Origin of the sequence: Streptomyces griseicoloratus, from assembly GCF_014534645.1 — a bacterium.
Classification (GTDB): Bacteria; Actinomycetota; Actinomycetes; order Streptomycetales; family Streptomycetaceae; genus Streptomyces; species Streptomyces griseicoloratus.
The window spans coordinates 1-115,343 of sequence record NZ_JACVQF010000200.1; the positions used below are offsets into that span (position 1 = coordinate 1).

Here is a 115,343-nt window from a genome sequence, read left to right on the forward strand (position 1 = left end):
CACCCCCTTAGCCCTACAAGGTGAACCCTGACACCCCCTCACCCCCACCACCCACCCCACACCACCACAAGACCACACCAACCAGACCACGACCGGGGCCCAGCTTGCACCGCCTGCGGCCCACAGCCAGACCGGATCGGCGATACGCCCCTCACCAGCGGGACCAGCGCCCGACTGACGCGCAGGTTCGCCGCCGAGCTCCCGACAAAGACAGGCAGAACGGCCGCCCACTCTGTGATCAGATGGACCCACGCTTTGGCCTTTGGCCATTCGACAAACGCCAGTGGGCCGTCGTTCACGACAGTCGGAACGACGGCGAAGGCACCTGCTGCCAGGTGCAGCCCGACGTGGCTACGAACAGGACCACGGCCGGCGCCTACCGGCCACCATGCCGCCCTCAGCCACCACCACCCCGAGGCCCCGAAGGAGTCCCCGGCACCACCGGCCGGAACGACTCCCACAACTCGCCCGGCACCAACCGCTCAGCGATGTCCACAGGCTGCGCACCTACGGCTTGCTGGCGCAGTCGGTCTCGGTCCAGTTCGCCCGGAGGTCGCGGCAGACGATCGTGAGGGTGCCGTCCCAGCAGGCGACCTCGTGGCGACAGCCGTCTCCGTGCGGCAGGATCTCGTCGAGGATCACCGTTCCGAGGTCCGTCTCTGCAGCCTCGGCGGGCTCGGTGACGAAGCAGGACACGCCCGTATAGCGGATGACCAGGTCTTGATCATGTTTCCAGCAGTTGTGCCGGAACTCGACCTCCACCTCAACACTGCCGGCACCCCGGACGGCCTGCAGCGTCAGGTCCTTCACGCATCGCCGGCTGCGGAAGTCGTAGTGACCGCTGTCAGTGGCGAACGCCCGGGCACCTGGCGGCAGATCACCAGGGAACGAGGAAGGCGCTCCAGGTAAGGAGCCCGGTCCAAGACCCCTGAAAGGTCACCGACCTGCGCCGTTCTTGCACAGACCGGGAGCACACCGCGGCGCCAGGCAGTACGGGGGCGCTTCCGCACCGAGCGCTTCTCCCGCCCGGCCCCCACCACCAGTACCAGCCTACTCAGCCCCGTCACGCGTCCGCGCGGCCCGTCGCTGCCGACGGCAATCAATTGTTGTTCGGCAGAAGGTGGTTGACGTCTGCTTTCAGCACGGCGTGCAATGCCGGGCAACACGACACTGAACGCCGTGCGGGATTCTTCGTGTCAGCGCCGGGGCAGGGCGAGCGCGCACAGGGCGAACGTGATGGCGAATGCCGCCTGGACGAGCATGCAGATCGCCAGCGCGCTCGTGTAGGCCTGACCTGTCGGGGCCGTGGAACCGGCCAGGGCCGCACCGAGTAGACCTCCGGCAACGGCGACGCCTAGGCCCATTGCGGCTTGCTGGGTGGTTTGAAGCACGCCGGATGCTGCTCCCGCGGACGCTGGAGGGACCTCGGCGATCATCGCTCCGACGAGCGGCCCGAACATGAAGGCCTGACCGACACCGACGCCGACGAGGAGGGCGGCGAACGTCCACGAGTTCAGGCCGGCACCCTGGAGGAACACGGAGACGGCTGTGATGCTCAGGAGTGCGGCTTGGACGAGTCCGCCGATGGCGAGGAGCCTGCGGAACCCGAAACGGGGCGCGAGCTTCCCCGACCAGATCGACACCGCAAGGAAGCACAGGGAGAACGGCAACAGCACGAGGGCCGCGTGCATGGGAGACCATCCGAGCCCCGTCTGCGTGGAGATGGCGTAGAGGAACGTGAACGCACCGAACGCGGACTGGAGCATCAACGCCATCACCAGCCCGATCCGGTAGGAGCTGAGCCGGAACAGGGGCGGCGGAACGAGCGGAACGCGGTCACTGCGGTGCAGCCGCAACTGCCGCCGCCAGAATGCCGCGAACAGCACGGGCGTTGCCCCCAGCAGCACCCAGCACCAGACCGGCCAGCCCAGTGCGCCGCCCTGGGAGATCGGGATCATGAGTGCCAGCAGGGCGAGCCCGAGCAGTGTCGTCCCGAACAGGTCGAGCGAACGGTGGCCGGGCGCACTGGTATCGGGCAGCCAGCGCAGCGCAGCGCCGAACGCGATCACCCCCATGAGCACGCTCATCGCGAAGATCATTCGCCAGGGGGCACCGAGCAGGGGGACGGACAGCAGCACGCCGCCGAGGACCTGACCGATGGCCGTGGCCCCGCCCGCGGTCGCACCGAACAGCGCGACGGCACGGGCACGTTCGGGCCCCTGGGTGGATGCCGTGATCGTCGCCAGCACCTGGGGAACCATGGCCGCCGCGGAGATTCCGGTGAGGGCCCGCGCGGCGATCAACACGGTGATGCCCGGGGCCAGGGTTGCGACCAGGGAGAACAAGGTGAAACCGGCCATGCCGAGCAGGAAGAGCCGCCGTCGCCCGTAGAGATCCCCGAGTCTGCCCCCGAGGACCATCGGAACGGCGAACCCCAACGCATACACCGACACCACCAACGACTGCTCGGCAGCCGTGGCCCCCAGAGAAGCACCGATGTCGGGCACGGCGATGCCTGCCGCCGCGAAACTGACCACCGACAACAGCAATGCCGACAGTGTCGTCAGGAGCCGGCCCGTCCCCAGCCCCGGAGTCGGTGGCTCCGATGGACCCGGTGCAGGCTGCGGCGCGGCGCGGTCATTCTCCCTGTCAGGTTCGTCTGTGGGGGCGGAGGGGCTGCCATGAGGTGCAGAAGATGTGGTCATGCCGTCGATCGTGAAGCGCCGCTTATCCTGGCACCAGGAGTGCGTTTATGGGGGTACTGGCACCACCTGGATACCGGGTTCTCCGTGCGGGAGGATGAAGACATGACAGAGACCAGGCCCGCCGCGATCCGGCGCGAGCTCGGTGACTTCCTCCGCAGTCGGCGCGAACGAGTGACCCCGCAGCAGGTAGGTCTCCCGTCCACAGGGCGACGACGGACACCCGGACTGCGGCGCGAGGAGGTCGCCGTCCTCGCGGGGGTCGGCGTCACCTGGTACACCTGGCTCGAACAGGGCCGGCCCATCAACGTCAGCGCTCATGTCCTGCAGGCGGTCGCCCGAGCCCTGCAACTGGACGACACCGAGAGGCGGCACCTGCACCGGCTCGCCGGATCCAGTACGCCGAAAGCCGAGCCCTCCGAATGCGACCCGGGACTCACCGCGGCGTTTCAACCTGTCCTGGACAAGCTCGACCCGTTCCCTGCGTGCCTGCAAACGCCGCTGTTCGACGTGGTGGCATACAACCGTGCATACCGGTTTCTGTTCACCGACATGGACCTCATCCCGCCTGGTGAGCGCAACTGCGCGGTGCAGTTCTTCACCGACCCCGACTGGCGCAGCCGCTACATCGACGGTGATCTGGTTGCCGCCCGGATGGTCGCGAGACTGCGCGCCGAGGTCGGCGCCGACCTCGGCGCCCCTGCCGCTGCCGGAATCGTTGACGACCTCCGGGAACGATCAGAGGAGTTCGCCCGACTGTGGGCTCGTCACGACGTACTGCCCCAGCTGTACGAGACAAAGCGCCTCGACAGCCCTCTTGTCGGGCAGCTCCAGCTGAACTTCGTCTCCACCAGTGTCCCGGAGACCGGACACCGGATGACCGTGATGACGCCGGCCGATGAGTCCACCTCCCTGCGTCTGACCCAGATGGCAGAACTCACTGGCGCGACTGCGCGGATGTGACACCCTCCGCCGACTCGCGACTCGCGCAGGGGCCAGGCTTGCGTAAGCTCTTTGGCCGGCTGAGCCCGTTGGGGGGTGGAGACCCGCGACCGAACAAACAGGGCAGCTCCGCGTAGACTGCGCCGGTTCCGCCTACGCTTTCTCGAAGGAGTTCCGGCGATGGATCTGGCCCCCTATCGGCTCGTTCGGCTGGCCTTGTGGGCCGAGGCATCGCCTGCGGAGAACGCGGTGCTCACGGAGCACTTCCGCACGGTCCTCGCCCCCCATGGCGAAGCGCTGGTGCACGCGCACGGCCCGTACCACCGCACCCCTGAGATGCTGCACTTCAAGGTGGACCTCACGCCTCGTGAGTCCGCGTCCGACTGTCTGCGAGCCCTCGGCTTCATCTGGGAGGAAGACATCGGCTGGAGCGAGTGGGAACGACCGGTCAACGGCGGAACCTTCCTCCACCCGGCCGTGTACGGAGCCCAGGCCGACGGGCTGGAAGCGGCGGCCCCGCCCCGCTTTCGAACCGGTGAGGTGGCACAGGTCCGCGACTCTCCGCAGGCCCGCCGACTGGGTCTGGTGGGCGCCGAGGTCATCGTCGGGCATCCGGACTACGAGGAAGACACCGCCCCGGCCCAAAGGACGTGGCACTACTCCGTACATGTCTCGGGACAGGACGAGACGGAGGATCTGGCCGGAAGCGATCTCGAACCGACTGGCCGCCGCGTGCCTCTCTACGGTGAACGCATCAGCGTCGGTCCCGACGGCGTCGTGGCGGAATCGTCCGGCGCCTCTCGCGTGATCACGTCATGACGAATCCGGCTGCCTCTCGGTACCAGAGCTGGTCCGACGGCTCCTACGGGGAATCGAGTCGGGTCCAGTGAGGACGCCCGCCTTCAGGTCGTCCTGTGCGCGCTGTGGTCCACCGCCGTCGTTCAGGGCTGCTACGGGTCAAGGGCCCGCGAGCCCGAGGCGCAGTAAGCCGTGCCGTGCACGGTCGCTTCCCTGACCGAGTCCGACCATGGGGGTGGCGCCGTTGCGGGCCAGGGGCACCGGGGCACGAGGGTGATGGCGGCCCAGGTGATCAAGGATTCGGAGTGCCGGATGAGCCGTTCGTCGTCCCTGGCATGGAGATGTGCGTGCATCATCCACCCAGGTCGGCGTCTCAGCAGAGAGCCCGGCCGACCGCGAGGATGCTGACCACGCCCATGTTGTCAGCGGCAGCCCATAGGGGGCGCCCGACGTCTCGAAGGAGGAACTGCCATGGGGTTCTCGGGTCACCTGGTCTTTGCTCGCGGTTGCCGGTCTCTGCTGGAAGCTCCCGTGTTCGACAGCCTCGACGAAGAACTCAGGGCCGGCGTGGGCACATGGGAATCACGGCCGGGCGGCTGGCAGACGCTCCAGTTCGATTTCGGCACATGGGACGACGCCGACCTGCCCGCCCTGGTTGAGTGGAGCAAGGCACCGGCCTGTGTCACCCAGGTCTCCGACAGTGACCTGGCTCTCGTAACCGGGCTGGATACCGCCGGACAGCGTTGGCAGGCATGGCTCAACCTGGACATCGCCGCCAGGCTTCTGGCCGAGGAGCCCGAAGGCCTCGAAGATCAACTCCTGTGGCTGGACACACCAGAGTTCCATGACGCAGTCAGACACAAGCATGCGGAGCTCGACGCCGAGATCCCCACCGACGCCGCGGGCGCAGTTGCCTGGGCCGCAGCTGCCGGCATTCCCGTCACTCCACAGACAGACAGGATCGAAGAGCTGCTTCGCTCACACGAGACCCCTGTAGAAGACCTCTTCAGCACATTGCTCGACGAGCTGGGCTTCCCCCCAGGCCACTGAGCCCGAGCCTTCACCTGCACCATAAGGATTGAGGCCGAAAGGGCGACGGCTGCCGACCGGCACACCCCCCACCCGCTGCCCAGGCCCCGTCCCCCGGTAGGCGGACGGGAGACCAGGACCGTCTCCCCGACCTCAGTCAGATCCGCCAACAACGCCAACCGCAGGGCCTGTCCGGCGGGTCATGCCGGACAGGCCCCTCTTCCCGGGGGGTCAGCGCTTCAGTGTGAAGGTGAAGTCGTCGGAGAGCCTGCCGCCCAGGCTGACCGCCGAAACGAGCCTCCCCTCCGTGATCAGTCTCTCCACCTCGGCCCGCGAGAGACCGCAACCTTCAGCGATCAGTCGCACCGGCCGGACAGGGATCCGTGCCGCAAAGCGGACCGAAACGTCGATCACCTCGCAGTCCTGGTGATCCGATCCGCCGGTGTCGAGGCGCCAGGCGTCGTCCCAGTCGAGGGCGATGCGATTACGGCGCTGCACGACCGGATCCTGGAGCAGCTCGGCTGTCAGGCCTGGATCGTTGTCATGCAGCCGGTCCAGCAGCTCGGGCCGTACGCAGCGCACGTTCATCCGCTCCAGGACCGTGAGCTTCGCCGTCGCCCCGCAAGCGGTACAGAGCACGAGAAGCCAGACATCGAGGAGTTTGTGGTTTGCGTTGACACGGAATTTACCGCTTGCCCGGAAGCGTCCGGACGTGCATGCGTGGCAGCGGCGGCGAACAAGGGGCGGGCAGGTGGGCACGACCACCCAGTAGTTGTCGAGCACAGAAGTACACCGGTTTCAGTGAGAAGTCCGCAGCAAAAAGCAGCGCGGCGCACATGCGCGACGCGCGACACATCAGCTCTCGGGGGGTCTCACAGGGTGTACAACGGCACGTCCTCGTCCTGGACAACTCGGTCCAGCAGCACGGTAGTGGCGCACAGCGGCGCTGCTCCAGTGGTTTTCCGGCGGCGCACCGCCGAGTTCCGTCCCGCGGACGACACGGGGAAGCAGGGGTAGCCCACGACCGGCAGCACCGCTAGCGTCACCGCATGGACCACGATGAACGACTGCTGCACGCCTCGTCGTTCGGCGCAGCGGCGGTCGCATACGCCGAGCACCGCCCCGACTACGCGCAGGCCGCGGTGCGGTGGGCCCTCGACCCCGCACCCGGCATGCGCGTACTCGACCTCGGCGCCGGAACCGGCAAACTGACCACCACGCTGCTCTCACTCGGTGCCGAGGTCGTCGCCGTCGAACCCGACCCGGCGATGCTCACCGAGCTGCGCCGGTCCCTGCCGACCGTCCGCGCCCTGCCGGGCAGGGCCGAGGCCGTACCGCTACCGGACGCGTCCGTCGACGCCGTGCTGGCCGGCAACGCCATGCATTGGTTCGACATGTCCGTCGCAGGACCCGAAATCGCCAGGGTCCTGGCACCCAACGGCATCCTGGCCGGCTTGTGGAACGTCGTGGACGACCGGGTCGAGTGGGTCGCCCGGCTCGCGGAAGTCAGTGGAAGCGCGGCCATCGGCCCCCGTGACACGCCCGCCGGCTGGCGCGCCGAGACGGCCGACGCACACCTTCCGAAGACCGGCTTGGCTGCCGCCCGGTTCGGTTCGGCGGAGCAGGCACAGTTCCCGCACGGACAGCGCCGCACCGCCGACTCCCTCGTCGCCACCATCGCCACACGCGCCGGGGTGCTGGTCATGCCGGAACAAGAACAAAAGGCCACGCTGGGCCGGATCCGTTCATTTCTCGCGAGCAGGCCGGAGACAGCGCACGGCGAGTTCACTCTCCCGATGCTCACCGGCGTGCTACGCGTCAAACGGCTGTGAACACCACACCGGCCCATGGCACGCCACACGCCAGACGCCAACTCGCGACGACGGCACACCAGAGACCGGGGCAGGATGACGAGGTCCTGATGCCCGCCGCCGGTTTCAGCGGTGTTCGGGGTTGTCAGCGCCCGGGCGGCAGCCGGCGTCCCACTGGGAGCGCTGGTTGCCGTGGGCGGGGATGCCTCCGGTGCGCTTCAGGAGGGCGGCGAGGTGCATCAGGTTCCAGGTCATGAAGGTGGTGTTGCGGTTGGTGAAGTCGTTCTCCGGACCGCCCGATCCCGGGTCCAGGTAGGACGGCCCGGGGCCGGCCGCGCCGATCCAGCCGGCGTCGGCCTGCGGCGGGATCGTGTAGCCGAGATGCTGGAGGCTGTAGAGGACGTTCATCGCACAGTGCTTCACGCCGTCCTCGTTGCCGGTGATCAGGCAGCCGCCGACACGGCCGTAGTAGGCGTACTGGCCCTGGGAGTTGAGCGTCGAGGAGCAGGCGTAGAGACGTTCGATCACCTGCTTGGTGACGGAGCTGTTGTCGCCCAGCCAGATCGGTCCGGCGAGGACCAGGATGTCAGCGGAAATCACCTTCTCGTACAACGCCGGCCAGGCATCGGTGGCGAAGCCGTGTTCGGTCATGTCCGGGTAGACACCGGGTGCGATGTCGTGGTCCACGGCGCGGATCAGGTCCGTGGTCACGCCGACGCCGTCCATGATGTCCCGGCTCTTGTCGATCAGGCCCTGGGTATGGCTGAGCTGCGGGGACGGCTTGAGGGTGCAGTTGACGTAGAGGGCGGTCAGGTCGTCGAAGCGGTACGGGCCGTGGGTCGAAGGGAGGGCTGTCATGGGGGTAGCTTCTCGTGTCGAGTCCGGTTCGCCCCGGTTCGACGCACCCTCGCATGCCTTACGGAGACATGAGGTGCGGGCGCGGTCCCGTGATGTTGCGCCGGTGCGCTTCTAGCCTGACCGCATGCGCGTACTGGTCACCGGCGGTGCCGGGTTCATCGGTTCCCATGTGGTCGCGGCGCTGGCGGCGCGCGGGCACGAGCCGCTCGTGTTCGACGTGCGGGAGGATCCTGTCGCCGACGTGCGGGACCCGGCGGCCGTCGGGCGCGCCCTGTCCGGTGTGGACGCCGTGTGCCACCAGGCCGCGATGGTCGGGCTCGGCGACGGAGTCGCCGACGCGCCGGAGTACGTCTCGCGCAATGATCTCGGCACCGCCGTGCTGGTCGCCGCCATGGCGGAGGCCGGCGTCAGGCGCCTGGTGTTTGCAGGCTCGATGGTCGTCTACGGCGAGGGGCGGTACGAATGCCCCCGGCACGGGGTCGTACGGCCCGGGCCGCGTGCCGTCACCGACCTCGACGCGGGCCGCTTCGAGCCCGTGTGCCCGGTGGGCGGGGAGGATCTGACTCCCGGGCTGGTCGGCGAGGACACCCCGCCCGATCCGCGGAACGTGTACGCGGTGACCAAGCTCGCCCAGGAGCATCTGGCCGCTGTCTGGGCCCGCTGCACCGGCGGGTCGGCGGTGTCACTGCGTTACCACAACGTGTACGGGCCCGGAATGCCCCGCGACACCCCGTATGCCGGGGTCGCCTCCTTCTTCCGCTCGGCACTCGCCCGGGGCGAGGCACCACGGGTCTTCGAGGACGGACGACAGCGACGGGACTTCCTGCACGTGCGGGACGTGGCCTCCGCCAACGTATCCGCACTCGAGGCGACGACGCCGGCCGGTGTGCTCACGGCGTACAACACCGGGAGCGGCGAGCCTCACACCGTCGGCGAGATGGCCCGGGCGCTGGCTGCCGCGTACGGCGGACCCGAGCCCGTCGTCACCGGCGAGTACCGGCTCGGGGACGTGCGGCACATCACCGCCGACTCGTCGCGACTGCGGGCCGAGCTGGGGTGGAGGCCGCAGGTCGGGTTCCCGGAGGGGATGCGGGAGTTCGCGCGGACCGGACTGCGCGGGGACTGAGCGCTGCGACGACGCGGGCAGCGGCATGCCGAAGCGGCAGCCGCCGAGACCCTGCGTACGCAGGCGCGGACCTGTGCGCCGCAGGGGTCCGTCGGACGCTGGCGAGCCTCAGGCCATGCCCGCCGGGGTGTCCGGCGTGGGCGTCCGGGTGCGTGTGCCGCGCCGCCCTGTCTCGCAGACGCGCGGCGGGTCCTCCCCGGGGGCACGGCCCCGGCTGCACCTCACCGACAGCGTCACGCCTTGGAGGGACCGCCGGGTGGCGTTGCCCAGCAGTCGGCGCGCGGCCTGCGCGTTCCACAAGAGCGCGAGTCTGAAATGCCCGCCTTTCGCCCGTAGGGTGGAAGCGTGACGCTGACACCTTCGGACGTCGACGTGGTGCTGCCGTGCCTGAACGAGGCCGGGGCCCTTCCCTGGGTGCTCGAACGGATCCCGCCCGGCTGGCGCGCCCTCGTCGTCGACAACGGCTCCACCGACGGCTCGGCCGAGGTCGCCCGCGCGTCCGGCGTGACCGTCGTCCACGAGCCGCGGCAGGGCTTCGGCGCTGCCTGCCACGCCGGGCTGACCGCCGCCACCGCCGACATCGTGTGCTTCTGCGACTGTGACGGCTCACTCGACCCGTCGCTCCTCGTTCCCTTCGTCCGCGAGGTGCGCGACGGCCGGGCAGACCTGGTGCTCGGCCGACGGCGTCCACGAGGCCGGGGCACGTGGCCCGCGCACGCCCGCGCGGGCAACCTCGCGCTGACGAGGATGCTGCGTCGCCGCACCGGGCTTCGGCTGCACGATCTCGGACCCCTGCGCGCCGCCCGTCGGGAGCCGCTGTTGGCCCTCGGCCTCACCGACCGGCGCAGCGGCTACCCACTCCAGATGGTCGTCCGCGCGGCCGACGCCGGCTGGCGGGTCACCGAGCACGACGTGCCGTACCTGCCGCGCACTGGAGCCTCCAAGGTGACCGGCACCTGGCGCGGTACCTGGCAGGCGGTGCGGGACATGAGCCGCTGCCTGGCCGAGTCCCCGATCACCACTCCGGCCGGCGGAAGGACCGTACGGTGACCACGCTTCTCGTCATCGCCAAGGAGCCGCGGCCCGGCCGGGTCAAGACCCGGCTCACCCCGCAGTTCACCCCCTCGGAGGCGGCAGAGCTGGCCGCGGCGGCCCTCGCGGACACCCTGCGCGCCGTGGCGGCCGCACCCGCCTCCCGGCGCGTCCTTGTCCTGGACGGCTCCCCGGGGCCCTGGCTGCCGCCGGGCTTCGATGTCGTACCGCAGTGCGCCGGGGGTCTGGACGAGCGGCTCGCGGACGCGTTCGCGCACTGCGACGGCCCCTCCCTGCTCATCGGCATGGACACCCCGCAGGTGACGCCGGAGCTGCTTACCGTGGACTTCGCTGACTTCGACGCCTGCTTCGGCCCGGCCGAGGACGGCGGTTTCTGGGCCCTCGGCCTGGCGCACCCCGATCCTGCCCTGACGCGCGGGGTTCCCATGTCCACGCCACGCACAGGGGCTGCCCAACGGGACCGGCTCGTCACCGCGGGCCTTCGGGTGCGTGACCTGCCGCGCCTGCGCGACGTCGACACGCCTGCGGACGCCCACGCCGTCGCCGCCCTGGTTCCGTACGGCCGCTTCGCGGCCAGGCTGGCCCGGTGCACGGCGGTGACGGGGCCGGGTCCGCGCCCGGCCGCACGCCGATGAGCGCGACGCCCGCCGCCGCGCCGGCGCCCGGGCCGCCGCCCGGTCAGCGGGCGGCCGGCGGTCGGTGCTGCGCCGCCCTGCGCACCCGCAGCGCCAGCAACAGCGCCGAGCCGCCGAAGAGGACTGCGGTGACCAGCAGCCAGCGGGCGAGGAAGACGTCGGCCTGCAGACCGGTGGCAGTCCGGTAGCGCCGGTCCACCCTGCCGCTGATCAGGGGGAACCACACGAGGAGGAGCAGTCCGGACAGGGCCGCCGGCACGCGCACGTACGGCGTCCATTCCCTGCGCCGGACCGCGCCGAGCCCGCCTACGATCGCCCGGTCCGCGATCGTGTACAGCGGCAGCAGCACGAGATCGTGCAGCAGTGCCAGCCCCACGAACCACAACGCCACGCCGAACCAGTCATCCGCGAGCAGGCGCACACCCGCGTAGGCGGCGAGCGCGAAGGAGGCCGCGAGCAGGAGCAGTTGCACGGGGCTGCCGAGCGTGATGCGCGGACGCGTCAGGCGGCGTGGCAGCATCAGAGTCCTCTGAACGTCATCCGTGTCACCCATTTGGTGTTCAGCACACCGGGTGCGGCAGGCACGATGATCCGCGCCGGGTAGCCGTGGTCGGAGGACAGCTCCTCACCGTTGACGTGCAGAGCGAGCAGGGAACGCGGGTCGGCCACCTGGTTGGCGCGCAGGGCCGCGCTCCGGAAGGCTCCGCGCCGCTGGAGGGACTCGACGAACACGTCCGGCGGATCGTCGTCATGGCCGACGAGCGCCGCCAGGTCACGCAGCCGTACACCGCGCCACCACTGGTCCGACGTCGACCAGCCCTCCACGCAGGCGATGGGCAGCGCGCCACTGTGCTGGGGCAGTTCGGCGAGCTGGGTCCGGCTGAGGCGGACGGTGCCCGTGCGCCCGGTCACGACGAGCCGCCACACGTCCTCGCCCGTCTCCGCCGCGTCGATCCCGGCGTACACGGCGGTCTTGTTGATCTGGAAACCGTTCGGGCCGCTTCCGGGATCGACGCCGCCGTGCGGTGCGAGGAGGGCGGTGCGCCGCAGCGGACCGTCGAAGTTCTGTCCCGCCGTCGTCGCGAACAGCAGCAGCGAGGCACCTCCCGTGAACCCCAGGGCGCCCCGCCGGGAGACGGTCGGCTCGGCTGGGCGCGGAGACACCAGGTCGTTCTTCTCCTCCCGCAGGTGCCGCACGTTGCGCAGTACCGTGGGCATCTTGAGCAGCGCATGGACGACGAACGCCGCGAAGAACACCCAGGCACCGTAGAAGTGCAGCGGGTAGAAGGAGCCGGGGAAGACGTAGTCGAGCTGGACGTTGAGCACACCGGTCACGAACTCGAACAGCGCGCCGCCCACCAGAAGCACCAGCGAGATCCGCTCCACGGCGTGCGCGAGCGAGCGGGCCGGCGGCAGCGCGAACAGCCTCGGCACCACCGACCACAGCTTGGCGAGCAGCACGGGGATCATCGTGATGCCCAGGGTGACGTGGACGCCCTGGTTGAGCCGGTACAGCCAGTGCGGGCTGGTCGGCCAGGCAAACAGGTAGAAGCCGAGGATCCCCTTGTCCGGGGTCTTGTCGTTCACCGGTGAGAGGTTCGGGTTGTAGGCGGCGTACGAGACGAGGCCGGTCACGAACAGCACGGTGATGCCGACGAGCAGGACGAGGCCCAGCACCGACGTCAACCAGGGCCCGCGCAGGGGGCTGCGCCAGAAGCCGGGCGAGGAGGGAAGCCGTGGGGCGTCGGGGTCGCGCATGTGCTGACCGTAGGCCCGAAGCCCCCGGCGTCCGGGTGCTCTGCCCTTGACGAAACGCTGACATCGGCCCGGACGGCGGTCCGTGACCGGTCGGACGGCCTAGCGTTCCGGTGTGATGCGCACCACACCCCCCGCCGAGGCCGGCCCCGCGGACCCCGGTGTGCCCCGCGGGCTGCGCCGTGACCTGTACGCCGCCGGGGCCGCCGTACTGCTGGTGGCGGCGGCCGCGCTGGTGGGCCACCACATCCAGGGGACCAGCCGTACGCTCTTCGTCGACAGTCCCCCGCTGCTGGCCTCCTGGGACCCCCACCTGGGCCCCGGCAGCCCGGCGGCCGTCCTGGTGGCCGTCGCCACCGTGGCGTACGGTCCCGCTCTCGCGGCCCGTCTGCCCTGGCGGGCCCTGCTCACCCTGGCGTGGGGCACGTCCATGGCGTGGATCTTCTCCCTCGCCCTGATCGACGGCTGGCACCGAGGCATCGCACGCAGGCTCACCACCCGCCACGAGTACCTCCAGGTGATCGACCGCTTCCACGACGTCCCGGCGACGCTGCGCGACTTCACCCGGCACATCCTGCTCGGCTCCCCCGACCACTGGCCCGCCCACATCGCCGGCCACCCGCCCGCGGCCCCGCTCACCTTCGTCCTGCTCGACCGATTCGGGCTGCGGGGCGGGGGCTGGGCCGGGGTGTGGTGCGTCACCGCCGGGGCGGCGGCCTGCGCAGCCGTGCTGATCACGATCCGTGCCCTCGCCGACGAATCCCTCGCCCGCAGGGCAGCTCCCTTCCTCGTCCTGGCCCCCGCCGCCGTGTGGATGGGCGCCTCCGCCGACGCGTACTTCGCGGCGGTCGCGGCATGGGCGGTGGCGCTGCTGGCGCTGGCGGTCACCGGGCGGTCCCTGTGGTGCGCGGGGGCGTCCGGGCTGCTGTTCGGTGTGGCCTGCTACCTGTCGTACGGCCTCACGCTCGTCGCGCTGATCGCGGCGGCGGTGCTGGTGCTCGGCCGGCACGGGATCCGGACGCACCCCGCCGTGCTGGTACCGCTGGTGACCGGACTGGCCGTGGTCCCGTCGGCATTCACGCTCGCCGGATTCAACTGGTGGGAGGCCTACCAGCTGCTGGTCACGCGCTACTACCAGGGCGTGGGCGGCATCCGCCCCTACAGCTACTGGGTGTGGGCCAACCCGGCGTGCACGGTGCTCATCACGGGCCTGGCCACGGTGGCGGGCCTGCGGCGGACCGGCGCGGTACTCGTCCGCCGCCACGCCGGTGCCCCCGACCGGGCCGCCGAGGTGCGTCTGTCGATCCTCGTGTCCGCCGCCCTCCTCGCCCTGCTGGTCGCCGACCTGTCCGGTATGAGCAAGGCGGAGACGGAGCGCATCTGGCTGCCCTTCGCTCTGTGGCTGCTCCCGGCATGCGCGCTCCTTCCTCGCGCCCGCCCCTGGCTCACCGCCCAAGCGGTGCTCGCGCTGCTCCTCAATCATCTGCTGCTCACCGGGTGGTGACCCGGTGCCCGTTGAGCCAGTCCGAGGCGGCGCAGCCGGGCGTGGGGCGCTGCTCGGTCTATCGGGCCGTCTGCGTAGCGGTGAACCGTTCGACGGCGTCCCAGAGTTCGCGCTCACGCTGTGGGTCGTACGACTCCTCCGACGAGCGGGCCGCACTGCCGCGGTCGACGTAGGACCCGGTCGGTGCCCTGGTCGTGCCGAGAACGACGTCGGCGAGGTAGCGGCCCGCGGCACTACGGCTGGTGGCGAACGGCGTGAGGGCCATCACCGGCAGGATGCGCGCCATCGCGAACCGGGCGACGGGACCCGCGTCACGGGCGAGGCCGGTGCCGGGAACGAACCCCGGGTTGTAGGCGACGGCGTCGATCCCGGCCGGCAGCCGGCGCGCGTACTCGTGCACGAGGTGGATCGTGGCCAGCTTGCTCGTCGAGTACGCGGTGCGCCCGGCGGCCGCGGTGTGCGGCTCGGGGAAGGCGCCCGTGCGGGCGAGGACATCCGGGGACTGCCAGGCCGGGCCGGGCACCATGCCCATGTTGTGCTTGAAGTCGCCGAAGTGGGTGTCACTGGCGGTGATCACGATCCGGGCGGGAGCCGCGAAACGGTCCTGGAGCAGTCGCACGAACAGGTGGTTGGCGAGCACGTTGACGGCGAAGGTGGACTCGAACCCGTCGGGTCCCTCGGTCAGCGCGTTCGTGTACTGCACGCCCGCGTTGCCTACGAGGCCGCTCAGCGGCGGGAGTTCACCGCCGTCGAGGCGGTCACGGATCGCGGTGGCGGCCTCGCGGACGCTCTGAAGCGAGCCGAGGTCCGCCGAGACGTACGAGACCGTGTGCCCGCCCGTGGCGAGTTCCGCGGCAAGCTGTGCGCCGGAGGATCCGCGGGCCACGACGACGAGGTGTGCGTCAGGCGCCCGGCGCAGGATGTGCTCCGCGGCGACGCGGCCGATCCCACGGCTCGCGCCGGTCATCACGATGGTGTGCTGCACGGGAGGCTCCTTCACTGGTGGGCCGATGGCGCCCGGCTCGGGCGCATCTCCACGTTCGCCGCCCTGGCCGACGCCGGCCAGTGCCGTCCCCGTCACTAGGACTGGTGGTACCCAGGCTCGTCCGGCGCCGTACGGCGAGAATGAATCCATGGTTTCCTCCCGCTCCGCGTTCGCCGCACTCCTGCGCGCCTGGCGCGACCGTCTCTCCCCGGCCGACGCCGGATTCGCCGTGACGGACCGCCGTCGGGCGCCGGGACTGCGCCGCGAGGAGCTGGCGCAGCTGGCCGGGCTCTCCGTCGACTACATCCTGCGTCTGGAGCAGGGGCGTGCGAAGAACCCCTCGGCCCAGGTGGTCGGGGCCCTCGCCCGGGCCCTTCAGCTCTCACGGGCCGAGCGCGACCAGCTGTACCGCGGCGCCGGGCTCCTGCCGCCCCAGGACGGGACGGTCAGCGCCCACGTGCCCGCGGGGATCCAACGGCTCGCCGCCCGCCTGGGTGACGTCCCGATCGGGGTGTTCACCGCCGACTGGACCCTGGTGTGGTGGAACACCACGTGGAGTGCCCTGCACGGTGACCCCGCCGTCCTGCCGCCCGCCGAACGGAACCTCGCCCGCGCCCTGTTCGGCAACGGTGCCGCTCACGCCTCGATGCTGCCCATGCAGTCCGAACACGGACAGGATGCCTTTGAGGCGTCGATCGTCGCTGACCTCAAGGACGCCGTGTCCCGCTATCCCGGGGACGCTCGGCTCGATCGTCTCGTGAGGGAGCTGCGAGGCGCATCCGACGCGTTCGCTCGTCTCTGGGCCACGCGGACGGCCGCCACCCAGCACACCACCGACCGGAAGACGATTCGGCATCCGGAGGTCGGCGACATCCTGCTCGACTGCGACGTCCTGATCGTCCCCGGCGCGGACCTGCGCATGGTCACCTACACGGCGGCGACCGGAAGCAGCGACGCGGGCAAGCTCGACCTGCTGCGCGTCACAGGCGGCCGTACCCCCGCCGAGCCCTCTTGACCGGCGGCCACTGGGCGGTTTCGCCATCATCGGGGCCCCGGTCACGACAACGCCGTGACCGGGGCCCCGGGATCAGTTACCGCGGAAGGTGCCGACCGCCGCTAGTTCCGGTACCGGAACACGATCCGGCCGCGCGTCAGGTCGTACGGCGGGAGCTCCACCAGCACCCGGTCTTCCAGCATGATCTTGATGTAGTTCTTGCGGATCTTCCCGCTGATGTGGGCGAGCACCCGGTGGCCGTTCTCGAGCTCCACGGTGAACATGGCGCTACGCAGGCACTCGACGACCTTGCCCTCGACTTCGATGACGTTCTTGTTCTTCGTCATCGCACCAGCTCCAGGTTGCTGCTCACCGGCCGGGCGCCGATGCCCTTGAGCAGCGCCGAGGCTGCTTGGTTCGATTCGTGGACCTCGGCCCAGGCCGCGGAGAACCCGGAGCGGTGCAGCGTCCCCAGCGCGTGGGCGAGCAGCGCCCGCGCGATGCCGCGGCGCTGCTCGCCGGCCCGGACCGCGACCAGCCCGATGCGCGGCCGGTTCACCGTCACCACCCGGATCAGACCCAGGTAGCGGTCCGGCGCCGCGGCCACCGCGTACTTCGACGGGTCGACGATGGTGTCGCCTTCGGGGCGGCGAATGACCTCCGCGGGCATCGACCGCCACCCGACGGTCGCCTCGACTTCGTCCCGGATCGCCCGGTCCACCGCCCGCAGCAGACCCTCGTCCACCTGGCCGGCGGGCACGATCGTCACGCCCGAAGGCGGCCGGACTGCTGCGAGCCCCGTGACCCGCGGGTCGGTCGGCACGGCGTACTCCCACTCGCGGCGCCGGACGGTGAAACCGGCCCGCCGCCAGCCGGCCGTCAGCTCGGCGTCGGCTTCGTCGACCACCGTGTGCAGCGGCGCCGGCAGTTCCGCCAGCATCACCTCCGCGAGCCGGTCGAAGGTGGCGTCGTGCCAAGCGTCGATGCTGACGAACAAGCGCCCGTCGGGCCGGTGCTCCGCATATCCGCGGCCGACCACCAGGTCGTCTTCCAGTGCGTGCCATTGCCTGTCCGCGACGCGCGTGATCGTCACCGCGTTGTCGCTCGGGCCAGATGTGAAAGGCTTCGTGTTCATCGGAGTCCCTTCCAGAAGTGCCTCGGTCTCAGGCGCTCCTGGCGACACCGAACGTCAGCCGCCGGACCGTGACGGGTTGAGGGAGCACCCATGGGTAACTGTGTTCACGGGTCTCACCTCCCTACGACGACTTCACGGTCCACCGCGAAACTAGCAGCGGGGCGCCGCCTCGCTCAAACCCTTTCCTGCGAGCTCGACCACGCTCCGGTAGGCAGGGCCGCAGAGCTCATGCCAGGGCGTTCACCGCCGCAGTGAAAAGGCGTGGCAGGCGGGCGGCCGTGGGCATGATGTGCGGGGCGAGAGCGGGCCGCTGCCGGGCCCTCACCAGGAGGTCGGTCAGCAGCCGGTGCCGGCGGGTCGCTCGGCTCCAGTCGGTTTCGTAACGCGTCCATGTCCCCCGGCTCAGGTTGGTGACCAGGGCTTCCGCACCGCTGAGGGCGAGGGAGATGCCCTCGCCGGTCAGCGCGTCGATGTATCCGGCGGCGTCGCCGACCAACAGGACCCGCCCGTGGGTGCGGGTGCGGACTCTCTGCCGCAGCGGTCCGGCACCTCGCACCGCGGTGACGGCCGCTTCCGGCGGCAGGCGGTCCGCCAGTTCGGGGAAGCCCGCCAGCTGGACGGCGAAGGGCGCCCTGCGGGTCGTCAGCAGGGCGACGCCCACCAGCGCGGGGCCGAGCGGGGTGACGTAGGCCTCCGCGTGCTCTCCCCAGTGGACCTCGACGTACGGCGACCACGGTGGCACCGCGTAGTGCCGGCGTAGCCCGTACCGGGCCTGTCCCCGGGCCTTGACCTCCAGGCCCAGGGAGCGGCGCACGGGTGAGTGGAGGCCGTCGGCGGCGACCAGCCACCGCGCGCGCAGCCCGGCGCCCGGCACGGTCACGCCCGTGGTGTCCTGCCGTACCTCCTCCACCCGCAGGGGCAGTACGGGCACTCCCGCGTCCAGGACGGCCTGGTGCAGGGCGCTGTGCAGAGCGGTGCGGCGGGCACCGAGGCCGGGGCCGTGCCGGAACGCGGCCTGGACCTGGCGGGGGCCTTGGACGTAGCGGATTCCGGTGATGGGGTGGCCGGGGACGTCCAGGCCGAGGGCGGCGAGGGCACGGACGGCGCCGGGCATCAGTCCCTCACCGCATGCCTTGTCGACGGGTGCCTGGCGCGGCTCGGCGATGACGGCATCCAGGCCGGCGCGCACGGCGTGGAGGGCGGTCGCGAGGCCGGCGGGTCCGCCTCCGGCGATCACCAGGTCGTGGCCGCCGTTCACGCGGGCTCCGCCTGGGCGAGGGCCGTGTTCTCGCAGCGTACGCGGACGGTGAGCAGCGCGGCGTTGGCGACGGTGAACGCGGTCGCGGTCAGCCATGCGGAGTGCACCAGGGGCAGGGCGGCGACCTCCACGACGACCGCGACGTAGTTGGGGTGGCGCAGGAAACGGTAGGGTCCCGCGCCGACCAGGCGTGCCCCGGGAACGACGATGACCCGGGTGTTCCAGTACCGTCCGAGCGTGGTGACGCACCACCAGCGCAGGCCCTGGGCCAGTACGACGAGCGCCAGCATGGGCCAGCCGACGGCGGGCAGGAACGGCCGGTCGGCGAGCACGGGTTCGAGCAGGCAGCACGCGAGCAGGCCCGTGTGCAGGGCGACCATGACCGGGTAGTGGCCGCGGCCGTGTTCCACACCGGCGCGAGCCAGGGTCCAGGCCGCGTTGCGCCGGGCGACGACGAGTTCGGCGCCGCGTTCGAGGGCGACGGCGAGGACGAGTAGCGCATACCACTGCATAAGGATCACTCACTCACCAGCGCAGAAGGACGAGTTCGGAACAGAGTCCAGGGCCCATCGCGAGGAGCACCCCCCACGTTCCGGGCTCGGGACGATGGTGTTCCCGGACGGTTTGCAGGATGTGGAGTACGGAGACGGAGGACATGTTTCCCACCGTGGCGAGGGAGCGCCACGCACAGTCCAGCGCGTCCCCGGGCAGTCCCAGGGAGTCGCTGACGGCGGAGAGGACCTTGGGGCCGCCCGGGTGGCATACCCAGGTCCCGATGTCGTCGGTGGTGAGGCCGTGTTCGGTCAGGAAGGCGCGCAGGTGCCCTCCGAAGTGGTCCCGCACGATGCCGGGAACGCCGGCGTCGATCACGACGCGGAATCCGCTCGCGCCGATGTCCCACCCCAGGAGCTGTTCGGTGTCCGGATACAGGTGGCTGCGCGTGGCGATCACCGAGGGCCCGGCCGCGTGCGGCCCCGCGCCACCGCTGTCACGTCCACCGCGGTCACGTCCACCGCCATCCCGCTCACCGCTGTCCCGCACACCGCTGCCGCCGCGTGCGATGAGCGCGGCCGCGCCGTCGCCGAACAGGGCACCGGCGACCAGATTGGCCCGGGAGGCGTCGCTTCGCTGCAGCGTCAGCGAACACAGTTCGACGGTGAGCAGTGCGGCGGTGTGGCCGGGGTGCCCGCGCAGATAGTCGTGCACGCGGGCCAGACCGGCCGCACCCGCCACACAGCCCAGCCCGAACACCGGCAGCCTCTTGACGTCCGGCCGCAGCCCCATCCGCCCGGCCAGCCGGGCGTCGAGAGACGGGGCCGCGACTCCGGTGATGGAGGCGCACACCAGCAGATCGAGATCGTCCGGGCCGAGTCCCGCCTCCTTCAGTGCGCCGGTGAGGGCGGCCTCACCCAGTTGGAGTCCCGCCGCCATCCACGCGTCGTTGCTCCGTCCGAAGTCACCGAGCCCTGCATACCGCTCGATCGGCAGGGCGAGATGACGCGTGCGCACACCGGCGGAGGCGTGCAGACGGCGCAGCAGGCCGCGGTCCGCCCCCGGCGGCAGGCACAGGTCGCCGATCCGCTCGGTGAGGTCGTCCTGGGCGTAGCGGTACGGCGGCAGCGCGGTGCGCACGGCGGCGATGGTGGTCGCCGCGGCGGGCACGTCCGTCCGGGACGGCCCAGGGGGCGGGGAAGGGGTCGGCGACGGGGAAGGGGACTGCGACGGCGCAGAGGACGGGTCGACGATCACGGGGACACGCATGTCGCTGATGCCTTCCTCGCGCCGGCGGCCCGATTACCTTGCGTAGGTGTCTCTCCACTCGTCCGGAGTTCTCGCGCGTACCCCACACCGCGTCCCGGCGTTGCTGCGCTCATGCCATCCGGAGCCGGCGATCGCCGTGACCGTGTTCGTGACCGCCCTGGCGGTGGCGGCGGGCCGGGGAGCGGCGGGGTCGGCGGCGGTGGCGGCGGCCGTGCTGACCGGCCAGCTCTCGGTCGGCTGGTGCAACGACGCGATCGACGCACAGCGGGACACCGTTTGCGCACGCCGCGACAAACCCGTGGCCACCGGGGAACTCCCAGGCCGGACGGTGGCGGTCGCGGCCGGGACCGCGCTGGTGCTGTGCGTGCCGCTGTCCCTGCTCAGCGGCCCGGCGGCGGGAGCGGTGCACCTCGTGGGCACGGCCTCGGGCTGGATCTACAACCTGCGGTTGAAGCACACGGTGCTCTCACCGCTGCCCTACGCCGTGGGCTTCGGCTCGCTGCCGGCGTTCGTCACCCTGGGTCTGGCGTCGCCGTCCTGGCCCGCCTGGTGGGCGGTGACCGCTGGGGCGCTGCTGGGAGTGGGGGCGCACCTGGTGAACGTCCTTCCGGACATCGAGGACGACCTCACGACCGGTGTGCGCGGGCTGCCGCAGCGGCTGGGCCGTCCGGCCTGCCGGTGGCTGGCCCCGTTCGTCCTCCTGGCCGCCGTCGGCGTGGTCGTCGCGGGACCTCCCGGAGCGGCCGACGACTCGGACCGGGTACTGGCCGCAGCGGCCGGAACCGTCGCGATCGCGGGTACGGCCGTGCCCTCCGGGGCCGGCAGCCGGTGGCCGTTCCGGGCGGCGATCGTGGTGGCCGGAATCGCTGTGGCGCAGCTCGTGCTGCGGGGCTCGGACATGGCCTGATGCCGCTCCCGGGCTGCCACGGGCGGCCCGCAGGTCGCATGGCCGCAGGTCGGATGGCCGCCCGTCGGGTCGTCCCGGGTCAGTGCCACAGCCGCGTATCCCCCGGCGCGGCCTCTCGGCGGTGCCGTGCGCGTTTCCGCGACCCGCAGGGCGGGGACCCGTGGCCCGTGGTGGCGTACGGAGCGGAGCAGCGGGTGGGCATCCCCGTCCTGCGTGCACGCTGGCTGACGCAGACGTTCGTCAACTGGCCGTTCCGGTCGGAGTCGGTACGGCCTCTGGTGCCCGAAGAACTGGTGGTGGACGAGTACGAGGGGACTGCCTGGGTGGGCTTCACGCCGTTTCTCATGGCGGACGTGCGGCCTCCCGGCCTGCCCGGCGCGGTGCCCGGTCTCCCGTCGTTCGCGGAGACCAACCTGCGGACCTATGTCCGGCGCCGGGACGGGCGGGACGGGTTGTGGTTCCTGTCCATCGCGGTCACCTGCCCCCTGATGCTGGCGGCTCGCGCTCTCGGCGTGCCGTACAGTCCGGGCAGCCTCGGTGTCCGCGCGGACGGGGACACCGTCTCGTACTCCGGTTCGCGCTGGACCGACGGGGCCTCCTACCGGCTGGTCGTCCGTCCCGGTGACCCGATCGAGCCGACGGAGCGGGACGTCTGGCTGACCTCGCGCTGGCGTGCGTACACGCGACGGCTCGGCATGCTCTGGGAGACGCCCGTCGAGCACGAGCCGTGGCCGCTGGCCGACGCCGAGGTCGACGTGCTGGAGCAGACGCTGACCGGCGCTGCGGGCCTGCCGGCCCCTCTCGGCGAGCCCGTGGTGCATTTCTCGGAAGGGGTCCGGCACGTACGGATCGGGCTCTCGGCTCCCCGTGTCCCGGCGCCCGGCCCTGCCCCTTCGTGACCCCGGACCGCGACATGAACCGGGCCCTCGCCGCCGGAGCCGCGCAGCGCCCGCGGCTGCGCTTCGAGGGCTGGATCGCGGGCCTGGGCACCTCGTCCGGGACACGCATCGTGGTGGGCCGGTGGCAACGGTCGCCCTTCGGCCCGTTCAACGACGTGATGCTCGAACGAGCCGACGGGGAACGCCTGCTGCTGGCCCCCACACCGGAGTCGGCGGATTTCATCAGCGGCACGTACGCCTTCGACACCGTACGGGTCGTCCCGGTCCACGTGGGCGTCGCGGACGACACCTGGACCGTCGCCGCGGGCACACTCCACCTGCGCTTCACCGTCGGCCGGCGAGCGCTCCTCGGGTTCCTGCTGTGTGCCGTTCCCGGCGCGCTCGCCCGCCGTCCCGCGTGGAGCGCGCTGACCGACCGGCCCGCCCGCCTGCTGCTGCCCGGCGTGCGAACGCGCGGCAGCGCCGGTACGGATCGCCGTGAGTGGTACGGCGCCCGGGACCTGCGGTGGATCTGCGCGGTGTCGGCGGTGTTCGAGGGCACCGGCCTCGGCCGGACGGCGCCCGTCGAACCACCCGTGCGCTTCGGGTTCGGCTCGGTCCCGCGAAGACCCGCGCTCGTCCGGATCACGACCACGGTGGCACCGGTGGGCATCTTGTCGATCACTGTGCCGTGATCGCGGCCGCCGGCGATGTCCGGGCGGCCGGCTGGGCGGCTCGGCGGACGAGCCGGCTAGCGCGCCGCGCGGTAGCGGAGGTGGACGACTCCCGAGCTGAAGGTGCGGGTCTCGGCGAGGGCGAGATCCACCCGGCGCTCGTGCCGGGGAAAGAACGGAATCCCGCCGCCGACCAGCACCGGGTAGACCATGGCCCGGTACTCGTCGATCAGACCCGACGCGGCCGCCTCGGCGGCGAGAGTCGCGCCGCCGATCGCGATGTCGCCCTCCCCCGGCTCGGCGCGCAACCGCTCGATCTCCTCCGCCAGGCCGCCAGAGGCCAGGCGCGCATTGCCCTGCACCGCCGACAGCGTGGTGGAGAACACCACCTTGGGGAGCGGCTTCCAGAGGGCGGTCCACTCGAGCATGGAGTCGTCGAGCGACGGGTCCTGGTCGGCGGTCTCCCAGTACAGCATCGTCTCGTACAGTCGTCGTCCCAGCAGGTGGACGCCGACCTCTCGGATCTCGTCGATCCAGAAGCGGAAGACCTCCTCGTCGGGCGCCGTCCAGTCGAATTTCCCGTCCGGCCCGACGATGTAGCCGTCCAGGGAGACGCTCATCGAATAGGTCACGCTGCGCATCGGATGCCCTCCTCGGTGACGGGTTCGACGGTACGACCGCCGGAACGCCTCGGACTCATCGCGGCTCGCGGGACGTACTGGGCCGCCGGCTCCGACGGACCGCATGACCGGAGGCCGCACACCGGCCGCCGGTCACGGTGCCGGGGCCGCTGTGCGCCGTTCGTCCTCGAACCCGGCCGCTACCGTTGCGGCACCGGGAACGCCACCGGGCTCTTCGCGCCGTTCCGGCTCACCGCGCGCACGCCGAAGAAGACGTTGTCCTTCGACAGGTCCACCTCGTGCCGCGTCACGTCGCCGACCTCGATGACATGCGTCCACTCGGGCGCGGTCGTCTCGCGCCACACCACCTCGTACCCCGCGAGATCCGGCTCCGTGCCGCGGTCCCAGACCAGCTCCGTGGCGTTGGTGAGGTTGCTGGTGACGATCTTGGCGTTCTTCGGCGTGCCCGGGGCCTGGGCGAGGGTCCACAGGGCCGCGCCGTTCACCCGGGCCACCCGCGCGATGTAGTCGAAGTCGCAGAACTCCGGCAGGTCGCCGAACTGCTTGCCGTCCTCGACGCGCACGTCCTGGTGCTGGTGGGCGAAGTCCTCGGCGGGTTCGGTGAACCGGGCCGCGGGATAGCCGCGTTCGAGGAACGGGATGTGATCGCCGCCGCGGAGGTAGCGGTCACGGCGGTAGATCACGCGGACGTGCATGCCGGTGGCATCGTTGTCGGCGGTGTCGCGGACGAAGCGGGCGAGCTGGCGCGACGGCGAGTCGTTCTCGCCGCCCACCGACCGCCGGGTGGCCGCCTGTTCGGGCGTCTCGGAGCTGGGCACGCCCTCGGCGAAGAGCCGGATGGTGTACGGGTCGAGGGCGCCGTCGTCCGCCTTGGGGCTGCCGACGATGTCGTCGGTGAACATGCCCTGGACGTCCGTGCCCGCGGCCTTGTACCGCGCGGCCATGTGCGTCGCCCCGTACAGGCCCTGCTCCTCTCCCGCGACGGCCGCGAAGACGATCGTGGCGGCGGGGCGGCGCGTGGCCATGACGCGCGCCAGTTCCATCGACACCGCGACGCCGGAGGCGTCGTCGTCCGCGCCCGGGGAGTCGCTGGTCGCGTCCATGACGTCGGTGACGCGGGAGTCGTAGTGCCCGGAGACGATGTAGACCCGCTCGGGGGTGACCGAGCCGCGCAGGGTGGCGACGACGTTGGTGATCCGGGTCGCGACCGGGATCCGGGACGCCGGTTCCTGGATGTACGACTGGAGTTCGACGGTCATCCGGCCGCCGGAGGCTTCCGCGTACTTCTGCATCTCGGCGTAGATCCAGTCCCGGGCGGCGCCGATGCCGCGCACCGGGTCGTCCTGGACGGACAGGGTGTGCCGGGTGCCGAAGGAGGCGAGCTTGCGCACGGTCGCCTCGATGCGTCCGGGGTCGATCTCCTTGAGGAGGGCGCGCAGTTCGCGGGAGGGAGACTGCGCGGTGGCGGGGCGGCCTCCGTGTCCCCGGCCAGGGCCCGGTCCGGGGACGGCCGCGGTCGCCTGACCGGTGGCTGCTGCGCCGGCCGCGACCGCTCCGGCTGCGGCGGTGAGTACGGCTCTTCTTGTGGTGCCGCTGGTTGCCTGTGAAGTGTGCGACATGAGGCAATCATCATGGGCACGTCAAACTTTTGACAAGTGGACTCGGTGCCGAAGGAGCGGTGGCCGCCGTGGCGGAGACCGGCCGGTCCGTGGCCTTCGTTTGCCGGAAACCGGGTTTGCCCGTTTCCGGCAAGGGTTACAGTCGGCGGGCAGTCGCCGCCGGCGGCGGGCGGGCCCCCTTCCGGGAGCCGTGAGCCCTCACCGTCGGTCACCGTCGTGAGCCGTCAGTGAGGTGGTAGCCCATGAGCATCGTCGACCTAGCCGCACTCGGTGAGTCCTTCACGCGCGACCCGTACCCGGTGTACGCCCGGTTACGGGCCCAGGGTCCCGTGCACCGCATCCGGATGCCGGAGGGGAACGCGGAGGCATGGCTCGTCGTCGGCTACGAGGCCGGGCGCGCCGTGCTCACGGACCCGACGCTCTCGAAGGACTGGGCCAAGGCCTCCCCCTCACTTCCGCTCGGTGCCATCTCCTCCGGTCCTCATATGCTCCGGGCCGACCCGCCGGACCACACGCGGCTGCGCAAGCTGGTCGCCCGGGAGTTCACCACCCGCCGGGTGGAGGCACTCGCCCCGAGCATCCAGAAGATCACCGACGCGCTCCTGGACCGGATGCTCACCGCGCCCGACGGGCGTGCCGACCTCGTCGAGGCCCTGTCCTTCCCGCTGCCCATCTCCGTCATCTGCGAACTCCTCGGCGTTCCGGACCTCGACCGCGCTTCCTTCCGGACGTGGTCGAACGACGCTCTCGGCGCCACCGACCCCGAAGCCCGCACGGCCGCCGCGGCGTCCATGGCGCGGTACCTGGAGGAACTGCTCGCGAACAAGCGGCAGCAGCCCGGCGACGACCTCATGAGCGCGCTGATCCACGGTTCGGACGACGGCGGCGACCGGCTGTCCGCCGACGAACTCCGCGGTATGGCCTGGCTGCTGCTGGTGGCGGGCCACGAGACCACCGTGAACCTCATCACCAACGGCGTCCTCGCGCTGCTCACCCATCCCGAGCAACTGGCCGCCCTGCGCGCCGACCTCACACTCATCGATTCCGCCGTCGAGGAGATGCTCCGCTACGACGGTCCCGTGGAGACGCCCACGTACCGGTTCACCACCGAGCCGCTGACCATCGGGGACACGGTCGTCCCCGGGGGCGGCGAGCTCGTCCTCGTGGCCCTGGCCGACGCCGACCGCGATCCGGCCCGTTTCCCCAGCCCCGACCGCTTCGACATCACCCGCGACACCCGCGGCCACGTGGCGTTCGGCCACGGGATCCACTACTGCCTGGGGGCTCCGCTGGCCCGACTGGAGGCACGCATCGCCATCAGAACGCTTCTGGAGCGCTGCGAGAACCTGGCCCTGGACATCCACCCGGCGGCGATCACCTGGCGTCCAGGGCTGATGATCCGCGGCCCGCAGAGCCTGCCCGTGCGGTTCGCCCCGTAGCTGCGGGGTCGGCCATCCCTCGTACGGCCGCGGGCCGGGGCGCTGCGCCCCGGCCCGCGCCGACGCCTGACGTGGAAGCGGTACGGGCGGGATCAGCAGGTGTCGCACTGCTGGGGCAGGGTGTCCCAGAAGGAGGTGTCGGCCTCGCTGACCGATCCGTCGGCGACGGCTGCGATCGTGGCCTCCATGGTGACGACGGACTGGTGGATCAGGTACCCGTTGGACTTCTGGCCGAGTACGTAGGGCGCGTACTCGTGGTCGCTCATGCCCCGCATCTCGAACAGGAGGGTGGCGATCCCGTACTCGGCGGCCATGCCGTTGCGGCCGATCGTGTTGGCCGAACCGCCGTTGTACAGGCCGATGTGGCCCCATCCGGTGCGGTCGACGTTCCGGTAGACGACGGCGCCCAGCTTCTTGGACCTCTCGACGAGTTCGGGCGAGACGTCCGGGGTCGTCGGGTACAGGATGGAGCCGGACACCAGGTTCCCGTTCACGCGGGACCGGGTGCCCTGGTGGTGCAGGTCGATCGCGTAGTCGATGTCGTACACGCCCAGCACGTTCTCGTGCAGCGCCCGCGTCTCGGGCTGGGCCTTGGCGACGTGGTCGCGGTTGAGGTCGACCTCGTTGGCGTTGTAGCGGGTCAGGTGGCGTTCCCCGGCGGCGAGGTAGTCGTCGAGGGGGAAGTTGACGTCGCCCATGGCGCCGTCGGCGTTGAACATGGGGATGAACAGGACGTTGACGTCCTTGAGCAGCGCCTCCTTGGACGGGGAGCCGAGCGACTTGATGGTGTGCAGCATCGCCTCGGTGGTCAGTTGCTCGTTGCCGTGCTGCTGGGCCAGGTACAGGATCGTCGGGTTCCCGGGATCGCTCACGTACTTGACGAGGTGGATGTCGCGGCCCTTGACGGTCTGGCCGATGACCTCGAGCTCCATCGCCTCCTGCCGGGCATCCTGGGTCTCCAGGAAGTCCACGACATCGTCGTAGGTCGACAGGATCGACGTCCTGATGGTCTCGTTGCCCTGATAGTCGGGGCCTTCGCCGACGGCCGCGGCGTTACCGGTGAACAGGGTGCCGGTCAGCAGAAGCGCGCCTGCGAGGGCGGCGGTACAAGCGGATCTGGCGATGGCGATGCTGCGCATGTCGAATCCTCGTCTCGTCGTGTCCGGCGGCCGGTCTTCCTCCGGAGGACCGGGACCGGCCGGCGTCCGTGGGTGAGCCCGGAGCACCGCGGCCGGCACCGGTCCTCGGGGGTCAGATGTGGTTGCCGGGGATCACCGTGAACGTCGCGGGGCCGGCCGGCAGCTTCACCGTGTACTGGCGCAGGTAGGTGTCCAGGAACGGCGAACGGGCACCTGCGGTGGGAACGTCGTCGGCCGGGTCGTCCAGGGCCAGCCTGAGCCGCGCGCCCTTGACCTCGATCGTCTCGCCGGAGGGCGTGTCGCGCCACGAGCCGGTCTGGATGGAGCCGATCTCCACGGCCAGGACGTGCCCGGCCGCAAGGGTCCAGTCGGTCGCCTTGAGGTCGACGGTCAGCCGGCCCGAGTCCACCAGGGAGACCTGCTCGTCGAACATGACGGCGGTGCCGTCCGGGGCGACGTCGTACAGCTTGAGCATGACATTGCCCTCGCCCTTGGCGTTCAGCGAGACCTGCGGAGTCCCGGTGATGCGCACGGCGCGGTCGACCGGCCGCGACCAGCGGAAGAAGCTCGACGTGACCTCACCGGAGGCCTGTTGCTTCGCGATGCCCTTGGCCAGGCCCTTCGGGGCGGGCTGCTCGGTCGCGGGCGCGTTCTCCATGTCCCACGCGCCGGACGGCTGCGCCGGAGCCTGCGGGGCCGGCTCGCCGGATGCGGTCAGGGCCGCGCGGGCGGAGGCGCCTCCGTCGTCCACGTACCTGCCCCCGCCGAGCGGGAGGGTGACGGAACGCTCCACGACCGGCCAGGTGTCCTGGGCACGCCAGGCGCCGGTGTTGTCCTCCATGGAGTAGGCGGGGTAGTCGACCGCCGGCCGGACGCCCTTGAGGTACTGGTCGAAGAAGGAAAGGGTCTCGTCGTACCAGCCCTCGCGGCCCATGGCCAGACGCCCGTCGCCGACGCGGTCGCCGCCGCGCACATGGTCCCACTGGCCGAGCCAGCCGCGCTCGGGGCCGGTGTGGTTGTCGAGGTACTCCTCCATCTCCTCGGGCTTGGTGTTGTTCTCGATGAAGCCCTGGGTGACGAACAGCGGGGTGTCGGATCCCTCGGCCATCTTCGCCAGGTCGCGGGAGGTCCAGTGCTCGTCCCACTGGTCGGATATTCGGTACCCGGCCGAGTTCTCGGTGAGGCATTCCGGGTGGGTGTCCTCGTAGGCGGCGTTGGCCAGGTAGTGCGCGTCGTCGTCCGGCATCTGGTCGAACGTGGCGATGCCGTTGTACGCGTTGGCGGTGCCGGTGACGTTCGGGCGGGGCACGCCGTTGGAGTAGATGTACTGGTACATGTCCCAGACGGGCTCCTGGGCGACGACTGCCTTGAGCGCGTCCTGGTCCAGGTTGTTGCCGATGAGACCCGTGACGGCGTCGTACGACTTGCCGTACATGCCCACCGCGCCGGTCGACCACGGGCGGCTCGCGGCCCAGTCGACCGCGGCCTTGACGTCGGCCTGCTCGCCGGGGCCGCCCCAGTCGAGGCAGCCGGTGGAGCCGCCGAAGCCGCGCAGGTCCACCATGACGAAGGCGTAGCCCTGGTCGAACAGGTCGGTGCCCTCGATGAAGTCCTGGAAGCGGGACGAGGGGCCGGTGTGCGTCCAGCCCTCGGGACCGGTCTGACCCGCGTGCCCGAAGTAGGGGCCGACCGACAGGATGACGGGTACCCGCTCGCCCTCGCCCAGTCCCTCGGGCAGCAGGACGTCGGCGTGGAGTTCGGTGCCGGAGCCGTCCGAGGACGGGAAGTAGTGCTGTGTCCAGACCGATCCCTCCGGGACGCGGTCGTTCTCCTCGTGCGTGACGGGGGCGGTCGCGGTGGCGACCGCCCCCGTCCGGGCCCGCGCCGTGGCGGCGGGTTCGGATCCTGCGTCGGGCGCCGCGGCGACGGGGCCGGCGAGCGTGCCCGTCAACGCGAGGGTGGTGACGAGGACCGAGGCGGCCCGGGCGGCCGAGCGGCGTGCTCTCACATGCTCCTCCGAAGTGGTCGGTGCGAGGTGGTGCCGGTGGTGCCGGTCGAGCAGCGGCCGTCCGCCTGCCGCCTTCCGGGGTGACGACGGGCGGCCGCGTGCACGCGGAGCGCTGAGCAGCAGGGGCAGCAGGGGCAGCAGCCTTGACCGCGGGCACGGGCTGGCCGCTGGCGGGCGAGCCTATGTTGATCGTGAAACTACGTCAACGGCACTGTGTGACGCGCGTGTTACTCACGGAGCACGACCGCCCTCGCGGCCGCTGACGGTCGCGGCGGCCGGAGTTGGCCACTTGGTGAGGGTGGTGTGCGGTCTTGGATCGGCGCTGTTCACAGATGCCCCTCGTGCGTCTAGGGTGACGCAGCACCACCCCTGGGAAGTTCTGAGCGACACCAGAGGAGTAGTGAATTGTCTGCACGCAGATGGATCGCCGCGCTGGCGAGTACGGTTCTGACCGCCGGACTCGGTACCGCGGCCGTCACCGCGACCGCCACCGGCGCGGCCGCGATCCCGCCCGTCTCCCACTGCGGCACCGAAGCCTCGGGCTCCGGCAGCAACGGGTTCGTGAACCACGACCAACTGGCCTCGGCGCTGCAGCAGTTGGAGACCAGCACCGGCGGAACCGTCGACGTCGAGGTAGCCGGGTACTCCAACCAGGGCCGCGCGATCCACATCGCGCGCGTCGGCGAGGGCGACAAGGTCGTGTTCGTGCAGACGCAGATCCACGGCAATGAGATGCACGGCACCGAGGCCGCCCTCGAACTGCTCAAGCGGTGGGGCTCCGACAGCCCGGCGGCGCGGGAGCTGCGCGAGAACGTCACCGTGGTCGTCATCCCCCGTCTGAACGTCGACGGCGGTGAGCTCGACCAGCGGCAGAACGCGATGACGTGGGACGATGCCGTTGCCGACTTCCCGCAGCTAGAGGGCGTGTCTCCGGCGTGGAACTACAACGCGCGCGTCGGCGGCTTCGACATCAACCGGGACTTCAACCCCGACCTGGACTACGTACCCGCCCCGGAGGACTTCCCCGGCAACAGCGCGGACACCGGTTGGTACATCACCCCGGAGGCGCAGACCTCCCGGAACGTCTACAAGGCGCTCGAGGAGGAGTTCGGCACCGTCGACTACTTCGTGGACCTCCACAACCAGTGGTCCTGCTACGCCACCGACGACCTGGAGAACATGTCTCCCCTGTCGATATCGGCGAAGTTCATCGACAACCCCGCCGAGTTCGGTAACTGGCCGAAATTCGACATGAACGCCTCCAAGCGGGCGAACGTGGCCGTCTACCAGGCCCTGCAGGGCCGGGGCGAGTCCGGCTTCGGTGACCTGACCCTGTACCCGCAGGACACCAACCTGCCGGGCACCGCGCTGGGTTCCTACCAGCTGCGCGGCTCCGCCGTCGTCCTGTTCGAGACCTCCTCCCAGACCCAGTACGACGGCATGAAGCGCAACGGCATGCTCACCCGGCAGATCGAGACCGGCCTCGGCGGCCTCGTGGACGCCGTTGCGGACGGCTCGGTCGACGCCCTTGACGAGAGCGTCTACGACACCATCCCGCAGCGGGTCTACCTGCCCGCCGACTGAGTGGGGCCGGGGCGGGTTCCCCACGGCTCGGCCGTGCGCCGACGGCTGCCGGCCCACTCCAGCCGGGTCGGTTCGGTACCTCCCGTCGGCGCGGCGGCGTGGTGCGGAGCCTCGGAGCGCTTCATCCTGGAGTGGATGGCCGTGGCGCACCTCCGGCGTGAGCGCCTGCACTGGAGTGCTCCTCAGCCGTGGCGCGCTCATGCCGTCATCCCGAGTCGTGGGGCCGATCGCGGGAGGCTGGTGACACCATGCGGATGCTGTGTGTCCTTGCCGTCCTGGTCGGCGCGAACCTGCTCAACAACTGGCTCGCGCCCGGCGCCTACGTACCCACCTGCGTGGTCGCGACCGCCGCGCTGCTGTTGATCGCCCGGTGGGACGGTCTCACCCGCGCCGATCTCGGGCTCGACACGGTTGCCCTGTACCGGGGGCTGCGGTGGGCATCGGTGCTGGTGGGCGCGGTTCTCGCCGTCTTCTTGCTCGCGCTCGCTCTGCCGGCCACCAGGGAGGCGTTCGAGGACGAGCGCGCCGCCGGCCTGACCGTGGGGCAGCTGCTCGGACGGGTGCTGGTCCGGGTGCCGGTCGGCACCGTGCTGCTGGAGGAGACGGCCTTCCGCGGTGTGCTGTGGGCCATGGTGCGGCGTCGTCGCGGTACCGCCTGGGCCACTGCGGTTTCGTCGTCGCTGTTCGGGCTCTGGCATCTGCTTCCCTCGCGCGGGCTGAGCCGGGCCAACGCCGCCGTGGCGGTCCTCGGCACCGGGCCGGCAGGCACCGCGCTGTCGGTCGCCGCCGCCGTTGTCGCCACGGCCGCGGCCGGGGTCGGCCTGTGCGAGCTGCGGCGCCGGTCCGGAAGCCTGCTGGCGCCCGCGGCCCTGCACTGGGCCCTCAACGGCTTCGGCTACGTGCTGGCCTGGTCAGTACCCCGCTGGAGGGGCGGGGACTGAACCCGCAGCACGAACCTCCTGCTCGCCGAGCCGCCCGGCCCGGCACGGCCCCAGTACGACGTCGCCGTGAGACACTTTGCTCTGTCTTTGCCTTTCGGGAACCCCGTGGCTCCCGGGCGCGTTCAAGCTGGTGGCCGCGAGAAATCGCGTCCGAGGATCAAGACGGGTACGCAGCAGCAACAGAAGCCGAGGTGGCACGAGTGGCAATGTGGGACAAGATCAAGGACCAGGCCAAGACCTTCCAGCAGTCCCAGGGCGCTCGGGGAGCAAGCGGTCCCGGGCAGGTACCGCAGGGGTCTCATGGGCTGGGCCGGTCGGGCTCGTCCTCCGGTGGTTCCAAGGCCCAGTTGCTGGGGCTGTTCAAGTCCCAGCTCGCCTCGGTCAAGACGGAACTCAAGAGCGGTGCCTACCGGGATGCCAGCATGGCCATGTGCGCGCTGGTCGCCGCGGCCGACGGACAGGTGGAGCCGGCGGAGCGGCAGCGCGTCGAGGAGCTGATCGTCTCCAACGAGGTCCTCCAGAACTTCCCGGCGGACCAGCTCCGTCAGCGGTTCAACCAGCATGTGGACCGGCTCCTGGGCAACTTCGAGCTGGGCAAGAGCGAGGCCCTGCAGGTGATCGCCAAGGCCGCCAAGAAGCCCACGGAGGCCCGGGCGGTCATTCAGACCGGCATGGTCATCGCCGGGGCCGACGGGGTCTTCGAGCCGTCCGAGCAGTACGCGATCCGCGAGGCCTGCACCGCACTGGGTGTGTCGCCCTCGGAGTTCGGCCTCTGATCCCGCAGGCTCGGCGCCGGTGCGCCGCGACTCCTTCCCGGGTCGCGCAGCGACCTGAGCGGTAGCGGCGCTCCGGACCGCTGCCCCGGGTGATGAAGGCGTTCCAGCAGCCGGGTGACGCGCGGGTCCTGCCGCACGGCGTTGGCGGTCCCGGACCAGGACGGCCGACGCCGGGCGCGCGCGGATGCGTGGCTGCCGGCGGGCGCGTACCGCGTGCTTCGGGTGCTGGGCGAGTTCGGCGTGGGGTCGACCTCGGTCCGGGCAGAGACGTAGCCACTCTGCACGTGCTGCCGGACGGCTGCCCGGAGGACCGAGGTCGTCGAGTGGATCCTGGAGCGGGCCGGGCGGGGCAACTGAGGCGAACTCAGCGTGTGAGTGGACAGGCTGGTTCGAGGAGCATGTCGACTCGTCGATAGCCTGCGGCATCATGACGCGTACTTGGGTCTTGCCAATACTGCTGGTGCTCTGCGGCTCGGTCGTTGCGAGCGGGCTGGTCTTCAACGGGAGCCCCGGCGAGGCCGCAGTACTCCTGCTGGTGTTCGTTCTGCTCGCAGGCGTGAACTCGCCTCTGATCTTCCCGAGACCCATCGGTGCGCTGGAGGCACAACGCCGCAGCGCGGTCGACGGCCGACCGGTCGTCTACTGGCGGTCGGGCTGCAAGTACTGCCTGCGGCTGCGCATCCGGTTGGGCCGTAGCGCCCGCCAGTTGCATTGGGTGGACATCTGGCGTGACCCGGCTGGAGCGGCAGCGGTGAGGGCAGCCAACGAGGGCAACGAGACGGTGCCGACCGTCGTCGTGGCGGGGCGGCCACGTACCAACCCCGACCCTGAATGGGTGCGCGAACAGCTCTCCCCTTCCGCGTGATCGGGTGCGGTGCCGTGCCCCGGCAGCCGACCGGGCGGGAGGTCCACGGCACGGTACGCGCGGCCGTGGCGCCCGCCCGACCGCGCGGATGCTCAGCCCGGCGCCCTGCCCACCGCAGGCCGCTGCGTGCGCCGAGTCCGCGCCCGGAGCACGGCGGCGCCGTGACGGCGGACCGGTAGCGCAGCGCCGCCCGGCTCTGCGCCCCCGCCTTCGTCGGCCACTGAAGGTGTCACGCCCGCTCCGCCGGATCGGTGAAGCGCCGGACGAAGGCGAGCGCGGTGTCCGCGACCTCGCGCCAGCCGTTGTCGATCGTCAGGGCGTGCCCGCGTCCGGGCATCTCGACGATCTCCGTCACCGCGTGCGTGTTACGGAGCTGCTTGTCGTACGACGCCTTGGCGATCGCCCAGGGAACGGTGTGGTCCCGTTCACCGGAGACGATCAGCAGCGGTCCGCGGCCGGCGGCAAGGGTGTCGACCTTGACCTCCGTCCAGGGGTTGAGGTTGGCGACGGCCGCCTGGAACAGCGGAACTCCGGGAGCGGGCACCGCGAAGGTCTCGTACAGGGAGCGCGCCTCCTCCTCGCTGACGGCGTTGGCGAAGGAGTAGCGGAACTGCTCGTACGTCAGCGGCACCGCGCGGTGGTAGTTGGCGGGGTTGCCGAGGACGGCGCTCGCGGCCCGGAGCGACGACAGGGGCAGGGGCAGAACGCCGCGGAACGGCGCCGGGTCGATGGCGACCGACGCCTGCGACAGTTCACGACCGGCGATGATCTGTGTGATCAGGCCGCCGAAGGAGTGACCGACGACCAGGGCCTGCGGTCCAGCTTGCGGACGAGGTCGCAGAAGTGGTCGGCGACCTGGCCGACGGACTTCCCGGCGAACGCCTCCGGGTGTGCGCGCGCCTGCTCGACCGTCTCGGGGTCGTCGGGCCAGCCGGGTGTGACGGCGATGTAGCCGGCCTCCTCGAAGACGGTGGCCCACCGGTCCCAGCTGGTGGGCAGGAGCCACAGGCCGTGGATGAAGACGACCGGAATCCGGCCGGAGGCGTTGGCACGTTCGATCTGGGCGAGGTCACGGGCGTAGGAGGCGCCGGACGGCGGGCTGGATGACATCAGTCTTCTCCAGGGAGGAGGTGGAAGGGAGGGACGTGGAAGGTGTCAGGCCACATGGGCCACGGCGTCCCTGATCACCGAGGTGACGGTGCCGGGACGGCTGTACAGGGGCAGGTGGGAGGAGCGGACCTCCACGGTGCGGGAGCCTGCCCGCCGGGCCTGGAAGCGCTGGAGCTCCGGGGGGATGCCGCGGTCGTCCCCGGTGACCAGCGTCCAGGACGGCAGCTTCCGCCACGCCGCCGCGCCGGCCCGGTCGGTTAAGTCGCCGGCGTTCAGAGGATGGCCAGGGCCACGGCCCGGCCCGCGCCCTCTGGGAGGACGTCCAGTTGGAAGCAGGCGACGAGGACGGAGGCGATGGCCACCGTGTAGAAGCCCAGGGGCATCGGCGAGGCGATGGGCCGGAGGTTGATCCGGGTCATGCCGCGCAGGGCGGGTTCGAACCGCCGTCCGCCGGCCGTGTCGGCCGGGCGGTGCTCGCTCGTGGTCATGGTCTCTCCGGAGGGGTGCGGTGGGGTGGTCCTCACCGCTGGGCGAAGGCCCGGCGCAGCGTCGTCGTGGCCAGTTCGATGGCCGACTGGGCGGCCTGGGTCTCGCGGAGCGCGTTGAGCATCACGAAGTCGTGGATGACGCCCTGGTAGCGCACGGCGGCGACGGGAACGCCAGCTGCCCGCAGCTTGTTGGCGTACGCCTCGCCCTCGTCACGCAGCACGTCGGCCTCGGCGGTGACGACCAGGGCCGGGGGCAGGCCGGTGAGCTGCTCGGTGGTGGCCCGCAGCGGGGAGGCGGTGATCCGGGCCCGCTCGTCCTCGTCGGTGGTGTACTGGCCCCAGAACCACTGCATCGCGTCACGGCGCAGGAAGTAGCCCTCGGCGAACTGGTGGTAGGAGCCGGTGTCGAAGGCCGCGTCGGTGACCGGGTAGAACAGCACCTGCTGCACCAGGGGCAGTCCGCCGCGTTCCTTGGCCAGCAGGGTCAGGGCGGCGCTCATGTTGCCGCCGACCGAGTCGCCGGCCACCGCGACACGGGCGGGGTCGAGGCCCTTGGCGGCGCCGTCCGTGACGACCCAGCGGGCCACGGTCCAGCTCTGCTCCAGGGCGACCGGGTAGCGGTGCTCGGGCGACCGGTCGTACTCGAGGAAGACGACCGCGGCGCCCGTGCCGACGGCGAGTTCGCGCACCAGCCGGTCGTGGGTGTGCGCGTTGCCGAAGACCCAGCCGGCGCCGTGGATGTAGACGATCACCGGCAGCGGTCCCGATCTGCTTGTTCGTCAGCCCGGTGGCGACGAGCCGGGCGATGCGCAGTTCCTGGGCCGTCAGCGACTCGGCCCGGGTCATGGCGCCGTCCAGAGAGCGGCCCGTGGCGCGCAGTTCCTCGCGGCACTGCTCCGCCCAGGGCTCGGCGCGCAGCTCGCGGAAGGTGTGGTGCGCGGCGCGCAGGACGTCCTCCGCCTCGGCGCGGCGACCGCGGTGGCGCAGCCACGACCCGTGGGCCGGCCGCAGCCGGGCCCGTTCGAAGACCCACTGCTCGGCTCCCGGCACGGCGTATGCCGCCGCGTACGCGGCGTCCGCCCGCTCGTCGTCGGCCGTCAGCGCGGTCACGGCGGCGAGGACGAACGCGTGGTGCGCGGAGATCTCGTCCATCCGCGCCGCGCGCCCGGCCGCCACCTGGGCCAGGGCCTCCGTCCTCCGGCCACAGCGCAGGGCGGCGAGCACGAAGTCGAGGAGGGGAAGGTGGAACCAGGCGAGCCCGCTGGGCAGTTCTCCCGGCGGCATGAGCCCGCGCAGGCCGTGGTACGCCTCTTGGTGCCGTCCGTGGACCAGGGCGGCCAGGGCTTCCAGATGGGTCAGGTGGTCGGTGACGAACCGCATGCGGGCGCGCCGTGCCTCCGGCTCGATCCGCGCCAGCAGCGGGCGCAGCCGTCGCTCGTCACCGCGGCCTGCCAGGAAGTGCGCGTAGTAGTGCCGGAACAGCAACGCGTTGGTGTGGTAGCCGAGTTGCTCCGCGGTGTCCGCGTGGCGCAGGCAGTCCTCCGCGGCTCCCAGCGACCGCTCAGGAAGTCCTGGTAGCACTTGGCCTTGGCGACGGATCCCCGGGTGGCGTAGGCGTGCTGTCCGCCGAACAGCCGCCACAGGCCGGCGTCGGCGCCGTCCACGGCGGACGCGGCCCACAGCAGCAGCCAGGCGTTTCCGGTCTGCTGCTCGGCCGTCATGCCGGCCACCAGGTCCCTCAGCTCCGTCTCCGCGCCGCGTGCCGTGCGCGGAGGGTCGGCCCAGGCCCGGTGGCAGAGGCGGGCCGCGGAGGAGACATGGGGCAGGTGCCGTTCCAGGGCCTGCCAGCCCCGGGGGTCGCCCTTTGTACACGGAGGCCAGCAGGAGTTTGAAGAACGTCTGCTCCGCCAGGTCGCCGAAGATCCGGGGGCCGGAGGCGGCCAGCGCGTCGAGGGCCCGCGGCAGCAGCGTGAACGACGGGGTGAAGTCGACGTGGTGGCTCTGGTCGACGTACACGACCGCGTAGGCGAACAGCGGGGCGGTGTCCGCGGGTATCGGCCCGTTCCGCAGCTCGCCAGATGCCGCGGAGGTGCTGGAGCACCAGGTCGTGCATGGGGCCGGCCCTCAGCTGGAGGCTGGCCTTCACCACCATGTCCACCGGCACGCCGAGGCGTTCCACGTCGATCATCATGGCCTGCCCGGCTCCGTCGCCGGACCAGCCGTAGACGCGGGGCGTCAGCTCGTGGAAGACGAGGATGTCGTCCGGGCCGTAGGTCAGCTGCCGGCCTGCGACCTCGCCGCGCCCGACGCCACGGGGCTGCAGGGCCACGGAGAAGATCGGGTGGCTGCGCTGCCGGCTCACGTGCGGCTTCGTACGGTGGACCGTGAAACCGGAGTTGCGGGTCTGGACGAGGTCGAGGCCGCCGATCCGCCAGCGTTCCATCCGGGCGTGGATGCGGCCGGTCTCCTCGTGGAGGATACGGTTGGGCACCGAGTCGTTGGTCAGCGCGTGGTGGAACGCGTCCACCCGCTCGTGTGGCGCCACCGTGTCAAGGTCGAGCAGCAGCACGACTCCCTCTCTGCGACCGCGGAGGACCCCATTGTGCATGACGCTCGTCCCAACGGATGGCCCGCGGGACGACCGGCGGAGCGTCAGGCGATCACGGCGGCCTTCAGCGTCGTTCCTCGTGGTGAGGGGCGGAGCGGTGGCGCAGCCGGGCCGCCAGGACCGCGACGTCGTCCTCCGCGTGCCGGGCGTCGAGGCGGGTGAGCACCGTGTCGAGGATGTCTTCGATGCCCGGGGCGGCACCGAAGTCGACCTGGGCGAGTCGGTGCAGGGAATGGTCTATGTCCTCGCCGCGGCGCTCGACGAGCCCGTCGGTGAAGAGCAGCAGTGTCTGGGACGGGTCGAGCCGGTAGGTGACCCGCTCGTAGCCGCCGAGGCCCGTCCCCAGAGGGGGGCCGACCGGCACCGGCAGCAGTGAGGCGCGGCCTTGTCCATCGACCACTGCCGGGGACAGGTGGCCGGCGCTGGCGAGGGTCACCTGACCGCGATTGGGATCGATCTGCGCTATCAAGCAGGTGGCGGGCCTGCGCTCCGGCTCGCCGGCGGCAAGGTCGTCGAGCTGGCGCAGAATGCGGTGCGGCGGCAGGTCGGCGGAGGCGCTGTAACGCAGGGACGAGCGGTAGGCGTTCATGTCGACGGCGGCCTCCAGACCGTGTCCCATGACGTCGCCGACGACGAGCAGAGTACGGCCGAAGTGCAGCCGGACGGTCTCGCACCAGTCCCCGCCGATGAGGGTGTTCTGCCCGGCGGGGAGATAGCGGATGGCCAGATCCAGATTGGGATGCGGCCGGCCCGGCTCCGACAGCAGGACTCGCTGCAGCTTGCCGACCGTGCCACTCACCGCGTCGTATTCCCGGGCGTGCCGTATGTGGGAGGCGGCGATCTCGGTGAGCAGGGTCACGGCTTCGACCTCTGCCGGGGTGAACGGTGCCTCCTGCCGGCCGCTCACCAGCACGCCGCAGCGGTGGCCGTTCGCCGAGGTCAGCGGCACGCACAGCACACGCCGTCCGTCCTCGAGCACCGCACGCGCTGAGCCGCCCTCCCCCCGGCCCGCGGCCTCCCGCACCGCGGCCGCGACCCGGCCGGGGACGGGCAGCACCGCGGGGTTCCCGACGACGGACTCGTACCGCGGGCCGGCCTCTCCGCCGAGGCTCAGCACGGCCGCCGCACCTCCGACCAGCCCGGCGACCTCCCGGATCAGTTCCGCGCTCGTGGTGTCCTCGTCGAGCGTGGTGCCGATCCGCACTGCCGAGCGCAGCGCGGCCATCCCGGCCGGCACATCGACGTCCGGCGCCGGAACGCCGCCGGGCTCGGCCGACCCCGTCGACGCCGGTCCGGGAAGCGACTCGTACCGTCCCGCCACACGCACCACCCTATGCACAGGCCAGCGGGCGTGGGTGACAAAAACGTTTCATGAAACCGAACAGGCACTCGCTCAAACATGCGGAAAAGCCGAGCACAGGCAGTGGGCGAGGCACCGGCTCGCCCTCCCCGGCCTGCTGTCGTCAGAGGCGGATGCGCCGCCCGAGGCTGCGGCGCAGGAGTCTGCGTATCCGGCGAACCGGGCGCGCGGACGCAGCGGGCCGAGGGTGCTCCGCTCGGCCCAGGGGACTCTCCGGCATCGGAAGGCTGCGTCCGTCGACCTCCAGGACACAGGTGAGGGCGCCGGCGTCGCCGGGGCGGAGGGTCACGCCGAACGACTGGGGCGGGTCGCCGGGCAGCTGGGCAGCGAGCGTGCTCGTGGACTTGCGGTGTCCCGCCTGCGTGCGCTGGTAGCCGACCACCTTGCCGTCCACGAGCAGCTCGGTCTCGCTCGCGGTGGCCTGCACGGTCACCGAGTGACCGTGCACATCCAGATGGAACCGGTGAGTGCGGGACACGGCACACCTCCCAGGCACCCGAAGACAGGCACATTCCAGCCTAAACGGGACATGGGTGGTGCACAGCAGGCGGAGGCGCCCGACACACTCGGCCCGGTTCACCACGTGGCACGGACGAGGAGCACCAGATGCTGCGAGGCAACAACAACCTCACAGGCACCCGCCGAAGCTTCCGTACCGCAACCCTCCTCCGGCACTCATGAAACCGCCATCGGCCCGCGATCCCGCTCCCTCGGCGATGCAGCCGATCGCTGCCGGGCCGTTCCGGCCTCGGCATCGTGAGGCGGCATCGGGTGCCGACGGCTTGGAGCGAGTCCGTCCGCCATGGACAGCGAGCTGCCGGCTCCTCAACGCCCTACACCCGCGCCGGTGTCCTGAGCGAGAGGATGGAGGTCACCGTGCTGCTGTCCCGACGGGCCGGAACCGTGTACGCAGCTGATGTCCGCGCGGTAGTCACCGTGCACCACCGCTCCCCCGGCGGCGGTGCACGGGTCGGGTTCTTCTGCGAGGCCCGGCGATGGCCGGGCGCGCCGCGCGTGATGGGGCCGGCCATGTGCCCGCGGCCCGGCGCCCGCAGGCGGCTGTGCCACCGCCTGCGCACCCATCCTGTCGGCAAGGGCGAGCCCCGACAGTCTTGCCGTTGTAGGCATCGGCCGCCTCCCTTCATGCCCCGACGCCGGCCAACTCACCCGCTCCAGGAACCCGTTCGAAGCAGACCGAGCGCGCGAACGGATGGAGAACCGCCGGTTGGGCATGGGGGAGTTCGGCGGGCCGCCCATGGCACCTTGTAAGGTACCTCCCGAATCATCCAGAGGGGTGGAGGGACCGGCCCTACGAAGCCCCGGCAACTCCCCGGTCGAGTCGGCGTGCGACACGCGCGACACCGGCCGGGATCAGTGCCAACTCCGGCCTGTCGCCAACGTGGCGCGGGAAAGATGAGGAGACACGGTGCTCTCTGTGCTGTCCTTCGCCCGGGCGCTCCCCGCCCCGGCCCTTCCGCGTACCCGTCTCGTGTCCGGCACAGGCAATCGGCCGACTCTTCCGGCCTGTCCCCGCTGACCTCACCCCTCCTCGCCGGAGCCCCCGTGAGCGCAACCCAATCCGTCGCTCGCGGATTTGAGACTGGAGTACCCATTCATGGAGAACACGAGCGGCGTAGGTGTGCTCGACAAGACCGCCTTGATCCTCGGGGCCTTGGAGGCCGGCCCCACGACTCTGGCCGGACTGGTCGCCACCACCGGTCTGGCGCGGCCCACCGCCCACCGACTCGCCGTCGCACTCGAACGCCACCGTCTGGTCACCAGGGACATTGAGGGCCGCTTCGCCCTCGGTCCCCGACTCGGCGAGCTCTCGGCCGCCGTCGGCGAGGATCGCCTGCTGGCCGCCGCTGAACCGGTCCTCACCCGTTTGCGTGACGCCACCGGCGAGAATGCTCAGCTCTACCGTCGGCAGGGTGAGGAGCACATCTGTGTGGCCTCCGTCGAGGGCCTTCTCGGCCTTCGCCACACCGTTCCCGTCGGCGTCACCCTTCCCATGAAGGTCGGCTCCGCCGCCCAGATCCTGCTCGCTTGGGAGGAGCCCGAGCGCCTTTACCGCGGCCTCCGAGGTGCCCGTTTCACCGCCACCACCCTGAGCCGCGTACGGCGCCGCGGCTGGGCTCAGTCCGCCGGAGAACGCGAGCCCAATCCGGCTTCGGTCTCCGCGCCCGTCCGCGACCCATCCAACCGGGTGGTGGCAGCCGTCTCCGTCTCCGGCCCGATCGAACGCCTCACCCTCCACCCCGGCGCCCACCTCTCCCAGGCCGTCGTCGAGGCGGCTGCCCGCCTCACCGATGCCCTTTGCCGCCCTTGACGAGCCCACCCGCCATCCTCCTGAAGCTCATGCACCGCAGCCCCAGCAGGTCCGCCTCATGCCGCGGCGTAGCCGTGAGCTCGGCGGCCTTGACCAACCGCCAGTCGGTCAGCGTCGTCTGCTCCCGGCCGTCGGCCGGCCTCAGCTCGCCCGGCCATGCCCGTTCCGGACGACCCTCCCGGAAGCCTGTCGTCGCCGCCGGCACGTGCCCGGCCCCGGTCCGGGCCCGGTCCGGCTGGTGCTCGTCAAGGTCGGCCGGCGTCGTCGGCCACCCCGAGTGCACCGTGTTCGCCCGGCACGCGCCGATATCTGCGACAGCCCCGGTGACAATGGTTTCTGCCGATCTCGCTGCCCAGCAGATCGGCACATCCCCACTGACCTTGGCCGTTGCCGACCAGGCAGAAACTGGTCCGGCTCGATGCGGCAGCACTCGCCAGTGAGCGACGTCACCCCGCACGTCAGTTCTTGGTCTGGACATCTGACCTCCTGGTTTCACCTGCACGGATATCGCCGATCGAGACGTCCAGGGTGCGCCCTCCGGCCCTCCGCAACCGGCTGACTCGACGCTCCGTCCAAAGCCCCTCCCGCGTCCAGCGTGCTCGACGTGGATGACCTGGGGGATCCTGGAGGCGGTGAGGACGCCAAGGGGAAAGGTCCCGAAGGGGCAGATGATCGATCATGACTGGACCGGCGACCAACGACGGTACCGAACCTGGGGATCCCTTCATCAACAGTGACGCCGTGGCCGTGATGGCTCCGGACGGGGCACTGTCCGCCTGGAGTCCCGGTGCGCAGCGCTTGCTGGGGTTCTCCGCCGCCGAGGCCGTCGGCCGGCCGGCAGCGGAGCTGCTCGCGGCTCCCCTGTCCACCGCTGCCCGGGAGAGGCTGGCCGGGCAGCAGGGCTGGACCGGGCCGGCGGTGCTCCACGACCGTGATGGCGCGCTGGTGGAATGTCTGCTGCGGATGCGTCCCTTGACCACCGCGGACGGGTGCACCGGCTGCTTCCTGGAGGCTGCCCGGCAGCAGGCACCCGCCTCGCTGCCCGAGCCGGCCTCACTCGCCGAGTCGGCCCCCTCTCCGGAACTCACTTCACCGCGGCACGGGGAGGACGAGGGCCGCAACGAGGACCTTCTGCTGCGTTGGGCGTTCTATCAGTTTCCGTTCGCCCTGGCCATCCACGACACCAAGGGCCGGATCCTGCGGCTCAACCCTGCGATGGGGCAGCAGTGGGGAGCATCGGAGTCGGACCTCCGGGGACACCGGATCGCCGAGAACCCGCCGCTCCCGCAGTTCGAGGTGTCGGGGCAGACCGTCGACCGAGTGTTGGCCACGGGCGTCCCGGAGCAGTTCGAGCACCAAGTGCGCGTTCCGGGGGAGCAGTACGCGCATGCCTGGATCGTGCACGTGATCCCTCTCAAGGACCGGACCGGGACCGTGCACGGTGTTCAGGTCGCTGTGCTCGACTTCTCGGAGCAGTCCGTGGCCCGCGAGCGGCTGGCCTTGCTCAACGAGGCGAGCAGACGGATCGGCAGCAGCCTGGACGTCGCCCGTACCGCCCAGGAGATGGCCGACGTGGCGGTGCCCAGTTGTGCGGACTTCGTCTCGGTCGAACTCCTCGACGCCGTACTGCTCGGCGACGAGCCCACGCCGATTCCCGTCGGCGGCACCATGGAGCTGCGGCGTACGGCTGTCCGCTCCGTCGATCTGGGCGCCGTGGCGGTGGGCGGTCCGGCCCACTACCCGAAGTTCTCGCCGCTCGCGCGGTGCCTGGCCACCGGCCGTGGCAGCGTCTACGGGATCGCCGATCCCGAGGTCGTCCGCTGGCTGGACCAGGACCCCGGCAAGGCCGCCTGGGTGCGGCGGCGGCGCCCTCACTCGCTGCTCGCGGTGCCACTGCGGGCTCGCGGGGTGAACCTCGGCGCCGCCCTGTTCGCCCGAATGGACCGATCCATGCCGCCGTACACGGAGGACGACCTGCGGGTCGCGGAGGAACTGGCGGCACGCGCAGCGGTCTGTATCGACAACGCCCGCCGCTACACACGCGAGCGCACCACCACGCTGGCCCTCCAGCACAGCCTGCTGCCGCAGGGGATCCCCGAGCAGGCCGCCGTGGACGTCGCCGGGCGCTATCTCCCCGCGGGGTCGCAGGCAGGGGTCGGTGGCGACTGGTTCGATGTGATCCCGCTGTCCGGCGCTCGTGTGGCCCTTGTCGTCGGGGACGTGGTCGGCCATGGGCTGCACGCATCCGCCGCCATGGGGCGGCTGCGTACGGCCGTACGCACGCTCGCCGATGTCGATCTGGCTCCTGACGAGCTCCTGGCGCACCTGGACGACCTGGTCATCCGCCTGAGTGCGGGACTGGAGACCGGGGCCGACCCGCCGACCGCCGACCTCGGAGCCACCTGCCTGTACACGGTCTACGACCCCGTCTCCCGCATGTGCTCGCTCGCCAGCGCCGGGCACCCCTGGCCCGCCCTGGTGACCCCGGGCGGGGCAACGGAATTCGTCGAACTGCCCACAGGCCCTCCCCTGGGACTGGGCGGGCATCCCTTCGAGTCCGTCGAGATCGAACTGTCTGCGGGCAGCCTCCTCGCGCTCTACACCGACGGCCTGATCGCGGGCCACAGCCGTGACATCGGCGCCGGCCTGCAGGCTCTGAGTACAGCCCTCGACGCCGCCGTTCCTTCGCTCGAGACCACCTGTGACAACGTCCTCAAGGCGTTGCTCGACGAGCGGCGGCCCGCTGACGATGTCGCGTTGCTCGTCGCCCGCACCCGCGCCCTGGACAGCCGGGCCGTCGGCCAATGGGACCTGCCCGCCGATCCGGCTGTCGTCGCCGAGGCACGATCGCTGACGGCCGCCCAGCTCCATGCCTGGCAACTGGACGAGCTGACCTTTACCGCCGAACTCGTCATCAGCGAACTGGTGACCAACGCCATCCGTTACGCTGCCCCGCCCATCCAACTGCGGCTGATCATGGACAGGGCGTTGATCTGCGAGGTGTCCGACGCCAGCAGCACCGCCCCGCATCTGCGCCGGGCGCGTATCTTCGACGAGGGCGGACGCGGCCTGATGCTGGTCGCCCAGCTCACCGAACGCTGGGGGACCCGCTACACCGGCACTGGCAAGATCATCTGGGCGGAGATGCCGCTTCCAGCGGAGGGGGAACCGGCACGCCGCGCCGGGAGCCTTTGAGTATCCGATGCGGCTGCCGACCTCCACCTCCCTGCTGGCGAGCTGGACGGTGCGCAGAACTCGGTTGGTGCCTCCCGGCCCGCCCCTACGCCGCGGTCGCGGATGATCGAGCCGCCGGACCTTGACCGGGGTTCCCACGACCGTGAGGAGCCCCGGAGGGGGTCACTGCTGCGGAGGGTTCAGCTCAAGTGTGCTGACGGGCTGTTGGAAGCCGGGTGCGTGGCCAAGCTTGCGCAGATAGGGGTCGAAGGCTGCGAAGTCTGTGACCGGATCGGGCGAGTTCCACACCGACTGGGCGTGCACCCGGAGTCTGGGCAGCAGCGTCTGGGTGAGGACGTACTCGGGGGCCCAGCCGTGCGGGTCGTCCCAGATCGGGAAGAACTGCCCGACGCTGTTGCTCCCGGCAGGCACGCTGTAGGGGGCGCCCCAGCCGCCGGAGTACACATACGGGCTGCCGTAGGTGGTCCACTGGCCGGCGGGCCAGGGCTGGTTGATGGTGTTGTTCTTGTCGTCAGCCGTGAGCGGCGGCCACAGATCGTGGTAGAGGTCGGACGACGAACCGATCAGGGTGAAGCCCGCGTCCAGGTAGGCGCCGGCCGGAGGCGCGTCGTAGATCTGCGCCCAGTAGTCGATCGTGATGTCGCGGCTCAGCCGGACGGCGCCACCGGCCGGGTCGCTGATCATGTCGTTCCACATCCACGTGCCGCGACCGTCCTCGGCGAGTTCGCCCGCGAGGTAGTTGAACAGCGCCTTGTAGCCGTCCTCGCCGGTGGCCTTCGGCCCGGCGAAGCCGCGGACCCAGGACAGCAGCCGTGGATTGTCCGCGTCGAAGAACTCGTCGCCGCCGAGGTGGACGTACGGGGTGCCGAACGTCGCGCCGATCTCCCGGACCCACCGCGCCAGATGCTCACGCACATCGGCACGGGAGTAGTCGTAGCCCGTCTTCTCCGGCAGCGCGTACTCCGGATACACCTGCGTGTCGAGACTGCTGTGCCCGGGTACGTCGATCTCGGGGACGATGGTGACGTGGTACCGGCGGGCGAACGCCACGAGGTCGGCGATCTGCGCCTTGCTCCACGACCCGCCGGCCGGCAGCCGGTCGACCAGCTTCGGCGCCACCGTGCTCTCCACCCGCAGGCCCTGATCGTCCTTCACCCGCAGTTGCAGGTAGTTCATCTTGGTGTAGGCCAGATCCTTGATCTGGTTCTTCAGCCAGCCGAGCGAGTAGTAGCGCCGCCCGGAGTCGACCTGCAGCCCGCGGAAGGTCTGGTCCGTCCAGTCCGTCACCGCGCCGGCGGGCAGCCGACCCGCCGACCGCAGTGCCTGCAGGATGGTCTGAGCGCCGTAGAACGCGCCGGTGTCAGAACCACCGGTGACCCGGACGGCGTTCTCGTCGATGTCCAGCCGGTAGGCCTGGGACGCCAGGGCCTGGGCCTTGGCCGGGGCGGCGGACAGGTCCACCGCGCCCGTGGTCAGCAGGATTCCCCGCGCCACGCGGGCGTGGTCGTCCACCGTGCGGACCGTGGCCGTCCGCACCAGCTTGGCTTCGACGAACTCCTCGGCGATCCGTTCGGCGTCATCACGCAGCGTGGCGGCTTGCCCGTGGCGCACGGAGATGCTGAGGTCGCCCTGCGGCTGCCAGGACTCTCCGTCGTGACGCGTGAAGGACTGCACCGCGGGGATGGTGACCGGGAACCCGTTCGCTCCCCACGCGCGGGTGTCGTCGGGGGGCGCGGGTGCCGGGTCGGCCGCCGGGCCGACCTTGTGCACCGCGAAGTCGTCGCAGTATCCGGGGCCGGAGCTGCTGCCCAACTCGTTCAGGAAGCAGAACGCGTTCAGCTCCCGGGTGCGCGGCCCGGTCGTGATCGTGCGTGTCACCGTGGTCCAGGTCGGGCTGCTGACGTCGACGTGGTTGGCGGCGCCGCGGTAGAACGCGACGTTCTCGGCGTCGAAGACACCGACCCGCACCGACGCGTTCCCCTCGGTGCGGACCTTGGCGGTGAACTCGTAGACGGTGTTGGGTTCCACCTGCCGGACCGGCTTGTTGACCATCCCGCGCGAGACGCCGGTGCCGCGCACCGGAAGATTGCCGCCGCGCGGGTACCGGCTGTCCCCGTCGTAATCGAGCCCGACCCGCGCCGCGTGGCCCGATCCGGAGGCGCCCGGGGCGACAAGGGAGGCGTGGTAGTACTGGCCGCCGTCGAACGTGCCGGATTCGAATCCCGGGTCGGTCATCAGCGGGTCGTCGCCGTCGGCGCTCGCCGGGGAGCCACCCAGCGTCGTCAGTGTGGTGGCGCACAGGGCCAGCGCCGCAACGGTCACCAGTAGGCGCTGTGGCACGGTCACGAGGTTCCCCTTCTCTTCGACTTCAGGCTTCGCTGTGATCCGGGCAGTGCGTGCCGGTGTGGTCATCACGGGTTCACCTCGACCTCGGCGAGCGACAGGGGCGCGGTGGTGGCGAGCTGGATACGCACATGACGTCCGGTGGCCTCGATCGGGACGATCGTCGGTGTGGCGGCGGTGTCCGTACGGTGGATGGCGGTCACACCGGGCTGTGCGAGCGTCGCGGCGAGCGAGTCACTGGTGAACGGGGTGTCGGAGACGAGCACGTAGTAATCGGTCAGGCGCTCCGAGCAGCAGTCGGTGCGGTTCCACACCGTGACGTCGGAAATGGCCTTCGACGCCCCGAGGTCGACCTGCCACCAGGCTTCCGGCGAGCCGTCCTCGGCGGTGTGGGTGACCGAGCCGACGGTGAAGTTGCCGTCGGTGTTCCCGTCGACCGCCCGCGAGGCCGCGCCGCCCCAGTCGGTGCTCTTCTGCGTGGCCGGCCTGCCGTAGGAGAGGGAAGTGATTTTCAGCGCGATGAACGTGCTGCCGAGGGGCTCACCGGTGGACGCATCCGTCATCTTGACTTCGACGGTGCGGGGGCCGGGGTGGGCCGAGCCGTCCGCGGCCACGGTCACCGGGGTGGCGGCCCGGCCGCCGGCGTCGACCGTCAGATTGCCCGAAGCCGGTGTCACGGTGATGCCGTCGGAGGGGACGACGTTGAATGCTGCTCTGACCGGCGAGGCCGAGAGATTGACCGCTCCCACGCTCGCCTGAAGGCTCTTGCCCGGTTGGAGCAGCGCCGGACTGGCGTCGGGCACCGAGGAGAACGGGCGGACGCCGGCCTGCGTCGTGCCGTGGCGCGGCGGCTGACTGCCGCTTTCCCGGCCCCAGTCGGTGCTCGCCGGGTCGGAGGTGAGGGCGAACCTGATCCTGCCCGCGCTCAGCAGATCACTGTGCGAGATCCACGACTTGGGCCAGGCTTGGTCGCCGACGCGCACCGACGACACGTATTGCAGCTTCGACCGGTCCGCACCCGGTGCGGTGATGTCCACGGGGCGGCCGCCGTCCGGTTGGATGCGGACCCGGTCGAACATCGGAGCCGTGAGCACGTACTCGCCGGAGCCGGGCATCACCTCGTAGACACCGATCATGGACCAGATCAGCCAGGACGATACGGTGCCGAGGTCGTCGTTGCCGGGCATGCCGTGGGCGTCGTCGGTGTACAGCGGCTGTGCCGCACGCAGCACCGCGGAGGTCTTCCACGGCCGGTCGGTCCACGCGTACATCCAGGGCGCGTGCAGATCGGGCTCGTTGTTCGGATTGAAGGCGAAATTGTTGTGGTAGTCGTAGGCCCCGACCACCCACGACTTCTTGGCCACCTGCGTGTGGTCGCGGAGCAGTTCCGGCATGTCGAAGAAGGTGTCGAGTCGCTGTTCGGCCTTGGCCCTGCCACCCATCAGCGCGAACAGTCCCGGGACGTCCTGCTGCGCGAGCCACTGGTACTGCCATGGGGTGCCTTCGTGGAATCCGGTGCTCTGTGTCGGGTCGGCACTGCCGACCCAGGTGCCCTGCGGGGTGCGGGCCCGTGGAAACCCGTCGAATCCCTTGGAGCTCACCCCGAAGTCCCACTCGTTGGCAAAGTTCGCGCACCGTGCCCGCAGCGTCTTGGCCCTGGCCCGCTCACCGAGGCCCTGGGCCATGTCGGCCAGGCCACAGTCGGCCAGCGCGTACTCCAGCGTCGCGGAGCCTGCCTGCCGGGAGTCGCCCCAGGTGTAGCCACCCTTGTCCTGGTAGCCGATCCAGCCGTTCTGCGCATAGGTCGAGTTGCCGTCGCGGCCCCGGAAGACCGACTGATCGGCCGGCACCTCGGTGACGTTCTTCCACAGCGCGTCGAACAGGGACCGTGCGGTGGGCTTGTCGAGCAGCCCACGGGCGTACAAGGAGGTGATGAACGGCGTCGGGCCCTCACCACTCATGACGTTGGTTTCGCTCGGACCGAGCGCCCAGCGCGGAAGCCAGCCCCCGTCCTGGTAGACGTGCAGGAGCGACTTCGCCATGTCGGTGGCGCGCCGGGGTTCGAGCAGCGCGACGAGCTGGTTCTGCGCGCGGTAGGTGTCCCAGAGCGAGAACATCTGGTAGTACGGCCGGTCGCTGCGGTGAACCTGCTTGTCGAAGCCCATGTACCGGCCGTCGACGTCGGATCCGACCGACGGGTGGAGCGTCGCGCGGTAGAGGGCGGAGTAGAAGGTGCGCAGGTCGGCGTCACTGCCGCCGGACACCTGCAGCCGCCCGAGCTGGCGTGCCCAGGTCCGGTGCGCGGCGGCCCTGACGGAGTCGAAGGTCTGGCCCGCGCTCTCGGCGCTGCGGTTGAGCCGGGCGCCGTTCACCGAGGTGTAGGAGACGCCGACGCTCGCGCCGACCTGGCCACCGCCGCCGAACCCGACCATCGCGCCGCCGTCGGCCCGGGAGCCGTCCGACGGCGTACCGCTGATGTCCGCCGACCGGCGGCCCGAGGTGACTTCGCCGCCGTCCGCCCAGGTGCCGAATGTGTCGAAGGGCCGGTCGAACCTGGCGCTGAAGAAGATCTTGTACCGCTCCTTCCCCGTCTCCCAGCAGAAGTTGCCGCCGGTGATCCAGCCCTCGACGGTGTTGTCCCCGACAACGTCCACGTGGCCGGCGTAGGTGTAGCCGTTGCTCGAGCCGACGTTCAGCACCACCGTGCGCTGAGAGGTGTGCGCCGGGAAGGTGTAGCGGTGCCAGCCGGTCCGCTCGGTCGCCGTCAGCTCGGCGGTCACCCCGTTGTCCAGGCCGACCTTGTAATACCCGGGCTCGGCGTGCTCGTCGGCGTGGCGGAAACCGGCCGCCTGCTTGTTCGGCTGTGTCCCGGGGAAGCCACCGGGCACCGGCATCAGCCGGAAGTGACCTGCGGTCTGGCAGCCGACGCCGGACAGGTGCGTCTGGCTGAATCCGAGGATCTTCGAGTCCGCGTAGTCGTACGAGGCGTAGGAGTTGAGCCGGGTGTCCGGGCTGTTCTGCACCATCCCGAAGGGAAGCGCCGCCCCCGGAAACGTCGTTCCCGACCCGTTGTTCCCGATCGAGGTGTTCACATACGTCGTCGGATCCTCGGGGAACGGTGGTCCTACCTTTGGTGACGCGACTGCGGCCGTCGCCGGCGCACTGCTGATCAAGACAGCCGCAGAGGCCAGCACAGACAGGATACGGACCAGACGGACTGGTCTCGGCAATCGCATGGAGCCTCCTGAGAGGTCGGATGACAGATTGTGACATCGTTGTCACGTCCGAGTGTCCCGTCAAGGCCTCGCGCTGAGCGGATCGTTGACGAGATGCGGGTGGGTCACCGGCCGAGGAGACGATGCCCGCCGGCCGGAGCCTTACTCCTCGGGCCCGCTGAGCGGACGGTCCGAGGAGGCGATGATCCGGGCGGTGAGGTCCGGGTCCGGCATCCGCGGGTCGAAGGGGAACATCGGCCGGCGGATGCGGTGGTGACCGAGTCGCGTGAGGTCCTGGTCGACGCCGCCCGGGGTGAGCGCCATCTTCCAGTCGGCGGCCATGGCGAAGAGCTCCGGTTCCAGATAGCCGATCTTCACGATGACGACATCGGCCGTGCGCGCGTTCAACGAGAGGTCGGTGAAGTCGTGTTCGTAGTGGTACGGCTTGCGCAGTCGGGTCAGAATGACGTGTACGCTGCCGATCCGCAGCACCACCTCCGTCTGCGCATCCCGGTCGCCGTGCCGCACCGCGTGTACCACGCCGGTCATGGTGAGCGGCCCGGCGTGCCGGTCGTCGACCTCAGCGCCCGCGGTAACGGTGACCGTCGCTCCGACCCCCGCCCGTACGGCCGCATCGACCGCGGCCGGCCCAGGCAGCGAGGCGTACAGCACGGTCGGGCCGGACGGTTCCTGGAACTCCGGGCGGGCCAGTACCTGCGTGAGGCTCCAGGTGACGTCGCCGGCGCCGCCCGCCGTCGGGTTGTCGCCGGTGTCGCTGACGAAGTACGGCCGCGCCGTGGAGGCGAGTGCCTCGTCGAGGCACTCGTCGAGGGTGCCGGTCGGGGCGACGAAGGCGAAGTCGTGTCGCGCGTCCCAGAAGCCACGAGCCAAACGCTCGGCCCCGGTGGTGACGGCGGCTTCGTCGGAGCCGGTGACGACCACGGCTGCCCGGTTGCGCGGCTCATCCGCCCACGCGTAGCCGACCCAGACCGCGGCGTCCGTCACCCCCTCGGCCGCCTCCACCTCCTCGACGGCCGCGTAAACGCTCTTGGCGGGCTCGACGCGGGTCGAGGTCTGTTCGCCGGCCAGCAACACCGGCACCGGGATCCATGCCTTCACCGGACGAGGTCCGCCGCCCGCCAGATGGTCGACGAGGTTGCGGACGGCGCGCTCCTTGGTCTCCGTGGCGTCCTCGTGCGGAGCCATGCGATAACAGGTGATCAGGTCGGTCAGGTGGACCAGCGCGCGGGAGACGTTGCCGTGCAGGTCCATGGAGGTGGACACGATCACGTCCGGGCCTACGACCTCACGGATACGGGCCAGCAGTTCCGCTTCGGCGTCGTCCAGCCCCTCGACGGTCATCGCGCCGTGGATGTCGAACCAGAGGCCGTCGACCGGCCCCAGCTCCTTGAGGCGGTCGATGAGTTCGCCGGACAGGTCGGTGTACGCGGACGCCGTCACCGTACCGCCGGGCAGGGCCTTGCCGACCAGGGAACCACGCCAATCGGCAGCGGAGCGCAGGGGCTGCCCGTGCGCCAGGAACGGATAGCGGGTGAGGACGTCGGCGCCGCGCAGCGGGTGGAAGGCGGGGGCCTCGGTACGGGCCGGCGAGAACGTGGACGACTCGATACCGAGACCGGCGACGGCGATCACGGGACGGGGTGCTGGCATGGCTCCTCCGCGAGCTGACAGGGGTGGTTGCCGGGGCCTACGGGGTGGCCGCCCGTGCCCGACGTCAGGTGTGGTCATGGCCGGTGACCGCATGCGACCCATCGGACGCCGCCTGATCTCGCGTGTGCGTCCGGTAGAGGTCGAGTTCGCCGTCGAGTTCGAGGGCCAGCACGGTGCACAGCGGGTCGAGGTCGTCGTCGGAGAGGTGGATGTACTCCCACCCGGGTACCTCGCCGAGGCCGCCGACGCGCTCGTGGCGCACGTCTGTGTCCGCGCCGAGCACCCGCGCCGAGGTCACCGCGTTGCGTACACCGCGCAGGACCACGAATTCGTTGGGGCGGTCGAAGACGAAGAGATACAGCGTCCTGCGGTCGGCGGAGAGTGTCGAGGGGCCGTAGAAGTGGCCGTGCGGCATCCCTCGATCCGTCCCGTAGACGGCGGCGGAGTGCCGGCCGATCCACTCCCCCAGGGCCTCCAGGCGGGCGACCTGCTCCGGGAGGATGGTGCCGTCGGCCTGTGGACCCACGTCGAGGAGCAGGTTGCCACCACCACCGATGGTCTCCGCGAAGATGCGGACCAGCTGCCTCGGCGACTTGTGGCGGGTGTCCCGGGGCTGATAACCCCAGGAGTCGTTGATGGTCAGGCACAGCTCCCATGGGCCGGCGGGTGGCTCGACGGGCACGCCCTGTTCGGGCGTCGCGTAGTCGCCGTGGCCGGTCAGTCTGCCGTTGACGACGGTGTGCGGGGAGCGCATACGGATCTCCGCGGCCAGAGCGTCCATTCCCCACTGTCCGGGGGTTCTCTCCCACTCTCCGTCGAACCACAGAAGGTCGGGCTGGAAGCGTTCCAGGATTTCGCGGACCTGGGCCCGGTGGAAGTCCAGGAAGTTCCCCCACCGGGGCGGATCCTCTTCGCCGGGAGCGGGCATCGAGTAGGGATTGCCGCGTTCCGCCGGGTCCTCGTCGGGCCTGCGCAGTGTGGCGTAGTCCGGATGGGACCAGTCCAGGTGGGAGTAGTAGAGGCCGGCCTTCACATCCCTTCGGCGCAGGGCCGCGACGTACTCGGCGACCAGGTCGCGTCCGGCGGGGGTCCGCTTGACCACCGACAGATCGTTCGCACCGGTGTCCCACAGTGCGACTCCGTCGTGGTGCTTGGCGGTGAGCACGGCATAACGGGCGCCCGCGCGGACGAAGAGGTCCGCCCATGCGTCCGCATCGAAGCGGGCGGCGGTGAATCGGTCGAGCTGCGCCATGTAACGGTCGTAAGGAATCCTGCCGTCGAAGAACGACCAGGACTCGGCGACGCCGTCGACACTGTAGATGCCCCAGTGGATGAAGATTCCGAGTTTGGCCTCGGTGAACCAGCGTTGCGAAGTCATCGTGACAGCTCCGTCAGTGTGTCAGTGAACCGTCACTCCTCCGGCGGAGGAGTCCCAGCTGTGCGCCACGGGTGCAGCGCGTCGCCGCGTGTCTGTCCGAGCACCGCACGACGACCGGCTCGGCTGCCCGGTGCCGCTGCGTCATGCGGCGCCTCCTTCGATCGCGAGCACGGCCGCAGGCGCCCCCCGCAGCTCCTCCGGCACGACCACCGTGCCGTCCGGGTCCGTCACCGCTCTCCGGTGGCCGCCTGCGGTGAGCCAGCTCGCGGGGCGGCCGGCGGCGAGCTCGGCGACGTCACGGGCCGGCGTCAGCCGTCCCTCGCCCGGCGCCAGGTCCGTCACGAACAGGGTTTCCTCGCGCGTCGTGTAGCGGACGGGATGACCGGCCACGTCGGTGTGGCGGCGCCATGGCCGGGTACCGTAGACCGCTGCGCCGTTGACCCGCAGCCACTCCCCCAGCCGGCGCAGCCGCGACACCTGGCTCTCGGGCAGCGAGCCGTCGGCCCGCGGGCCCACGTTGAGCAGCAGATTGCCGTTCTTGGCCACGGTGTCGACGAGCAGCTGGATCAGCTCGGTGGCGCCGATGAGATGCCGGTCCTCCTCGACCGCATTGTGGCCGAAGGACTGCCCGAGTCCCCGGCATGCCTCCCACACCCGCTCGGACGGCTCGTCTTCGGTCAGGTACTCGCGTGTGCGCACGCCGTGGTACGGCACGCCCCAGCGGTCGTTGAGCAGGCCGTGGGACACCTCATCGAGATAGCGGGCGAACAGCGCGGCCAGGTCTCGGTCGCCGCGCCCCTTTCCGTCGTCCGGCCAGTCGATGTCGTTCCAGAGGTAGTCGGGCCTGAACCGCTCGACCAGCTCGACGAGCTGTGCGTGTGCGTAGTCGGCGAAGGCCCTGTCGTTGCGGCGCAGTTCGAACAGGTCCGTCAGCGAGCGGATCGGCGGGAACGCGCTGACGTGCCAGTCGAGCGCGCCGGAGAAGTACACTCCCAGCCGCAGACCGTGGCGGCGTGCGGCCCCGCTCATTTCGGCCAGCAGGTCGCGGCGGGGCCCGCGGCGTGCCGCGGTGAACGGGGTGGTACCCGAGTCCCAGAGGCAGAAGCCGTCGTGGTGCTTGGCCGTGGGCACGACGTAGCGTGCGCCGCATTCGGCGAACAGGGACATCCACGCATCGGCGTCGAAGCGTTCGGCCGTCCAGAGGTCGGCCAGGTCCTCGTACGAGGTGCCCACGCCGTACGTCTCCTCGTGGAACCGGCGGGTGGGCGATCCGGCGATGCGCACGGTGTTGGCGTACCACTCGGCGTACGGATGGTGGACGAACTCCAGCTCGACGGGGGTCTGGACGCCGGGGTTGCGAGGCGTGCCCCAAGCGGGCACCGAGTAGATGCCCCAGTGAAGGAAGATGCCGAACTTGGCGTCCCTGTACCAGCGTGGCACGGAGGCGGACGGGTAAACGGGTGTCTGTGCACCGAAGTCGGGACCGGTGCGTTGGTCGAAGCGCAGCAGGGGATCCTCCTTGGTGGCCGCGGCGAGCCGCGACCGGCCGACGTGGCCGGGACCGCGGCGTGAGGGGTCAGCGGCCGGCCAGACCGGTGGCGGCGATGCCTTTCACCAGGTGCTTTTGCAGTGCGATGAGCAGCAGAAGGGTCGGGACGAGGGAGATGACGGAGGCGGCCATCACCAGGTGCCACTGGCTGCCGTTCTGTCCGAAGAACAGCTCCAGGCCGAGCGGCACCGTGCCGAGCGCGCTGACGTCGTTGACGACGATGAGGGGCCACAGGAAGCTGTTCCAGTAGCCGATGAAGGTGAAGACCGCGAGCACGCCGAGCGCGGGGCGGGCGATCGGCAGCATGACGGAGAGGAAGGTGCGCAGGGGCGAGCAGCCGTCGAGGGTGGCGGCCTCCTGCAGCTCGTACGGGATTCCGCGGAAGAACTGCCGCAGCAGGAACGTGCCGAACGCGGTGAAGGCCCAGGGGAAGATGAGCGCCTGGTAGCTGTTCACCCAGCCGAACTCCTGCATGAGGATGAACATCGGGACCACCAGCACCTCCTGCGGCACCATGAGGGTCGCGAGGAACACCAGGAAGAGGCCGTCCCTGCCACGCCACCTCAGCCGGGCGAAGGCGTAGGCGCCCAGTGAGGAGGCGGTGAGGACGACGAGCGTGCCGATGGCGGCCACCAGCAGTCCGTTGAGGATGAACCGCTGGAACGGCAGGTAGTCGAAGATGTCGGCGAAGTTCCGCCAGCGCAGGTGGGAGCCGATGAGCGAGGCCGGGTCGGCGAAGGTCTCCCCCGGCGGCTTGAGCGCGGTGGCCACGGCGTAGACGACCGGTGCCAGGAACAGCAGCGTCACCGCTATGAGAAGCACATGGGAGACCAGACGGCGCGGGGTCCAGCGGACCTTGTCAGTGCTCATAGTGCACCCACCGCTTCTGGCCGAGGAACTGCACGGCGGTGATCAGCAGGATGACGGCGAAGAGGAGCCACGCGCCTGCGGCGGCCACACCGAGGTCGCGCGAGACGAAGCCGTTCTCGTAGACGTTCTGCACCATCGTCACCGTCGAGTCTCCCGGTCCTCCCTTGGTGAGGATGTAGGTCTGGGTGAACACCTGCAACGACGTGATCATGGTCATGGTGGTGACGAAGAAGACCGCGGGTGACATCAGCGGCAGCTGGACGCGCAGGAACTTCCTCAGGCCCCGGGCCCCGTCGATCTCCGCGGCTTCGAGCACCGAGCGCGGCAGTTCGTCGATGGCGGCCGAGAACACGATGAGGTTGTAGCCGATGCCCTGCCAGACGCTCATGACCACCACGGAGATCATCGCCGTGCCGGAGTCGGCGAGGAAATTCGGGGCGGCGATGCCGAACCAGCTGTCGAGGTAGTGGGCGATGACGCCCTGGGGCTGGTAGAGCATCTTCCAGATCACCGCGTTGACCACCATCGGTGTGATCGCGGGAATGAAGAAGAGCACCCGGAAGACCTGCTGCCAGCGGCTGCCCGAGATCCAGAACGCCAGGCCCAGGGAGAGCACGACGTTGAGCGGCAGGAACAGCGCGGTGAACAGGAACGTGTTGCGGACGGAGACGAGGAAGCCGGGGTCTTCCAGCAGCAGGTAGCGGAAGTTGTCGAGTCCGAGGAAGGACCGCTGGCCGAAGATGGGCCAGTCGTACAGGCTCATCACGACGGCCATCGCCACCGGGAACAGGGTGAAGACGGTCAGCCCGAGGACCCCCGGGGACAGGAAGCCGTAGGCGTACCAGCGTTCCCGGCGACCGGGTCCGCCGCGGCGGCGCGGGCGCGGCCGGGCGGCGAAGCCGGGCGCGGGCCGGGTTCTCTGCTCGATCGGTCGTGTTGCCACGGTTCAGCGTTCCGCCTTCTTCTGTATGGCCGTCAGCGCCGCTTCGGCAGTCGTCGACCCCGTGTAGGCCTCGAGCAGATACTGACTGAACAGGGTGTTGACCTCGTCCCAGTTCCGGGTTCCCACGAACGGCTCTCCGCCGGCGAGGCCGTCGCGGACGGCGTCCATCCCGGCCTCGACCGTCTCGGTCTTCCCGCCGGTCTGCTGGGTGAGGAACTTCTCGTACGCCGGCTGCGCCGCGGTGCGGGCGGGAGAGACGCGGCCCTGCCCGGCGAGGTAGTTCTGCGCCTCGGGTCCGGTGAGCACGGACAGCGCCTTGACCGCTTCCTCCTTGTAGGCGCAGCTCTTGGAGATGCCGAAGCCGGAGTTGGCGACGTAGGTCTTCGAACCGTCGGGTCCGGCGGGGATCGGCGCCACGCCGACCTTGAACTTCGCCTGTGCGGAGGTGGAACCGAGGTTCCAGGTGCCGTCGACGGCCATCATCGCGTTGCCGTTGACGAACTGGGTCTCGGCCCATCCGCCGTCGCTGGAGCTGGCCGGGATGCTCGCCGCCCCGTCCTTGGTGGCCAGGCCCGAGTACCAGGTCAAGGCCTCGATCATGGCGGGGTCGTCGAGTTGCGCCTTGCCGTCGGCGGTGACGGGGCGGGCGCCGTTGTAGGTCAGCGCCATGGTCAGCATGGGGAGGTCGGAGAAGGAGAGCCCGAAGCCCGTCTTCCCGCTAGTGGTCAGGGACTTCGCCGCCTTCTCGAAATCCGCGACGGTCCAGCCGGGCTTCGGCTCGGCGAGGCCCGCCTTCGCGAACGCATCCTTGTGGTAGTACATGAGCATGCTGGCGAGGTCCATCGGCAGCGCGTACTGCTTGCCTTCCCACTGCAGGGCCTCGAGCGCGGCCGGTTCGAAGCCGTCCGTGCCGGTGGCGCCCTGGAGGTCGTCCAACGGCTCCATGAGGTCTGCGAAACCGGACAGCCGAAGGCTCTGCATGCTCACGATGCACGGCTGGTCGCCGCCCGCGGCCTGTGTCTGCAGCTTGGTGAAGTAGTCCTTGAACGGGGCGGTCTTGAGGTCCAGCTCGATGTCGGGGTACTCACGGGTGACGAGCGACGCGAGGTGCTTCAGCTGTTTCTCCTCATCCGCTCCGGCGGCCCACATCTGCCAGCTCAGGGTGACCGATCCATCCGACCTTTTCGACCCTCCCGACTCTTCCCCGGATGTGCCCGCACACCCGGAGAGTGCGACGAGTGCTCCCACCGCCGCGACACTGGCCCACTGCACGGCACGCAAACGCATTGCCTGACCTCCTCATTCGACACCCGGTAGGGGAAGGGGGGTGTGACCGAGTATTTTTTCGGGCCCGAGTAAATTGGGACGGTAGAGGTGCAAAGATCGGACGTCAAGGGCTCCAACTCGACGCGCTCACAGACCGAAAGGGGATGACGTGAAGGCACAACGCCCGGCACCTGGGGATCTGATCCAGACCGAGATCCTGGCGCTGCTCGGGGCAGCCGGACCGCTCAGCCGGGCGGAGATCGCCCAACTGCTGCGTGTAGGTACCGCGACCGTCACCGACCACACCCGGCGGCTCATCGGCGAAGGTTTCATCCGAGAACTGAAGCCCCACGCCTCCTCCGGCAAGGGCCGCCCTCGCGTACCGCTTCAACTGGTCCCCACCGCCGCCCACGTCCTTGGCCTGCGCGTCGCCATCGACCATCTGGCCGGCGTCGTGGTCGGGCTCGACGGGCAGATCACCGACGAGTTCCGTCTCCCCCTGCGGGTGGCAGAGTCACCGGTTGCGCTGCTCACCCGGGTGCTGCAGGAGCAGATCGAGGCGCGGCGGAACACCACGCCCATCCGCGGGGTCGGCGTCGCGGTCCCCGGCATGGTCGATCCGGTCTCGGGCGTCGTGCGGCTCTCCGCGATCATGGACTGGCACGATCTGCCGCTGGCCGCTGAGCTCGGACGGGCCCTGCCCGTGCCGGTTCTCGTCGACAACGACCTTCGTTCCAGCACGACGGCCGAGCTGCTGTTCGGCATGGGACGTGATCACGACGACTTCCTCGTCCTCGGCATCGGTGACGGTCTCGGTATGGGAGTCGTGCTGGAGCGACGCGTCCAGCGCGGCGCGGACGGGTTCTCGGGCGAGTTCGGCCATCTGCCGGTCGACCGGACCGGGCCGCGCTGCAACTGCGGCAACCGCGGCTGTCTGCAGTCCTTCGTCGGGCAGACGGCACTCCTGGAACGGGCCCGACGCGCCGGCGTCGAGCTCGGACCGGGGTACGGGCTCTCCGAACTGGTCGACGCCGCCGAACGTGGGGAGCCGGCGGTGCTCGCAGTCCTGGAGGAGGCCGGCGAGCTACTGGGACGCAGCGTCGCCGGCGTGGTCAACGTCCTCGCGATCAAGGCGGTCAAGGTGATCGGCGAGAGCCTCGTGCTGTGGCCCCACCTCGGCCCGGCCTTCACCGCCGCGGCCGTCGCAGGGGCGATCGAGCCGCTGCGGGACCTGGAGATCACCGTGGCACCGTGGCGGGACACGGAGCACGCGCGGGGTGCGGCCTGTCTGCTCCTCGCCCGCAGCGGAGCCATCACCAGGGCATAGCCCGTACGGCGCCGCACACGCCGCACGCACTCCACGGGCCCGACACGGCCGCACCTCACCGAGCCCGTACGGGCGACGCCGCCGTCACCCCTCCTGCACACGGCCGTAGACCTGGACCTCGGCCATGTTGAGCTCGACGGGGTCCGTGCCGGCCAGCCACACCCGCACATACCGGCCCCTGGCCGTGGTCGCGATCGTGGTGGGGCTTGCGGCCTGGTCCGTCTCGTGGTGGCTCCAGACGCCCGGCTTGCCGAGCTGGTCCGCGAGCGTTCCCGAGAAGGGCTGGTCGGACACCAGGACGTAGTAGTCCTTCGTCCGCTCCGCGCAGCAGTCCGTCCGATTGTAGATCTCGATCTTCTCGAGGTCCGCGCTCGCTCCGAGGTCGACCTGCCACCACGGCTGTGCCTCTCGGCCGCTGGTGGTGGAGAAGTCGAAGAGGTCACCGTCCACGGACTTGTCGGCGCCGAAGGGGAACGCCCCGCCCCACTCGTAGTCGGAGATCTGCGTCGCCTGCTTTCCGCGGGCGAGCTCACGCAGGGGTGGCAGTCCCATCGATTCGTCGTGGAGGTTCGCCACGCGCGCGACGAAGTCCTCGATGAACGGATCGCCGATCTTCACCGGGCCGTGCCGGCCCTGCTCCGCCGGATCGACCATGATCTGCGACGCGGCGGCGGCAAGGGAGTCCATGGACTGGCGCTCCTGCGCCGCCTCGGCCGCGTTGTGGGCAGCGAGTGCGGCAAGGACGTTCAGTCCGTGCTCCATCGACTGCCCCCACAGTTGTGTGGCGTCCAGCCAGCGGGACGCGTCGGAGAGGAACAGCTTGTCGGGCACGCCCTCGCGGATGATGCCCGGCGCCTGTGCGACGGCGCGTACGGACGGGCGGAACTCGGCGATCGCCCGCTCCGCGTCGCTCCCGTGGTCCTGCCAGAAGCGCTCGACCGCGGCGCCGAACACCGGAGCCTGGGGCTGCCACGGCTGGGAGCCGAAGGTCGGGGCCATGTGGTTGAGGTCGACGAACACCTGGACCGCATCGGCCGTGCGGCTGTCCCCCGCGGCGAGGTGGAGGGCTGCCTGGCGTGCGGAGCGGTCGCGGTCGTAGCCCCGGTCGTTCCACGAGAAGTCCGACATCGTGAAGACGGCGAGCTTGCTGGCGGCCTGCTGGTTCATCGGATTGGAGACAATGCCGCTGAGGTGGTCGGACAGGCCGGGCTCACGCTTGTCGTACGGCGCCAGCAGCAGTCGGCCCGCGGTCCGGGCGAAGTCGTTGACCGGGTAGTTGTCCCACACGAAGACCTTCCGGCCGAACAGTTCCGCGGCCTTGGACGCCTGGGCGTTCGTGATCTGCGGCGGCACCACGTCGGTCCCGGTCCACATCACCTGCACCGCGGGGTCGAGCGTGGCACGGATCGTCTGCTTGTACGCGGTGTCGGTCAGGTCGCCGTACTCCGTAGGCACCATCTGCAGCGGATTGACCCCCTCCCGCTCGGCGACGAAGTCGTGCTGCACCGCGTTCAGCAGGCCGACCTGGGCGCGCGCCGCCGCACCGCGTCCCGGCGCGCCGAACTTCTCCGCGTCACCAGGGCAGTTCCAGCGGGTGTAGCTGATGTCGTCCAGCGGTATGGAGAAGGACCGCACGCCCGCGTCGTACATGGCCTGCAGTTTGTCGGTGAGTGCCTCGGTGTCGGCGGGGTCGGAGTAGCAGATGGACGCGCCGGGTGAGACGGCGAAGGTGAAGCGCACATGGCCGGCCCGGGCACGGTCGATCAGTTGGCGGAGCTCGGCGAGCCTTACCGCGGGGTAGGGCTCACGCCACTTGTCGCGGTGGTACGGATCGTCCTTCGGCGCGTAGACGTACGTGTTGGACTTCATCTCGCCGAGGAAGTCCATGTGGTCCAGTCGCTCGGCCGCCGTCCACTGCGGGCCGTAGAAGCCCTCGATGCTGCCGCGCAGGGGCATCGAGGGGTAGTCGCTGACCTGGGCACCCGCCACCGTCCAGTCGTCATCGTGACGTTGGAACAACTGCCGCAGCGTCTGCACGGCGTAGAACTGGCCGGCAGCGTCCGTGCCGCCGAGCGCGATGTCCGGATGTGCCTCCCCCTGCGCGTCCCGCGCGGAGACCTTCAAGGCGTAGCTCTCGGCACGGGCGGGTACGGCGGTGTCACCCAACGCGGCTGCGATGTCAGGGCGTTCGGCGGCTCCCAGCCTGACGGTGAGCAGCCCTTGAGACGCTTGCGGAACCGCGCCGGGGGAAACGTTGTCAACGCGCGCGACACCGTGCTTCTTCAGCTCACGGACGAGGCGGTCACGTGCCGACGCGTCGGTGTGCTCGTCCACGACGAGGAGCACACGGCCGGTGACGGTGACGTCGTCGCCCGAGCGAGAGATGGACTGCGGCGTCGGGGAGACGGACGGCAGGGGGCGGCTGTTCGCCGCGGCGGTGACGTGGGCGTCCGGTGGCTCGGCGGCCCGGGCGACGGGCGGGAAGGCTGCGATCGCGAGGGAGCCGGTCAGGGCGAGTGCTGCGAAGGCGATGGAGCGTCCTGCCACAAGCCCTCCAAGTGGCCTAGACCAGTTAGACCACAACAGGCTACTCGTGAACCGGCGCCCATCGTCAAGGGGTTCGCCGTACGGCACGATGCGACCCCGGGTCACCCCGGCGGCTCGTCACACCACCTACCGACCGATCGTCGCACCATGGATCGGCACTCGTTCCGCACCCTTGACAGTCATCGGATGTCTCTCTACGTTTCCAGCTGACCGGCCCCCTCATGAGCCCACGAATCGGCAGAGAACATTGGGTGAATCAGCGACCCAGCGGCCGAGACACCCCATGGTGCCGGCCGTTCTGCGCTCACCCTGCCTGTCGACCGCCACCCCGGAGGCGCCATGCGTCGCGTCATACCGGTGCTCGCCGCGATTCTCGCGGTCCTCACCGGGTCCTTCCTCTCCCCGGCCGTCGCCGACGAGCCCGGCTCGCAACAGGCCGACCCACCACCACCGGTGGTTCCCAGACCCACACAGTGGGACGCCCTCGGCGGCACTGTCGCCCTCACCGAGCGCTCCCGGATCATCGTCGCCCCGCAGTCCCGTACCCGTACGGCCATGCCGTCCGGCCAGCAGGAGCTGCCGGGACCCGCCCGCCAGACCACGCATCAGCTCGCGACCCAACTGCAGAGCGAGGTCGAGCAGGTCAGTGGCCTGCGGCTCACCGTCACCAGCGCGCCCGTGGAACCGCGCCGGGGCGACATCCGGCTGCGGCTGACGGACGATCCCGACCTCGGCGCCGAGGGCTACCGGTTCGACAGCTCGGACGCCATCAGCGTCGACGCGGCCACCACCCACGGCCTCTACTACGGGACGCGCACACTGCTGCAGACGCTGCGCGCCGACTCGGGCCACCGTGACGTGCCACGCGCCCGCAGCACCGACCGGCCCACCCAGCGGATGCGGATGGTGCACCTCGACGCCGGCCGCAAGTACTGGACGATGGGCTACCTCGAGAACCTCGTCCGGCGGATGGGCGACCACAAGCTCAACACCCTCTTCCTGCATCTTTCCGAGTCGGAGGGCTTCCGCCTGTACAGCCCGAGGTTCCCGGGCCTGGCCGACCCGGACCACAGCTACAGCCGCGCCGACATCGAGCACCTGAAGACGTTCGCCGCCCGCCATCACGTCCAGGTGATGCCGGGTCTGGAGATCCCCGGGCACGCCACGGCGATCAGTAAGACCTTCGACATCGGCTTCGGCTCGGGCGAGAACCCGTGCACCGGCGCCCACACCCACTCCCATCTCACTCCCGACTGGATCATCGACATGACCAGTGAGAAGGCGGTCGAGACGACGAAGGCCATCGTGGACGAGTTCACGCGCTGGTTCGACGCCCCGCTGTTCTCGATCGGCGCCGAGGAGGTCCCCGGCCGGCTCGGCGACTGCCCCCGGGTCAAGGAGTTCCTGGCCGACGACCCGGAGGTCAGCACGCTCGGCGATCTCCTCAACCGTTACATCAACACCCTCGACGACGTGGTGACGAAGAACGGCAAACGCACCGCCGTCTACAACGGATCCGAACACATGGACGCACCGCAGCAGACGGTGCACGGCCCGGTCGTCTTCATCACCTGGGAGGGCACGGGCAGCGAACCGGCCATCCCCGGTCATGACGAAATCGCCATCGGGCCGTTCTACGTGACCCCGAACAACTACCACAATCTGTATCCGAACGAGTCCTGGATGTACGACACATGGGCGCCGAGCACGGCGCCGGACATGCTCGGCTCGAGCGTGATGAACTGGGCCGACTACAACTTCTGGGCCGAAGACGGCTACTTCGAGCAGCACATGGCGATGCCGCGCGCCATCCTGGCCGACCGGACCTGGAACGGCTCCTCGACCCCGGGCTCCGTGGCCGGCTTCCGGGCCCTGGTGACACGCCTCGGCGATCCACCCGGCGTCCGGCCGGCCCCCGAGAAGCCGCGCGTGGACGACGGACGGCCCAGCCACCACTGGACGTTCGACGAGGCGTCGTACCCCAGCGGATGGACGTACGCCAGCCGGCCACCCCAGACGATCATGGCGGAGGACATCGCGGGCGGCCTGCCCGGCACCTCGTACATCATCAACAATCCGGAGCTGGTCGACGACGGCGTACGCGGTCAGGCCTTCCGCTTCGACCACGACCGTGACGGAGTGGGCTTCGGCGGTCTGGACGTGGCCGAACCGTGGACCGTGTCCACCTGGGTCAGGCTCACCGAACGGACCGGTGATCAGGTGCTGCTCAGCTCCGAGTCCGGCGCCCTGAAGCTGCAGCAGTACGGCACCGGCAAGGTCGGTTTCACCCGCTACGGCGACGCCGATCACAGCTTCGACTACACGCTGCCGCTCGCCCGGTGGGTCCAGCTGACCTGGGTGGCCGAGCCGGGACGCACCACCTTGTACGCCGACGGGACGCGGGTCGGCACCATCGACGCGTCCGTGCCGCTGCCGATGCGCTCGATCGGAACCCCGAAGGTGAGCCTGCGGGGTGACCTCGACGAGGTCGTCACCTGGGACGAGGCACTCACCGCCGGCCAGGTCCGGGGGCGGTTCGCCGCGTACCGCCGCTGACCCTTTACGCCGTCGACGGCGTAGATGTCCAGTGGATGAATACGACGAGCCGTGCTCGGGGGACCATTGCCGCAGGGCCATGGGGCGCGTCCTTCACGGGCTGTGTGGGTCGTGATGCGGGTCGCTCGGACCTGGTCCCGTCGCGCCGGCACAGCCCGTCGGCGCATCGTGCAGCCCATAAGTACGGCGAGCGGTCGTGCCGAAGACGGCCGACCGCTCGTGCTTTTCGAGGTCCGAAGTGAGGTCTGCCATGACCTGCGTCACCTCCTTGTACGAAGCGGCCAGGGTGCACACCGGCCAGTCGGACCCGAACATGGCGCGATCGGGGCCGAACTCGTCCAGCACCGTTTGCACATACGGGCGCAGGTCGTCGATGGTCCACGAGTCCCAGCGGGCCTCCGTCACCAGCCCCGAGAGCTTGCACACGGTGTTGGGCAGTGCGGCGAAACGCCGCACGTAAGCGGCCCAGGGCTCTCGCTCTCCCGTCACGATCGCCGGCTTGCCCGCGTGGTCGAGGACGAAGGTCAGCTGCGGCAGCAGGGCGGCGGCTCGGATCGCTGCGGGGAGCTGCCGCTCCACGATGACCAGGTCATAGGCGAGGCCCGCTGCGGCGACCGCGGCCAGCCCGCGCAGCACATCCTGGCGGAGCAGCCATTCCGGGTCGGGCTCGTTCTGCACCTGGTGGCGGATGCCCACGAGGTGCCGGCCACCGGGCAGGTTCCGCAGGTGCGCGAGTGCCTCGTCGACGTCCGGGGCGGTCAGGTCGGTCCAGCCGACGACTCCGGTGACGAGTCGGCCTTCTTCCGCGAGCGAGAGGAGCTCGGGCGTCTCTTCCGCGACGGTGACGGTCTGGACCAGCACCGTTGAGGTGACACCGGCCTCGCGGGCCGCGGGTGTCAGATCGTCGAGGCTGAAGGAGCGCCTCAAGGGCTTGAGCTCCTCGCCGCGGATCCAGTCCTGGTCGCGGACGGCGAGGTCCCACACGTGGTGATGCGCGTCGACGAGGCCGGTCGCTGTCACAGGGACCAGACCGCAGTCATGCCGGCGGTGGCGCCGTCACTGCTGTAGTCGTGCACGACGTCGAGGAGGTCGGCCATGCGGGCCTGCCAGGCCACGTTCACCGGAAGGTGTTCCAGCCTGCCGATGAGCCGGGTGTAGTCCTCGCATTCGATGAGGTGGAACAGGTCCGTTCCGCTGCGCCAGATGGTCCAGGAGGTGGCCCCCGCGTTTCGGATGGCCTCGGTCAGCTCGTCCGGTACATGACGGTGCGCAGCCTCGTATTCGGAGATCCGGTCGGCGCGCACCTTGGTGTGCAGGGCGACTCTCATGCGCTTTCCTTTGCGTGCGGGGAGACAAGGACGGGGCGGATATGAGGTGAGCGGAACGCCGGCCGTGAGGCGGGAGAGCCGTGTCGGTGTTGAGCACGATCGTTCCAGTGCTCGTTGAGGCAGGTGGCGAAGAGCGCTATGCGCACGGCGTTTCTCCTTCCGGCACCGGAACATCGGCGGGCAGGAGTCCTTCCTCGCGCAGCTCGGCCCACAGGTCATCGGGCACGGAGGTGGCGAGCATCGCCGCCGCGTCCTGCACCTCGTACCGGGAACGTGCGCCGACGAGCACGGTGGCGACTGCCGGGTGCCCCAGCGGGAAGCGCAGGGCCAGAGCCCTCAGTGGCACGCCATGGCGTTCGGCCACGGTCTGGATGCTCAGGGCTCGCTGCACGAGCTCCGGGGGCGCTGCCCGGTAGTCGTAGGTGGCACCGGGCTTGGGGTCTGCGAGCAGGCCGGAGTTGAACACGCCTCCGATGACGACGCTCTTGCGTCGGGCCTGTGCCTCGGGCAGAAGGGTGCCGAGGGCGTCCTGGTCCAGCAGGGTGTACCGGCCGGCGCAGAGCACCGCATCGACGTCGGTGTCGCGGACGAAGCGTGTCAGGAGCGACGTCTGGTTCATGCCGACTCCGATGGCGGAGACGACACCCTCCGCACGGAGTCGTTCCAGCTCGGGGTAGGCCTCCTTGAGTGCCTGGTCCATGTGGTCGTCGGGATCGTGCAGGTAGACCACGTCGATCCGGTCGAGGCCGAGGCGGCGCAGACTCTCGCCGATGCTGCGGCGTACGCCTCGGGCGCTGAAGTCCCAGACCCTGCGATGGTCGGCAGGGACGGCGAATCCGTGCGCGAGGTCGTCCCCCTTCACCGGGATCGGCTGGAGGATGCGGCCGACCTTGGTCGACAGGACGTAGTCGCGGCGGGGGCGGGGGCGCAAGGCTGCGCCGAGCCGCCTCTCGGAGAGCCCGAGCCCGTAGTGCGGAGCCGTGTCGAAGTAGCGGATTCCCGCGTCCCAGGCCGCGTCCACGGCGCCCGCGCCCTGAGCGGGGGTCACTTCGCTGTAGAGGTTTCCCATGGCCGCGGCCCCGAAGGAGAGCCGGGTGACAGGCACGCCACTCGGTCCGAGCGTGGTCCGGGCGAAATGGGGGGCATGCATGAGATGCCTTTCAGTGAGCTGCCGGACGCAGCCGCAGACCGGCCATTCCGCCGTCCACGGCAAGCGCGGATCCGGTGACGGAGCCTGCGGCAGGCCCGGCCAGGTAGGCGATCGCTTCGGCCACTTCGTGCGCTGTGACGAGACGTCCCGAGGGCTGGCGGGCCTCCAGGGCAGCGCGTTCGGCCGCCGGGTCCTGTGCGGCAGCGAGCAGACGGCCCACCCAAGGGGTGTCGACCGTGCCCGGATTGACGCAGTTGACACGGATGCCTTCACGGATGTGGTCGGCGGCCATCGCGAGGGTCAGGGACAACACGGCGCCCTTACTGGCGCTGTAGAGGGCGCGCTGCGGCAGTCCGGCGGTCGCCGCGATGGAGCAGGTGTTGACCACGGCGGCGGAGCGGGAGCGCCTCAGATGGGGCAGCGCGGCGCGGCTGGTGCGGACGATTCCCATCACGTTGATGTCGAACACTCTCCGCCATTGGGCGTCGTCGTTGTCCTCGATGGTGCCGATCGCACCGACGCCGGCGTTGTTCACGAGGATGTCGATGCCGCCGAGGTCCGCGGCCGCTGCGTCGACGGCGCGCCGCACGGAGGGGTCGTCGCCGACGTCTGCCCGGTACCGGCGCAGCGGGGAGGGAGCTGCGCCGGGTTCGAGGTCGAGGACGGCGACATCGGCGCCACGTGCGGCGAGCAGTTCGGCGGTGGCGAGGCCGATGCCGGAGGCGCCGCCGGTCACGATGGCCTTCAGGCCGCTCAGGGCGGTCGGCTGTGTCATGAGGAGGTCTCCGGTGTGAGGGCTCGGTCGGCGGTCCAGAAGGTGCCGTTCGGGTAGGCGTAGGCGGTAAGGGTTCCGGGGTGCATCTCGGCGGAGAACCCGGCCGCCGCCGGTGCCTGGTAGTGACCGTCTCGGATGAGCACTGGCGTGACGAAGTGCTCGTGCAGGTGGTCGACGAATTCGATGACTCTGTTCTCCGTGGTGCCGGAGAGGGCGACGTAGTCGAACATCGACAGATGCTGGACCAGTTCGCAGAGGCCGACTCCGCCTGCGTGCGGGCACACGGGTACCCCGAACTTGGCGGCGAGGAGGAGGATGGCGAGGTTCTCGTTGACGCCTCCGACGCGGGTGGCGTCGATCTGGAGGAAGTCGATGGCTCCGGCCTGGAGCAGTTGTTTGAAGACGACCCGATTCTGGACGTGCTCCCCGGTGGCGACCTTGACAGGGGTCACGTTGGCCCGGACGGTGGCGTGGCCGAGGATGTCATCGGGGCTGGTCGGCTCCTCGATCCAGTAAGGGTCGAACTCCGAGAGCGCTTTGGTCCATTCGATGGCCTCGGGAACGTTCCACCGCTGGTTGGCGTCGATCGCGATGCGAATACCGGGGCCCACGGCGGACCGGGCCGTGCGCATGCGCCGGATGTCGTCCTCCAGGTCGGCGCCGACCTTGAGTTTGATCTGGGTGAAGCCGTCGGCCACCGCACGGCGGGCGAGGCGGGTGAGCTTCTCGTCGGAGTAGCCGAGCCAGCCGGGCGACGTCGTATAGGCAGGGTATCCGCGTGCGAGCAGCCGCTCCCGGCGCGCGTCGGAACCATTTCTGCCGGCAGTCAGGAGGCGGAGCGCGTCGCCGGGAGTGAGCACATCGGCGATGTAGCGGAAATCCACCTGCGAGACGAGCCATTCCGGTGTGGCATCGGCGAGAAAACGCCACAGCGGCTTGTGGGCACGCTTGGCGGCAAGATCCCACGCCGCGTTGACAACCGCCCCGACGGCCATATGCATGACGCCCTTCTCGGGGCCGAGCCAGCGCAGCTGGCTGTCGCCCGTCAGATGGCGAGCAAGTGACCCGGGGTCGGCACACAGGGCGTCCACGTCCCGTCCGACGAGGTGGGGTGCGAGCGCGTCAATGGCGGCAACCTGGACGTCGTTGCCCCGTCCGGTAGTGAAGGCGAACCCGTGGCCTTCCAGGCCGTCCTCGGCGTTCGTGCGCAGCACGACGTAGGCAGCCGAGTAGTCGGGGTCGGGGTTCATGGCGTCGGAGCCGTCCAGCTCCCGGGAAGTGGGGAAGCGGATGTCGTGAGTCTCGACGGCCGTGATCCTGGCGCTGACCGAAGTCATGTGCGTGCGGCCTTTCAGGCTTGGACGAAGGTCTGGCGCCGGCTGCCGAGCCCGTCGATGGACAGGTCGACGATGTCGCCGGGGCGCAGGTGGGGCGTGCCGGGCAGGCCGAGGACGACACCGGCCGGTGTGCCGGTGTCGATGACGTCGCCGGGCCTGAGAACCATGTAGACCCGCGTTCCGGGACGTCGTTGCTGACGGGGAATCCTGCGATGTGGGCCAGGCCGTCCTCGGGGCCCTCCAGGTAGCGCGCGGTCCGGCCCACGACGACGGCCGGCCCGACCTCCCGGTCCGTCTTGACCGATCCGCGTGGACCGAGGACGTCGTCGTACGGCCCTACGACCGTGTCCGGGTTCCTCATGAAGACCACGGGCCGGTCGGGGATCGACGCACGTCGATCTCGTGTTCCCAGTACGGCCGGTCGCGGTACGGGCCGGCGCAGCCCTCACCCGTGTCGCTGAACGCGAATCGGGGGCGAGGTTCGCGGTGGCCAGTGGAGTGCCGACGCCGGGGAGCCGCCGCGGCAGACGGTCGAGCTGCGCACCGGCGCTGGTGCCCTCGACCGTGATCCGTCCCGTCCGCCCGGACACCCGTAAGGCGTCCTGCCCATCGTGGCGCGCGACCGTACGGAGCCCGGTCCGGTCCCTGTGGTCCGGCAGCCGCCGTCTCAGGACCTCCTGGGCCGCTTCCTCGGCTTCGGCGGCCGACGCGAGGTACGTGCGGCGGGGCATGTGCATGAGAGCCTCCCGAACGGGTCGAGTCGAGCCGACTTCGTCAGACCTCCCATGTATCGGATGCATAGCGGTCTCAGTCACGAAAAACGTCGAACCTCCACCCACCTTGACGGCCGATAGATCCGATCTCTAGGTTACCCGTGAATTCGTCAGGCGAGGAGCCTCATGTCCAGGATCCCTGGCATCAGTTCGACCGACCTGCGCTTCCCCACCTCACACATGCTCGACGCCTCCGACGCGGTGAACACCGACCCGGACTGCTCGGGGGCTCATCTCCGCGGCTGGAGAGATGCGGACGGCGGCCTCCAGGAACAGTCCTTCGCCTCCACGATCGGCCACGGCAACGACGTCCGACGGACGCGAGGCGCGGCCGTCACCCGGCGCACGACCGCGACAGCGACCCGGACCGGCGGGCAGGCCACTGTGCAGCAGCCTGCGGCGGGGCGTGAGTGGCAGCTGCCGCGGCAGGTGAACTGACGCGATCGGATGAACAGGCCGGAGTGGCGCCCTGCCCGGAAGAGCCGGCCTGGTATCCCGGGGGTATCGCGGTTCGTCGGGCCGTCATGTTGCTGGACGGTCGTGAGTCCCCCACATGCCGTCGACGCAGCCGGTTCCGGGTAGCACGGCTGATTCTTGAAGGGGTGCCATGGCGTCCGATTTCGAGCGACGTACTCTTCTGACGGCTGCCGTAGGCACTGGTCTGGCGATGACCTCGTGCGCCAGCCGCACTCCCGCCGGAGGCCTGGGGGCCGGGGGGCGCTCCTCGCTGTCGGGTAAGCAGTACGAGATCTCCTACGGCGACCAGCGGGTCGTGGTCACCGAACTGGGGGCCGGCCTGCTGTCCTACCGTGTCGGTGCAACTGAGCTCCTGGATACCTTCGGCCCCCGGGACTACCCGACCGGCTCGTCCTACGGTCAGCTGCTGGTCCCCTGGCCCAACCGCATCGACCGCGGCACCTACGTGTTCGACGGCGTCACGCAGGAGCTGCCCTGGAGTGAACCACAGGCCCAGAACGCCATCCACGGGCTGACCCGGTGGGTCAACTGGTTCCCTGTCGAACAGAGCGATTCGCGCCTGGTCATGGGGCTCACCACACACGCCCAGCCCGGGTATCCGTTCGTACTGAAGCTGCGGCAGACCTACGAGCTGGGCAGACACGGCCTCACCGTGACCAACTCCGTGGAGAACCTCGGCGGCACCCGAGTCCCGTACGGGATGGGCCAGCACCCCTACTTCACGCTCGGCACCGAGCTCATCGACGACATCGTGCTGACGCTGCCGGCCCGGACCCACTTCCTGACCAACGACCGGAGCATCCCGAAGACGCCGCCGGTCACCGTGCAGAACACCCCGTACGACTTCCGTTCCCCCCGGCCTGTCGGCGACACTGTCATGGACACCGGGTTCGCCGGCCTGAGCCGCGACCGGGACGGCCTGGCCTGGGTACACATGACATCCCCCATGAGCCGCGTGCGCATTTCCGTATGGCTGGACAAGTCCTGCGACTACCTGCAGGTCTACACCGGCGACACACTGCCGGTCGTCGAGCGGCGCCGCAAGGGCCTGGCCATCGAGCCGTACACATGCGCGTCGAACGCCTTCAACAATGGTCTGGGACTGCGGATCCTTGGCCCAGGCAAGCGCTCCGAGGCGCGCTGGGGGGTACGTTCGTCGATGGGCTGACGGCTTATGGACAGAGGACCCGAGGACACGAGCAGTGGATCGCGGGACCAGAATCAAACCGGGCACCGTACCTGGCATCCAGTTCTCCCACTCCGGACGCAAGGCCCGCAACAGCCACACGGAGCGGACCGCCTCGACGACCTCGAGGGGGATGCGGCTGCGTCCTTCGTAGGAGCCGCCGTATTCGTCGACGCCGGCGCGGCCCACCCAGCTGGTAGAAGCGGTGGCAGTCCCACTGAGCAGCGGTAGCCGTCCTCGTCGCAGTACCAGAACCTGCAGCCGGGCGTGCTGGACGTGTGGGCCGGCTGGACGCGTGGCACCACGGTGGCCGCTGAGGATTCCGAATGAATGGGATCGCCGCCATCGCGAGCAGGCCGGGACTGAGCCTCAACGAAGCCCTGTGGCAGGAATCGTCTCGGCGGCCGGGCCGGAGATCCTGGCGGCCGCCTCGGCGACTTCGGTCAGGACGTCGTCGAGTGCTGATCGGCTCAAGGCAGATCGGCGTCAGGCCGCTGCGGCGCGGAAGACGCTGGGGCTCATGCCCCGATGGCGTTTGAACGCGGCGCTGAAGCCGAAGGCATCGGCGTAGCCGACGGACTTGGCGATCTGAGCGATGGCGAGGTCGGTGTCGGACAGGAGTGCCTCGGCCTCGTCCATGCGGCATTCGGTCAGGTAGGTCAGCGGTGGGCGGCCCATCACCTCGGTGAAGCGTTTGGCGAACAGCGCCCGGGAGACACCGGATTCGGCGGCGAGCGCCGCTACCGTCCACCTCTGGGAAGGCCGGGCGTGGAAGGCTTGGAGAGCGGGGGCGAGCATCGGGTCGGCCAGGCCGCGATACCAGTCCGGGGCGTCCGAACTCGCCTGCTCGAACCAGGAGCGCAGTGTGCACACCAGGGCCCAGTCCAGGAGTCGGTCCATCAGCGCCTGCGAGCCGGCCGAGCGCCGGGCGGCGTCGGCGGCGGCCGTCTCCAGCCAGGCGCAGACTTCGGTGGCCTCGTTGATCACCAGCACCGGCGGCAAGCCGCGCAGCAGTCGTTCATGGCGATGGCCCGAGGCCCGGTAGGCGCCCACGATCAGTGCGGTCGCTCCGTCCGGATCGTTGCCCCAGCGGATGCCGCCGAGGTCCTGGGCGGTGCATGCGGCATCTGCTGTGAAGCAGGCGATTTCGTACTCGACGTGTGGGCGGTCGAAGGAGGTCGGTCGATCCACGAGGTGAAACGGGTCGGGGCCGCGCACGATGGCCGTGTCGCCGGCACCGACCGCTTGTTGGGTGCCATCGGGCAGTAGCAGGGTGCCGCCGCCGCGCAGCACGCTGACCATGGTGAGCGGGGCGCCGTCGGCGAAGCGGATGGTCCAGGGCGCTTCCAGGACGGCGTGGCTGACGACCGAGCCCTCGGCCCGGATGCCACTGAGCAGAGAACTCAAAGGATCCACGGGCACCATCGTAGACGTGCTCCTATGCATCAAAGCGTTTCTCCCATGGATCATCCAATCGATCACGCGTGTACTGGACTGGCAGAACCGACCGAGACCAGCCGGGAGAAACCATGCCGCACCGCAACAGCGCAGCCAGAACCGCCCTCGTGGTCGTCGCTCACCACCGCGCCGATTCCCTCACGGCGCACACCGCCCGCCGTACCGCTGCACAACTCGAGACCGCCGGTTACGACGTCGACCTGCTCGACCTGCACGCGGAAGGGTTCGACCCGCGGATGAACGTGGCGGACCAGCCCGACTGGGGCAATCGGGAGAAGCTGTATTCGGACGAAGTCCGGGCCCATATGCAGCGCATCCTCGACGCCGATGTGGTCGTCGCCGTGTTCCCCGTGTACTGGCAGAGCGTGCCCGCCCTCCTCAAGGGCTGGATCGATCGAGTGTGGAACTACGGATTCGCCTATGGCCGCAGCAAGCCCCGCCTGGCAGGAAAGCGCATGCTGTGGCTGGGCCTGGCCGGTGCCACCTCTGACGATCCCATCACGGAAGGAATGCAGGCCGTGCTGGAGACCAACTTGAGCGAGGGCATCGCCTACTATTGCGGGTTCTCCCACTCCTCCGTCGCCCTCCTCCCCGACGCCGAGGAACGCCCGCAGCGCCTCGACGCCGAGGGCAATCTGCTGGTCGGCGACGCGGTCGCCGGAGCCGAGCGCGAGGCGCAGTACACCGAGTTCGACCGCCGCGCGCGCAAGGCAGTGGAAGGGTTCCTCGCGGCGGAACTGGTGGCGGGCTGAGGATCATGGCAGCGGCGGCGCTGCAGGCTCATGCCCGGTTGGTCCTTGACCTGCAGCGCTTCTGGCCGGAGGCCGGATGCACCCGCGCCCGTAGGCCCGCACGGGCTGTTCGTGTGCAGCGCCCAGATCCTCACCGCCTGGCGCCCGGACCTGCCCATCGACCACACTCCCGCGCACTTCACGCCCTACGCCTCCGGCACATCGCCGGCATCGGCCGTTGCGGACGGCAGGGCATGGGGTGCGCCGAGGCCCGATCTCGCCGACCTCGGCGTGTGCCGGCAGTTCCCCGCCAGGCTGGTCTCAGGCCGTGATGTGCAGGCGCGAGTTGACGAGTGTTCTCAGCATGCCGATGCCTGCGACGACGGCGGCGAGATGCAGCACCGCGGCGACGGCGGGATTCTCCGGCGGATCGGCGTCGGCCGGGTGGACCAGCGCGACCAGCAGCGTGATGGGAAGCTTCCAGCCACTCCACGCGAACAGCGAGCCCGACCCGAGCCAGCCGAGCGCCAACAGGAGCCGGCGAGGCAGCCGGGCGGGGCGTGGCCGGGCGAGCATCCAGACGGCGGCCGAGCCGGCGAGCGCCCAGAAGGCGCCGACGCCGGTCAGCACATTTGCGTTGGTGTCCCGCTCCTCCGCGCCCGAGGCTCCGAGCGTGCCGCCGACTGCCCAGTACAGCCAGACCAGCCCGACGACGGCGGCGACGACAGCCGCCCATGGTGCCCTCGCACCGGGACCGTCCGCACCGTCCCCCACTTGGACCATGAAGGCGTCCGGCCAGCGACGCCGCAGGTAGGCGGGCAACGCGACCGCAAGCCCCAGCCCCGTCCCCACAAAGCCGAACTGGACCAACGCGGCCTCCCAGCCGGGCATGGCGGGCTCGTCGCCGCCACCCCTCCCCGAGCCGCCACGCGCAGCATCCAGCAGCGCACTGAGCACGGCATACGGAAGGATCGACACGAGGAACCCCGAACCGGTCCAGGCGCAGAACACCACCAGCCACCCCGGTATCCGCATCCCCCAGGGCCGCACCAGAGCGAGCGCCATCGCGATCCCGATCCCCGCCATGCCGATGGTCACCGTGTTGAGGAGCACCCATCCGGCCTGGCTGAAACCCTCTCCGATCGGCGTCACGCCGAGAAGCGAGCCGGCCACCCACGACACCTTGATCAACAAGTACGGCGCCAGCGCCAGTGCCGCCCCGTATGCCGCGCACCGCCCGGCCCGATCCCAGCGTTCCACCTGAAGCCGCCTCTCCCCCGACAGGAATGCCAGCCTCACGCCTCCCCCACCCGGATACGTCCACCGCTGGGACTGTTCTCCTCCGCCGCCCGACGTAGCCCGCCCTCGTCATCCAGGCCGACAAGCCGCGGTCATGCGTCAGCGCCCGCACGCATCGTGGGGCTGCGTGCAGGGCCGACCGTCGGGGAGGCGGGACCGTGAGGGTGGGACCGGTTCAGCTGCGCCAGGTGCCGTTCACCGTGATCTTGCCGCATTCGGTCGCCTTGGTAGGTACGGGTCAGCGGGGACGACTCGTGGTTCGCCACGTAGGCCTTGTCACCACGGCCGAACGCAATGGCGTTGCCGCCGTCGCCCCACCAATTGGTCACGGCGGCGTCCCCGGTGATGTTGCGAACCCGACCATGCTCGCGATCTCGCGCAAGTCGCTGAACTCGTAGCCCGTGTGGACATCCGGTGATCCATAGGGCCAGGCCAGCATGAACACGTGCGCGAGGGTGTAGGTACGCCGGCTTCTCGCTGTTGAAGACCCCCTTGTGGTCCCTGCCGCAGGAGAACTCCTGAACGTCCCCGCTGCCCGTGAACTGGCCCGGCTGCACGACCTCACCGGCGGCACCGATGGTCTCCTGCTTCCAGTAGGCACCGGGGTCGGTCAGCCTGCTCTTGATGTCGATGAGGCCGGCCGGAGGGATGTGCTCGGCCGCGTCCCGCGAGCCGCTACGTGTCGCCGCCCGAGCTGGCTCCGCACACGAGAACCGCCGGATGCTCGGAGATGCGCTGGCCGCTGCTGGTTTGGTCAATTATCCGACGGAGTGGTGGCACTGGTCGTACGGCGACTGGTCGGCTGCCTCAGCGCGAACACCGAGATCTCCGTATTGAGCGACCGACCGCAGCGGCGCGCTCAGCGCACGCCGTCCCACAGGAGTCGTTCCTGCGTGCGCGGGTCGCTGACCGGGGTGGCCGCGGGGGTGGTGAAGGTCATCGTGGTGCGGGTCGTGGTGTCGTACGGCTCCCAGCCGGGGCTTCCCGTCTTCGCGAAGGAGACCCACGCCCCGTGCATGGCGTCCGCGAGGGCCTGGGGTGGGTGGGCGCCGAGCATCGGTGCGTAGGACGGGTCGTGGAGGCGGTCGAAGACGAAGGGGAGTTCCAGGGCGTGGCAGGCGCCGAGGGCTCCGTCGAACTGGGGGGAGCGCCAGGAGAATTCGTACAGGTACGAGGCCGGGACGGACTCGGCGAGGCGGATGGCGGGGATGCGGTAGAACCAGTCGGTCGCCACCGCGGAGAGGAGTTCGCCCGGGGTGGCGCCGGGGCGGGCGGCCCGGTAGACGGGGAGGGCCGTGGCAGGATCGAGGCCGTAGGCCGCGGTCATGGCGTGGAGCGTGGATTCGGACAGGGTGTGAAGGCGTTCCGTCGGGACCAGGAAGAGGCGGTACTCCTCCGCGTTGCTGCCGATCAGGAGCTCGACCTCGCAGTCGGGGCCGGGCAGGACAAGAGCGGGCCGCACGGGCTCGAAGGGCATCATGTTGAACGCCGCCTCGCCCCAGCGGGCCGGATCCGGGCGGGCGCTCACTTCCGCGCGCAGTTCCGCCTGGGCCGGGAGGAGTTCCGGCAGGGGGACGGCCGTGAACGCCTCCGGGGTCGGCTCGATGCCCAGTTTCTCCGCCAGGCGGGCCGTGATCAGCGCGGCCGACGACGGGCGCAGGAAGTGGTGGCAGGCCCCGCTCTGCAGGATCGCCCTTCGGAACAGGCCCCGGGCCGCTTCGGTGGTCAGGAGCACGCCGATGCTCATGGCGCCCGCCGACTCGCCGAAGACCGTCACCCGGTCCGGGTCTCCGCCGAAGAAGGCGATGTTGTCCCGGACCCACTGGAGGGCGGCGATCTGGTCGAGCAGACCCCGGTTGTCGGGGCGGCCGGGAAGGTGCAGGAAGCCGTCGGTCCCCAGACGGTAGTTGAGCGTGACGCAGACGACGCCGTCGCGGGCGAAGGCGCCGCCGTCGTACGCGGACGTCGAGCCGGAGCCGTTGGTGAACGCCCCTCCGTGCAGCCACACCATCACGGGCAGCCCGGCGCCCGGCTCCGGAGCCGGGGTCCAGACGTTGAGGTTCAGACAGCCCTCACCCTCGATGCCGTTCTCCGGGATGAGGGCGTCGAAGGGCGGGGCGTAGGGAGCGTGCGGCGACGTCGGGCCGTGGGCCGTGGCGTCGCGCACCCCCGTCCAGGGCTCGGGCGGGGAGGGCTCCCGGAACCGCCGCGCGCCGAAGGGCGCGGCGGCGTACGGGATGCCGAGGAAGGACGTCACTCCGTCGGGAGAGGTGCGGCCGCGGACCGCCCCCTGCCGTGTACCGCACACCGTCATGCCGACAGGATCCCCAGCAGCGCCTCGCGGAATTCCTCGGGGCGTTCGAGGTGCACCGCGTGCCCGGCGTCGGCCACCGCGACCTCCCGCACCCTGCCGCCCGCCGCCGCGTAACGGTCCAGGACGTGACGCGTCTGCGCCACCATCGGCTGCGCCGGTGTGCCGTCCCATCCCGGCACGGCGCCGACCGCACCCAGGTGGGCCAGGTCGAACATCGAGGTGTCCGAGACGATGACGTCGTCCTCGCCTCGTATCCACAGCACCGGCGGCTTGTGGCCGATCAGGTGCAGGTCGTCGATGCGGAAGTGGGTCGGGGCGAGGCAGTTGAGCACGCCGCGCGTGCCGGGTGCGATCCCGGGCCAGTTGGCGGATGCCTCGCTGTCGCCCGGATAGTGATCGTCGCCGGTGCGCGTGGTGAGCATGGACTCGACGTACGTGTCCTCGTGTTCAGGGCGCAGCGGGGGTTTGACGTAGCAGGCGGCCAGGACGGACCGCGGTGAGAACGTGGAGTCCTCGCCGCGGTCGCCCTGGGCGAGCAGCCGCACGAACTCGGGGTTGGCCGTGCCGCCGCCCGATCCGGCCCCGTCCGCGAAGTTGAGGGTTCCGTCCGCTCCTCGCGTACCGCCGAAGCCGTAGGGGGAGACAGGGTTGACGAGGGTGAGGGACCGCACCCGGGCCGGGTGGTCGCGCAGATACTGCATGACCACGCCGCCGCCCATGGACCAGCCGACCAGATGTGCCCGGTCGATCCGGAGGGCGGTGAGCAGTGCGGCGAGGTCGTCGGTGTAGTCCCGCAGGCCCCGTGTGGCGTCGACGGGCAGCGGGTCGGTGCCGCCGAAGCCGCGCAGGTCGACGGCGACGGGGCGGTAGCGGTCCGGCAGTCCGCTCAGGGTGGTGTGCCAGAACGCGGAGGAGGAGACGTTGCCGTGGACGAAGACGACGGCTTCGCCCTCGTCCCTCGCCTCGGTGATCTGCTGGGTCAGTCGGGCGGTGGCGACGCGGCGGGTGCGGAGCGTGGTCATGTGGGGTCCTTCAGGACAGCCAGGTGGCGACCTGGGCGGCGGCTGAGGAGTTCCACCCCAGTTCGAGGTGGTTGGCGCCGAGGATGGTCTCCCTGCCGCCGACTGTGGGGATGCCGGTGGTGTCGAGCGCGCTGTCGATGAAGACGACACCGTCGCTGGGCCCGCGGTTCTCGTTGAAGATGCCGAGCACATCCGGGGATCCGCCGGCCAGCAGGTACGTCGTGACCGAGGCCGGCACCCCGGCGTCGTGCAGCGGCTTGATCAGTGAACCGGCGTCGATGGCGGCCTGGATGCCGCTGCCGGCGGTGTAGAAGCCCTGCCCGCCGTAGTACGTCGTGTACCAGTCCTGGGCGGCGCCGTCGACTCCGTACACCCCGTCCCAGCGGGCCAGCATCTGGCGCTGACCGGGGTAGTTGTCGTAGCCGCCGGACGGTGTCATCGAGAACTCCGGGTGGGCCGTGTACTGCCCGTAGCAGGTCATGCGGGAGTGCGGGGACGGGGCGTTGACCTTGCCTCCGCACTCCGGCCAGATGGAGAAGTCGTGAGCCCAGCCATGGGCGTAGGGGTAGTCGTAGCCGCCGTTCGGGCCGCCGAGGGTGATCAGCCGGCGTACGTCTCCGGCGTATGCCCGTCCCCAGCTCGGCTTCACGGACGACACGTACGCGCGGGTCGACATCTCGCCCTTGCTCCAGCCGACCAGGTCCACCTTGTCGACGCCCAGCTTCGCCTTGATGACGGCGATCGCGTCACCGACGATCTGCGCCTGCATGAGGTTGTCGCCCTGCTTGTGCGCGAAGCCGACGGCGAAGACCCGGTGACCGCGCGCGGAGAGGTACTGCATCAGTCCGGTGGACGGGCAGGTCAGGGCGCCGCAGCCGTAGCCGCCGGACTCGCCGGGGTTGGCCCAGGCACGGTCCGCGGTGTCGTTCGCGCCGTGCACGAGGAGGACGGGGGTGGTGCGGCTGCCGGTGTTCCAGCCGGGGGCCGAGTAGAGCAGGAACGTGCCCGAGGAGGGCCGTGACACGCCGCCGAAGTACGTGACGCGCTTGCCGTCCTGGTCGCCGCGGCCGTCCGGCGGGTAGCCCTCGATGCGGAATCCGCTGGTGGTGTCGAGGTACCGCTCGACACGGTCCCAGCCGTTGGTGACGGTGCCGGTGCCGTAGGCCGCCTCCAGGGTGAGGTACGCGGGTGGTGCGGCGGAGGCGGCCGCCGTCGCGCCGCTCGTGGTGGCGTGCGGCGCCACCACAGCCGCCGTGACGACCCCTGCCACCGCCATGAACCGGGCGGCACGCAGTCGCCACCGGCCCGGACTCCGTCGGTCAGCCATGCCCCGGCCTCTCCGGTTCGTGCGCCCATGGCGCGTCCGCCCGGTGCCGTCCCGCGCACCGGGTGTGCTCACGCTAGGCGGACGGACGGACGGCGGGACATGTGGGCGCGCCACACAAAGGAAGGGACGCGCATGGTCCGGGACTTCATCACAGGCTCCGAAATCCGACCGGGCCTCCGTCGCCCGTTCGGCGCCTCCGCTCCGTGCGGCGCGGGCGAGGGCGAGGGCGGGTCTGCGTCCCCGCCGTCAACGACTCCCCCGCCGGCCCGCGTCTCTCTCCCCCGCACCGACGGGACCGCACTGCTCGCCCTCGCCCTCGGCCGTGTCCCTGCCGCGCCCGACGCGTTCCGGTCCGGATACTGGGCACATGCCCGGCCAACTCCGCGACAGGATCCTGCCGGACCGACAGCGCCGCAGTCTGGAGGACCTCGAACAGGACCTCGATCTGTCGTCGGGAGACAGCCAGGCGAAGCAGTCGGCCTTCTGGACCATGCTCACGCTGTCGTCCGTCATCGCCGCGGGCGGGATCCTGACGGACTCCACCGCCACCGTCATCGGTGCGATGATCATCGCACCGCTGTCCACGCCGATCATGGGCATCGCCCTCGGGACCGTACAGCGCCGTCGCACCACCGCCGTCGCCTTCGTGACACTTGGGTGCCTGCTGGTGATCCTGATCGGCGCGGTGGCCTCACTGGTCGTACCCCAGTCCTACAACCTGCTGACGAACAGCCAGGTCTCCGGGCGGACATCGCCGGGACTGCTGGACCTGATCTCCGCGCTGGCCACCGGCTTCGCCGGCGCCGTGGCGCTGGCCCGCAAGGACGTCGCCGCCGTCCTGCCCGGAGTGGCCATCGCCATCTCCCTTGTCCCGCCCCTCGTGGTCACGGGCGTCTGCGCCGGCCAGACATCGTGGTGGCTCGCCCTGGGCGCCCTGGTGCTCTTCCTGTCCAACCTCCTCGCGCTCGTCTTCGCGGGCATGATCGTCTTCGCTGCCCTCGGATACACCCGAACGGCCGCGCGACGCACCGGGCGAGCGCCACGCCGTGCCTACCTGATGCTGGGACTGCTCTTCCTGGCCGTCCTGCTCCCCCTGGGCGCCAACACGGTGACGACCGTGCTGCTCAGCACATGGACCGCCCGGACCAAGAGCTCCGCGGAGCGATGGCTGTCGCACAGCCCGGGCGCGATGGTCACCAGCGTCGACGCACGGTCCAGAACCCTGTACGTCCATGTGCGCGGCCCCGGCGACCTGCCTCCGATCGAGAGTCTGCTCAGCGACCTCGAAGGCCGGATTCCCGACGGCATCCCCATCGTGGTCGACACGACACGAGGCCGGCAGATCACCGCGGGAGAGGTCGGGAGATGACGTCCCGTTCCCCGGTCTCCTCCAACGCCGGGGACCGAACGTGTTAGCGTTGGTGCCGCAGAGACAACCGGGTCGACTGCGGGACCAGAAGTGGGAGGTGAGTTGATGTCTGCCGTGAAGGCCGCTGCCGTGTGCAGTGCCCGCCGGACCATCCTCACGTCCCGGGCCCCGGTCTGACCTGACGTCGATGCCTCCGCAAGAGCTGTGACCGCTCGCGGGAGGCAGTGCTCTGTGCCTATCGGGGCCCCTTTTCAAGGGTCTCTACGTTGTCTCAACTCCTTTCACACCATGCTCAGCCGTATTCCCTCGGGGACTACGGCTGGGACGAGGCGTGCGAGCACGCCTTCGCACCCCATCGTGCCGCCGGGCTGATCCCTGCCCGCGTCGTACGGGCCGAACGCGGCTCGTGCGAAGCGGTCACCGACGCCGGCACCGTTCGTGCCGAGATTCCCGGCGCCGCCGATCACGGTGATCCACTGTCGGTGCCGTGCACGGGTGACTGGGTGGCTCTGCGCCCTGTCGCCACCGGCGCTGTGCCGGTGTTGCACGCGGTGCTGGAGCGTCGTACCGCGCTGGTGCGCTCGTCCGCTTCGCGTACCTCGTGCGGCCAGGTTCTGGCCGCCAACGTCGACACGGTCGTGGTGACGGTGTCACTCGCGGCTCCCCTCAAGCACGGCCGGACCGAACGCATGCTCGCCCTGGCCTGGGAGAGCGGCGCCCAACCGGTCGTGGTGCTCACCAAGGCCGACGCGTGCGCGGACGTGCCCTCGGCACAGGCCCAGGTGTCCGAGGTCGCTCCCGGCGTGGACGTGCTGGTCACGAGTGCCGTGACCGGGCAGGGCCTGGACACCCTGACCGCCGTCCTGAGCGGCACCGTCGTGCTGCTCGGCCCGTCCGGGGCGGGCAAGTCCACCCTGGGCAATCAGCTGCTGGGTGAGGACCGGCTGGCCACCGGCGCCGTGCGCGAGGCGGACGGCAAGGGCCGGCACACCACCGCCTGGCGGGAGCTGGTCCCGCTGCCCGGCGGCGGCGTCCTGCTGGACACCCCCGGTCTGCGTGCGATCGGTCTGCACGACGCCCAGGACGGACTGGAGCAGACCTTCGCCGAGATCGAGCACCTCGCACAGGACTGCCGGTTCACGGACTGCGCGCACGTGAGCGAACCCGGCTGCGCGGTCCTGTCCGCCGTCGAGGCGGGCGTGATCCCCCGGCGCCGTCTGGACAGCTACCGCCGGCTGCTGCGGGAGAACGCCTACGCCGCCTCCCGCACCGACGCACGGCTGCGCGCCGATCGCGAGGCCGTCCGGAAGGACATCACTCGCCATCTGCGAGCCACCTACCGCTTCCGGGAGCGTCAACCGTGAAGAACGCCGACAACACATCCGGCCACGCTCCCGGCACCGACCCGGTGACGGAGGCACTTCTCGCCCTGCACCACGGCCTGCCCCGGCAGGGCCCGGGCTCGGACACCACCACGCGCCGCATGCTGGAGCTCGCCGGTCCCCTGCCCGATCACCCGCGGGTGCTGGACGCGGGCTGCGGACCCGGCCGCTCCGCCCTGCTGCTGGCCGAGGAAGCCGGCGCGCACGTCACCGCGGTCGACCTGCACCAGCCGTACCTGGACGGCCTCGCCGCCGAGGCGGCCCGCCGGGGCCTGGGCGACCGGGTCACGGTCGTCAACTGCTCGATGGACCGGTTGCCCCAGCCCGAGCACAGCTTCGATGTGATCTGGGCCGAGGGATCCGTCTACACGGTCGGCTTCGACGTCGCCCTGCGCGCCTGGCGCCGCCTGCTCGCCCCCGGCGGTGTCCTCGTCGTCACCGAGCTCGAATGGACCGTGCCCAGTCCCGCCGCCCCGGTGCGCGCCTACTGGGACGCGGCCTACCCGCTGCGCACCCACGCCGAGAACACCGCCGCCGCACAGGCCGCCGGCTACCGGGTGGTCGCGCACTGGCCGCTGCCGGAAAGCGACTGGTGGGACGAGTACTACACGCCGCTCACCCGGCGCATGGCCCGAGCGGACGCGCGGCGGCCCGGCATGCCGGAGGCCCTGGCCGCACACCGGGCGGAGATCGCCATGCGCCGCGACCACGGCAGCGACTACGCCTACGCCGCCTACCTCCTCCGCCCCCACGACACCACTGAGAAGGGAACCATGAGCACCTGGACCGCCCGCCCCGAAACCCCCGACGACATCCCCGCCGTCCGAGACATCCTTCTCGCGGCCTTCCCCACCGCCGCCGAGGCCGGCATCGTCGACGCCCTGCGTGCCGACCCGAAGGCGTGGATCGACGGCCTGTCGGTGGTCGCCGCGGCCCCCGACGGCACCCCGGCCGGGTACGCGCTGCTCTCCCGGTGCCACGTCGACGGTCAGCCCGCCCTCGCCCTGGCCCCCTGCGCGGTGCTGCCCTCCGCCCAGCGCACCGGCGCCGGCTCCGCCGCCATCCGCGCCGCCCTGGACGCCGCCCGGGCCATGGGAGAGAACCTCGTCCTCGTCCTGGGCCACGCCGACTACTACCCGCGGTTCGGCTTCACCCCCGCCTCCCGCTTCGGCATCCGAGCGCCCTTCGAGGTACCCGACGAGGCCATGATGGCCCTGGCCCTCGACGACACCCGGCCCGTCCCGGCCGGCACCATCCACTACCCCGCCGCGTTCGGCGTCTGACCCCTCCTGTGGCGCCCCGGGGCTGGAGCCCTGGGGCGCCACAGCCCCTTCCGGCCGCGTGACGAACGGTGCTTGTACCCTCTCGGGGTGACGCAGCACCTCGTACCCGATGAGCGGCGGCCCGCGAACGAGGGGCGCAAGGCCGCCCCCCGCAATCGGGCCGCTCTGGTCTCCGCGGCCCGGGAGATCTACGCGGAGCACGGTCTGGACGCCCCCCTGTCCGCGATCGCGCGCAGGGCCGGCGTCGGCCAGGGCGTGCTGTACCGGCACTTTCCGGACCGGGCCGCCCTGGTGATCGCCGTACTGGAGGAGAACGTCCGGCAGATCGAGCGGGCAGCGGCGGCGGACGATGCGGAACTCCCCCGCGTCCTCGGTGTGCTGACCTGGCACCAGACGGAGTCGGCCGCCTTCGTGAGCGTCCTGCACGCCGATGTGGCCGGCAGCAACTCCCGGACTCCCGCCTACGTCCTCGCCCTGTCCCAGCGGGTCGAGCGGGCGCTGCGCGGGCTCCTCCCGGACGACCATCCGCTCGCCGCGGAGGCGGACGACCTCATGATCGCCGTCGGCATGGTCTCCGGTGCCGTCACCGGCCCCACGCGCGAGCACCGGGAGCGCCGGGCCCTGGCGGCGTGGCGGCTGCTCGGCGTCGAGGTGGGGCCGGTGCGGCCCTTCGAGGGGTGAGGGGCCTCAGCCGCCGTTGGACTGGCGGATGCCTTCCGCCAGTGCGTCGAAGGTGTACAGGTAGCCGCCCGCGGGTCCGCTGACGGTCATGTAGGCCTTGGTCCCGCCGGGTGTGATGGCCACGTTCGTCGCCGATTCGAGCCCTTCGGCGGCGCGGCCCGGAACCTCGACGGTCGCCAGGCGCTCGCCGTGCTTGTCGTACACCACCATCGCGGGCCGGCCGTGCAGTGCCTGGTAGAGGTTGCCGTCCGCGTCCACCGCGATCGAGTCGGTCTGCGCGATGCCGGCGTCGACCCGGACGGCGGTGTGCCGCGAAGCCACCCCCCCTCGCCGTCCAGGAGGAGGTAGGAGACGCGGTTCTGCGTCAGCTCGCTGAACCACAGCCCGCGGTGGTCGGCGTCGAAGGAGATGCCGTTCGGTGACGCCAGGTCGTCCGCCAGGACGGTGGCGTCCCTGCCCTCACGGTCGATCCGCACCACACGGCCCTTCTCCTCGCCCTCCGACATGCCGCGTGAGTCGCTGATGTACAGGTTGCCCTCCTGGTCGAAGGCGAGGTCGTCGGGGTTCATCCGCGCGCCGTCGACCTCACCGGAGAAGAACGTCCGCGGATCGCTGCCGTCGGGGGCCAGACTCACGATGTCGCCGTGGGAGAAGTCGGTCAGGTAGATCCGTCCGTCGTACGGGCTGAACTGGGCGGAGGTGTAGGTGCCGCGGTCGTCGGTGTGGAACGCGTGTGCCGTCTTCTTCCGGACGTCCACGCGCAGCACCTTCGGCTCGCCCGCGGGCGCCGTGACATCGACGACGAGCAGTTTGCCGTCCTCGTCGAAGACCGGGCCCTCCAGCAGGGTCATGCCGGTCTGCTCGTGGACCTCCGTCAGCCGCATGACCTTCTCCGCACGAAGGGCCCGGTCCGCGCCGGCGGCCCTGTCCGCCGGGGAACCGCCCGTTTCCGTACCGCACCCCGTGAGGGCCAGCAGACCGATCGCGGCGAGCCCGGCGAGAGACCGGGTCGGGAGTCGTCGCATGAGAATCGCTCTTCCTGTTCCGAAGTTCGCGGAAGCAACCTCCGCACCAACCGGACAGCGCTGTCCGGTTCTTGTTACGGTACTGCACGGCTGCTCAAGTCCCGTGGGCTCTAGGGCAGTTCATGGACGAGGTCATCCCTGGCAGCGAACCGGAAGGAACGAGGTCCCCCCACATGACCCATTCACAGGAGCTGTCTCCCGAGGCACTCGCCGAACTCCGCGAGCGTTACCGGACGGAGCGGGAGCGGCGTGTCCGCCCCGACGGCACCCGGCAGTACCTCGGCGCCGACGCCGAGTTCGGCTACTACGCCACCGACCCGTACGCGGGAGAGGTGGCCGAGCGCGAGCCGGTGCGGGACCGCGTGGACGTCGCGGTCGTCGGCGGCGGATTCGGCGGCATCCTCGCGGGGGCGCGTCTGCGCCAGCAGGGTGTCGCACGCGTCCGAGTCGTGGAGAAGGGCGGCGACTTCGGCGGAACGTGGTACTGGAACCGGTACCCGGGCATCCACTGCGACATCGAGTCGCACGTGTACCTGCCGATGCTCGACGAGACCGGCTACGTGCCGCGGTGGAAGTACGCCCCCGGTGAGGAGATCCGCCGGCACGCGGTGCGCATCGCCGAGAAGTTCGACCTCTACGCGGACGCCTTGTTCTCCTCCACGGTCACGGCCTTGGCATGGGACGACACCGCCGAGGCGTGGATCGTCACCACCGACCGGGGCGACGAGTTCCGGGCCACCTACGTCATCACGGCCACCGGCACCCTGACCGAACTGAAGCTGCCCGGTATCCCCGGCATCGAGACGTTCAAGGGCCACACCTTCCACACGTCGCGCTGGGACTACGCCTACACCGGCGGCAGCCCGGACGGCGGGCTGACCGGCCTCGCGGACAAGCGCGTGGGCGTCGTGGGCACCGGCGCCACCGGCGTGCAGGTCGTCCCGAAGCTCGCCGAGGACGCCGGGCACCTCTACGTCTTCCAGCGCACCCCCTCCTCCGTGGACGTGCGCGCCAACCGCCGCACCACCGCCCGCGACGTCGGCGCCGACCACGAGGGCTGGGCACGCGAGCGCCGCGACAACTTCCTGCGCATCGTCTCCGGCGAGACCGTCGAGGAGGACCTCGTCGCGGACCGGTGGACGGCATCGGCCGGCCTGCTGGAGAAGCTTCTGCCCAGCTTCCGCCGGCAGGGCGACCGGGCGGCCTTCGAAGCGGCCTACGAGGTCGCGGACGCCGCCCGGATGAACGAGATCCGCGCCCGCGTCGACCGGATCGTCACCGACCCGGACACGGCGGAGAAACTCAAGCCCTGGTACCGCTACGCGTGCAAGCGCCCCACCTTCTCCGACCTCTACCTCCAGGCGTTCAACCGGGACAACGTCACCCTGGTCGACACCGCCGCCACACACGGCATCGAGCGCATGACCGAGCACGGCGTCCTGGTCGGCGACACGGAGTACCGACTCGACTGCCTGATCTTCGCCACCGGGTTCTCCGTCGGGGTCTCCGGTGTCCACTCCGGCAAGCTGCCGGTGCGCGGACCGGGTGGCGTGCAACTGCAGCAGGAGTGGGCGAAGCGAGGACCGCGGACGCTGCACGGCTTCACCAGCAACGGTTTCCCGAACTTGATCCAGCTGGGTTCGGTGCAGAGCGCCAGCAGCGTCAACTTCACCCATGTGCTGGACGAACACGCCGTCCATGCCGCGGCACTTGTCGCGGCGGCCGAGGCGAAGTGCGCCCTGATCGAACCGTCCCGCGAGGCCGAGGACGCCTGGATCGCCACCCTGGCCGAGGACGCCCCCGACCACGAGTGGTTCCACGCCGAGTGCACCCCCGGCTACTACAACGGCGAAGGACGCGGCCGGCCGAACGGCCCGACCGCCTATCCCCACGGCGCCTTCGCCTTCCATGAACTCCTCAAGCAGTGGCGTGAAGAGTCCATGGACGAGATCCTCCGGCCCAGGACTCCCGCTCAGGGCTAGGCAGTGTCTTTCCGATCATCCGATCGTTGGGTTGGTCGTGAGGGATGGGGAGATATCTGACGCTGCGTGGGCGGTGATCGAGCCGTTGCCGTGCCGCATGGACTCGTGGACGTAGGAGCGGCGTCCCGTGATCACGACAGGAGTGTCATGACACCGTAACCGCGCTTCCCAGGGGGTCGCCGCACCGTTCAGGATGGTGATCGAAGGCAGAGACCAGCCGGAAATGACCAGTCCGGCCCGGCCACATCACCATCAGCAGGGGGAGTCCAACCATGCTTCGCACGCACCGCCGCAAGTCGGTCCTCGCCGCCGCAGCCCTGGTGGCCACGACGATGCTGCTGACCGCCTGTCAGGGAGAGGACGCGGAGGACGGCGGCAAGTCGACCGGGGCCACGGCCTCAGACTCGGCCGCCAAGGGGAAGTCCGACGACGGCGGGAGTGGCACCGGCACCGGCACCGACAGCGAGTCCCCGTCGGGCGAGAAGGGCTCGAAGAGCGGCATGGTGTCGGGCAAGTGGGTCGGCACGGTCTCCTACCTCGCCCCCGGCAAGTACACCGTCACGGACGCGAACGACACGGAGCAGGCGTTCTTCACCTCCGACGACACCGACATCGAGGGCGCGGGCAAGATCTGCGGTGACGCGGACGGCCAGGCCGCCACGCCGTGCACCGAGGAGGAGCTCGAAGCCGCAGCCAAGAAGGGGTTCGGAGCGACGGTCGACGTCAAGGACGGAGTGGCTGTCAGCATCATCGAGGACCACACCGACAGCGGCACCGGTACCGGCGGCGGCAACGGTATGGGCGAGGGCGAGAGGTCGGGGCTCTTCTCCGGCACGCTCGGGTACATGGCCCCGGGCAAGTACTCCCTCAGCCGCGACGGTAACGAGCGTGCGTTCTTCACCACCACCGACACCGTCATTAACGGCGCCGGCTGGATCTGCGGTGACGCGGAGACCGTCACGCCCTGCACCGAGGAAGACCTCGAAGCCGCAGCCAAGAAGGGCAGCGTCGCTGTCGCCGTCCAGGTCGAGGACGGGGTCGCCGTCACCATCGACGAGGAGCACAACTGATCTCGGACCCGAGCGGGGCAACGGGTCGACGTGCTCTCCACGACGCTCCGTGACGGCACCTTCCACGAACTCCGAATTCCACGTCCCGCCCGACGGGAACGCGGCCCGCCCTTCCCGTTCACAGATCCGGTGCCGTCCCTGATCCCTTCGGCTCGTTTCTCGATCAACAGCCGGGGGGCCTCGCTCGTTGCGCTCGCGGACCGTCACCTGATCGGTGGCAAGCTCGGCGGTCGTAGGCCGCGAGCCGTTCGTCAGGTGGGTGCTCGCCTCGTCCAGCAGGTGCAGGGCTTCGTCGGTGGGGCCGGTGCGGCGCTGGGGTCGCGGCCGCGCGGGCCGCGACGGCGAGCATCACCCGGTCTCCGGAGCGGCGGGCCGCGGCGCCGGCCCGGGCCGCGTACGGGCCGGCTGTCTCGGTGCGGCCCTGCTTGACGGCGAGCTGGGAAGCGAGCACCCACACGCCGGCGGCCCGGGCGGAGCCGGCCCGGCCGGGGTCTGCGCCCGCTGGGCGACCCGGGCGCACCTGAGCTGGACGGGGACGAAGGGGAGACGGGTGAGCCCGGCTGTCGCCGGGTCAGTCCGTTTCGTCCTTGATGTATTCGGCGTACTGGTCGGCGGTGAGCAGGCCGTCGGTGCTGGTCGGCCCGTCCGTGCGGAGCACGATCAGCCATCCGTCGTCGTAGGGGGCGTCGTTGACGGGCTCCGGCCTGTCAATGAGGGCCTTGTTCACGTCGACGACCTCGCCGCCCACGGGCGCTTCGACGGTGGTCTGGGTCTTGACCGCCTCCACGATGCCGATCGACTCATCGGCATGGAAGCGGTCGCCTTCCTTATAAGGTGTTTTTGATCCCTGGCCGTGAGGTGTGTACGGCTGGATCATCTGGGCTGTGGGGGCTGATAGGACGGCTCGGCGGTATTGCCAGGAGTGCGGTGATCCGCTGCCGCAGACGATGGCGGCGGAGGCACGGTTCTGTTCGGGTCGGTGCAGGTCAAGGCAGTGGCGGAGGCGTCAGCAGACCCGTGAGCGAGTCATCGCGATACAGCGTGGCGAGCAAGCGGAGTGCCCGGTATGTGGCAGGTCGTGGACGGTGGGGGTGGAGCGTTCGAGGGCGGCGGTGTACTGCTCGGACCGTTGCCGGGTGCGGGCATGCCGTCAGCGACGGGCGTCGCGGAACGGCGTTACGGAAACGCCGTAGCCGAACGTCTCGCGAACACCTTGAACGCCCTTGTTCTTCAGGGAAGTTGGTGGCGACTGACCGGTGCTTCGAGTGCCCCTGGTTCACGCTCTGCCCCGGCGTGTCGCGCCCGCGTCACGGTGGACGGTGACCGGGGCCGGCGCCCCTTTTGATCGGTCACGTCGTGGTGGCCGGGCCGGGCCCGGGCAAGGGCGGTGGTCTTCATGACCGACGTGGCCGACCGGGTCGGGAACGTCACCCGGCAGCGTTACGAACAGCTCGTCACTCAGGCGAAGGACCTGATCGCGCAGGTCGCCCGCGCGCAGTTCGCCCTGGGGGACATGGCGCTGGAGATCGAGCCGATGAGGTCGGTGGGCGGGTCGATGCCGATCGGCACGGACGACCTGTTCACTGTGACGGAGTCGTTGCAGCGGACGACATCGGCGTCGAACGGCGGACGGTCGAGGACTGGCGCTACACCGCCAACCGGTGGCCGAAGGGACGTCGAAAGGAGGGGGTGTCGTTCACGGTCCATCGCGTCCTGGCCTCGGTTGTGGACGAGGGCGAGCGGTGGGCAGCGATCGAAGACGCGCCGTTCAACCCGCGCACCGGCGCGAGGCAGTGGACGCCCGATGGCGCGAAACGGGTCGTCGGCCAGCGCGTCGACCGCCCGGTGACGGTGGATGAGAAGGTCCAGGCTGTCGCCGACCTGACCCGTGATGACGAGGTCGCAGCGCAGGTTGCCACCGATCTGCTGAAGCGGCCGACGGTGACCGAGCACGTCGCTCCGGCCGAGCGGGTGCGGGTTGTCACGGAGCTGACCAGGGACGACACGGTCGCGCAGGAAGTCACGACCAGCTTGTTGCGTCGGCCGGCGGTCGCCCGGACGGCGATGCGGGACGACACCACCCGGATGCTCGTCAACCGTGCACAGTTCGACAACGCGAACGAGACGCGTGAGCGGATCCGGGAACGCACTCCGGCCGTCCGCGCGATCGAGCACACCATCGAGTACCTCGACCTGGTCGGCTCCTGTCACGGTTTCGTCGCCGCCCTGGGCCGACTGGTCCCGCAAATGCGCGGGCAGGAGTTCACCGAGGACGAGCGCGAGACCGTCCGCCGGCAGATCGGCCGGGTACGCGCCGCGGCGGACTGGCTCGAAGGAGCCCTCGACAATGGCGAGTTCACCCTGGACGAGCAGCTCGTGCAGCTCCTCAAGGGCGAGGAGTAGCCGTGCCGCGGCGCCGGGAGGCCCGGCCGCTGGCCGAGCACTACGGCGACCTGGTCCGTGTCGCCCTGATGGAAGCACGCCCCGCGGGTCTGCACACTTACCAGCGCATGGCCGCCACCCGTCTGACCCGCGCGCAGGTCGGCCGGGGCATCCGGCACGTCCGCGACATCGTCGCCGCGGAGAACCTGACGCCGATCACCTGGACCCGCGTGGACGGCTTCATGTTCTCCGACGACCCCGCGGACTGGATTGAGTACGACGAGCGCCAGTTCCGGCAGATCCTCGGCCGGCTCGCCCGGGTGATCACGGGCACGCTCGACCCGCACCTGGCCCGCTACCCCGACGACGAATGGGCCCAGCTCGCCACCGCCCAGCTCACCGGCGTCCGCGCCACCCTCGCCCAGCTCTCCAAACAGCCCCGCCCACCGCCGATCACCCATGCCGAGCCCGCCATGCCCGCTGCTTCCCGACGCCGCCGCTACCCCTCCGACACATCCGTCGCTGAATGGGCCCTCCTAAAACCCTTGCTGCCGGTCCCGGCCTGCCAGACCAAGACCGGCGGTCACCCGGAGAAGTGGCCCAGGCGGGAGATCGTCGACGGCATCCGCTACATCGTCGACAACGGCGCGAAGTGGCGGGCCCTGCCCGCGGACCTTCCCCCGTGGGAGACGGTTTACGGGTTCTTCTGGAGGTGGAACCGGGCCGGGGTCGTCACCTACATCCGTGACCAGCTCCGCCGGAGGATCCGTACCGGCAAGGGCCGCTGCCCGCACCCGGTGACGCTGATCGTCGACTCCCAGTCGGTCAAGGGAGCCTCCACGGTCGGCCGCAACAGCCGAGGCTACGACGCCGCGAAAAAAATCAATGGTCGTAAGCGACATATCACCGTGGACACGCTCGGCCTGCCCGTGATGATCACGGTGACGCCCGCCGACATCCAGGACCGCGACGCCGCCCGCGACGTGTTCTGGCGCCTGCGCCTCACCCAGCCGCAGATCACCCAGGTCTGGGCCGACCGCGGCTACGCCGGCGACCTCGTCGACTGGGCCCGCGACCGCCTCTGGCTCACCCTGCGCATCGTCTCCCGGCCCAAAGGCGTCAAGGTTTTCGTCGTCCTGCCCCGGCGTTGGAAAGTCGAGCGCACCATCGGCTGGTGCATGAACGCCCGCCGCAACGCACGCGACTACGAACGTCTGCCCCAGCACTCCGAAGCCCACCTGAACTGGGCGCTCATCACCACGATGACCCGCCGCCTCACTCGCAAAAGTCCCCGCACCAGTCAGTGGACGAAAAAGCCACCAACCGGGCACTGATGCCGGTTCTACCTGGCGGACTCCGATCCGTAACGCTGCAGCCGCCCGCCGAGCAGCACCGCGAAGGCCCCGGCGGTCAGCAGCCCGCCGGCCAGGAAGGTGTCCCGCACGTCGGACAGCGGCAGAATCAGTCCCCCGAGCGCGGCGCCCGCCGCGATTCCGGCGTTATAGGAACCGGAGTTTGCTGCGAGTGCGATATCTGTGCGGCCCGGTGCACAGCGCAGCATCGCGTTCTGGGTAGTCATGAACACCGGCCCGAGCGCACCGCCCATCAGCGCCAGGAACACCACCGCGGCCACCGGATCGGTGCCGGCCGCATACAGGCCGAGCATGCCCACTGCCTGCGTGGCCACGGCTGTCACCAGCGCAGACTGCGCAATGCGGTCGAGCAATGCCCCGGTGATGCTCACCCCGGCCAGACACGCCACGCCGAAAGCCACAAACAGGGCGCTGACAATGTTCGGGGAGAACCCGCTCACGTCGCCCAGGAACTTCACCATGTACGTGTATCCCGTGAACGCCCCGGTGGCGGACAGACCCCCGGCCACAAGCACCGTTGCGAACCGGCGGGCGTCGGGGCTCGTTCCGTAGGCGGCTGGTTCTTCTTCCGGACGCGAGGTCGGCAGCAGAACAGCGATCGTCACCAGAGAGACAAGACCCAGAGCCGCCAGCGTGGCGACGGGCACCCGCCAGTCGCTCTGCTGGCCCAGCCAAGTTCCGGCAGGAACACCGAGTACCAGGGCCAGCGAACCAGCGACGGATAGCGCCCCGACCACACGCCCACGGACCTCGGGCGCGAACAGGCCGACCGCGACCGGTCCCATCACGGCCCAGAACAGCGCCTGGGCGAGCGCTGTCAGTAGCCGCGCCGCGAGGAGCAGCCAGTAGGAGGTGGCAAGCGCCGCACCCAGACTGGACACGACCAACGCGGCCAGCAGTCCCGTGAGCACGTGACGTCGAGGCACAGCCCGCACAAAGTGGGCGAGTGGCACAGACGCCACGGCCACCGTCACGCCGTAACCGGTAACCAGGAGACCGACTGCTGACAGGGACACCCGAACGCTCTCGGAGATGAGTTCCAACAGTCCGACCGGCAGGTTCTCCGCAGTATTGAAGGTGAAGGCCGCCAGCATCAGGGCCGCGAGCACCGCCAACGCGTGCCATGGAGCCGGTTGCCCCGCGACCGCACCGCTTCTTCCTGCCCTCTCTCGTCGCGCCTGCTCCCTGGCACCGTCCATGGAGGTACCTCACCGGGCTCACCGGCCCCACCGCAACCGAATTCGTCTGCCAGGCGTGGCGAGCGCAGCAGAACAGGCATGACCTTCGATATCGCCCAATGCCTCCGGGCGCGAGAACTCCTGCTTACTCAACGCCTGGAGGCACACGTGTGGCCTGGTGGTAGTACATCCGCCACCCCACGGCTCCCTCTCCCTTGCGCCAGATCGAACTGTGCCTCGTCCTACGCTCGCCGAGCATGGTTTCGAACGTCAGATGCACCAGACCCGGCGCGAGCAGGACACCCGAGATATCTGAGGGCTCGAAGCGGGGAGCGTCCAGCGAACTGCCCGGATGGTCAGGCAGTTCGGCAAGCATGGCCTCGTACGTCCACCGCCGCCCGGACCCGCCGACCTCCACAAACTCTGGATCGAGGAGCTGCCCGGCGAGTTCCCGGGAGGCGCGGACACGCGGGTCCATGAGCTGCAACTCGCCCGCGATCGCGTGGTTCACATCGTCTGTTGCACCGTCCATGAACGAATCTCACCGGGTGCCCCGTCCCGCCGCAACCGAGTTTGTCTGCCACCAAACAGCGCCGTGCTCAATCAACGATCAACCTGCAACATCGCGCACTCACTCCGGTTCGAAAACACCTACTTAGCCAGGTCAGCGATTCCGGCTCGCCCACCGCGCCGAGCTTGTCCACCGACAGACGGGCGCGTCCGCCGCCCTCGGGGACGACGATCTCCACCTTCGCGTCGGCGCCGGCTTCCAAAGGCGGTCGGCCATCTGTCGCCACGCCGCATCCAGCGCGCGGGTGAGCTGGGCCAGGTGCTCGCCGGCGTCCTCGGTCAGGGACAGACCCGCGAGCACATCCGCGCGCATCGCCTCCCACCGCGGCCCGTCCAGCAACCGAGCGTGCGGGTCGGCCCACCGGTTGGACGGGGAGGCGAACACGTCGCGCCGGTTCAGGGCGCGGTGCAGCTGCTCGAGGACGCACACCACGTACGCGTCGCGGTCGACCGCGCCCTGCGGCAGTTTGGCGTTGGAGAACACCGCGCGCTTCCACATCGCCGGGACCAGCTCGGCGTCGACCTCGCGGGGCAGCAGCGGCCGGTCCTTGACCCGGCGCCGGGACAGCGCGGGCAGGCTGCGCACCGCCTTCAGGATGCGCCGCCCGGCCGGCGCGGCACCCAGCACATCCGACTCGCCCAGCAGCGACAAGAACGGGCGCACGGTGTTGCAGCGCAGGACCAGCTTCTCCCGCGTCGCCGCCTCGGCCGACCCGTCGTCCTCGGGCACCAGGGCCTCCACCGTCGCGACCGCCGAGGAGACCGCCGTACGCGGCACGGCCTCCTCCACCGCCGCCCACAGCGCGGCCACATCCAGATCGGTGCCGTGCTCGGCGACCAGGTCCAGCTCCTCGGTGAGGATCTTCGACGCCTTCGCCAGGATCCGGGCCGCCTTCTCCAACTGCGGCAGCATCGCCAGGCGCTCCCGGTCCGACGCCCGCCTGGCGGGGCTGATCAGCCGGTTCGCCATCAGCACCGCGAACAGGTCCAGGGCGTCGTCGACCGCCTGCGCCTCCAGCTGCCGCACCACCGCCGTCAGCAGCGCGGTCCGCCGCGGCTCCGGCGCCCGCTCAATCGTCTGCGCCTTGCTCACCTGCCCGTACCGGGCCAGCGCGGACAGCCGGTTCACCAGCACCCGCGACAGGTTCACCCGGCCCAGCGCGAACGCGGAGATCTCCTCCACCCGCTCCATGGCCCGCACCATCGCCGTGGCCGTCGACTTCGTCGGCGGCGTGCGCAGCCGCTCCAGCTCCGAGACCCGCTTGCCCTCCGGCACCGACAGCAGCTCCGCCGGCGCCGGCGCGAGCGCCGGAACTGCAGGTTTCACCCGAGGAGGTGACGGCGGCAGCCCGCTGCTGCCATGGGTGACTTCGCCGTCGGGCCTGCGGTTCGGCCGGCCGCCGCCGGGTGCGGGACTGCCTAACGCGCCTCAGCGGCACCACCACAACCAGGCGCACCGTAGAGCTCTGCGACCGGCGGCTCGCGCAACGTCCTACCTTGCCCCTGCTGCCACCGCGTCCTCGCCGGACCACGAGGCCCGGGGAGAGCCGTCGAAACGAGGGAGGGCTACCCGTGGCCGGGGCCGGCGGCCTGGTGCGGGTCTCGGGACGGCGAGCGCCTTCTGGCGCTTGCTCTGCCAGGGGCCGCTGTTGCCGGGGAGAAGAAGGGGCAGACGTCGGTCACGGGCGGGTCGATGAGGAGAGACACCCTGCAAGGCTGCTGGTCGGAGTGACGATCGCGGTGCCGATCGTGGTGTACACGGTGGCGCGGAGGACTTCCGCGACGGCTCAAAACGGGGTCGGTGGGGCTCCAGCGGGTCCAGCCGCCGGTCTGTTCACAGGCATGATCAGCTCCCCTTTCAAGAGGGTGCACCCGCCCAGGCGGTCAACGCCTGGACCCGCTCGTCGCTGCGTGCCGCGGCGTCGGTGGTACGGGTGGCCCACGCGACGTGGCCGTCGGGGCGTACGAGAACCTCGGTCACTCCGTCAAGATCCGCGTGCTCGTCGTACTCGTCAACGGTGACGGCCGTGACCCGCGAGCCCCAGCCTGCGTCGACGGCCTCCCGAAGGGCCGGGTCCCCGGCCAGAGCGAGCAGAATGAAGCGGCCCTGGGCGAGCAGTTCGTACACCCGCGTCGCCTCCGAACCGGCGGCGGCCAGCCCGACATCGGGCATACGCCGCCCCACCAGCGGATCGGCGTCCGAGGCCGCCGGCGGATAGTGGGTGCCGAGCGCGGAGACCTGATCGGCGAGCCGGCGGTTGACCTCCGCCATGCCCAGCAAATGGTCGAGGAGCTTGCGCAGGGCCGCGGCCGGGCGCTGGTACTGACCGACCAGCGTCAGTTCCGCCAGCAGAGTCTGAACCTCGGTGTTCTCGGTCACCGACTGGCCGACCGGCCGGCGCTCCCCGTCGTAACTGTCCAGCAGCCCGGGCGGGGCCCAGCCGCCCATGACGGCGGCCAGCTTCCACCCCAGGTTCATGGCGTCCTGGAGCCCGGTGTTGAGCCCCTGGCCCGCCGCCGGGAAGTGGATGTGGGCGGCGTCGCCCGCCAGCAGGATGCGTCCCGAACGGTAGCTCTCCGCGAGCCGGGTGGCATTGCCGAAGCGCGACAGCCAGCGGGGCTCGGCGATCCCGCAGTCGGAGCCGGTGATCCGGGTGAGCGACGTACGGAACTCCTCCAGGGTCACGGGCTCCCGGGCCGGCACCCGTATCCGCTCCGGATCCAGGTAGACGAACCGGGTGAGCCCTCCTTCCAGCGGCGCGACGATCACGCCACGGGCCCGTGCCGCATCGAGGGCGCCGGGCTCTGGGTCGACGACCGCGAAGTCGCCGAGCACCCCGGTCAGGGTCTCGTCGGTGCCAGGGAAGTCGATCCCTGCGGCCTGCCGCACGACGCTGCGGCCACCGTCGCACCCGACCGTGTAAAGACCGCGCACGGTCTCGGTGCCGCCGCCGGGGACGCGCGCCTCCACCTCGACCCCGTCGCCGTCCTGGCTCACGCCGAGGGCCTCGTATCCCCGGCTGATCTCCACCCCCAGCTCGTGCGCCCGCTCCTCAAGGATCGTCTCGGTGCGCGCCTGGGCCAGGAAGAGGGTGTAGCCGTGCCGGGAGTCGAGTGTGCTGAAGTCCAGCTGGGTGGGCAGCCCCGCGAAGTGCCAGCCCGGCACGGTCCGGCCGAGCGGGAGGAACCGGTCGAGCAGCCCCCGCTGGTCCATCAGTTCCACGCTGCGCGGGTGCAGGCTCAGCGCCCGCGAATCGCGCTGCGGTTCGGTGCGGCGCTCCAGGATCCGAGTCCGTACGCCCGCCAGTGCCAGCTCGCAGGCGAGCATCAGCCCGGTCGGGCCCGCGCCCACGACGATCACATCGGTGTTCATCGGAGGTGTCCTCCCACATTTAGTGAACAGCGTTCATGTGAACGCTGTTCACTATAGTGAGGTCCATGAGCTCCCCGTCAAGCCCGACCAGAGGCCGGCCCGCCCGACTCGACCAGGCCCGCACCATCCAGACCGCCCTCGGCCTGCTGAACGAGTCCGGTCTCGACGCGCTGACCATGCGCCGGCTCGCCGATGCGATGGGCGTCCAGGCCGGTGCGCTGTACCGCTATTTCGCGACCAAACAGGACCTGCTCACCGCGATGGCCGAGCGCATGGTCGGCGGCGTCGCCGACGCCGCCGGACCGACGGGGGACGACTGGAGTGAGAGAGCAGCGCGCCTCGCCCGCGCGCTGCGCAAGGCCCTGCTCGCCCATCGCGACGGCGCACGCGTCTTCGCCGGCACGCACTCGACCGGCCCGAACACTCTGGGCTTCGCCGACAGCCTCGTCGGCGTGCTGCGTGAGACGGGCTTCGGCGACGAGGAAGCGGCGCGGGCGCTCTACGCGGTGGTCAACTTCACCGTCGGCCACACCCTGGAGGAACAGGCCGCCCTCCGGCCGGGGGACGGGGGGACCACCGATGCGGGGGTCCTGCACGAGGCGGTGGCGACGGGGGCGTATCCGCACCTCGCCGCCACCCTGCCGGTGCTCACCAGTACGGACTTCACGGCACACTTCGAGTTCGGACTGCGGCTGCTCCTGGACGGACTGCGTGCCGTCCGGCGGTGAGCCCGTGGCGGTGCCCCCCACCGCGGTCCCGGCGCGGGGCGTGAGCAGATGGAGCTGCCGGAAGGGCACGCTGCCGGTGTTCCGCGCGGAGCGGACCGAGCCCCGGCCGGTGAGACACCTGACGAACGTGCCACAGGTGTGCTCCGGCACGCCCTCCAGCCGAACGGGTGACGGGCCCGGTGCTCAGGGGCTCGAGATCAACTCATTGCCCCTTTGACGCGTATCCGGGTCACCCTCACAGGCCGCGCCCAGGGCGGCCGACGGCCTGTCAGACCGCGGACCAGCCGTCGTCGACGGGCAGGATCGCGCCGTTGATGTTGCTCGCGGCCTCCGAGGCGAGGAACAGGATCGCCGCCGCCTGTTCCTCCGGCCGCGACACCCGTCCGAGGTTGACGAAGTGCGGGCCGAGCGCCGCCGGGCCGTGCGCGGTGGGGTCGGCGTCCACGGTGATGGCGGTCGCGGTGCCGCCCGGACAGATGGCGTTGGCGCGGATGCCGTTCTTGCGGTACATCACCGCCAGCGACTTCGTCAGTCCGACCACGCCGTGCTTGGAGGCCGTGTACGCGGCACCCGCCGCACTTCCGCGCAGGGCCGCCTCGGATGCGGTGTTCACGATGGCACCGCGGCCCGCGGCCAGCATGTGCGGCAGCACGGCACGGGCGAGGAGGAAGGGCGCGGTGAGGTTGACCCGGATGACGCGTTCCCACTCGGCGTCGCTCACGTCGGCCGGCGCCGACATGCTGTCCATGATGCCGGCGTTGTTCACCAGGACGTCCACGCCGCCGAACCGCTCCACGGCCGTCGACGTCACCTGGTCCACGACGGTCTGCTCGCTCAGGTCGCCCGTGACGGCCACCGCGGCGCCGCCCGCCTCCTCGATCTCCTTGACGACCGTGCCGGCCCCCTCGGCGTTGAGGTCCGCGACCACGACGCGGTCGCCCCGCCCGGCGAAGGCGAGCGCGGCCGCGCGCCCTATGCCCGATCCCGCCCCGGTGACGATCACGCTGCGTCCGTTCACACCGTCGGTCATGAAGTGCTCCGTCCAGATGAGGTGCCGGCGCGGCGGACTCCTGTCGCGCCGCGCCAGCACCCTAACGACTTTATGTCTCTGAGTGACATAAAGTCCTGGCGGAGAATATGCGGGACTGGGCAGGACCAGGCAGGACATCGATCACCGGCACCGGAGGGGCAGATGACCGCAGCCCGCGGACGGACGGGGCGGCCACCGCTGACCGAAGAGCGCAAGGCCGCCATCCGGCTGGAGATCGCCCACGCCGCGGTCGACCTGTTCATCGCCCAGGGCGTCGCCGCGACCACGGGCGAGCAGATCGGGCAGGCCGTCGGCGTCTCGGCACGGACGGTCTGGCGCTACTTCCCCACCAAGGAGAGCTGCGTACGGCCCCTGTTCTCGACCGGCATCGACGCGATCGCCGCCGCGCTGCGGCAGTGGTCTCCCGGCCGCCCCCTCCAGGAGGCCTTCGACCACCTGTGGACCACCGACGCGGTCCTGCCCGGACCGGACATCGGCGCCCTGCTGCGACTGACCCGGACCGAGCCGGGTCTGCGCGCGGTCTGGCTGCAGACCCATGACGAGGCGGAACCCGTCTTCGCGCGTGCCCTCGCCGAGCGGGCCGGTCTGCCCGCCGACGACGTACGGCCGGCCATCCGGGCCGCCATGCTCAACGCCGCCCTGCGCGCGGCCGTCGAACACCACGCCTGGCGGACGGCCGAACCCGGCACCAGCCCCGCGACCGCCCGAGCCGACCTCGCAGCCACCCTGCGCACCGCCCTGACCACCGCGGCGACCGGCCTCACCTGATCGGGGGGCCGTGACCGTCGATCGCTGGGATGCTCACGGGCTCTCCGTGCCGCGCAGTGCGTGGCGCTGGACGATGCGGGAGATGTCGTGCGCGGTGATGATGCCTGCCGGCTGCTGCCCGTCGGTGACGAGGACGGGCAGGCCACGGCCCGGGGTGAGCCCTTCGAGAACGTCTTCCAGGAGGTCGTCGGGTGCGCAGGTGGCGCACTTCGACAGCGGGGTCGCCACGTCCCTCACCCGCGTGGTCTCCCGCTCCGACGCGGGGACACGCGCGAGGCGCGGCAGGTGGAGCAGGCCGCTGGGGCGTCCTTCGAAATCGATGAGGGCCAGAGTGGAGTGTCGGGTCCGTACAGCCACCTCGTCGACGCAGCGTTGTACGTTCAGCCAGTCCTGGCAGGTCTCCACGGGGCTGGTCATGGCATCGGCGGCCCGCAGTCCGCGCAGAGCCGGGGTGAGCGTCGCGCGCCGGCGTTCTCCGCTGGCGACGATCATGACGAAGAAGCCGATGAGGGCCAGCCACAGACCGGACAGCGCACCGCGCAGTACGGCGATCCAGCCGACGGCGATCAGCAGGAAGCCGAGGATCTGCCCGCCGCGTGCGGCCGCTCGTTCGGCGCGGTCCTGGTCTCCCGTGCGCCACCACACCAGCGCCTGCACCATCCGTCCCCCGTCGAGCGGTGCCGCCGGCAACAGATTGAACACGGCCAGGACGAGGTTCACCCACCCGAGCCAGAGCAGCACGGCCGCGGGCATCGACCAGCCGGACACCGTGTCCAGCCCGATGCCGGTCCCGACCGCGACCGCTCCGATGACCAGACTGGTCAGCGGCCCGCTGGCGGCCACCACGAAGGCGGAGCCGGCCGTACGCAGCTTGCCCATCTCGGTCATTCCCCCCAGTGCCCACAAGGTGATGCTCTGGACCTGGCTGCCCTTGCGGCGCGCCGTGAGCGCGTGGGCGGCCTCGTGAGCCAGCAGGCTCACCACGAGCAGGAGGGCTCCCACCAGGCCGGCGAGCGTGTAGACGGCGCTCGACTGGTCCGGGACCCTGGCGGGGAGAGTCCGGCTGCCCAGGCTGTATCCGAACAGCATCACCAGCAGGGGCACGCTCCAGTGGACGCGCAGCGGAACCCCGAGGACGCGTCCCATTCGTACCGAGCCGTTCATCGCCTTCTCCTGCCGGCCTGAGCCCCCCTTCCTCTTCAGTCTCGCTCCGCCGGGGCAGGACGTGTCGTCCTCTTCGGTGCCGGGCCAGGCGTACGGCTGCGGGGCTCAGCGGGTCGGCAGCGGCGGGACCGCCGGCACCTCCGGCGCCGTGGCGATGTCCTCGGCGGTCAGCCGGAAGCCGGCCGGGTAGTCCTCGCGGCGGGTGCGGCGCGCGGGCTCGGTGGTGCGCCACATGTACAGGCAGCGGGCGCACTGGAGCACCTGCCAGACGCCGGGGACGGGCGAGTCGGTGACGGTGGAGACGGCCTCGTCGGCGCAGCGGGGGCAGACGAGGTGCGGGGTGTTCCGGTCGGACATGGTGGGCGGGTCCTTTCCTAAGGGCTCCGGAGGGGGTGGGCTCAGCTCCGGTAAAGGGCGGCTCAGCGGCCGGCGAGCAGGGTGCGAAGGCGCGCGGTCCACTCGGCGGTCTCCGGCAGGTCCTTGACCGGGGTGCCGAAGTCGCCGCGCACGTCGGGGGCGACCGGGGTCGTGGCGTCGATGATCAGCTTGCTGGTGACACCGGGCGGCTGGGAGGCGGGGGCGAGTGCCACGACCGACAGGTTGGGGACGACCACCACGTCTTCCCTGGGGTTCACCTTGGCGGACTGGGCCCACATCACCTGCGGCAGGTCGAACGGGTCGACGTCCTCGTCGACGAGGATGACCTGGGAGACGTAACCGAGGCCGTGCGGTGTGGTCATCGCGCGCATCCCGACCGCCTTGGCGAAACCGCCGTACCGCTTGGCCGTGGAGATGATCACCAGCAGGCCGTGGGTGTACATGGCGTTGACGGCGCGCACCTCGGGGAATTCGGCGCGCAGTTGCTTCAGCAGCGGGACGCTGGTGTTCGGGCCGACCAGGTAGTCGCACTCCGTCCAGGGCATGCCCAGGTACAGGGACTCGAAGACGGGGTCGGTGCGGTACGAGATGCGCTCGACGCGGATGACGGGCATGCGCCGGCCGCCCGAGTAGTGGCCGGTGAACTCGCCGAACGGGCCCTCGATCTGCCGCACCCGGGACTCGATGACGCCCTCGATCACGACCTCGGCGCCCCAGGGGACGTCCAGGCCGGTGTGCGGGGCGGTCGCGATGGGCATCGGGGCGCCGCGCAGGGCGCCCGCCATCTCGTACTCCGACTGGTCGTAGCGCAGGGGCATGCCGGCGACGATCGGGATGACCGGGTCGTTGCCGAGGGTGATCGCGACGGGCAGGTCCTCGCCGCGCTCCTCGGCGGTGCGCAGATGCTGGGCGATGTCGTGCACGGGCACCGGCTGGAGGGCGAGCCGGTCGCGTCCGACGACCTCCATGCGGTACGTGCCCAGGTTCTGCTTGCCGAAGTGGTCCGGGTCGTCGGGGTCCCGGGAGACCACGGCCGCCTTGTCGAGGTAGAAGCCGCCGTCGCCGTCGTTGAGGCGGAACAACGGCAGGACCCGGAAGAGGTCGACGTCGTCGCCGGTGAGGGTGTTGTCCTGCCAGGGCGCGTCAGCGCGGCGCTCCGGCGCGACGGGGAAGGCGTCCCAGCGGCGGGCGAACTCCTCGACCTGCTCGCGCGGCGAGGTGTCCTTCGGCAGGCCGAGGGCGAGGGCGTGGTTGCGCCAGGAGCCGTGCACGTTCATCACGATGCGGGCGTCGGTGAAGCCCTTCACCCGGTCGAACCACAGGGCCGGCGCGCCCTCGCCGATGCGGCCCGCGGCGTTGGCCGCCGCCGCGATGTCGGGCTCCGGCAGGACCTCGTCCGGTATCCGCAGCAGTTGTCCCTCCTTTTCGAGCGTGTCGAGGAACGAGCGCAGGTCGTCGTACGGCATGAGGGGTCTCCTTGTGTGCAGCGCGCGGAGGGAAGAGCGGAGGGAAGAAGGGGCCGGCCGGGTCAGCAGGCCCGTCCTGGGCCGTCGAGGCGGGCGGTGCGCAGGCCGCTCCAGCGCCGGGCGCCTGCGGCGGGCAGGTCCAGTTGGTCGAGGACCCGCGAGACGATGTGCTCCACGATGTCCTCGACCGTGGCCGGGTGGTTGTAGAAGGCCGGCATGGGCGGGACGATCCGCACACCCATGCGGGCCAGGGCGAGCATGTTCTCCAGATGGATCTCGCTCAGCGGCGTCTCGCGGGGGACCAGCACCAGCGGCCGGCGTTCCTTCAGCGTCACGTCCGCCGCCCGGCCGACGAGACCGTCCGCGTAGCCGGCGCGGATGCCGGCCAGCGTCTTCATGGAACACGGGACGACGACCATGGCGTCCGTCCGGAACGAACCGGAGGAGATGGTGGCGCCCTGGTCCTCGGCCGGGTGCACCACGTCCGCCAGCGCCGCGACTTCGCGCAGGGTGCGGCCGGTCTCCAGCTCGACGGTGGCCCGTGCCCAGCGGCTGGCGACCAGATGCGTCTCGACGTCCGGCAGCTCCGCGAGACGCTCCAGCAGCCGCACCCCGAAGGGCGCACCGGTGGCCCCCGTCATCGCCACGATCACCCGCACGAGCCCACTGCTCCTTTTCGGTCAGCCCCCGCTCCGTTCTCCTTTCACGCTAGGAGTCGCTCCAGGCGAAGGGCGGTACGCTGAGGACAGGCCATGGGGTAAAACGGACAGGCAGGACGGGTGCGCACGGACAAGGGAGACCGGGGGCACGGTCCCGTCACCATCACCGAGGTGGCGTACCGGCCGGCGCTGAGCGCACCGATCGGCATGGACGTCGTGGACTTCGCGGAACTGCGGGCCCGCGGCCGGCGGCGTGGCATCGACCTGTCCAGCCCTCAGCGCCCGGCCTTCCATCACCTCCTCCACGTGCACCCCGGCTCCCGGCCGCTGGACCACACGGTCGACTTCACCCGGCACGTCGTCCCGCCGGGCGGGTGGCTGTGGGTGCGCCCCGGGCAGGTGCACCAGTACGCGGCCGGACCCGAGGGCCCCTGGCAGGTCGCGGACGGCGTCATCGTGATCTGGCGCCCCGGATTCGTCCCCGAGGACCCGCCGGAGGCGACCGCGCCCGTGCGGCCCACCGGGGCGCAGGCCCGGCTGGTGGACCTGGCCCGGGAGCACCTGCTCGCCGAGTACGAGGACGTGGGCGCCCTGCCGTTGGAGGCCCACAACAAGGTGCTGCGGGCGCTGCTCTCGGTGCTGCTGCTGCGACTGGCCCACGCGGCGCCGACGACTGCGCCGGCGGTGGAGAAGGGCGGGCCCTTCGACCGGTTCCGGGCCGCCGTGGAACGGGACTTCGCCCGCACCCACCGTGTCGCCGACTACGCCGCGGCCCTCGGGTACAGCACCCGCACGCTCACCCGCGCCGCCCTCGCCGCCACCGGGTCCACCGCCAAGGCGTACCTCGACGCACGCATCGTCCTGGAGGCCAAGCGGCTGCTGGTCCACACCGACCTCGGCGCGGCCGACGTGGCCCGCCGTCTCGGGTTCGGCGATCCCGGCGACTTCGGCAAGTTCTTCCGCCGGCACGACGGACGCACCCCGCTGCAGTTCCGGGCGGCGGCACGCGGGACGGCGTGACCGCAGGCCGCCGGGCCCGTGCCCGCAGCGGTGAGTACGGCGCCCTGTCGTGAGGCGGTACGAGGGCTCCCCGTCGCGTGCCGGGCGATGGCGTCGGGCGCACGTGTCCGGGACGACGGCCCGATCGGCGACGAGATGGCGGTGAGCTGTCCTTGGCCGCTTGTCAGTCGAGTGGGACGGCCGTGATGCGCTGGTCGTCATGGGCGTAGAGGAGCCGGCCGGCCTGGACGAGACCGCTCGGCCCGCCTTCCGATCCGATGGCCTGCGCCGAAAGGCTCCAGACCGTCTTCTGCTGGGCCACGTCGACGGCGATCACGGCCACACCGTCTTCCACCGTGCCGACGTACAACCGGCCCGTGAAGACGTCCGGCTGCGCGATGGTGCTGAGGTACAGGTCCGAGCGCAACGTCCACAGCTTCCTGCCCGTGAGGGGGTCGTGGGCGGTGAGCTCCTCGTCGACCGCGTACAGGACGCCGTCCGCGACCACCGGCTCCGCGAAGCCGGTCGCCAGCGGCGACCCGGCTTCGAGCTCCCAGGCGACCTCGCCCGAGGCGAGATCCACTGCCCAGATGCTGGAGTCCGCGGTGTAGGCGTGCGTCCGCGACACCACCGGGCGGCTGAGCGAGTCCAACGCGTCGCGGTCCCTCGGCAGCAGTTGCCGGGACCACAGCGGCTCGCCGCTGCGGCGGTCGAGGGCGAACATCCGTTCGGGATCGGTGCACACCAGCCGTTCGCCCGCCACGACGGCGGAGACGAACGGGGCGGCCCCGGACTCGCCTCGACGGGCTTCGATCGCGCGGCTCCAGCGGATCCGCCGTGCCGCCACGTCGTAGGCCAGGAGACGGGACCCGGTCCGGCTTGCTGCCGCTTCGCCACGGATGTGGAGGTAGATCGCGCTGCCGTCGGCGGCGATCACATCGGGCAGCGCGTCGTCCAGTTCCGCGGGATTGCCGGCCGGGCCGACGACCTCTCCCGTCCTCAGGTCCACGCGACCGAACGAGCGCTCAAAGGTTTCCGGGTCGTGCACCATCCCGTAGGCACGCCCGTCGAAGACCACGAGTTCCACGCTCGACTCGTCGTTGCGCCACAGCTCGGAGCCGTCCTCGGCGGACAGCGCGACACCGGAGGCGTAGACGACCCCGTCGGCGGGCAGCGGGGCGTGGTAGGCGTCACGCAGGGGGACCGTCCATCGAGGGCGAGGCGCGGTGCCGGGTGGCCTGCTGCCCGAACCCTTGGAGGGGCCTCGCCCCCTCGCGGGCTTGTCGCCGCCGGAATCGCCGGACCCGCCCACGGCGAGCAGCGTGCCCGCCGTGCCGACGGCCAGCACGCCGCCGACGGCGCCCATGAGGACGGCCCGGCGGGACAGCGGACCGGGACGCGCGGCGGCAGCAGGGGTGTCCGGGCCCGGTCCGGCCGCGACCCCGGCGTCCGCGGGTAGTCCGGCGGTGGGGAGTTCGCTGATCCTGCGGGTGATGTCGGCGAGCACCGGGCCGGGCAGCGTGTCGGCGAACGCCGCCGCGTCGAACGGCCCCCACATCCGTGCGAGCTGCCCCGGCGCGGGCCGGTGTTCCGGCGACTTGTGCAGGCAGGCGACGAGGTCGTCCCGCAACCCGGCGGGCAGGCCCGCGAGTTCGGGCTCCGCGTCGCGGACCAGAATCATCGGGTCCTGGCCGTCCCGTCCGTCGAAGGGCCCGTGTCCCGAGGCGGCGAACACCAGGACCGATCCGAGTGCGAACACGTCACCCTCCGGCCCGTGCTCCTCACCGCGCACCTGCTCCGGCGACATGTAGGCCGGGGTTCCGATCACCCCGCCGGTGGACGTGAGCCGCCGCGCCCCCAGAGCGCGGGCGATGCCGAAGTCGATGAGCCGGGGACCCGCCGGGGTGAGGAGGACGTTGGAGGGCTTGAGGTCCCGGTGCACCAGCCCGGACCGGTGCAGTGCCCGAAGCGCCTCGGCGAGGGCGGCGCCCACGCTCCGGACCGTCTCCTCGGGAAGCGGTCCGCCGAGCCCGACCGCCTCCCTCAGCGAGGGGCCGATGACGTACGCCGTGGCCAGCCACGGCTGCGCCGCGTCGGGGTCGGCGTCGACGACCTCCGCGGTGTGCAGCGGGCCGAGGCTCCGGGCGGCTTCCGCCTCCAGCCGGAAACGGTCCCGGAATCCGGGTTCGCCCGCGAGTTCCGGGCGGATCGTCTTCAGCGCGACGAGCCGCCCGCCCGCGGACCGTGCCAGGTAGACCGTGCCCATGCCGCCGCCGCCCAGCCGGCCCGCGAGCGTGAAACCACCGACGCTCGCGGGGTCGTCCGGCAGCAGCGGGAGGATCGACGAGGTGACCGGCATGCAGCGCACTCCTTGGTGTGTTCGGCCCATCAAGTCGTGGGTACGGCGATGACCGCCGAGGGCTGGCCCACGAGAACGGCGTCCGGGACCACGGTCAGCTGGAAGGGATCGTGCGGCTCCAGGCCCACCGGAGAGAGCTGCCACACGAGTTCGCCGGACCGGGTGTCGAACGCGGTCACCTCCTCGGGCGTCGGCACGAGAAGCAGCCGGCCGGAGGCACTCACGGTCATGCTGCCGACGCCGTCGCCGGACATGCTCCGCGGCAGGTACTGCTGCCAGCGGCGGTGACCGGTGCGGGCGTCATGAGCGCTCACCTCGGAGCCGTCCACGACGTAGACGGTGCCCCGGTCGAGGACGAGAGGGCCGGCGCCCCCCAGGACCCGCTCCCCCCACACCTGGCGGCCGGTGGTCAGGTCCTTGGCACGCAGGTCGCCCAGTCCCGCCGCGAACAGGCGCCCCGAACCGTCCGCCGCCGTCGGGCTCCTGGGCTCGACGTCGTCGAAGGAACGCGTCCACCGGTGTTTCCCCGTCGCCCGGTCGAACCCGGCGAACCGCTTCGTGGCCGTCTCCAGGTCCTCGTCCGAGGAGAGTGCCGAGCCGTCCTTGCCCTCCAGGACCAGGGTGCCACCGGACCCGCTCAGCAGCGTCGCGCTGCCGCCGAACCCGTCGGGTACCGGGGCACGCCAGCGCTCCTCGCGCCGGACGAAGTCGAAAGCGGCGAGGTGGAGGTCGCCGCGCTCGAGGTCGAAGCGCTTCCCGAGAAGGATCCAGGCGGTGTCGCGGTGCACGCCGAGCACGTTCACCACCTCCAGGGAGTCCTCCGCGAGACCTCGCTCGTAGGCGCTGTCGACCCATTCCTTCCGGCCGTCGCGCAGAGCGCACACCACCAGGCCGTCGAAGGTGTACAGAAGCGCTCGCTGCCCGGACACCTGCCACGCGGGGGCGGTGCCCTTCAGCTCCTGGACCTCCCACACCGGTTTCCCGGACCTCAGGTCGAGCCCGCGCGCCGTCTGGCCCTGCAGGACGAGCGCACGGCCCGCCCCCGACACAGGGACCAGCTTCGTCCTGCCGGTCGGGTCGTCGTACCGCCACAGCGCCGCGGGCGGCAGCCCGGCGACGGCGCGGCCACGTCCGGGCCGCGTCGGCCCGGAGGCTCCTTCCGGGTCGGCGGTGTCCTCGCGCGCCTCCGTCCAGCCGAGCACGGCACCGCCGCCGAGCACCGCACCCGCAGCGCCGCTGAGCATCCTGGCCAGGACCACGCGCCGCGCGGTGGACGGTGGCTCGGGCCGCGTCTGCGGCGGCGTCGGCGCGGACCGGAGCGCGAGCGTTCCCGTGGCCTGCGCCGGAGCCATGGACCCCGTCGCGGCACGCGTCGGTGCGGGCTCGTCCGGGGCGCCCTCCAGCGCGTGGACGTCCTGCGCCCGCGCGGCCAGTGCGGCGACGATCCGGCCCGGCAGCCAGTTCCCGTCGACGGACGACCCGGCGAGCGCCGGCGTCCGCGCGAGCTCCCGTGCCGTCGGCCGCTCGGCCGGTACGGGGGACAAGGCGCGGGCGACGGGTCCGGCCAGGTCGTCCGGAAGGCCGGCCAGGTCGGGTGCGGTGCGGGCGGCGCGGTACGCGAGCTCCGGCGGCGGACCGTCCCCGAACGGCAGCCGGCCCAGGCCGGTGTACGCCATCAGCACACCGAGCGCGAAAACGTCCGAGGCGGGCGTAGGCGGCCCGCCGCTCAGGACCTCGGGGGCGAGATACCCAGCGGGCGCGGCGGACAGGCGGGTGCCGAGGGGCGGTCCCTCGTACGGACGGCAGGCGTCCAGGGCCGGCAGCAGCGGGCGCCGTGCGGTCAGCCACACGCCGTCCGGCGCGACGGCGCCGTACACGACGCCCGCCTCGTGCAGTCCGGTGAGAGCCTCGGCGACCGCGCCCCCGAGCAGGCGCACGCCGTCCACCGGCAGCGGGACGTCCACCTCGTCCAGCCCCACCGCGGGCATGAAGGCCACGGCCACCCAAGGCGGTTCGGCGTCCGGAGCGGAGCCGAGCAGGTCCGGAACACCTTCGATCGGGGTGCCGCTCAGCGTCGCCGCGACTTCGCGGGCCGCCGCCGGAAGCACCACGACGAGCACGGTGGTGCCGTCACGGTCCCGCCCGACGAAGCGAGGCGTGCCCCCGACACCGGGACGCGGCCACCGGGCCAGGAGCCGATACGGCCCCAAGACGCGCGGATCTTCGTCTCTGAGGGGCTGCACAGCGCGGTTCTCCTCACACTCTCGTGGACTCGGTCGTTCTGCGCGACGGTGCTGCCGCCGCGTCACAGGCCGGGCAGGGCATGCACCGCCGTACCGCGTTGCCACACGACGCGGTTACCGGCGGCTGCCGTGCCGCGCCAGGGTGCCTCGTCGGAGCCGGCGGCGGTGAAGCGGTACTGCTCGGCCGCACGCTGCCTGTGAACGACGCAGATTCCCCGCTCGGGGTTGCGCAGCGCGGCGTACACCCCGGCACCGGCCACCAGGGGCACGGCGGAGGCCGCCAGCGGCTCCTCCGCGAGCACCGTCCACGAGGCGGTGCCCCGGGACGCGTCGACCGCACGCAGCTGCGAGCCGTCGACGACGTACACCCGGCCGCCGTCGAGCGCGGGAGAGCCGAATCCGCCGTCCTCCTCCGCATGGAGCGACCAGAGCCGGCTGCCGTCGCCCGGGTCCACACCGGTCAGTTCCTCACCCCCCAGCACCACCAGACCCTCAGCAAGAGCAGGGGTCATGCCGGCCCGGGCTCCGGTGTCGCGGCGCCAGACCACGCCGCCGTCGGCGGCCGACAGCGCGGACACGGAGCCGCTCCCGGCCAGGAGCAGCAGGCCCTCACCGGCTGCCGCGGTCAGGTCGGAGCCGTCCGCCTCGGGTGGTGCGGCGACCCGCCACCGGCGCCTGCCGTCCCGCAGGTCCAGCGCGTGGATCCGCCCGTCGGCGCCGGTGCCGTAGACGACGTCGCCGTCCGCGGCGAGCAGCCGCGACAGCCGCTCGTCCGCGCGTCGGCGCTCCTTGCCCGAAGCGGCGTCCACGGCGACCGGGACGCCGTTCTCCAGAAGCACCGGGGTCTCCCCGCCGAGCACTGCTTCGGTGCGCGCACGCCGCCAGCGTTCGTCACCGGACACCGAGTCGTAGGCGACGACGACGCCGGCCGCGTGTGCCACCAGCACCGCGCGTCCCGCGGCTGCCGGCCCGAACGGCGGCTTGGCCGCGGCCCGTTCGCGGGACCACAGCGGCGCGGGAACCTCTCCCGGCGCCCCCGTCCAGCGGGGGGCCGCCGGGGGACTGTCCCGTGCTCCGTCTCCGGAGCCTCTGGAGCCGTACCAGAAGGCGGCCGTGCCGCCGAGCAGAGCCGCTCCACCGGCACCGGCGAGCAGCCCGCGACGCGTGAGGAGCCTGCTGACCGGAGCGAGCCGGGCCGCCGCACGTTCGATGTGGGACGCGTCGTCGAGGACGGGAGCGGGGAGCCACCTCTTGCCGGGGCGCCGTGCCGCGCCCTGGGCGTCCAGTGCCCCGGCCAGCTCGACGGGCGTGGGACGGCGCTGCGGATCGCGGTCCAGGCAGCGGCGCACCACCGGCAGGAGGGCCTGCGGCACCCCGGACAGATCGGGTTCCTCGTAGGCGATGAGGAAGCTCGCCATGGCCGGGTGCTCGCCCTGGTAGACATGGCGCCCGGTGGCGGCGTACGCCAGCACGGCGCCAAGCGTGAACACGTCGCTGGGAGGGCCGACTTCGCCGCCCAGTACCTGTTCCGGAGACATGTAGCCGACGGAGCCCGGCCGTTGCCCGGTGACCGTGAGCGTCGTGTCGCCACGGACCCGGGCTATGCCGAAGTCGACGACCCGCGGCCGGTCGGCGGACAGCAGCACATTGGACGGCTTGAGGTCGCGATGCACCACCCCGGCGTCACCCAGCGCGGCCAGCGCGCGTGCCAGGGCACCGCCCAACGCCGAAACTGCGGGCACCGGCAGCGCACCGTGCCGCTCGACTGCCGTGGCGAGCGTCGGTCCGGGGACGAACTCCGTCGCCAGCCAGGGGATCTCGCCGTCCAGGTCGGAGTCCAGCAGGGAGCTGAGGTAGGCGCTGCGCACCGCGGCGGCGGCGGTCACCTCGCGTTGGAAGCGGGCCCGTATCCCCGGTTCCTTCAGCAGCTCGGGCAGCACGGTCTTCACCGCAGCCCGCCGTCGTCGGCCCAGACCGAGGTAGACGGTTCCCATGCCGCCCGAGCCGAGCACTCCCACCAGCTGGTACGGGCCCAGCCTCCCCGGCGCGCCGGGAGCCGGGGCAGTGATCGCGGGTGTCATGCGCGCGATGGTAGTTGAGCCACGGCGGCACGCAGGACAGAGCCATCAGTCGTCGAGGCCAAGGCTCAGTATGCGGTCGTCGTCCGGGCCCGGCTCCCCGCGGCCGTCGGTGTTGTTGGTGAGCACCCACAACGAGCCGTCCGGTGAGAGGACGACGTCACGCAGCCGTCCGTGACGGCCGACGAGGCGCTCGGTCGCGGTCCCCGGGTCGGACAGCGGGACCTCCCGCAGCCGCTCACCGCGCAGGTTGGCGATGTACAGAGCATCTCCGACGACGGCGATGCCGCTGGGGCTGGCCTCGGCGGGAGCCCACTGCTGGACCGGGTCGACGAACTCGTCCCGCTTCGCGATGCCCTCGGCCCTGGGCCAGCCGTAGTTGCCGCCCGGCTCGATGACGTTCAGCTCGTCCCAGGTGTCCTGTCCGAACTCGGAGGCGTACATGGTGCCGTCGTCGGCCCAGGCGATGCCCTGCGGGTTGCGGTGACCGTAGCTGTAGACGAGGGATCCGGGAAACGGGTTGTCGTCCGGCGCTTCCCCTTCGGGGGTCATGCGCAGGATCTTCCCGGAGAGCGCGCCGAGATCTTGGGCGCTGTCGTCGTCGCCGGCGTCACCGACGGTGGCGTACAGCATCCCGTCGGGGCCGAAGGCGATGCGTCCGCCGTTGTGATAGCTCGCCGTGGGGATCTGCCCGAGGATCTCCTCCCCCTCTCCGAGGCTCAGCGATCCCGCCCGGCCGTTGATCGGGTATCGCTCGATGCGGTTCTCGCCGGTCCCGGTGAAGTACGCGTAGAGGTGTTTCTCGCGCACGGCGAGCCCCAGGAGTCCGCCTTCCTCCGCGCTCAGGACCCCGTCGATCTCGCCGGCCACCCGGCCGTTCCCGTCCGGGCCGAGCTCCAGGATCCGGGCCGAGTCGCGCTCGCTGACGAGCGGGACGTCGCCGTGGAACGCGATCGACCACGGCGCGTCGAGACCGTCGGCGACCACGCTGGTCTCCTCGGTGCCGGACGGCGACGCGGCACTCCCGCTCGCTGCGGGGGACGGTCCGCCGTCGGTGCCGCTGGTGCACGAGGTGACCGCGACGGTCACTGCCAGGACGCCGACGAGTTGCCGGATCCGCCGTCTGCTGCTCACGAAGCTAGCCCTCCCAATTCCGGGTGACACCGGTGTTCACGCTCGCGCTCGGTCGTGGCCGTGACGTCTCCGGACTGCTCGGCGATCACGGCCAGGTCCGCGTCGTCGACGCGGCCGGTCACGGTTCGGAAGATGCCAGATGCTCGCCACTCCTGTGAAGGACATCACCGCTCGAAGCGGCGAGCACGCGTCTGACGGGAGGGACCGGCGAACTCGGAGTGTACGTTCGTACGTTCGTGCCTATAGGCTCCCGCACATGACTGTTGACGCCCTCCACCGGCCCCCTGTGGCCGACCGGCAGGCCCGCACGGCCGTGGCCGTGCTGTTCTTCACCAACGGCGCCCTGTTCGCCAACCTGCTGCCCCGCTATCCGCAGATCAAGGCGGACCTCGGCATCGGCAACACGGCCTACGGCCTGGCCGTCGCGGCCTTCCCGACGGGTGCCATCGCCGCCGGCCTGGCTGCAGGAGTGCTGGTCCGCCGGCTGGGCTCGGCCCGCGTCGCGGTCGCCGGCACCCTGCTGACCGGCGCGGGAGTCCTCGCCGCGGGCCTCGCGGAGTCGGTGGCGGTGTTCGCGGCGGCGCTGTTCCTGGCCGGGGCCATGGACGCGATCACCGATGTCGCCCAGAACGCCCACGGCCTGCGGGTGCAGCGCCGCTACGGACGCTCCATCATCAACTCCTTCCACGCCATCTGGTCCGTCGGCGCCGTCACCGGAGGCTCCATGGCCGCCGCCGCGATCGCTCTGGACCTGTCGCGCGGGCAGCACCTGCTGATCTCGGCGGTGCTGTTCGGGGTCGCCTCCTGCGTCGCCCTGCGGTACTGCCTGCCCGGGCCGGACACCGAGCCCACCGACGCCACGGACGCCCAGGACGACGGCCCGCGCCGCGAGCAGCCCTCCCCCGCCGGTCGTCGCACCGCGTACACGCTGGCGGCGCTCGTCGTCATCGCCACCGCCGGCACGCTCGTCGAGGACGCGGGCAACTCCTGGGCCACCCTCTACCTCTCCGACTCCCTGCGCGCCTCGGCCACCCTGGCGGCCTGCGGATACATCGCCCTGGTCGGCGCCCAGTTCATCGGCCGCATCATCGGCGACCGGCTCGTCGACCGCTTCGGCCAGCGCACCGTGGCCCGCACCGGCGGGCTCATCGCCGCGTCCGGCATGGCCCTGGCGCTGGCCGTGCCCACGGTGCCGGGCACGATCCTCGGCTTCGCCGCGGCCGGGTTCGGCGTGGCCACCCTGGTGCCCGCCGCGATGCACGAGGCCGACGAACTGCCCGGCCTCAAGCCCGGATCGGGGCTCACGATCGTCTCCTGGCTCATGCGCCTGGGCTTCCTCCTCTCCCCACCCGTCGTCGGACTCGTCGCCGACACGACCAGCCTGCGCGTGGGCCTGCTGGTCGTGCCTCTCGCCGGACTGCTCGTCATCCTGCTCGGCGGAGTACTCCGGAACCGCCGCCAGTAACCCCCTTCGCACCTGGTCCGGACTCCCCCACCCCATGGAATGTACGATCGTACGCATGCCGACCGACTACGCCGCAGACGACCCGGAGACCGCCCGCCGCCGGCAACAGGCCGTGCAGTCGGGCGCCCGCCGCCAGGCCGCCTGCGCCGAGGACTCCGACGCCGCCCGGCCGGTCGTCACCGAACCGCTCGGCGCGCTCGGCGAGGAGGCGCACGTGCGGCCACCTCTGCACGCCGGCTACGGCAGCATCATGACCATCGGCGGCAATGCCGCCCGTCCCCTGCGGAGTCTGTGAGTCTGTCACCATGGCCACCGGACACACCGACCCCCAGCGCCGCGACCGCATCCTCGCCGCGACCCTCGACCTCATCGCCGAGGAGGGCATCGCCCGCGTCTCCCACCGCAAGATCGCCGCGCGCGCCGGCGTGCCCCTGGGATCGATGACGTACCACTTCGGCGGCATGGACGACCTGCTGCGCGAAGCCTTCGGCCGCTTCACCGACCACATCGTGGCCGTCTTCGACGCGCACCTGAGCGCACCGGGCGATCCCGACCAGGCCCGAGAAGCCGTCGCCGACCTCATCCACCGTCTGTCCGAGGGGAGTCAGCGCGACCTCGTCCTCACCCAGGAGCTGTACACACTCGCCGCCCGCCAGCCCTCGTACCGGGAACTCACCCACGAATGGATGCGCCGCAGCCGCGTCCACCTCGAGAGGCACTTCGACCCGGACACCGCCCGCCAGCTCGACGCCCTCATCGAGGGACTGACCCTCCACCGCGCCCTGGCCACCGAACCCCACGACCGCGCCCTCACGCTGGAAGCCATCACCCGCATCACCGATACCGGGGGACGGGCTCCATCGAGGCCGGGCCGTCCCGGTGCCGCGAGGACGGATGGTGACGCCCCGGCCCCTGGGGGCTGATCACGCCACCGCACGAGAACGGCCGGTCACGAGCAGTCGAACCAGTGCCCGATGGGGCGGTCGGGGCAGGCGCGGCATTCGAAGACGTACACGCCTCCGGCGTCGCCGAGACACAGGCCCGCGGGATTGTCCGCGGCTTCGGCCCAACCGCTGTCGGTCCGGTCCTCCACCGGCAGCCACGTACGCCAGGACTCTCCGTCGAACTCCCAGCTGGCGACGGTCAGAAGGTGCTCCATGCGCCCGCCGCATGCTGCGCACTCGGGCCAGCACGGTTCCTGTGTCCAGCCGGGGTAGCCACCCAGCTTGATCCCAGGTGCCTCAGCCAAGTGGTACCAGTAGTCCAGGCCGGTCGTGGCATGCAGCTCATCGAAGCGTTGCCGCAGTGCGTCGTACACGTCGCGGGGAAGATCGTGGCTCGGGTACTCGGTCACCTGCTCCGGGTGGATCACGCACGGGTCCGGGTACCAGTCCTTGGGCAGCCCGTCCACCGGCGCCGGTGTGGGCAGTGTGT

General features: G+C 70.9%; 94 protein-coding genes, 8 pseudogenes and 1 riboswitch (1 of these 103 running past the window's edge). Of the genes and pseudogenes, 41 read left to right on the forward strand and 61 right to left on the reverse strand.

The window, feature by feature from the left end:
• Positions 1–507 precede the first annotated feature (507 nt).
• Entirely contained in the window at positions 508–810 is a 303-nt protein-coding gene (locus tag H0H10_RS40085; RefSeq protein WP_223180179.1) for a response regulator transcription factor, read from the reverse strand.
• Positions 811–1,196: 386 nt separating this feature from the next.
• The gene (locus H0H10_RS20510; protein WP_262506289.1) at positions 1,197–2,549 is read right to left on the reverse strand and encodes an MFS transporter; all 1,353 of its coding nucleotides are present in this window, start codon (positions 2,547–2,549) and stop codon (positions 1,197–1,199) included.
• Between the two features lie 258 nt (positions 2,550–2,807).
• Here H0H10_RS20510 and H0H10_RS20515 point away from each other — a divergent pair, with 258 nt between their 5' ends.
• The 3 genes from H0H10_RS20515 to H0H10_RS20525 all read left to right on the forward strand — a co-directional run bounded on the left by H0H10_RS20515 (position 2,808) and on the right by H0H10_RS20525 (position 5,492).
• Positions 2,808–3,665, forward strand: coding sequence for a helix-turn-helix transcriptional regulator (locus tag H0H10_RS20515; protein WP_188182497.1), 858 nt, complete (start codon positions 2,808–2,810; stop codon positions 3,663–3,665).
• Between the two features lie 159 nt (positions 3,666–3,824).
• Positions 3,825–4,463, forward strand: a complete 639-nt coding sequence (locus H0H10_RS20520) for a hypothetical protein (protein WP_188182498.1) — start codon at positions 3,825–3,827, stop codon at positions 4,461–4,463.
• Between the two features lie 510 nt (positions 4,464–4,973).
• On the forward strand, positions 4,974–5,492 hold the full coding sequence (locus H0H10_RS20525; protein ID WP_188182499.1) for a hypothetical protein: 519 nt from the start codon (positions 4,974–4,976) through the stop codon (positions 5,490–5,492).
• Positions 5,493–5,702: 210 nt separating this feature from the next.
• Here the strand turns inward: H0H10_RS20525 and H0H10_RS20530 are convergent, their stop codons facing one another.
• Entirely contained in the window at positions 5,703–6,254 is a 552-nt protein-coding gene (locus H0H10_RS20530) for a DUF1062 domain-containing protein (RefSeq protein WP_309141850.1), read from the reverse strand.
• A gap of 266 nt (positions 6,255–6,520) precedes the next feature.
• Here H0H10_RS20530 and H0H10_RS20535 point away from each other — a divergent pair, with 266 nt between their 5' ends.
• Positions 6,521–7,303 (forward strand): class I SAM-dependent methyltransferase, encoded by a 783-nt coding sequence (locus H0H10_RS20535; RefSeq protein ID WP_188182500.1) that lies wholly within the window; start codon positions 6,521–6,523, stop codon positions 7,301–7,303.
• A 105-nt stretch (positions 7,304–7,408) separates the two neighbouring features.
• Here H0H10_RS20535 and H0H10_RS20540 read toward each other — a convergent pair whose 3' ends face one another.
• Entirely contained in the window at positions 7,409–8,140 is a 732-nt protein-coding gene (locus H0H10_RS20540; RefSeq protein ID WP_188182501.1) for a flavodoxin family protein, read from the reverse strand.
• 124 nt (positions 8,141–8,264) lie between these two features.
• Between H0H10_RS20540 and H0H10_RS20545 the strand changes: the two genes are divergently transcribed.
• The 3 genes from H0H10_RS20545 to H0H10_RS20555 all read left to right on the forward strand — a co-directional run bounded on the left by H0H10_RS20545 (position 8,265) and on the right by H0H10_RS20555 (position 10,954).
• Positions 8,265–9,266 carry an NAD-dependent epimerase/dehydratase family protein gene (locus H0H10_RS20545; protein WP_188182502.1) on the forward strand — a complete coding sequence of 334 codons (1,002 nt, stop codon included), beginning with the start codon at positions 8,265–8,267 and terminating at the stop codon, positions 9,264–9,266.
• A gap of 345 nt (positions 9,267–9,611) precedes the next feature.
• On the forward strand, positions 9,612–10,316 hold the full coding sequence (locus H0H10_RS20550) for a glycosyltransferase family 2 protein (RefSeq protein WP_188182503.1): 705 nt from the start codon (positions 9,612–9,614) through the stop codon (positions 10,314–10,316).
• Positions 10,313–10,954 carry a TIGR04282 family arsenosugar biosynthesis glycosyltransferase gene (locus H0H10_RS20555; RefSeq protein WP_188182504.1) on the forward strand — a complete coding sequence of 214 codons (642 nt, stop codon included), beginning with the start codon at positions 10,313–10,315 and terminating at the stop codon, positions 10,952–10,954. Before H0H10_RS20550 ends, H0H10_RS20555 begins: the two co-directional genes overlap by 4 nt.
• 43 nt (positions 10,955–10,997) lie before the next feature.
• Here H0H10_RS20555 and H0H10_RS20560 read toward each other — a convergent pair whose 3' ends face one another.
• Both H0H10_RS20560 and H0H10_RS20565 read right to left on the reverse strand, forming a co-directional pair.
• Positions 10,998–11,474 carry a hypothetical protein gene (locus H0H10_RS20560; RefSeq protein WP_188182505.1) on the reverse strand — a complete coding sequence of 159 codons (477 nt, stop codon included), beginning with the start codon at positions 11,472–11,474 and terminating at the stop codon, positions 10,998–11,000.
• Complete coding sequence (locus tag H0H10_RS20565) at positions 11,474–12,712, reverse strand: molybdopterin-dependent oxidoreductase (protein WP_188182506.1); 1,239 nt, start codon at positions 12,710–12,712, stop codon at positions 11,474–11,476. The genes H0H10_RS20560 and H0H10_RS20565 overlap by 1 nt, the downstream gene beginning before the upstream one ends.
• A gap of 115 nt (positions 12,713–12,827) precedes the next feature.
• Between H0H10_RS20565 and H0H10_RS20570 the strand changes: the two genes are divergently transcribed.
• Positions 12,828–14,213, forward strand: a complete 1,386-nt coding sequence (locus H0H10_RS20570) for a hypothetical protein (protein WP_223180181.1) — start codon at positions 12,828–12,830, stop codon at positions 14,211–14,213.
• Positions 14,214–14,271: 58 nt separating this feature from the next.
• On the opposite strand, the gene H0H10_RS20575 is transcribed toward H0H10_RS20570, so the two are convergent.
• Positions 14,272–15,198, reverse strand: a complete 927-nt coding sequence (locus tag H0H10_RS20575; protein ID WP_188182507.1) for an SDR family NAD(P)-dependent oxidoreductase — start codon at positions 15,196–15,198, stop codon at positions 14,272–14,274.
• A 148-nt stretch (positions 15,199–15,346) separates the two neighbouring features.
• Here H0H10_RS20575 and H0H10_RS20580 point away from each other — a divergent pair, with 148 nt between their 5' ends.
• Positions 15,347–16,213: a helix-turn-helix transcriptional regulator gene (locus tag H0H10_RS20580; protein ID WP_188182508.1), complete on the forward strand. Its 867-nt coding sequence runs from the start codon at positions 15,347–15,349 to the stop codon at positions 16,211–16,213.
• Between the two features lie 101 nt (positions 16,214–16,314).
• On the opposite strand, the gene infA is transcribed toward H0H10_RS20580, so the two are convergent.
• From infA to H0H10_RS20605, 5 genes are all read right to left on the reverse strand, one after another.
• Positions 16,315–16,539 carry a translation initiation factor IF-1 gene (infA, locus tag H0H10_RS20585; protein ID WP_188182509.1) on the reverse strand — a complete coding sequence of 75 codons (225 nt, stop codon included), beginning with the start codon at positions 16,537–16,539 and terminating at the stop codon, positions 16,315–16,317.
• Complete coding sequence (locus tag H0H10_RS20590) at positions 16,536–17,327, reverse strand: GNAT family N-acetyltransferase (RefSeq protein ID WP_188182510.1); 792 nt, start codon at positions 17,325–17,327, stop codon at positions 16,536–16,538. Before H0H10_RS20590 ends, infA begins: the two co-directional genes overlap by 4 nt.
• A 226-nt stretch (positions 17,328–17,553) precedes the next feature.
• Positions 17,554–18,585 carry an NAD(P)/FAD-dependent oxidoreductase gene (locus H0H10_RS20595; protein ID WP_188182511.1) on the reverse strand — a complete coding sequence of 344 codons (1,032 nt, stop codon included), beginning with the start codon at positions 18,583–18,585 and terminating at the stop codon, positions 17,554–17,556.
• The gene (locus H0H10_RS20600) at positions 18,582–19,097 is read right to left on the reverse strand and encodes an isoprenylcysteine carboxyl methyltransferase family protein (protein ID WP_188182512.1); all 516 of its coding nucleotides are present in this window, start codon (positions 19,095–19,097) and stop codon (positions 18,582–18,584) included. The genes H0H10_RS20595 and H0H10_RS20600 overlap by 4 nt, the downstream gene beginning before the upstream one ends.
• A 13-nt stretch (positions 19,098–19,110) precedes the next feature.
• Positions 19,111–20,346 (reverse strand): type III polyketide synthase, encoded by a 1,236-nt coding sequence (locus H0H10_RS20605; protein WP_188182513.1) that lies wholly within the window; start codon positions 20,344–20,346, stop codon positions 19,111–19,113.
• A 136-nt stretch (positions 20,347–20,482) separates the two neighbouring features.
• Here H0H10_RS20605 and H0H10_RS20610 point away from each other — a divergent pair, with 136 nt between their 5' ends.
• The 3 genes from H0H10_RS20610 (at position 20,483) to H0H10_RS20620 (ending at position 22,826) form a co-directional block, all read left to right on the forward strand.
• The gene (locus H0H10_RS20610; protein ID WP_309141851.1) at positions 20,483–21,253 is read left to right on the forward strand and encodes a UbiA family prenyltransferase; all 771 of its coding nucleotides are present in this window, start codon (positions 20,483–20,485) and stop codon (positions 21,251–21,253) included.
• Between the two features lie 167 nt (positions 21,254–21,420).
• On the forward strand, positions 21,421–22,152 hold the full coding sequence (locus H0H10_RS20615; protein ID WP_309141852.1) for a YqjF family protein: 732 nt from the start codon (positions 21,421–21,423) through the stop codon (positions 22,150–22,152).
• A gap of 14 nt (positions 22,153–22,166) precedes the next feature.
• Positions 22,167–22,826, forward strand: a complete 660-nt coding sequence (locus tag H0H10_RS20620; RefSeq protein WP_188182514.1) for a hypothetical protein — start codon at positions 22,167–22,169, stop codon at positions 22,824–22,826.
• A gap of 56 nt (positions 22,827–22,882) precedes the next feature.
• Here the strand turns inward: H0H10_RS20620 and H0H10_RS20625 are convergent, their stop codons facing one another.
• Both H0H10_RS20625 and H0H10_RS20630 read right to left on the reverse strand, forming a co-directional pair.
• Positions 22,883–23,446: a dihydrofolate reductase family protein gene (locus tag H0H10_RS20625; RefSeq protein ID WP_188182515.1), complete on the reverse strand. Its 564-nt coding sequence runs from the start codon at positions 23,444–23,446 to the stop codon at positions 22,883–22,885.
• A 179-nt stretch (positions 23,447–23,625) separates the two neighbouring features.
• Entirely contained in the window at positions 23,626–25,065 is a 1,440-nt protein-coding gene (locus H0H10_RS20630; protein ID WP_188182516.1) for a M20/M25/M40 family metallo-hydrolase, read from the reverse strand.
• Between the two features lie 242 nt (positions 25,066–25,307).
• Here H0H10_RS20630 and H0H10_RS20635 point away from each other — a divergent pair, with 242 nt between their 5' ends.
• On the forward strand, positions 25,308–26,504 hold the full coding sequence (locus H0H10_RS20635) for a cytochrome P450 family protein (RefSeq protein WP_188182517.1): 1,197 nt from the start codon (positions 25,308–25,310) through the stop codon (positions 26,502–26,504).
• 92 nt (positions 26,505–26,596) lie between these two features.
• Here the strand turns inward: H0H10_RS20635 and H0H10_RS20640 are convergent, their stop codons facing one another.
• Positions 26,597–27,643 carry a M14 family zinc carboxypeptidase gene (locus H0H10_RS20640; protein WP_188182518.1) on the reverse strand — a complete coding sequence of 349 codons (1,047 nt, stop codon included), beginning with the start codon at positions 27,641–27,643 and terminating at the stop codon, positions 26,597–26,599.
• Between the two features lie 112 nt (positions 27,644–27,755).
• Positions 27,756–29,651, reverse strand: coding sequence for a CocE/NonD family hydrolase (locus tag H0H10_RS20645; protein ID WP_188182519.1), 1,896 nt, complete (start codon positions 29,649–29,651; stop codon positions 27,756–27,758).
• Positions 29,652–30,056: 405 nt separating this feature from the next.
• On the opposite strand from H0H10_RS20645, the gene H0H10_RS20650 reads away from it, so the two are divergent.
• The 4 genes from H0H10_RS20650 to H0H10_RS20665 all read left to right on the forward strand — a co-directional run bounded on the left by H0H10_RS20650 (position 30,057) and on the right by H0H10_RS20665 (position 33,817).
• Entirely contained in the window at positions 30,057–31,235 is a 1,179-nt protein-coding gene (locus tag H0H10_RS20650; protein ID WP_188182520.1) for a M14 family zinc carboxypeptidase, read from the forward strand.
• Between the two features lie 254 nt (positions 31,236–31,489).
• Complete coding sequence (locus tag H0H10_RS20655) at positions 31,490–32,176, forward strand: CPBP family intramembrane glutamic endopeptidase (RefSeq protein WP_223180182.1); 687 nt, start codon at positions 31,490–31,492, stop codon at positions 32,174–32,176.
• Between the two features lie 200 nt (positions 32,177–32,376).
• Positions 32,377–32,952 carry a tellurite resistance TerB family protein gene (locus H0H10_RS20660; protein ID WP_188182926.1) on the forward strand — a complete coding sequence of 192 codons (576 nt, stop codon included), beginning with the start codon at positions 32,377–32,379 and terminating at the stop codon, positions 32,950–32,952.
• Positions 32,953–33,379: 427 nt separating this feature from the next.
• Complete coding sequence (locus tag H0H10_RS20665; RefSeq protein ID WP_188182522.1) at positions 33,380–33,817, forward strand: glutaredoxin domain-containing protein; 438 nt, start codon at positions 33,380–33,382, stop codon at positions 33,815–33,817.
• Positions 33,818–34,046: 229 nt separating this feature from the next.
• Here the strand turns inward: H0H10_RS20665 and H0H10_RS20670 are convergent, their stop codons facing one another.
• The 4 genes and pseudogenes from H0H10_RS20670 to H0H10_RS20680 all read right to left on the reverse strand — a co-directional run.
• Positions 34,047–34,658, reverse strand: a complete 612-nt coding sequence (locus H0H10_RS20670) for an alpha/beta fold hydrolase (protein ID WP_306420958.1) — start codon at positions 34,656–34,658, stop codon at positions 34,047–34,049.
• A complete protein-coding gene (locus tag H0H10_RS40760) occupies positions 34,595–34,927 on the reverse strand; it encodes a lipase family protein (protein WP_306420954.1) in 333 nt (110 codons plus the stop codon). The genes H0H10_RS20670 and H0H10_RS40760 overlap by 64 nt, the downstream gene beginning before the upstream one ends.
• 272 nt (positions 34,928–35,199) lie before the next feature.
• Positions 35,200–35,415 (reverse strand): hypothetical protein, encoded by a 216-nt coding sequence (locus tag H0H10_RS20675; RefSeq protein ID WP_223180183.1) that lies wholly within the window; start codon positions 35,413–35,415, stop codon positions 35,200–35,202.
• 32 nt (positions 35,416–35,447) lie between these two features.
• Positions 35,448–36,179 (reverse strand): annotated as a pseudogene (locus tag H0H10_RS20680) (alpha/beta hydrolase); the annotation flags it as partial.
• A gap of 169 nt (positions 36,180–36,348) precedes the next feature.
• On the opposite strand from H0H10_RS20680, the gene H0H10_RS20685 reads away from it, so the two are divergent.
• Positions 36,349–36,993 carry a hypothetical protein gene (locus H0H10_RS20685; protein WP_188182523.1) on the forward strand — a complete coding sequence of 215 codons (645 nt, stop codon included), beginning with the start codon at positions 36,349–36,351 and terminating at the stop codon, positions 36,991–36,993.
• A 160-nt stretch (positions 36,994–37,153) separates the two neighbouring features.
• On the opposite strand, the gene H0H10_RS20690 is transcribed toward H0H10_RS20685, so the two are convergent.
• The 3 genes from H0H10_RS20690 to H0H10_RS20700 form a co-directional block, all read right to left on the reverse strand.
• Complete coding sequence (locus H0H10_RS20690; protein WP_223180184.1) at positions 37,154–38,023, reverse strand: AraC-like ligand-binding domain-containing protein; 870 nt, start codon at positions 38,021–38,023, stop codon at positions 37,154–37,156.
• A 64-nt stretch (positions 38,024–38,087) separates the two neighbouring features.
• Positions 38,088–39,344: a PP2C family protein-serine/threonine phosphatase gene (locus tag H0H10_RS20695; RefSeq protein WP_309141853.1), complete on the reverse strand. Its 1,257-nt coding sequence runs from the start codon at positions 39,342–39,344 to the stop codon at positions 38,088–38,090.
• A 142-nt stretch (positions 39,345–39,486) separates the two neighbouring features.
• The gene (locus tag H0H10_RS20700) at positions 39,487–39,861 is read right to left on the reverse strand and encodes a hypothetical protein (protein WP_188182525.1); all 375 of its coding nucleotides are present in this window, start codon (positions 39,859–39,861) and stop codon (positions 39,487–39,489) included.
• Between the two features lie 801 nt (positions 39,862–40,662).
• Positions 40,663–40,803: riboswitch (SAM riboswitch) on the forward strand.
• Between the two features lie 195 nt (positions 40,804–40,998).
• On the opposite strand from H0H10_RS20700, the gene H0H10_RS20705 reads away from it, so the two are divergent.
• Together H0H10_RS20705 and H0H10_RS20710 are read left to right on the forward strand one after the other, a co-directional pair.
• Positions 40,999–41,712, forward strand: coding sequence for an IclR family transcriptional regulator (locus tag H0H10_RS20705; RefSeq protein WP_188182526.1), 714 nt, complete (start codon positions 40,999–41,001; stop codon positions 41,710–41,712).
• Between the two features lie 678 nt (positions 41,713–42,390).
• Entirely contained in the window at positions 42,391–44,907 is a 2,517-nt protein-coding gene (locus H0H10_RS20710) for a SpoIIE family protein phosphatase (RefSeq protein WP_188182527.1), read from the forward strand.
• A gap of 162 nt (positions 44,908–45,069) precedes the next feature.
• On the opposite strand, the gene H0H10_RS20715 is transcribed toward H0H10_RS20710, so the two are convergent.
• The 8 genes from H0H10_RS20715 to H0H10_RS20750 form a co-directional block, all read right to left on the reverse strand.
• On the reverse strand, positions 45,070–47,253 hold the full coding sequence (locus tag H0H10_RS20715; RefSeq protein WP_188182528.1) for a family 20 glycosylhydrolase: 2,184 nt from the start codon (positions 47,251–47,253) through the stop codon (positions 45,070–45,072).
• A gap of 65 nt (positions 47,254–47,318) precedes the next feature.
• A complete protein-coding gene (locus H0H10_RS20720) occupies positions 47,319–50,486 on the reverse strand; it encodes a GH92 family glycosyl hydrolase (RefSeq protein ID WP_188182529.1) in 3,168 nt (1,055 codons plus the stop codon).
• Between the two features lie 141 nt (positions 50,487–50,627).
• A complete protein-coding gene (locus H0H10_RS20725; protein WP_188182530.1) occupies positions 50,628–52,136 on the reverse strand; it encodes a M81 family metallopeptidase in 1,509 nt (502 codons plus the stop codon).
• Positions 52,137–52,200: 64 nt separating this feature from the next.
• Entirely contained in the window at positions 52,201–53,514 is a 1,314-nt protein-coding gene (locus tag H0H10_RS20730; protein ID WP_188182531.1) for an alpha-L-fucosidase, read from the reverse strand.
• Positions 53,515–53,655: 141 nt separating this feature from the next.
• Entirely contained in the window at positions 53,656–54,954 is a 1,299-nt protein-coding gene (locus tag H0H10_RS20735) for an alpha-L-fucosidase (protein ID WP_309141854.1), read from the reverse strand.
• A 136-nt stretch (positions 54,955–55,090) separates the two neighbouring features.
• Positions 55,091–55,933: a carbohydrate ABC transporter permease gene (locus H0H10_RS20740; protein WP_188182532.1), complete on the reverse strand. Its 843-nt coding sequence runs from the start codon at positions 55,931–55,933 to the stop codon at positions 55,091–55,093.
• Entirely contained in the window at positions 55,923–56,876 is a 954-nt protein-coding gene (locus H0H10_RS20745) for a carbohydrate ABC transporter permease (RefSeq protein ID WP_309141855.1), read from the reverse strand. The genes H0H10_RS20740 and H0H10_RS20745 overlap by 11 nt, the downstream gene beginning before the upstream one ends.
• Before the next feature lie 3 nt (positions 56,877–56,879).
• Positions 56,880–58,025 carry an ABC transporter substrate-binding protein gene (locus H0H10_RS20750; protein WP_188182533.1) on the reverse strand — a complete coding sequence of 382 codons (1,146 nt, stop codon included), beginning with the start codon at positions 58,023–58,025 and terminating at the stop codon, positions 56,880–56,882.
• Positions 58,026–58,311: 286 nt separating this feature from the next.
• On the opposite strand from H0H10_RS20750, the gene H0H10_RS20755 reads away from it, so the two are divergent.
• Positions 58,312–59,469 (forward strand): ROK family transcriptional regulator, encoded by a 1,158-nt coding sequence (locus tag H0H10_RS20755; RefSeq protein ID WP_188182534.1) that lies wholly within the window; start codon positions 58,312–58,314, stop codon positions 59,467–59,469.
• An 84-nt stretch (positions 59,470–59,553) separates the two neighbouring features.
• Here the strand turns inward: H0H10_RS20755 and H0H10_RS20760 are convergent, their stop codons facing one another.
• Complete coding sequence (locus H0H10_RS20760; RefSeq protein ID WP_188182535.1) at positions 59,554–62,016, reverse strand: glycoside hydrolase family 84 protein; 2,463 nt, start codon at positions 62,014–62,016, stop codon at positions 59,554–59,556.
• 339 nt (positions 62,017–62,355) lie between these two features.
• On the opposite strand from H0H10_RS20760, the gene H0H10_RS20765 reads away from it, so the two are divergent.
• Positions 62,356–64,572, forward strand: coding sequence for a family 20 glycosylhydrolase (locus H0H10_RS20765; RefSeq protein WP_223180185.1), 2,217 nt, complete (start codon positions 62,356–62,358; stop codon positions 64,570–64,572).
• Positions 64,573–64,665: 93 nt separating this feature from the next.
• Here H0H10_RS20765 and H0H10_RS20770 read toward each other — a convergent pair whose 3' ends face one another.
• The 6 genes and pseudogenes from H0H10_RS20770 to H0H10_RS20795 form a co-directional block, all read right to left on the reverse strand.
• The gene (locus H0H10_RS20770) at positions 64,666–65,592 is read right to left on the reverse strand and encodes an amidohydrolase family protein (protein ID WP_188182536.1); all 927 of its coding nucleotides are present in this window, start codon (positions 65,590–65,592) and stop codon (positions 64,666–64,668) included.
• Positions 65,589–65,900, reverse strand: coding sequence for an L-rhamnose mutarotase (locus tag H0H10_RS20775; protein ID WP_188182537.1), 312 nt, complete (start codon positions 65,898–65,900; stop codon positions 65,589–65,591). The genes H0H10_RS20770 and H0H10_RS20775 overlap by 4 nt, the downstream gene beginning before the upstream one ends.
• 136 nt (positions 65,901–66,036) lie before the next feature.
• A complete protein-coding gene (locus tag H0H10_RS20780; protein WP_188182538.1) occupies positions 66,037–67,050 on the reverse strand; it encodes an aldo/keto reductase in 1,014 nt (337 codons plus the stop codon).
• A gap of 10 nt (positions 67,051–67,060) precedes the next feature.
• On the reverse strand, positions 67,061–67,825 hold the full coding sequence (locus H0H10_RS20785) for an SDR family NAD(P)-dependent oxidoreductase (RefSeq protein ID WP_188182539.1): 765 nt from the start codon (positions 67,823–67,825) through the stop codon (positions 67,061–67,063).
• The gene (locus tag H0H10_RS20790) at positions 67,822–69,162 is read right to left on the reverse strand and encodes an L-fuconate dehydratase (protein ID WP_188182540.1); all 1,341 of its coding nucleotides are present in this window, start codon (positions 69,160–69,162) and stop codon (positions 67,822–67,824) included. The genes H0H10_RS20785 and H0H10_RS20790 overlap by 4 nt, the downstream gene beginning before the upstream one ends.
• A gap of 14 nt (positions 69,163–69,176) precedes the next feature.
• A pseudogene (locus H0H10_RS20795) lies at positions 69,177–69,565 on the reverse strand (fumarylacetoacetate hydrolase family protein); the annotation flags it as partial.
• A 496-nt stretch (positions 69,566–70,061) separates the two neighbouring features.
• On the opposite strand from H0H10_RS20795, the gene H0H10_RS20800 reads away from it, so the two are divergent.
• Together H0H10_RS20800 and H0H10_RS20805 are read left to right on the forward strand one after the other, a co-directional pair.
• Positions 70,062–70,373, forward strand: a complete 312-nt coding sequence (locus tag H0H10_RS20800) for a hypothetical protein (RefSeq protein ID WP_188182541.1) — start codon at positions 70,062–70,064, stop codon at positions 70,371–70,373.
• Between the two features lie 229 nt (positions 70,374–70,602).
• Positions 70,603–71,580 carry an aldose 1-epimerase family protein gene (locus tag H0H10_RS20805; RefSeq protein WP_188182542.1) on the forward strand — a complete coding sequence of 326 codons (978 nt, stop codon included), beginning with the start codon at positions 70,603–70,605 and terminating at the stop codon, positions 71,578–71,580.
• Positions 71,581–72,084: 504 nt separating this feature from the next.
• Here H0H10_RS20805 and H0H10_RS20810 read toward each other — a convergent pair.
• Positions 72,085–73,014, reverse strand: a complete 930-nt coding sequence (locus tag H0H10_RS20810; RefSeq protein WP_444875694.1) for an AraC family transcriptional regulator — start codon at positions 73,012–73,014, stop codon at positions 72,085–72,087.
• Positions 73,015–73,127: 113 nt separating this feature from the next.
• Here H0H10_RS20810 and H0H10_RS20815 point away from each other — a divergent pair, with 113 nt between their 5' ends.
• Both H0H10_RS20815 and H0H10_RS40100 read left to right on the forward strand, forming a co-directional pair.
• Positions 73,128–73,808, forward strand: coding sequence for an NAD(P)H oxidoreductase (locus H0H10_RS20815; protein WP_188182544.1), 681 nt, complete (start codon positions 73,128–73,130; stop codon positions 73,806–73,808).
• A gap of 96 nt (positions 73,809–73,904) precedes the next feature.
• Positions 73,905–74,009: pseudogene (locus H0H10_RS40100) on the forward strand (NUDIX hydrolase); the annotation flags it as partial.
• 99 nt (positions 74,010–74,108) lie between these two features.
• On the opposite strand, the gene H0H10_RS20820 reads toward H0H10_RS40100, so the two are convergent.
• Both H0H10_RS20820 and H0H10_RS40105 read right to left on the reverse strand, forming a co-directional pair.
• Entirely contained in the window at positions 74,109–75,047 is a 939-nt protein-coding gene (locus H0H10_RS20820) for a hypothetical protein (RefSeq protein WP_188182931.1), read from the reverse strand.
• Positions 75,048–75,310: 263 nt separating this feature from the next.
• Positions 75,311–75,751 (reverse strand): annotated as a pseudogene (locus tag H0H10_RS40105) (glycosidase); the annotation flags it as partial.
• Between the two features lie 37 nt (positions 75,752–75,788).
• Between H0H10_RS40105 and H0H10_RS20825 the strand changes: the two are divergent.
• Positions 75,789–75,923 (forward strand): annotated as a pseudogene (locus H0H10_RS20825) (M15 family metallopeptidase); the annotation flags it as partial.
• A 22-nt stretch (positions 75,924–75,945) separates the two neighbouring features.
• Here H0H10_RS20825 and H0H10_RS20830 read toward each other — a convergent pair.
• The 3 genes from H0H10_RS20830 to H0H10_RS20840 are packed head-to-tail and all read right to left on the reverse strand — an operon-like array spanning position 75,946 to position 79,749.
• Positions 75,946–77,400 (reverse strand): carboxylesterase/lipase family protein, encoded by a 1,455-nt coding sequence (locus tag H0H10_RS20830; RefSeq protein ID WP_188182545.1) that lies wholly within the window; start codon positions 77,398–77,400, stop codon positions 75,946–75,948.
• Positions 77,397–78,422: an alpha/beta fold hydrolase gene (locus H0H10_RS20835; protein WP_188182546.1), complete on the reverse strand. Its 1,026-nt coding sequence runs from the start codon at positions 78,420–78,422 to the stop codon at positions 77,397–77,399. Before H0H10_RS20835 ends, H0H10_RS20830 begins: the two co-directional genes overlap by 4 nt.
• A gap of 10 nt (positions 78,423–78,432) precedes the next feature.
• Positions 78,433–79,749, reverse strand: coding sequence for an esterase/lipase family protein (locus tag H0H10_RS20840; protein ID WP_223180186.1), 1,317 nt, complete (start codon positions 79,747–79,749; stop codon positions 78,433–78,435).
• Positions 79,750–80,116: 367 nt separating this feature from the next.
• Here H0H10_RS20840 and H0H10_RS20845 point away from each other — a divergent pair, with 367 nt between their 5' ends.
• The 4 genes from H0H10_RS20845 (at position 80,117) to H0H10_RS20860 (ending at position 84,464) form a co-directional block, all read left to right on the forward strand.
• A complete protein-coding gene (locus H0H10_RS20845; RefSeq protein WP_188182547.1) occupies positions 80,117–81,118 on the forward strand; it encodes a DUF389 domain-containing protein in 1,002 nt (333 codons plus the stop codon).
• Between the two features lie 266 nt (positions 81,119–81,384).
• On the forward strand, positions 81,385–82,482 hold the full coding sequence (gene rsgA, locus H0H10_RS20850) for a ribosome small subunit-dependent GTPase A (RefSeq protein WP_188182548.1): 1,098 nt from the start codon (positions 81,385–81,387) through the stop codon (positions 82,480–82,482).
• A complete protein-coding gene (locus tag H0H10_RS20855) occupies positions 82,479–83,783 on the forward strand; it encodes a GNAT family N-acetyltransferase (RefSeq protein WP_309141856.1) in 1,305 nt (434 codons plus the stop codon). Before rsgA ends, H0H10_RS20855 begins: the two co-directional genes overlap by 4 nt.
• Before the next feature lie 87 nt (positions 83,784–83,870).
• Positions 83,871–84,464 carry a TetR/AcrR family transcriptional regulator gene (locus H0H10_RS20860; protein ID WP_188182549.1) on the forward strand — a complete coding sequence of 198 codons (594 nt, stop codon included), beginning with the start codon at positions 83,871–83,873 and terminating at the stop codon, positions 84,462–84,464.
• Between the two features lie 6 nt (positions 84,465–84,470).
• Here the strand turns inward: H0H10_RS20860 and H0H10_RS20865 are convergent.
• Positions 84,471–85,489 (reverse strand): annotated as a pseudogene (locus H0H10_RS20865) (SMP-30/gluconolactonase/LRE family protein).
• A 173-nt stretch (positions 85,490–85,662) separates the two neighbouring features.
• Here H0H10_RS20865 and H0H10_RS20870 point away from each other — a divergent pair.
• On the forward strand, positions 85,663–87,471 hold the full coding sequence (locus H0H10_RS20870) for a flavin-containing monooxygenase (RefSeq protein ID WP_188182550.1): 1,809 nt from the start codon (positions 85,663–85,665) through the stop codon (positions 87,469–87,471).
• 272 nt (positions 87,472–87,743) lie between these two features.
• On the forward strand, positions 87,744–88,541 hold the full coding sequence (locus tag H0H10_RS20875) for a hypothetical protein (protein WP_188182551.1): 798 nt from the start codon (positions 87,744–87,746) through the stop codon (positions 88,539–88,541).
• Positions 88,542–89,112: 571 nt separating this feature from the next.
• Here the strand turns inward: H0H10_RS20875 and H0H10_RS20880 are convergent.
• Together H0H10_RS20880 and H0H10_RS40985 are read right to left on the reverse strand one after the other, a co-directional pair.
• A complete protein-coding gene (locus tag H0H10_RS20880) occupies positions 89,113–89,418 on the reverse strand; it encodes a glycine cleavage system protein H (protein WP_188182552.1) in 306 nt (101 codons plus the stop codon).
• Positions 89,419–89,999: 581 nt separating this feature from the next.
• A complete protein-coding gene (locus tag H0H10_RS40985) occupies positions 90,000–90,125 on the reverse strand; it encodes a hypothetical protein (protein WP_309141857.1) in 126 nt (41 codons plus the stop codon).
• Positions 90,126–90,230: 105 nt separating this feature from the next.
• Between H0H10_RS40985 and H0H10_RS20885 the strand changes: the two genes are divergently transcribed.
• A complete protein-coding gene (locus H0H10_RS20885) occupies positions 90,231–90,944 on the forward strand; it encodes a DUF6192 family protein (protein WP_309141858.1) in 714 nt (237 codons plus the stop codon).
• Positions 90,945–91,396: 452 nt separating this feature from the next.
• The gene (locus H0H10_RS20895; RefSeq protein ID WP_188182934.1) at positions 91,397–92,257 is read left to right on the forward strand and encodes an IS5 family transposase; all 861 of its coding nucleotides are present in this window, start codon (positions 91,397–91,399) and stop codon (positions 92,255–92,257) included.
• Between the two features lie 8 nt (positions 92,258–92,265).
• Here H0H10_RS20895 and H0H10_RS20900 read toward each other — a convergent pair whose 3' ends face one another.
• The 4 genes and pseudogenes from H0H10_RS20900 to H0H10_RS20915 form a co-directional block, all read right to left on the reverse strand.
• Positions 92,266–93,390: an MFS transporter gene (locus H0H10_RS20900; RefSeq protein WP_188182935.1), complete on the reverse strand. Its 1,125-nt coding sequence runs from the start codon at positions 93,388–93,390 to the stop codon at positions 92,266–92,268.
• A 229-nt stretch (positions 93,391–93,619) separates the two neighbouring features.
• The gene (locus H0H10_RS20905) at positions 93,620–94,006 is read right to left on the reverse strand and encodes a nuclear transport factor 2 family protein (protein WP_188182553.1); all 387 of its coding nucleotides are present in this window, start codon (positions 94,004–94,006) and stop codon (positions 93,620–93,622) included.
• A 124-nt stretch (positions 94,007–94,130) separates the two neighbouring features.
• Positions 94,131–95,362, reverse strand: a pseudogene (locus tag H0H10_RS20910) (Tn3 family transposase); the annotation flags it as partial.
• 540 nt (positions 95,363–95,902) lie between these two features.
• Positions 95,903–97,417: a monooxygenase gene (locus H0H10_RS20915; protein WP_188182555.1), complete on the reverse strand. Its 1,515-nt coding sequence runs from the start codon at positions 97,415–97,417 to the stop codon at positions 95,903–95,905.
• A gap of 65 nt (positions 97,418–97,482) precedes the next feature.
• Between H0H10_RS20915 and H0H10_RS20920 the strand changes: the two genes are divergently transcribed.
• Positions 97,483–98,145, forward strand: coding sequence for a TetR/AcrR family transcriptional regulator (locus tag H0H10_RS20920; protein ID WP_188182556.1), 663 nt, complete (start codon positions 97,483–97,485; stop codon positions 98,143–98,145).
• A gap of 268 nt (positions 98,146–98,413) precedes the next feature.
• On the opposite strand, the gene H0H10_RS20925 is transcribed toward H0H10_RS20920, so the two are convergent.
• A complete protein-coding gene (locus H0H10_RS20925) occupies positions 98,414–99,175 on the reverse strand; it encodes an SDR family NAD(P)-dependent oxidoreductase (RefSeq protein ID WP_188182557.1) in 762 nt (253 codons plus the stop codon).
• 162 nt (positions 99,176–99,337) lie between these two features.
• On the opposite strand from H0H10_RS20925, the gene H0H10_RS20930 reads away from it, so the two are divergent.
• Positions 99,338–99,964 carry a TetR/AcrR family transcriptional regulator gene (locus H0H10_RS20930; RefSeq protein WP_188182558.1) on the forward strand — a complete coding sequence of 209 codons (627 nt, stop codon included), beginning with the start codon at positions 99,338–99,340 and terminating at the stop codon, positions 99,962–99,964.
• Between the two features lie 33 nt (positions 99,965–99,997).
• Here H0H10_RS20930 and H0H10_RS20935 read toward each other — a convergent pair whose 3' ends face one another.
• The 4 genes and pseudogenes from H0H10_RS20935 to H0H10_RS20950 all read right to left on the reverse strand — a co-directional run.
• Entirely contained in the window at positions 99,998–101,128 is a 1,131-nt protein-coding gene (locus H0H10_RS20935; protein ID WP_188182559.1) for a site-2 protease family protein, read from the reverse strand.
• 105 nt (positions 101,129–101,233) lie between these two features.
• Positions 101,234–101,485, reverse strand: coding sequence for a non-oxidative hydroxyarylic acid decarboxylases subunit D (locus H0H10_RS20940; protein WP_188182560.1), 252 nt, complete (start codon positions 101,483–101,485; stop codon positions 101,234–101,236).
• 62 nt (positions 101,486–101,547) lie between these two features.
• Positions 101,548–102,972, reverse strand: coding sequence for a non-oxidative hydroxyarylic acid decarboxylases subunit C (locus tag H0H10_RS20945; protein WP_188182561.1), 1,425 nt, complete (start codon positions 102,970–102,972; stop codon positions 101,548–101,550).
• A 62-nt stretch (positions 102,973–103,034) separates the two neighbouring features.
• Positions 103,035–103,652: pseudogene (locus tag H0H10_RS20950) on the reverse strand (non-oxidative hydroxyarylic acid decarboxylases subunit B); the annotation flags it as partial.
• 99 nt (positions 103,653–103,751) lie between these two features.
• Here H0H10_RS20950 and H0H10_RS20955 point away from each other — a divergent pair.
• A complete protein-coding gene (locus tag H0H10_RS20955) occupies positions 103,752–104,651 on the forward strand; it encodes a helix-turn-helix domain-containing protein (RefSeq protein ID WP_309141860.1) in 900 nt (299 codons plus the stop codon).
• Between the two features lie 163 nt (positions 104,652–104,814).
• On the opposite strand, the gene H0H10_RS20960 is transcribed toward H0H10_RS20955, so the two are convergent.
• From H0H10_RS20960 to H0H10_RS20975, 4 genes are all read right to left on the reverse strand, one after another.
• Entirely contained in the window at positions 104,815–106,989 is a 2,175-nt protein-coding gene (locus tag H0H10_RS20960; protein ID WP_188182562.1) for a serine/threonine-protein kinase, read from the reverse strand.
• 29 nt (positions 106,990–107,018) lie between these two features.
• Positions 107,019–109,100, reverse strand: a complete 2,082-nt coding sequence (locus H0H10_RS40765) for an outer membrane protein assembly factor BamB family protein (protein ID WP_188182563.1) — start codon at positions 109,098–109,100, stop codon at positions 107,019–107,021.
• Positions 109,101–109,294: 194 nt separating this feature from the next.
• Complete coding sequence (locus tag H0H10_RS20970; RefSeq protein WP_188182564.1) at positions 109,295–111,313, reverse strand: serine/threonine-protein kinase; 2,019 nt, start codon at positions 111,311–111,313, stop codon at positions 109,295–109,297.
• A 45-nt stretch (positions 111,314–111,358) separates the two neighbouring features.
• Positions 111,359–112,444 carry a PQQ-dependent sugar dehydrogenase gene (locus tag H0H10_RS20975; protein ID WP_188182565.1) on the reverse strand — a complete coding sequence of 362 codons (1,086 nt, stop codon included), beginning with the start codon at positions 112,442–112,444 and terminating at the stop codon, positions 111,359–111,361.
• Positions 112,445–112,700: 256 nt separating this feature from the next.
• Between H0H10_RS20975 and H0H10_RS20980 the strand changes: the two genes are divergently transcribed.
• The 3 genes from H0H10_RS20980 to H0H10_RS20990 are packed head-to-tail and all read left to right on the forward strand — an operon-like array spanning position 112,701 to position 114,832.
• Positions 112,701–113,909, forward strand: coding sequence for an MFS transporter (locus tag H0H10_RS20980; protein WP_188182566.1), 1,209 nt, complete (start codon positions 112,701–112,703; stop codon positions 113,907–113,909).
• Between the two features lie 55 nt (positions 113,910–113,964).
• Complete coding sequence (locus tag H0H10_RS20985) at positions 113,965–114,204, forward strand: LbetaH domain-containing protein (protein ID WP_188182567.1); 240 nt, start codon at positions 113,965–113,967, stop codon at positions 114,202–114,204.
• A 10-nt stretch (positions 114,205–114,214) separates the two neighbouring features.
• Positions 114,215–114,832, forward strand: coding sequence for a TetR/AcrR family transcriptional regulator (locus H0H10_RS20990; protein WP_188182568.1), 618 nt, complete (start codon positions 114,215–114,217; stop codon positions 114,830–114,832).
• Between the two features lie 26 nt (positions 114,833–114,858).
• Here H0H10_RS20990 and H0H10_RS20995 read toward each other — a convergent pair whose 3' ends face one another.
• Positions 114,859–115,343: the 3' portion of a YwqG family protein gene (locus H0H10_RS20995; protein WP_188182569.1), read on the reverse strand. The gene runs 385 nt beyond the window's last position; 485 of the gene's 870 nt are visible here — the last part of the coding sequence; its start codon lies beyond the right edge, outside the window; its stop codon occupies positions 114,859–114,861.

Bases quoted from the DNA above. Each gene is read 5' to 3' on its own strand.
- H0H10_RS20515 (WP_188182497.1), top strand. From the start codon at position 2,808: ATGACAGAGACCAGGCCCGCCGCGATCCGGCGCGAGCTCGGTGACTTC.
- H0H10_RS20520 (WP_188182498.1), top strand. From the start codon at position 3,825: ATGGATCTGGCCCCCTATCGGCTCGTTCGGCTGGCCTTGTGGGCCGAG.
- H0H10_RS20535 (WP_188182500.1), top strand. From the start codon at position 6,521: ATGGACCACGATGAACGACTGCTGCACGCCTCGTCGTTCGGCGCAGCG.
- H0H10_RS20540 (WP_188182501.1), bottom strand. From the start codon at position 8,140: ATGACAGCCCTCCCTTCGACCCACGGCCCGTACCGCTTCGACGACCTG.
- H0H10_RS20545 (WP_188182502.1), top strand. From the start codon at position 8,265: ATGCGCGTACTGGTCACCGGCGGTGCCGGGTTCATCGGTTCCCATGTG.
- H0H10_RS20560 (WP_188182505.1), bottom strand. From the start codon at position 11,474: ATGCTGCCACGCCGCCTGACGCGTCCGCGCATCACGCTCGGCAGCCCC.
- H0H10_RS20565 (WP_188182506.1), bottom strand. From the start codon at position 12,712: ATGCGCGACCCCGACGCCCCACGGCTTCCCTCCTCGCCCGGCTTCTGG.
- H0H10_RS20570 (WP_223180181.1), top strand. From the start codon at position 12,828: ATGCGCACCACACCCCCCGCCGAGGCCGGCCCCGCGGACCCCGGTGTG.
- H0H10_RS20580 (WP_188182508.1), top strand. From the start codon at position 15,347: ATGGTTTCCTCCCGCTCCGCGTTCGCCGCACTCCTGCGCGCCTGGCGC.
- infA (WP_188182509.1), bottom strand. From the start codon at position 16,539: ATGACGAAGAACAAGAACGTCATCGAAGTCGAGGGCAAGGTCGTCGAG.
- H0H10_RS20590 (WP_188182510.1), bottom strand. From the start codon at position 17,327: ATGAACACGAAGCCTTTCACATCTGGCCCGAGCGACAACGCGGTGACG.
- H0H10_RS20600 (WP_188182512.1), bottom strand. From the start codon at position 19,097: ATGCAGTGGTATGCGCTACTCGTCCTCGCCGTCGCCCTCGAACGCGGC.
- H0H10_RS20605 (WP_188182513.1), bottom strand. From the start codon at position 20,346: ATGCGTGTCCCCGTGATCGTCGACCCGTCCTCTGCGCCGTCGCAGTCC.
- H0H10_RS20620 (WP_188182514.1), top strand. From the start codon at position 22,167: ATGAACCGGGCCCTCGCCGCCGGAGCCGCGCAGCGCCCGCGGCTGCGC.
- H0H10_RS20625 (WP_188182515.1), bottom strand. From the start codon at position 23,446: ATGCGCAGCGTGACCTATTCGATGAGCGTCTCCCTGGACGGCTACATC.
- H0H10_RS20630 (WP_188182516.1), bottom strand. From the start codon at position 25,065: ATGTCGCACACTTCACAGGCAACCAGCGGCACCACAAGAAGAGCCGTA.
- H0H10_RS20635 (WP_188182517.1), top strand. From the start codon at position 25,308: ATGAGCATCGTCGACCTAGCCGCACTCGGTGAGTCCTTCACGCGCGAC.
- H0H10_RS20640 (WP_188182518.1), bottom strand. From the start codon at position 27,643: ATGCGCAGCATCGCCATCGCCAGATCCGCTTGTACCGCCGCCCTCGCA.
- H0H10_RS20655 (WP_223180182.1), top strand. From the start codon at position 31,490: ATGCTGTGTGTCCTTGCCGTCCTGGTCGGCGCGAACCTGCTCAACAAC.
- H0H10_RS20665 (WP_188182522.1), top strand. From the start codon at position 33,380: ATGACGCGTACTTGGGTCTTGCCAATACTGCTGGTGCTCTGCGGCTCG.
- H0H10_RS40760 (WP_306420954.1), bottom strand. From the start codon at position 34,927: ATGTCATCCAGCCCGCCGTCCGGCGCCTCCTACGCCCGTGACCTCGCC.
- H0H10_RS20675 (WP_223180183.1), bottom strand. From the start codon at position 35,415: ATGACCACGAGCGAGCACCGCCCGGCCGACACGGCCGGCGGACGGCGG.
- H0H10_RS20690 (WP_223180184.1), bottom strand. From the start codon at position 38,023: ATGCACAATGGGGTCCTCCGCGGTCGCAGAGAGGGAGTCGTGCTGCTG.
- H0H10_RS20705 (WP_188182526.1), top strand. From the start codon at position 40,999: ATGGAGAACACGAGCGGCGTAGGTGTGCTCGACAAGACCGCCTTGATC.
- H0H10_RS20710 (WP_188182527.1), top strand. From the start codon at position 42,391: ATGACTGGACCGGCGACCAACGACGGTACCGAACCTGGGGATCCCTTC.
- H0H10_RS20720 (WP_188182529.1), bottom strand. From the start codon at position 50,486: ATGCGATTGCCGAGACCAGTCCGTCTGGTCCGTATCCTGTCTGTGCTG.
- H0H10_RS20725 (WP_188182530.1), bottom strand. From the start codon at position 52,136: ATGCCAGCACCCCGTCCCGTGATCGCCGTCGCCGGTCTCGGTATCGAG.
- H0H10_RS20730 (WP_188182531.1), bottom strand. From the start codon at position 53,514: ATGACTTCGCAACGCTGGTTCACCGAGGCCAAACTCGGAATCTTCATC.
- H0H10_RS20740 (WP_188182532.1), bottom strand. From the start codon at position 55,933: ATGAGCACTGACAAGGTCCGCTGGACCCCGCGCCGTCTGGTCTCCCAT.
- H0H10_RS20750 (WP_188182533.1), bottom strand. From the start codon at position 58,025: ATGTGGGCCGCCGGAGCGGATGAGGAGAAACAGCTGAAGCACCTCGCG.
- H0H10_RS20765 (WP_223180185.1), top strand. From the start codon at position 62,356: ATGCGTCGCGTCATACCGGTGCTCGCCGCGATTCTCGCGGTCCTCACC.
- H0H10_RS20775 (WP_188182537.1), bottom strand. From the start codon at position 65,900: ATGAGAGTCGCCCTGCACACCAAGGTGCGCGCCGACCGGATCTCCGAA.
- H0H10_RS20780 (WP_188182538.1), bottom strand. From the start codon at position 67,050: ATGCATGCCCCCCATTTCGCCCGGACCACGCTCGGACCGAGTGGCGTG.
- H0H10_RS20785 (WP_188182539.1), bottom strand. From the start codon at position 67,825: ATGACACAGCCGACCGCCCTGAGCGGCCTGAAGGCCATCGTGACCGGC.
- H0H10_RS20790 (WP_188182540.1), bottom strand. From the start codon at position 69,162: ATGACTTCGGTCAGCGCCAGGATCACGGCCGTCGAGACTCACGACATC.
- H0H10_RS20800 (WP_188182541.1), top strand. From the start codon at position 70,062: ATGTCCAGGATCCCTGGCATCAGTTCGACCGACCTGCGCTTCCCCACC.
- H0H10_RS20805 (WP_188182542.1), top strand. From the start codon at position 70,603: ATGACCTCGTGCGCCAGCCGCACTCCCGCCGGAGGCCTGGGGGCCGGG.
- H0H10_RS20815 (WP_188182544.1), top strand. From the start codon at position 73,128: ATGCCGCACCGCAACAGCGCAGCCAGAACCGCCCTCGTGGTCGTCGCT.
- H0H10_RS20830 (WP_188182545.1), bottom strand. From the start codon at position 77,400: ATGACGGTGTGCGGTACACGGCAGGGGGCGGTCCGCGGCCGCACCTCT.
- H0H10_RS20835 (WP_188182546.1), bottom strand. From the start codon at position 78,422: ATGACCACGCTCCGCACCCGCCGCGTCGCCACCGCCCGACTGACCCAG.
- H0H10_RS20840 (WP_223180186.1), bottom strand. From the start codon at position 79,749: ATGGCTGACCGACGGAGTCCGGGCCGGTGGCGACTGCGTGCCGCCCGG.
- H0H10_RS20845 (WP_188182547.1), top strand. From the start codon at position 80,117: ATGCCCGGCCAACTCCGCGACAGGATCCTGCCGGACCGACAGCGCCGC.
- H0H10_RS20870 (WP_188182550.1), top strand. From the start codon at position 85,663: ATGACCCATTCACAGGAGCTGTCTCCCGAGGCACTCGCCGAACTCCGC.
- H0H10_RS20875 (WP_188182551.1), top strand. From the start codon at position 87,744: ATGCTTCGCACGCACCGCCGCAAGTCGGTCCTCGCCGCCGCAGCCCTG.
- H0H10_RS20880 (WP_188182552.1), bottom strand. From the start codon at position 89,418: ATGATCCAGCCGTACACACCTCACGGCCAGGGATCAAAAACACCTTAT.
- H0H10_RS20895 (WP_188182934.1), top strand. From the start codon at position 91,397: ATGCCCGCTGCTTCCCGACGCCGCCGCTACCCCTCCGACACATCCGTC.
- H0H10_RS20900 (WP_188182935.1), bottom strand. From the start codon at position 93,390: ATGCTGGCGGCCTTCACCTTCAATACTGCGGAGAACCTGCCGGTCGGA.
- H0H10_RS20905 (WP_188182553.1), bottom strand. From the start codon at position 94,006: ATGGACGGTGCAACAGACGATGTGAACCACGCGATCGCGGGCGAGTTG.
- H0H10_RS20915 (WP_188182555.1), bottom strand. From the start codon at position 97,417: ATGAACACCGATGTGATCGTCGTGGGCGCGGGCCCGACCGGGCTGATG.
- H0H10_RS20920 (WP_188182556.1), top strand. From the start codon at position 97,483: ATGAGCTCCCCGTCAAGCCCGACCAGAGGCCGGCCCGCCCGACTCGAC.
- H0H10_RS20925 (WP_188182557.1), bottom strand. From the start codon at position 99,175: ATGACCGACGGTGTGAACGGACGCAGCGTGATCGTCACCGGGGCGGGA.
- H0H10_RS20930 (WP_188182558.1), top strand. From the start codon at position 99,338: ATGACCGCAGCCCGCGGACGGACGGGGCGGCCACCGCTGACCGAAGAG.
- H0H10_RS20935 (WP_188182559.1), bottom strand. From the start codon at position 101,128: ATGAACGGCTCGGTACGAATGGGACGCGTCCTCGGGGTTCCGCTGCGC.
- H0H10_RS20940 (WP_188182560.1), bottom strand. From the start codon at position 101,485: ATGTCCGACCGGAACACCCCGCACCTCGTCTGCCCCCGCTGCGCCGAC.
- H0H10_RS20945 (WP_188182561.1), bottom strand. From the start codon at position 102,972: ATGCCGTACGACGACCTGCGCTCGTTCCTCGACACGCTCGAAAAGGAG.
- H0H10_RS20960 (WP_188182562.1), bottom strand. From the start codon at position 106,989: ATGCCGGTCACCTCGTCGATCCTCCCGCTGCTGCCGGACGACCCCGCG.
- H0H10_RS20970 (WP_188182564.1), bottom strand. From the start codon at position 111,313: ATGACACCCGCGATCACTGCCCCGGCTCCCGGCGCGCCGGGGAGGCTG.
- H0H10_RS20980 (WP_188182566.1), top strand. From the start codon at position 112,701: ATGACTGTTGACGCCCTCCACCGGCCCCCTGTGGCCGACCGGCAGGCC.
- H0H10_RS20985 (WP_188182567.1), top strand. From the start codon at position 113,965: ATGCCGACCGACTACGCCGCAGACGACCCGGAGACCGCCCGCCGCCGG.
- H0H10_RS20990 (WP_188182568.1), top strand. From the start codon at position 114,215: ATGGCCACCGGACACACCGACCCCCAGCGCCGCGACCGCATCCTCGCC.